Origin of the sequence: Acinetobacter sp. C15, from assembly GCF_013420645.1 — a bacterium.
Classification (GTDB): domain Bacteria; phylum Pseudomonadota; class Gammaproteobacteria; order Pseudomonadales; family Moraxellaceae; genus Acinetobacter; species Acinetobacter indicus.
In genome coordinates this window covers 1-86,335 of the sequence record NZ_VOXR01000011.1, presented here as the reverse complement: position 1 = coordinate 86,335, position 86,335 = coordinate 1, and the positions used below count along the sequence as shown (strand labels likewise).

Genomic DNA, 86,335 nt, shown 5'->3' with positions numbered 1-86,335 from the left:
AGATTATGCAACGAGTTGGCTGTGGCATTACAACTATGAAAGACCACACCAAGCAAACAAAGGAAGGCCACCTCTAATGGCTGCTTAACCTCTACTTTTAACTTCGGTTATTTATGGGAGGATTACCGCCTCTTACAGTATGTGCCTCAGATGTGCATACGACTAGCCCCTAACCATGGGGCTTTTTAATGTCTATATGATTTTGAAGTCGTATTAAAATTTAACCGAAAAATGCAATGATACTCTGAATCACCACAGCATTCACAATATCAATAAAAAATGCACCACACAGCGGTACGATTAAAAAGGCTTTGTGCGATGGACCATAGCTATTGGTAACTGCCTGAATATTGGCAATCGCAGTCGGGGTTGCTCCCATACCAAAACCACAATGCCCTGCTACCAATACGGCTGCATCGTAATTTTTTCCCATAATCCTAAAGGTCACAATTGCGGTAAATAAAATCAGTACCGCTGTCTGCGCAAACAAAATGGTAATGAGCGGGCCTGCCAAATCGGCCAGTAACCAGAGTTGCAGTGACAGTAAAGCCATAGATAAATACAGGGATAATGACGCATTTCCGAATACATCAATGGCACGGTCGAAAATATCGACTTTCAGTACATGCTCTAGGAAGTTACGTACAATCACTCCTGTCCCTAAAGCCCAGACAAAGGTCGGTAGTTCAAACCATCTTCCCTGACTGATCTCTGTCATTTCATTCGCAACAAATATACATAGTGCAAACATCCCCAAAGTCGACACTGCATTACTGGCTGTAATCAACCGGGTTTTCTTTGGATATTCGAAGGGTGCGGTGTTGATGCTAGTATCGAGTTGTTGTTCATTGGTCTCTTGCGCTACTGTCTCTGCCAACTGATTTCGTTTAATCAAGAATTTGGCAACCGGACCACCCACAAGCCCACCAATAACCAAACCAAAAGTAGCACTTGCCATTCCGAGGACAATTGCCCCCTGTATTCCATATTGAGTTTCAAGCACTTCACCCCAAGCACCGGCAGTACCATGTCCACCCGTTAAGGTAACAGAACCGACAATCAGACCAATCAATGGATCAAGCCCAAGTGCTGTGGCTAAACTCATGCCAACCGCATTTTGTACAACTACAAATAGAATGACACAGACCAGAAAGATCAGCAGTGATTTCCCACCTTCTTTGAGCTTGGTAAAGTCTGCACTTAAACCAACAGAGGTAAAGAACATCAGCATCAGAATGGTTTGAATTTCTGAGTCAAATGTGGCACTGATATTAAAAAATTTATAGAGAATAAAAGCTGTAATCGCTGCGATTAGACCGCCGATTACAGGCTCAGGTAAGTTATAGTTTCTAAAGAAGCTAATTTTACTAACAAGATACCGCCCAATAAAAAGAAAAAATACTGCAATCACCAAGGTGCCAAAGGCATCGATTTCATAATTCATAACATTCCCTATTAGCTTTATTTTCATACAGTTTTAGGAAAACAGTATGAAAAATCAATTTTAGAAATGTTATGCAAGTTATTGTTTCTAGTAATTGTTTAATTTATGTCCTAAATAGATTCAATTAATACGATGGAATATCATAAACCCAATTGTGTGCTTGCTGGTCTGTCGTACTTTCACAAACATAATAATCATGATCCCAAGCATCTTGATGGAAAATTTCCTTTTTGGTATAGGTGACATTTTTACCTTCTTCGACACAGATAAAGCTGTCACCTTGGTCTTTGACTTGGGTTCCATTGAGGAAACCACCAATACAGAGGAAGCGGGATTTTTTTGCCATGTATTTACTTCAACTTTTCATTTATTTAAATATACGTGGATTGAACGATCGAATGAGCCAACTGTAAAGTTTAAGTTATAAAGTGCGGAGATTACATCCAAATAGCAAACTCAAAATCTAGTTAAAAAATGCAGCATCCAATTTTGCTATCGCTGCTTTGAGTAATTTAATGTTCATATAGACATAGTTTTTTTTGACATTATATATGACTTTCATAGGTGGAACATTTTCATATTCAAATTCTTGTAGATTTGGAAAAGTGTGTTTTAATGTTTTCCAATACTCAACATCATTGTATGTAATATCAATCAGACCAAGGAATTTTTGATCTGATTGATTAAAATTGTGTTCAATGCCAATGATTTGGTTTTGAAAGTACCAAAATATACCTATTTTCATAAATGAATTAATAGATCCAACTCACTTAAACAATCATTAATAAAATCATTTAAATCCTTATTATCTTTGATTGATAATAATTTAAAGGCATCGCCCGAAAAGCCTCTTAAATCACCTATAGCTTTACTAACCCATCCGTTAGGAATCTTTTTCCAATATTTAGGCTCTCCCCATGTCGGATTAAGTTTTAATATATCTTCCAATTTAGTGAAACTTTCTTCAGATAAAGCAATTCCATAGTGAAAATAATCTGTTGCAGCTACAAATATAAAATTAATGTCTGGCCTTTTCTTACTTTTCAATACACAGCCTATAACATCCCTTTCTGCAGCAGGATTTGAATTACTAATTTGCTTAAACCACTTTTTACAATTATTAGCTGTGTAGTGGATACTCTTAAATTCTGATGATTTTTCAAAATTTCCCGTTTCTAAAAATTTGCTTTCAACATATTCAAATAATTTAAAAAGCAATTCGCCACGATATGCGCTACTATTAAATTGAGTAGATAGCTTTCTGATTGCTTCTAATTCAACAGGTGTTATATCAACTAACATCTTTTTCAATTCCTTATTTACTGTTATCAATTCGCCAGTCAAAATTTTTAACAAATTTAAATATTGTCTAATTGCAGACTCTATATTAGGAGTTTCTTTAACCAAATATAAAATATGATTTTCAAGCCATTTTGTTATATCTTCTTTATAACTCAAACATTGTAAATCTATAGAATTTATTTCATTGTTAGTTATTAAAAAGTATTTATCATCCTTATTTATTATTTTACCTAAAGATGATTGAGAAGGTTTATTGCCTTGTAAAGTAAGATATATGATTGAAGGTGCTTTTTTCTTCTCAATACAATAATCATAGTATCTATTTAACTGTTTACTTTGATCCCCTGCATAAATCTTATTTTCTATTATTATCGCCTTATTTTTATTCTCTAACAACAAATCAATTTGACCTTGCGCACACCTAAATTCCCTTTTAATAGAAAAGAAATTATCTATCTCAAAATCCAACTTAAAATAACTAATGAAACTTTTTAAAAATAAATCCTTTTGCCCGTGTGTTCCGTTTGGATCTAATAATTCTTTAAGAATAGGTGTATGTGTAAATACTTCACTACTCCCAACACCTGATAACATCAATAAATTAAAAAAATCCCCATGAGCTTTATTTTTATTAATAATTTCTACAGTCTGCTTTATTAACTTATCAATGTATTCTTGCATTTAAATACTCAAAAAATAAGGGCTGATTACTCAGCCCTTATCTTATACCGCTTATTGCTTAATTATCAATTAATTAAGACAATTGAGCAGCAGCAATTTTCTTCGTATCTACATTTTCAGCAGCATCTGTGTATTCAGACATTTGATCAAAGTTCAAGTACTTGTAAATGTCAGCAGACATGCTGTCGATTTGAGAAGCGTATTGTTGATACTCTTCTGGAGTTGGTAATTTACCAAGAACCGCAGCAACAGATGCAAGCTCAGCAGAAGCCAAGTATACATTCGCGCCTTGACCTAAACGGTTCGGGAAGTTACGTGTAGATGTAGACACTACAGTCGTGTTCGGAGCAACACGTGCTTGGTTACCCATACATAATGAACAACCTGGCATTTCAGTACGCGCGCCAGCTTTACCATAAATGTTGAAGAAACCTTCTTCCATTAACTGGTGTTCGTCCATACGCGTTGGAGGAGCCAACCATAGACGAGTAGATAAAGAACCACCAGGAACTTTGTCTAGAAGTTTACCAGCTGCACGGAAGTGACCGATGTTCGTCATACAAGAACCGATGAATACTTCATCAATCTTGTCGCCTTGAACGTCAGAAAGCAGTTTCGCATCATCTGGATCGTTCGGGCAGCACAGGATAGGTTCGTTGATGTCAGCAAGGTCAATTTCATACACTTTAGTGTATTCAGCATCAGCATCAGCTTTAAGCAGTGATGGATTCGCTAACCATTTTTCCATGTTCTCAACACGGCGCGCCATAGTACGAGCATCGCCATAACCTTGTGAAATCATCCACTTCAGCATGGTGATGTTAGAACGTAGGTATTCAGCAACTTTCTCTTCAGACAGTGTGATCGCACAACCTGCAGCAGAACGTTCAGCAGAAGCATCAGACAATTCGAATGCTTGCTCAACAGTTAAGTCAGTTTCCATTTCTGTTAAGTCGATCTCTAAGATACGACCAGAGAAGATGTTTTTCTTACCTTTCTTCTCTACAGTCAGGTCACCTTCTTTAATTGCGTAGTAAGGAATTGCGTGTACCAGGTCACGTAGAGTGATACCAGGCTGCATTTTACCTTTGAACTTCACAAGTACAGATTCAGGCATATCCAGTGGCATAACACCAGTCGCAGCAGCGAACGCTACCAGACCAGAACCTGCCGGGAATGAAATACCAATTGGGAAACGAGTATGCGAGTCACCACCAGTACCAACTGTATCTGGAAGAAGCATACGGTTTAACCAAGAGTGGATAATACCGTCGCCTGGACGTAAAGATACACCACCACGGTTCATGATGAAGTCAGGTAGTGTGTGTTGCATTTGCACGTCAACTGGTTTTGGATACGCAGCTGTGTGACAGAAAGATTGCATTACCAGGTCAGCAGAGAAGCCCAAGCACGCCAGGTCTTTTAACTCGTCACGAGTCATAGGACCAGTTGTATCTTGAGAACCAACAGTTGTCATCTTAGGTTCGCAGTAAGTACCAGGGCGAACGCCTTGACCTTCTGGAAGACCACATGCACGACCAACCATCTTCTGCGCTAAAGTGAAGCCTTTGCCAGAGTCAGCAGGTTGTACTGGAGTACGGAATAAAGAAGATGGCTCAAGACCTAAAGCTTCACGTGCTTTACCAGTTAAACCACGACCAATGATCAGGTTAATACGGCCACCGGCACGTACTTCATCTAGAAGCACTGGAGTTTTCAGTTCAGATTCAGCAATTTGTTCGCCGTTTTTGAACGCAGTTACTTTTGCAGCAGCGTGATCGATTTTCAGTGTGATTTCATCACCCATGTTCATGTTAGAAACATCGATCTCAACTGGTAATGCACCCGCATCTTCCATGGTGTTGAAGAAAATCGGAGCAATCTTACCGCCTAAGCAGTAACCGCCATCTTTTTTGTTTGGAATGTGTGGAAGTTCGTCACCGAAGAACCAAAGCACAGAGTTCGTTGCAGATTTACGAGAAGAACCTGTACCAACAACGTCACCAACGTAAGCAACCTGGTTGCCTTTCGCGATCAGTTCTTTAATTTGGTTTAATGGACCAACTTCACCAGGAACTTCTGGGTTGATACCATCACGAACGTTTTTCAGCATTGCATTTGCGTGCAATGGAATGTCTGGACGGCTCCACGCGTCTTGTGCAGGTGACAAGTCGTCAGTATTCGTTTCGCCTGTTACTTTGAAAACAGTCAGTTTGATTTCTTCTGGAACGTCTGGACGGCTAGTGAACCATTCAGCTTCAGCCCATGATTGAAGTACTGCTTTCGCATTATCATTGCCCGCTTTTGCTTTTTCAGCAACGTCGTGGAATGCATCAAATACAAGCAGGGTTTTCTTCAGAGCGTCAGCCGCTAAACCACCAAGTTCAGCATTTTCCAGAAGTTCAACTAAAGGCGCTACGTTATAACCACCAAGCATAGTACCTAGTAAGTAAACCGCACGTTCTTTAGAAACTAATGGAGAAGTCGCTTCGCCTTTTGCCAATGCAGCTAAGAACGCAGCTTTTACGTATGCAGCTTGGTCTACACCCGCTGGAACACGGTTTTCAAGCAAGTCAACTAAGTATGCTTCTTCACCAGCTGGGGGATTTTTTAATAATTCAACTAATGCAGCAGTTTGAGCATCATCAAGTGGCTTCGGTGGGACTCCGAGTGCGGCACGTTCTTCAACGTGTTGGCGGTAAGCTTCTAGCACGGTGTTATTCCTCTTTTTTAAAAAATTACCTGTGAATTCCAGCTTGTTCAAAGCTTCACAAGTAATATGGACTGCAAAATTTTACTAAAATTCCAGTTAAAAGTTAATGCAAGGAAGGTGTTTCTTTGTGATGCTCATTATTTTATAACTAAATGATGTTCATATTGTTTATACAATAATCAAGCGGAGCACGTTTAGACCCGTCATTGCTGCTTTTAATCCACTTTAACCGAATTCTAAATAGAAAAAAGGCAACACTATGCTGCCTTTTCCGGGTTCCAATTACTATTCAACCTTAGTGTACCGTTGTACTGTTTAAATATTGCTGCAGATGTTCGCGACTGCCCTCAAATTTGACCTGAATTTCATCTTCATGCAGGGTACTATGCCCGGCACTGGCAAAGGAGATATTGACCTGATAACGCTTGCTGTCAGCATCAATAAGTTGTTGAAAATAGACTTTATCTCCAATACTGAGTACATAGTTGCTATTGCCAATAATGGTCACGCCCTGTTCATCTTCCAAGAGCAAATCTGCATGATGCAGATAACCAATCACGTCCATGATGTGCTCCTTTCTTCTGGCTATTGTTAAATCCATTATTCATTAAAAAGATAAGCTTTTCTATATTGGTGCTAAAGAAAAGTGTCACAATATATATTTATATTGCTTAGGCTATTTAGGAGTAAGTAGAGGAAGGAAAAGTAAGTTCAATATCCGCTTAAAATATAGATCATCGCAGTGAATTTTGATTATTGTTATTCATGTGCAGAAATATTAAGCACAAAAAATGCCAGATTACAAATATGTCATCTGGCATTTTGGGTTCATGACTTAAAAACGTCGATAATCCGGCATTTCGTCATACGGCGTAGCCAGACATTTTTCTGTATATTGCGTTTTAATTTTCTCACGCGCGGCATCTACATCACCCTTCACTTCCTGTTCAGGCATGGCATAGACCATTTCAATAATCTCAAAAATAAATTTGCGTGTGGTTTCATCTTCTACTTTGTCCGCATGGGCCAGTGCCTGATCTTTTTCAATGGCATTTTGACGATCCAGCATGATGGTTCGTGCTGCATTGCCAACACTGGTACAGTAACCTTTCCATTGCTCTTCCGGGGTTAAGGGCTTTTTCTCTGCACAGCCAGCCAATGCAATTACGGCAGCCAAAGCGAATAGTTTGTTCATGCATACTCTCCTATTTCCGCTATGATAATCAAAGTTATCCTGAATGAGAAATCAGCCAGAAAAAATGCGCTCGTGTTGAGCGCATTTTCAAGTTCAGATTAAACGGCTTAGAAACGCCAGTTATAGAAAATATCCACGGCACGTTCCAGCGACTGACTGGCTTCTAGATACAGACGCTTGTTCATCTGATAACGCAAGGTCAGCTTGTTCACCGGGGTAAACACGCCCACGCCATAACGGATAAACAGATCCGGAGTGATATAACCGGTCAGGCTGACCTGGGTATCATCACCCGTACCCTGTGCATCTAAAGCCAACCCACTTAAACCGAAGGTACGCCCAATCTGGTTGGTCAGGGCACGCGTGCCGCCTAAACCAAGACTGATACCTGCCGCGGCAATGGTATTATTGACGTCTGACTTAAAGCTTTCGGTCTGGCTTAAACCGCTGGCACCTTCATTGATACGACCTGTAATCAAGGCATTTAATGCTTCTTGTTCAGATAAGCCTGCATCGTTATACACCTGAATATTCGGACTACTGGCTGTGCCTGTGACTCTAAAGCCGACCATACTGCCCTGTACGTTTTTATTGGCATCCATGTCTAAAGTTGGGTTAGAAATTGGGCCATTAAAACGCGCAATTGCACGGTTCAAATCCAGACTTTGGCCATAGGCTTCAATCTTGACGCGCTGGCTAACCCCAATTGCACCATTGGCGCGCATGGCGGTTTCCAGACCACGCTGACTCAGATACAGACGGCCCACCAGAGGAATACGGCTGTCAAAGCCCTGGAAGATGACCTGATCACCCAGATTCAGTTCCAGATCGGCACGAATATCCCAAGGACGCGCAGAGCGTAATACCGCCAGCTGGTCTTGCCCTTCATGCACCACACGCACATCTGAAGACAGGCTCACCACCGGATCGGAAGCTTCTGGCATGGAAATTAACGCACGCGGTACATCGACCTTACCATTTAAGCTTAAGCGTTTCTGGGTCGGGAAAACCTCCATGGATAAATCCGGCGTCACAATCGCAGTAATTAGCGGCGCCTGACGTACCAGCAGATTATCCCCTTTTAAGTTCAGCTGAATTTTCGGTACGCCTTTCCAGTCAACACTACCGGTTAAATGCCCCACACCCTGACCGCTGTTAAATGCGCCATTAATTGTGGCCGAATCCTGCCGAATCGAGGAATACAGCTGCACATTGGTCAGGTTCACCGGCAGGGAAATCATGCTGATGGCACCATCTTTCAGACGCATTTCACCTGTGAGCAATGGTGATGTTAAAGTCCCGTTGACTTTGCCTGCAAAAGACAAAGTCCCTGCCATTGTGCGTACGTCGGCAATAAAGGGTTTAAAAACTTTGAGTTGTACCTGATCAAAGGCAATTTCACCGCGCATCGGCTTACGCTCGGTATATGGATCAATAATAACATTGGCATAACCGGCACCAATTTCCGGGGTTTTCACATCCAGTCGAATTTGCAGACCTTCGGCAATACTTTTAGCCACCACAGCCACCTGATCATAGCTTAAGGTAGAACCCAACTCTTGCGGGTCATCACCTGCCAGACCAATCACCCCATTACGGGTTACCAGACGTGCATCAATTTTTGGACGCTGGCCTTGCGCCCAAGATGCTTTGGCATGTCCATTGACTTTACCGGTAATCGCCAGACCTTCCGGCATAAAGGCGGCAAAATCATTCAGGTCGACATTGCGGGTTACAAAGGACAGATTACCGCGGTTTTTATTGACCCGAATTGGCTGGTCAAAACACAACTGGCTTTGCTGGCTCATCCAGCAATGCGCACCCACAAACAGATCGCTGGTTTTGGTCTGGAAGATGACCGAGGCATTCTGACGCTGCACCAGACGGGTTCTTAAGGAGTCAAAATCACCTTTCTGGATTTGACCCAGCCAGTTATTTTCAGCATTAAAGCCGCCAGCCAGCTGCACATAGAAGCTACTTAAACGGTTTTCCGCTTTCACTTTCAGCAGATGCGCCTGGCGGGTACCGGCCAGTGAAATCTCGCCTTTTTGAATTTCACGGTTGCCGCTACGTAAATTTTCCAGACTGGCCGTAAGCAAGGTTGGGGTATTTTCCGAGGTCGGCAATTCACCGCGTAAACGCATTTTGCGCACGCTAAACAGGTTATTTAAACCAAAATCATCGACCACCAGATTGGCGGTGGCCTGCAAACGTGGTTGCGACTGCACATTTAAATAGCCATAAGCACGGCCACGCAAACCGGCATACAGTTCATACAGTGCTGGTGCATTCAGTTTGATTCTCAGGTTTTGTGCATTACCAGTAGCCTGAATCTGGTTCTTGGCATAGGCCAGATATAAATTATTGGCCTCAAACTGCTGCGGCAGGAAACCTTGCTGATTGGCATCCATCAACAGGGCCAGATTACCGGTACCACGTACCGGTTTATTGTTGATCATGCCGGCCAGATTGAGCTTTTCAATATTGATGCGTTTAAGCTGATCTGACCAAACCCCTTGGGTACGTACATTGCCCGACAGCTCGCCGCGCACACTCGAGACAAAATAATGCGGTTTAAAGCGGATTAAAGAGGCGTTCAGGTTCCAGCCAATGCCATTTTTCAGGTTCAGCATACCATTGGCCAGAATCTGCCCGGCCACACCGTCATGACGCAGGTCTGAAATCTTGATCAGCTCCGGTGTACCGGACAGTTTCAGCTTTAAACTGCCCTGACTGGATTGCAGCAGACTGCTGTTGAGTGCGCCATCATAATTGACCGCAAAGCTCTTGAAGCCGCCACCCGCACGCTCATCATGAAACAGCAAGGCCACGGTACTGTTCCCGGTCAGATGCACCGTTTCATCCTGCTCGGCCAGACGACCGCGTAAATCAATATTGTTTAAATGAATAATCTGCTGGTTTGGACGGGCAAAACCATTGGCCTGCAAACGGCCATTCAGCAGATTGACCGGAGCAGCATCAGCAATAATTTGCGGATTAAAATTGTCCGCGTTTAACGTAGCATTCCATTTGAGCTGGCGCTTGTCGGTTGGCAGTTCAATCAGCGCACGGCCCGTCAAGGTGCTGGCGCCGGCGTTATAACTAAAGTTTGGTACATCCAGATTATTGTTCTTCAGATTCAGCTCAGCCTTATACATGCCCGCTGGTAAAGCACCCTGCTCATGCTGCGCCACCTGGGTTGCGACAAAAATCTTTTGCTGGCCTTCGACCAGGGCCATCTGCACATCACCCGATTCACTGGATAACCAGCCAATATAAGGCATCGCGCGGTCAATATTGTTCCAGCGTACATCCAGCACCATGGGGTTTGGCTGGCGGTTTTTCGGTGCATTCTGATCCAGTTTCAGGTTCCAGGTTTCATAGCGGTCGAAATCGACCTGCGCCGTCAGATGGGTTCCATTTTCTAAATAGCCTTTAGAGGCAATTTGAGCATCCAGACTTGGCGGCAGAAAATCCTGCACCACCTGCGGAATGAGTGGGTCTTTCGGATTAATCTTGTCCAGGCGACCGGTGAGGTCCCATCTGACGCGCTCGTTCCAGCCGACCACACCAGCCACATTCACGGCGCCCTGCATCAGCTGGCCATTTAAGTTGCTGATGTTCAGCTGATTGACCAGATCGGTATGCATAAGCGCGGTATATTGTCCTTTTGGAATATCTTTACCCGTCAGATCGGTAGCGACATCTAAATCCAGACGTTTAATATCACCCTTAAACTTGGCTGTGCCGTCTTCTGTATACAGCTCCCAATCTTGTAACAGCGGCCAATGGTATTGATTGAACTGCAGCTCGCCAAACATGGGCACATTTTTACGCATCGGATGCAGCACTACCCAACCGGTGAGCAAATCGGGCGTATAGGTCGCCACCCCGGCCTGAACGGTATCTAAAGACCCTTTGGCGACGACTTTAATATCATGAATATTCAGGCTGTTGTTTAACGAAGGTAAATTCACATCACCAATGGCATTCAGCGGATATTTGCCATAAAAATCCATATCGCCGCTGGCATTTTTGACCGACAGATAATCCATACGCATACTGGAATCTTCAAATTCCAGTTTGGTGCCCGACCACAGCGCATCGTTCAGGATCACATCATAAAAATTGACTTTGCTGCCACCTGAAGTCTGAATCAGCAAACGGTCCAGATCGGCATGATCAAGCCGGAGTACAAAAGGCAGACGGATTTCATTAAACTTGAATGGTCCATCACTTGGCGGTCCTTTGGTGGTAATTTGCAGATTACGCACATCGGCATGGGTAAAATGGATTTCCTTATTCAGCACGGCGCGCCAGCCCAGCATGACATCAGCGCGGTCAATTTTGACATCGACTGATTTTAGCGTAACCAGAATATTGCGCAGGATAATACCGCGTAATAAGTTTCCGCCTTCATATTCATACTGAATGATCTGCTGACGTTCCAGCACCCGGTCGAGCAGGAATTTACTGCCACGGTCGGTCGAGAACATGATTGCCAAAGCCGATACCAGCAACACCACCATAAACAGCAGTGACAACAAGGCACTTCTGACTATTCTGCGCTTTTTGGGTACAGGCGCGGGTGTATTTGGTTGCTGTTCAACTTCAGCCATAGTTCTCTCTAAATCTTAATTTTATAATTGCGAGCCAATAAAGAAATGCAGACGAATTGGATGATTCTCATCCGAAATGCCCGAAGCAACATCGACCCGAATCGGGCCAATTGGTGATGCCCAGCGTACCCCTAAACCGACACTGTATTCGGTCGGATTGCTAAAATCGGCATCATAGGCATTACCAAAATCGCTAAAAATTGCTGCGCGCCAGCCTTCCCTGAATTGATAGTTATATTCCAGTGAGCCAACCCCAAGTGCTTGTCCACCAATTTTAAAGCCATCAATTTGCGGAGACAGGCTCTTAAAGTCAAAACCGCGAATGGTCTGATCCCCACCGGCAAAGTAACGTAGATTATAAGGCACTTTGCTAAAATCTTCGGTCACGATATAACCCAGATCGGCACGACCAACAAACTGATGATCGTTATTTTCACCCAGAGAATAAATAAAACGCCAGCCGGCATTTAAAATTGCCATATCGGCATCGGACAACAGGCTTTCACTGCCGAGTTCAACTTTATAAATCTGCTTGAAACCACGGGTCGGATTGACACGCGGACTGCTGTCAGTACGCGACAGTTCATAACCAAACAGTAAAGATTGCTGCTCGGTGGAACCATTGCCAATAAAGGCGTCAGGAATCTTGTCAATATCGACCACACCGTTCTGGGTTAAACGGTCCAGACGGTAACGCAGACCATAAGCATGTTGCCAGCTGCCACGCGGGTTTTTAATAATCCGGTCGGCGCCGGCCACTGCCGATTCAATTAACAGGTCATTGCCGGCAGAAACATCGCTACGCTCTTCACGCTCATAACCGGCCACCAAAGTAATATAGTCATTCAGTGGATGATTATAGGGAATGCTATAGCGGCCATCTAAAGACTGGCGGATTTCAGATAGTTCCAGGTTGGCATCGAAGGAGTGACCACGACGGTTAACAATGGCCCGGCGATACTGGCCACGTACACGCATTCCGGTATCTGTGCCATAACCGGCACCGACTTCTGCACTGTTCAGCTTGTCGGCGTTCAAAGTCACAATCACCGGAATTTTCTTTTCCAGACGTGCCTGTTCTTTTAGCCGTTCTTCTTCTGACTGCTGGGTTTCCTGTTCGACCCGCAGCTGACGGATGTTTTCATTCTGCTCGGCTTCCTGAGTGCCGGCAAACTGGTCTTCATCCACCACTGACTGGGTCACTTCTTCAGTCGAGCTTAAATCTTTCTGGTCCTGAACCGGCTGGAAGTCTTCAGCGGAAAGTTTGCGCTGATCAACCAGGGCCTGAATATCCGGTGGCAACTCTGTTGGGCGTTCCAGCGGATCGGGACGCATGGTATCGACCAACGTATAGTTAAAATAACGTGAGTTGGTCAGGTTATTGGCCAGACCGTTGACCCGCCAGAAAGTATAATCGGCGCCATCTTCCCACGGCACCATGCTTTCCAGAATATCCATATCCAGAGGAAATTCTTTGCTCGGATCGCTCATCCGGAACTGGGCCGGCCCCAACGTATAACGCTCGCCGGTTTCATAGCGCAGATTAATATCGGCAGTATTTTGCGGCTGCGCCACTTTCACGTCATGCAGGCGCCAATAGCCATCAAAGAAACCGTTATTGGAGGCAGCATCATTAATCCGGGTTTTGGTCTCTTCATACAGACCGTGGTGAAACACATCGCCCACATCCTGATCGGGCAGGACGCGAATTACCTGGAACTGTGCCAGATTCTCACCTGGGCCGCTAAATTCAATATTCTGCTCCTGCACACGCACCGGTGTATTTGGTGTGACCAGAACCCGCACCCGGCTGTCATTCAGCTTTTCAAACTTGAATTCGGCATGATAAAAGCCGACGGCCTGTGCCGCCTGATTAGATAAAGAACGCAGCTGTGGTAAAGCCGAGGGAAAATCGGCAAAAGATTCCTGGGTAAAACTGGACAGTTTGCCGCGCACATTGGCACGCAGATTTTCCAGTGCCGTGGCATAGGCCTCTGCGGAAACTTCACCACTATTTTCGGCGCCGGTAATCACCACATCGGCACTAATCCGGGGCACCCGTGCAGTATTTAACTCACGCGGTGGACGTACCTTATACAGCAAGCGCCGGAAAAACCCCGGTTTATCGGCATCGGCCACTTCTGTATTCAGGCCCAATTCAGTCAGGGTTCGGCCGGAGGTATTCGCTTCCACCACAATCTGGCTGTCGGCGCGAATACTGTCCATGAGCTGGTCGACATTGACCGGAGACTGGTTAATTTCGGCCAGTTCCTGCTGGGTGGCATCATTAATCAGTACTTCGGTATTCTGCTCGGCGCGATACTGGCGTGCTTCCTGTTTGGCCTGTTCAGCGATCTGGAAAATTTCTGCGGCCATATTGGCATCGACCGGCATTACCGGTAAATCATCCAGATTTTCCAGTTCAATTGGCTGAAAAGCGGCTATCGGTTCACTGCTATTTTGCTGCTGTTGCAACATCTCCAGACTGTCCGGCTCAGTGCTGGGCACCTGAAAATTCTCAATTTTTTCTAATTCTTCAGGGGTATCTTTGCCTTGGCTGAGCGCCAGATCGCGAATTTCCTGTTTCATGTCGGCCGATGCGACCGGATCGCTCGCCGGTTCCGCCACTGCGGGAGGATTTTGACTAAAGCCCTGCTGTGCGACTAAACTTAAAAAAATGCTCAGACAAAGTTGTCTGGAATGCCTCCACTGAATTATGGCATGCATACTGTTAGACAGCGCAGACTTTTTAAAAGTTCGGTTCACAAGCATAGAAAACTCTAAATTTAATCTTTTTAATGGAAAAATCCGCAATGAAATGTTCGCTAACAGACTCTAATTTATTGGATTTTTTCAACAGTGAAAACACTGCAAAATATCATACATGATTTTCGGGCAATTATATCAATTGGTCACATTTCTTAATAAAACTAATGAAGTCCACTTCTTATGGAAAAAAATGAAAATTTGCTAGCCACACGACGCTTCTTGCCCATGTTCTGCACCCAGTTTCTGGGCGCGCTGAATGACAACGTGTTTAAGCAGGCTTTGCTGCTGGTGATTACCTATGGCTGGATCAGTCAGCAATCTGGCAGTATCAGCACTCTGAATAATCTGGCGGCACTGCTGTTCATTTTGCCCTACTTTATTTTCTCGGCCACAGCCGGCCAAATTGCCGATAAATATGAACGCTCGCAGCTGGTGCGTTATTTAAAACTGCTGGAAATTGCGGTGATGTTACTGGCCATGGTCGGCTTCCTGATTGGCAACTTATGGTTGCTGATGTTGGCCCTGTTTTTAATGGGTACCCAATCGACCTTTTTTGGTCCCATCAAATATGCGATTTTGCCGGAAATCCTGAAACCGAATGAGTTGATGTCGGGAAATGCACTGTTCCAGTCCGGCACTTCAATTGCCATTCTGGTCGGGATGATTCTAGGCGGCGCGGTGATTTCCCTCTCCGCTGGTAATTTACTCTGGATCAGCCTGACCGTGCTGGCTATTGCCGTGGTCGGTTATCTTGCCAGCCGTTTTATTTTAAAACAGCCGATTGCAGCGCCACAGTTACAGGTGGACTGGAACTTTTTCCGTACCAGTATTCAAACCTTAAAATACGCCAAAAACCTGCCGCTGATTTTTCTGATTTTACTCGGCAACTCCTGGTACTGGTTTTATGGCGCGACGTATCTGACCCAAATTCCGCAGCTGACCCAGCAAAATCTGCATGCTTCTGAAAATGTGGTCAGCTTATTGCTAACTTTCTTCTCGGTCGGGATTGGTATCGGTTCATTACTCTGTCGTAAAATTGGCGGCACCGAGGTAAATATCAAGATGGTACCGATTGGTGCGGTCGGTTTAACCGTATTTGCGTTTTATCTGGCTGCTGCACTGGCCTTTGTACCACCACAAACTGGTGAACTACTGGGCTTAAGCGAAGTCTTTCAGCAAGGCTGGAGTTATTATCATGTGATGCTGGCCGTGACCTTGCTCGGTATTAGTGGCGGTTTTTATATTGTGCCCCTATATGCCATGATGCAGGCCTATTCACCGCGCTCGCATCGTGCCCGGGTGGTGGCAGCCAATAACATTTTAAATGCGATTTTTATGGTTTCTTCAGCCATCTTCTCGATTATTATTTTAAGCGTGCTGCAAATTGACCTTAAAATTCTGTTTTGTATTACTGCTGTTTTAAGCGCCATATTCACCATCTGGCTCTTGTTTAAACTCAAGTCTATGCTTGATACTGCAGCAGACCCTCTGGAGGATTAAATTCATGCGTCATTACACCGGTCTCGACAAGTTTATTCATTCATTTGATCAGGCCTTACGCAGCCTGGTTCCGGGCGTCACTTCGGCTCAGCGCGATAATCCTGGGCAAAATACTCCAACTCAATTAGCAGTGAGTGAAGCGCGTCATGTGGCGGGATTAATGCGGGTCAATCATAGCGGTGAAGTCTGTGCGCAGGCGCTGTATCATGGTCAGGCACTTACAGCGAAACTCCCCAATGTACGCCGCGAAATGGAACAGGCCGCCATTGAAGAACAGGATCATTTGGCCTGGTGTGAAGACCGTTTAAAAGAACTGGATAGCCATACCAGCCTGCTGAATCCGGTCTGGTACGGACTGTCGTTCGGGATGGGCGCTATTGCCGGAATTGCCGGGGACAAATACAGTTTAGGTTTTGTGGCGGAAACCGAGCGTCAGGTCAGCCTGCATTTAGAAGATCATATTCGCCAATTGCCAGCACATGATGAACGCTCTCGCAAAATTCTGGAACAAATGAACGAAGATGAGTTACATCATCGTGATACTGCGCTGAATGCGGGCGGAGTTGATCTCCCTGCGCCTGTGCGTATTGCCATGACCGGTATTTCAAAATTAATGACCAAGACCAGTTATTATATTTAAGCGTTTTATCTTCATCATGTTTGATGATTTGATGAAAGATTCCAAAAACAGCCTGCATCCTCGCAGGCTGTTTTATCATTCGTGTGCAAGCTTAAGCAGAATTAACACACCCAATTTATCTACTTGATTTAAAAAGCCCGGTATAAAACCGGGCTTGCTGATGCGTCATGTCATCTTCACGCTGAACATTGAATTACAGGAAATGGATGGGGCTGATGAGCAAATGCCGCATTGTGCCACAGCTCGAACATCGGGATTTTCACATCCAGCGCCAGTGGTAATTTCTTTGGATTAAATTGCATTTGCTCCAGGCTTGTCCCCCAAGCAATTAAATCCACATCTAAACTGATTTGATGTGAAGGTCGTACCCGCCCGGAATCTGCTTCTAACTGTTTTAGCAAGGCCAGAATCTGCTCGACACTGTGTTCACTCTTGAGCAGACAGGCGGCATTCCAGTAATCCGCACCAATCCCATCCCGGCACGGAATCAGATAAATCGAGGAACACTGCAAACGCCCCAAACGCGACAGCGCAGCAAATGCCTGTTGAAAATGCTGTTCAGGATGAGAATTACTCGCCAGTGCTAGGGCGAAAATCGTTTCGGTGGCGTTCAAGACGAATTCCTACAGATTGGGCTTGCGGGATAATGGCAGGCTTGCGGATGCTAATCATAATCGATTCAACTGTAGGATAGTGAGCAAAAAGTGCATCCAGCACCAGCTTTGCTGCATGTTCAATCAATTTTGGCTGAGCGGCCTGAATCACTTGCGCAGAAATTTCGCAAATTTCGGCATAGTTCAGGGTATCTTCCAGTTCATCAGAACAGGCAGCCTGCTCCAGACTGCACTGAATGCTTAAGTCCAGCAGCAAAGGCTGGATAATCTGACGCTCCCAGTTAAAACAGCCCACCACTGTTTCGACCTTTAAGCCTTCAATAATAATTGCGTCCATCGGATTACTCGGGCGTGTATAACGTGAATCATCGCCTGCCTGCTACATTAGCATCACGTGTCACTTTGCGATGTAGCAGCAACAGCTTGTTATATAAAAGCTGGGCGATGTCTATAAATTAATGTTTGAGCAGCAGATTCGGGTCCATACTTTGTACCATCTGCAAGCGCTGGTCGGCATAAATGTCAGTATACGGCGCCAGGATACGCATGAAACGGTCAAAGTACAGCATTTGCTTGAACAGCAGCGCAAAATCACGCGGGAAACGGATGCCATGACGTTCACCAACCGCCACCATATCCATCATGATGTCATTTAAATCGGCCGGATTTGAACTGAGGATTTCCTGGGGATCGGCCAGCAATACACCACTAAACAGACGTTCCAAATCTTGCGCCAGCACTTGGGTGTTAATCTGGGTATCGGTCATGCCCATTTTCAGCATGTTTTCCGCCATCAGCGTGTAGTCGGTATTCTGCAAGGCATCCATAAAGGCGATACAGGCCGTCCAGACTTCAGGCTTCAGCTGCCCGACAATCCCAAAATCAATAAAACCGACGCGGCCATCTTCCAGCAGCATCAGGTTGCCAGCATGCAGGTCGGCATGGAAACTGTTACACATCATCAGGCTGCCAAACCAGGTATTCATGGCGGTAATTAACACCTGCGACGGGTCTTTGGCATACTGTTTTACCACTTCAAAATCGGTTAAAGGCACCCCGAAAAGACGCTGCATGGTCAACACCCGGCGAGTGGAATACTGATGATAAACCTTCGGCGCTGTTGCAGCCTGATTCTGGGTCAGGTTCAGATAATTGACAAAATCATCCAGGTTTTTGGCTTCTTCAATAAAGTCGACTTCGCGCACCATACGGACTTTAATTTCTTCGACAATATCAGCCAGAGAGGCGAATTTTACTTTTGGTACGGCTTTTTCCAGCAGCTTGGTGGCCCAGTGCAGCACATTCAGGTCAGTATATAAAATGGTTTCCACACCCGGTTTCTGGACTTTAATCACCACATCTTCGCCCGAGACCAGCTTGGCAGCATGCACCTGGGCAATGGAAGCCGAAGCCAGCGGGGTTTCATCAATCGAGGCAAAAATTTCGCCTAAATCACGCCCGGCGAATTCTGAAGCCAGCACCTGCTGTACATAGCTAAACGGCAATGATGGAGTTTGATCTAAACAGCCCTGAAACTCTTCCACATACTCACGTGGAAACAAAGATGGCGTGCTGGCAATAAACTGTCCCAGCTTGATATAGGTTGAACCGAGCGATTCAAAGGTTTCACGCATCAGTTTGGCATTGCTGGGTTTTTCAGTCGCATATTTCAGGCCGGCTTTGGCCGCCACGACCGCCGTTTCGCCCATACGCGCCACGGAACGAAGGCCATCTAACCAGATATTGTTTTTCATAATGTCTTCGATGAAATTAAATTTGAGTCAGTGTAGCAAAAAATTGATGTCAGATAGATTTATCTTGCCTGACAGCATGGGCAATTTCGGTCTTTTTCAAACGCCAGCAGGCGCTGTTTTAAACTCAGCCCATCCCAGAGCAGCAGCTTCTGTTTTAACGCAGCAATTCCCAGACCTAAATAGATCAAGGTATGATGCGCCTGTAAACTGGCCATCACATTCGGAGTCGTGGCCAGCACACCAGAATCGGCGCAGCGCAGGCTTTCATTGGCCTGATCTTCTTTTGGAAACAGGCATTCATAGCAGGCCGAATCACCTTCTACCATAAACAACTGGCCCTGAAAACCAATGGCCGAGGCACTAATCAGCGCCACCTGATGCTGCACACAAACACGGTTGACCAGATAGCGGGTACTGAAATTATCGCAGCCATCCAAAACCAGATCCTGCTGGGCAATCAGTTCGGCGGCATTGCTGTCATCCAGTTTGGCTGTGATGGCATGTACCTGAATATACGGATTAATCTTTTGCAGACGCTTGGCCAGAATGTCGGCCTTATAAAAACCTAGATCTTCTGCGCTATAGGCAATTTGACGTTGCAGGTTACTGACTTCAATCGTATCTGCATCAATAAGGGTGATTTTTCCGACCCCGGCGCGCGCCAACAGTTCGGCACTGCTACAGCCGATACCACCACAGCCGACAATCAGCACATTGGCCAGTTTTAATTTTTCCTGCGCTTCGATGTCCCAGCCATCCAGCAAAATCTGGCGACTATATAAATGCATTTCTGCATCGCTCAGTTCCTGCCAGTTATCCTCAAGTGTCACCATTTATCTTCCTGTTTTTTGCTGGCTATAGTGTAATTCGATTGATTTTTTTTAACAGCCTTACCCGCTGTTTTTTCGATTTCACTGCTTTTCATTTTATGTATTGCCTCTTGGTCTGGATGATATGTAAACAACTGTCTTGCCTGATGCGATTTTGTTGAGCGCAGATATTGTTTTACCCTGAATCTGTATGAGTTAGGTGAGACCGCTACGCGAAGCACAAAAATCGTTTTACTCTGCTTGTAAATGAGTTCTTTTGCGTAAAAGCGCATTTACTGACATCAGGAGCAGAGCACATGAACGATCAACATAACCGCGACAAATTATGGGAACTGATTAAAGATGTACGCTTCACCATGATCAGTCACCACACCGAAACCCAAGAAATTCATGCACAGCCAATGACCATGCTCAATTCTGAAAAGCTGCATGAACGTCAGAATTTGTATTTTATTTTGCGTGACAGCAATGATCTGGTTACAGCAGTGACCAGCGGCCGTAACCAGATTGGTCTGGCGTTCTCCAAACCCTCAGACGGGATTTATGTGTCGATGAGTGCACATGCGCAAATCAGTACCGATCGTGCCCTGATTGATCAGCTCTGGAATCCATGGGCGGAAAACTGGTTTAACGGCGAGGATGATCCTTCGGTGCGTGTTCTGGTGGCAGAAGCGATTAGTGCCGAATACTGGAATGTCACCGACAATAAAGTCACCCAGTTATTTAAAGTACTGAAAGGCAATCTGACTGGTAAAACTGGTGAACCCAATTCTGAACACCAGAAAATGGATTTATAACAGCCACATATACGCCTTGAAATAGCCATAAAAAAAGTCACGCTTTGACCTGTATTTTGCAGATTCTTGCGTGACTTTTTATAGATAAAAATAAAACTGATAAAAATCAATATCAAGAAACCAAATGTAATGACATACAAATTACATAAATTAAATAATTTTAATTGTCTTCTATCTCCTCTTAACTGACTTTTTCCAACAGTATCTGTTTATCAATTTCCTGCTGCTTAAGGATATTGCGTTGAATCTTGCCGCTGGAGGTTTTGGGTAAAGCCTCGACAAATTCAATCTCTTTCGGATAAGCATGTTTGGATAAACGTGAACGCACATAATGCTGTAGTTTTTGTTCCAGTGCCGGACTTGCAGCAAATTGTGCTTTTAGCACCACAAAGGCTTTAACGATTTCAGTACGCGCCGGGTCCGGTTTACCCACCACGGCTGATTCCAGCACTTCCTCGCATTCCAGCAAGGTGCTTTCGACATCAAACGGTCCGACCCGATAGCCCGAAGTTGTAATGACATCGTCTGCACGCCCAATAAAATCAATTCCGCCCAGCTCATTTAAACGCACCGTATCACCGGTTAAATAGTACTGGCCCACAAAGGATTTACGGTTATGTCCGGCATAGCCTTTAAACCACATTAATGGAGATTGTGATTCATCCAGCGCCAGCGTGCCAATTTCACCCGCGGCAACTTCCTGATGCTGTGCATTTAATACCGCAAAACGATGTCCCGGAATGGCATAACCGGCCGAGCCCACTTTTTTGTGATGTTCCAGCGCATGATGATTGGCAATCACCATGCCCAGTTCAGTTTGTCCGTACTGATCGTAAACATTGACCTCGAGATCCTGTTTAAACCAGTGAATAACTTCTGGGGTTAGTGGCTCACCGGCACTGCTGACCACGCGCAAGGTTTAGGTACACCGGCAAATTTTTCTTTAAAGCCAAAGAACATACGAAAGGCTGTTGGCGAACCGGCCAAATTGCTGACCTGATATTTTTGAATGACTTCCAGTGCATGATCGACACTAAATGGTCGTTCATCCATGATAATACTATGCCCCAGACTGAGCGGCCCGGTAATGCCATAATACAACCCATAGGCCCAGCCCGGATCGGCCAGATTCCAGAACGAATCTTCAGCACGTAAATCGACCGCATACTGCATATAACCTTTAAAGGCCAGCAAGGCTTTTAAAGGCACCGGCACCGATTTTGCCAGACCCGTGGTACCGGAAGTAAACATCATCAGAAAGTCATCTTCAAAGCTGCGCAGTACCGGCTCAAAACTGGCAGAATGCTGATTCAGCTGCTGCCAGAAATCGGCATCACCTGTTCCAGCCGCTTCAGCACCGACGGTTAATATACCAATCTGCTGCAATGAACTGAGTTTGGCGCGTTGCTCGGTATGGGTCACAATAAACCGGGTATTGGCAGCCTCCAGCCGGTGTTCAATCGCTTTCGATTCAAAGGCTGTAAATAGCGGCTGATAGACCGCGCCCATCCGCCAGGTGGCCAATACGGTAATCAGCAATTCCGGAGTTCTTGGCAGCAGACCGGCAATACAGTCGCCTGCTTTTAAACCCATGGCCTGAAAATAATTGGCCAGCTTGCCCGAAGCCTCAGCCAGCTGATCAAAGCTCCAACGGGCTGATTCACCCTGCTTACCTTCCCAGATCAAAGCGGTGTGCTGCTGTCCAGAATATCGGCCACAGCATTCGGTATAGGCATTCAGTGCCTGTGCCGTTCCCTGTAACTGAGTAGCAATCAGTTGTTCCAAATTAAAATCTTGATAGGCGTCTTGCAACGTTTTCATGGGGGCAACCTCTTATCCTTCGGGGCGATTGATCTGCAAAAACATCCGTATTGCAGAACGTGTTCCTTGTTGTTTTCATGCCATCGGGCTGATGGTCTGCAGTCCATCCGACTGCAGGGTTATTTCTTATACGGCTATTTTTAGGTTGTGCCCATGCAAAGTGGTCTTCACATGGGAGATGGGTTAGATGATGAATAGCATCTTATGCTTCAGTTCAGCATAAGGACGGCGCGACTGCAATTTCCATTGGCCTCAATCGTGATGCTGTGTTTGGACATATTGCTGTATCAACGTCGGTTTAAGGCTGGGTCACAGCCCGGGCGATTACCAAACGCTGAATATCCGAAGCACCTTCATAAATCTGGCTAACCCGGACATCGCGGTAAATCCGTTCTACCGGGAAGTCGGACACATAACCATAACCGCCATGAATCTGGATGGCATCGGAGCAGACGCGCTCTGCCATGGTTGAAGCAAACAGTTTGGCCATCGAAGCCTCTTTTAAACACGGTAAACCGGCATCTTTTAAGCTGGCTGCATGCAAAATCAACTGACGCGCCGCTTCAATTTGCGTGGCCATATCGGCCAGACGAAAAGCCACTGCCTGATGTTGCACGATCTCAACCCCAAAGGCTTTACGTTCATTGGCATATTCCACGGCGGCATCTAAAGCAGCACGCGCCATCCCCACCGATTGGGCAGCAATCCCGATCCGGCCTGACTCCAGATTGGACAAAGCAATTTTATAGCCTTCGCCTTCCTGACCGAGCAGATGATCAGCTGGAATACGGCATTGATCCAGCACAATAGTCGCCGTATCGGAACAATGCTGCCCCATCTTGTCTTCTAAACGCGACACGATATATCCCGGGTTATCGGTCGGGACCAAAAAGCAGGAAATGCCTTTTTTGCCAGCAGATTTATCGGTCACAGCAAAGACCAAAGCCAGCTGGGCGTGTTTACCGGTGGTAATAAACTGCTTAGTGCCATTTAATATCCAACTGTCACCATCACGTTCAGCCTTGCATTCGATGGCACTGGCATCGGAACCGACTTGCGGTTCGGTCAGGCAAAAACAGCCTAACCATTCACCGGTCGCCAGTTTGGTCAGATAATGCTGTTTTTGCGCTTCAGTGCCATAACGCTGAATGATGCCGCACGGTAAAGAGTTTTGCACACTCACAATCGTCGAAATCGCACCATCTCCTGCGGCAATTTCCTCTAAAGCCAGCACCAGCGAGATATAATCCAGACCGGCACCACCCCACTGTTCCGATACAGTCATACCCAGTGCACCTAAAGCGCCCAGCTCTTTCAGTTCCTGTGCCGGAAACTGTGCGGTTTTATCGCGTTCGGCTGCGGTCGGTTTCAATTTCTCCTGCGCATAGCTACGCATCATGTCCTGAACCATTTTTTGTTGTTCATTTAAAATCATTGCTTTCTCGTTCTCATTACGTTGGATTCGGCTGAAGTACGCTGGCTGATCTAAAAACTTGGGGGATGGTCTAGCTGCAGCATCAGCACGACAACCAGACCAGATGGGTTTATCTTATTTTTATTTACTTAGGCTATTTATTTAACCCAGCAAAGGGCTGCTTTTTTAAGCATTGTACTTATTTAGGCTGCATCCGGATCGCACCATCCAGACGAATCACCTCACCATTCAAATAGCCATTTTCAAAAATCTGTCCTACCAACTGGGCAAACTCATGTGGCTTAGCCAGACGCGGTGGATATGGCACCATCTGCCCCAAAGCATCCTGCACATGCTGTGGAAAGGCTTTCAGCATTGGTGTTTCCATAATCCCCGGTGCAATGGTCATCACGCGGATCGATTCACGGGCCAGTTCACGCGCTAGCGGCAAGGTCATCGCCACAATCGCACCTTTGGACGCAGAATAGGCCGCCTGACCAATCTGTCCTTCATACGCCGCCACTGAAGCGGTATTGACAATTACACCGCGCTCTTCTTCACCAGCTTGCAGTTGATATTTGGCCATCAGCTGCGCAGCAAAACGAATCATGTTAAAGCTGCCACTGACATTAATGTCCAGCACTTTCTGGAACATGCTTAAGCTATGTAAGCCTTCTTTGCCCAGCACTTTGGCTGAAGGTGCGATGCCGGCACAGTTGACCAGACCATTTAACTGGCCATAGTGCTGCTCAATCTCGGCAAAGAATTGCTCTACCGCGGCTTCATCGGTCACATCCAGCGCCTTAAACTGGGCTTTTTCACCCAATTGCTGTGCCATTTGCGTACCCAGCTCCTGATTCATATCGACCAGAATGACATTGGCCCCCTGCTCCACCAGATACTGTGCAGTAGCAGCGCCCAAACCAGATGCACCACCGGTAACCACACATACTTTTCCTTGAATCTTCATTTTATTTTCCCAAATAGTTTTGTTATCAATGACACATACTCGACTTAAGATGCAGAGTAATCAGACTCCAGCTTGAGTACAATTTCCAAATACAGCATCCTGCATGATGCCTTTGAACAATAGCATTTTTAACATAATTTTAAATTGAATAGACACGCGATGACGCCATCCCATTTGCATTATAGTAAAGGCACCATTTCTATTGCACTGGTGCATGAAGCACTGCAAGCCGCCCAGCAGCAAGGGGTGGAAATTCACTCCATTCTGACCCGGGCCGGTATTCCGCTGGAGCTGATGCATTCGGCCAAAGCGCGGGTGTCGGTGCTGCAATATGGGCAGCTGTGGATTGCCCTGGCCGATGCCATGAATGATGAGTTTTTTGGTATGGACAGCCATCCGCTGCGCCGTGGCAGTTATCGTTTATTGTCCAAATGGGTCTACTCTGCCGATACCATTGAAACCGCACTGAAAGAGATTCTAAAGTTTTTCAACCTGATTCTGGATGATCTGCGCGGGGAACTGCAGCTCAACAAAGATGCTGCTGTGCTGACCCTTCATGATCGGGCGCAGCCCAAAGCCATGTTCAGTTATGCGACTTATTTAATGCTGGTGCATAGCCTGATCTGCTGGCTCAGTGGACAGCGCATTGCCATTCAAAAAATCGAACTAAAATGCCCGGCTCCAAGCGATGATGCAGATTATCGGGTGCGCTTTTGTGAAAACATTCGCTATGAACAACCCGACAACCGAATCTATTTTGATGCGCAGGCTTTGGGTCTAAAAATCAAGCAGGATGAGCGCAGCTGGAAACGCTTTTTACAGCAAACCCCGTATAACCTGCTGGTGCGTTTTAAAAATCCGCATGCGTTAAGCACGATGATTCGCAAACAACTGATGCAGCGTCCGCCAAGTGAATGGCTGGAACTGCATGAACTGACCCGACAACTGAATATGTCAGGCGCCACTTTTCAGCGCCGTTTAAAACAGGAAGGTACCAGCTATCAGCTACTGAAAAATGAAATCCGCCGCGATACCGCGATTGAACTACTCTCGAAAACCGAGCTATCGCTACAAGATATTAGTGAACGGCTGAATTTTCATGATCCAAGTGCCTTTCACCGAGCCTTTAAAAAGTGGACTGGCTTAAATCCGGGGGCCTACCGGCAGAATCAAAGCTAGCCGTTATTTATGCTGATATTTTTAACTCAGAACTTTTAAATATAAGTTGCAATATGAAGCACTTGGCATTTCAAGTGCAGTATTTGAACCGGTCATTCATCGTAACAGCATTGCCAATCACACCAAAATAGATTAATTTTCACTCAATTTATCGCATAGATTCTATGCAATTTTGGCTGTAATCCCTCCTCCTCCTTGTTGTACTCCATCTTTAGAGGTTCCAATGCTTAAGATGATTGATGTGCTTGCACAAAATCTGGTTCAAAATTTTAATCACGCACTTTCTACTCCTTCAGAGCAACTTGATGAATTGCTGAATCAAGGCATTCTCAACACCTCTGAAGATCAGTTACGTAATGCGATGGCGGCATTTTTTGATCGTGAAGATGCGCTAGAAGCGGCACAAGCCTTAGATATTCCTCAGGAAGATCTGCACGCCTTACAAGCAGGCTTAGCACTTAAAGATGAAAACCTGAGCGAAACGGCAAAAATTGTAGCGCTGTGTCTGGCTTTAGAAACCGATAGCCTGGCTCAAGTGGAAGTATCTGACTGTCTGCAAGATTATCCAATGTAAATCTTGAGCAGTTACCCAACGCCTTATTCAAGTGACGCTACGGCGTCACTTTTTTTGACTGGATTATACTGAATCATCCCAACGTATACGGCTTGCATTGCCTTGTCCGGCTATGGAACACTACGGCTGAGCATCCGCGCAGAAGCACTATGATTATTCGGGATAAAAGCAACAGTTTCGCATTACTTTTTGCATGGTCAGGCACCATCTTGCCCAAGGTCATGCCGGCCTTAATGATGGTGGTGTTCATTTCCACCGTGCTGGTCTATCTGTCCTCGCATCATTATGTACAGGCGCCGGCCGTGCCCGCGATTGGCTTTACCATTTTCGGGGTTATACTGTCGATTTTCCTCAGTTTCAGAAATACTGCCAGTTATGAACGCTGGTGGGAAGGCCGCAAATTATGGGGGCAGCTGATTGCCACCTCACGCCATCTTGCCCGTGATTCCTATGTGTTGCCGCCCGCCGAACGTCAGGTGCTGATGTATCGGGTAATGCTGTTTAGCAATTTACTGAAAAACCGGCTGCGCACCCAGAATGAGCCGATTGATTTTTATCATAACAAGGTCAATTTAAGCCCGGCCGATTATCAGGCGCTGTTTGGGCATATTAATGCCGCCCAGTTTATTCTGGAACAGATTCAGAAAGATCTGGTCAAGGCCCTGCACAGCGGCGAACTGTCAGATATTGTCTATCATGGCCTGAACAAGCACATTATCAGCTTAGGGGATATTCAGGCCGGTTGTGACCGGATTCTGACCACACCTTTGCCGTTTTCGTATTCGGTATTGCTACACCGCACCGTGTACTGTTTCTGCTTTATTCTGCCTTTTAGTTTAGAGGCGAATTTAGGTATCTGGACCCCCATTCTGGTGGGATTGATTGCCTATCTGTTTTTGGGCTTGGATGCCTTAAGCGAACAGCTGGAAGAACCGTTTGGCCTGCAAGACAATGACCTGCCACTGAGTGCCATGGTCCGGCTAATCGAACGGGAAATGCTGAGTGCCTTGGGTGAGGAGTTACCTCCGGCCATTCAGGCGATTAAAGGCAACCTGACTTAATCGCCGAGTTGGCCGATAGTCACCCGATCATTACCGCCATAATCCAGAATGGTGCGTACCGCAACAAAACCGGCATCGTTAAAGATATTTTGCACAGCTACTGCCTGATCATAACCATGCTCTACAGCAATCCAGCCTTGCGGTTTTAACCAGTGCTTGCCTTGCTGAATAATAATCTCAAGATCAGATAAGCCCTGCTTGGCCGCAACTAAGGCCCGCTCAGGTTCGGTGGCCAAATCTTTCATATGCACGTCATCTGCCGCAATATACGGTGGATTCGACACAATCAGATCAAACCTCGGCTCGGCAGGAACGCCTAAAGCAGCAAACCAGGCGCCCAGCTTAAACTCTACCCGCTCCAAGTTATGCGTCTGCGCATTTTCTTTGGCAACCGCCAGAGTCGGCGGATAGATATCGGTTGCAGTCACCTGCCAATCCGGACGTTCCGATGCCAAGGCCAAGGCAATCGCACCGGTGCCGGTACCCAAGTCGATAATCGCCGCTTGTGCCGGTAAATCCAGTTGCAAACAGCTTTCTACCAGTACTTCGGTATCTGGTCTTGGCACCAGGGTATCTGGTGTGACTTTTAAATCCAGTGTCCAGAATGGCTGTGAACCGGTGACATAGGCCAAGGGTTCACCTGCTTCAATCCGAGCAATACCCGCAAGATATTGCTGTTCCTGTTCTGGGCTTAGCTCACGATCGGCCTGATATTTCAGCGCCAAGGCAGATAAACCTAGAATATGCTCCAGTAGCCAGAGATTTTCCTGACGTTCGTAGCTGTCTGCTACGCCACGAATGGCCAGTGCATCGGCAATTTTCATTAGCCACCATTTTGCTGGGCAAGTAAAGCCAGCTGATCGGCCTGATATTCACGGTGCAGGCTGTCCAGCAATTCGGTTAAATCACCTTCCATCACTGCATCTAACTTATATAAAGTTAAGTTAATACGATGATCGGTCATCCGCCCTTGCGGATAGTTATAGGTGCGAATACGCTCGGAACGGTCACCGGAACCGACCAAGTCACGACGCATTTCCGAAGTGGCAGCATCTGCTGCAGCACGTTTGGCATTTTCCAGACGTGAGGCCAATAAGGCCATGGCTTTGGCTTTGTTCTTGTGCTGCGAACGTTCTTCCTGACATTCCACTACCGTTCCGGTTGGAATATGGGTAATACGCACCGCAGAGTCAGTTTTGTTGACGTGCTGACCACCGGCACCCGACGCGCGGTAGGTATCAATACGTAAATCTGCCGGGTTAATATCCACCGTGGTATCGACATCAATTTCAGGCAAAATAGCCACGGTACAGGCGGACGTATGTACACGGCCTTGCGATTCAGTTGCCGGAACACGCTGGACACGATGTGCGCCACTTTCAAATTTCAGGCGGCCATAGACCCCGTCACCATTAACCAGACAAATCACTTCTTTATAGCCGCCGTGTTCGCCTTCGTTTTCTGACAGCACTTCAATACGCCAGCCTTGAGATTCGGCATATTTGCTGTACATGCGGAATAAATCGCCGGAGAAAATTGCTGCTTCATCACCACCGGTGCCGGCACGAATTTCCAGATAGGCCGAGTTGGCATCATTCGGATCTTTAGGAATCATCAGGATGTTTAAATCCGCTTCCAGCTGTTCAATCAGTGCCTTGTTTTCCTTGATCTCTTCCTGCGCCATCTCTTTAAAGTCAGGATCGGACAGCATTGCTTCAGCCGTTTCAATATCGGCTTCGGCCTGGGTATATTTGCCCCAGACTTCGGTAATTTCGCTCAGGTCATTGTGTTCGCGCGACAGCTGGCGAAAGCGTTTGTTATCGGAAATGACTTCAGCATCGGCCAAGAGTGCTGTTAATTCTTCGTGACGGTCAGAAAGTTGATCTAATCGTAAACGTAACGATTCTTTCATTGTGCAAATTATCTCAATATACAGGCTGTCGCCCTAATTCAATAAGGCCAGCGAAATCAAAAAATTGCCATAGTTTAACGATTCTGGCCAGCAAATAACATCTTTATTCGTAGCAGAAACTGCGTGGTTGATGGTCAAATCCGGCAAATACGCTACAGCGTGCAAGAGATGCATCCTGCCTCTTTCAATTTAAAGTCTGGGCTGCCGATAAAATCGACAGTTTTAATACAACTTATACAAAGCCGAAACCAAAGCACTGAATTATGAAGGTGCCTCTCCATATTTGCAGGGAATCCTTTTGTTACATTTACTGCCATCAAATGACATTAAAAAGTCCGCTCTTGGACATGGAGTGAATATGAAACTCAATGCTGTTTTATTAAGTGCAACGCTTGCTGCCACTTCTTTCATGACGGTGAATGCACATGCTGACAATGCGACCCGTGTAGCTGCAGCCAGTGCCTTAGGTAGTGTCGCAGGTACAGCCTTAGGTAAAAACATGGGCGGTACCACGGGTGCAACCATTGGTGCGGCTTTAGGTGGTGCAGGTGGCGCAGCTGTAGCCAGTAACAAACGCCATCGTACTGAATCTGCCATTGGCGGTGCCTTAGGTGGCGGTGCGGGTTATACCGTGGGTCAGAACATGGGCGGTACGAATGGTGGTTATATTGGTGCAGCGCTCGGTGCAGCCGGTGGTGCAGCGCTGGGTAACAAGATTTCCAAAGATAAAGAATACGACCGTTACCAGGAACGTAAATGGAAGAAAAAACGTCGTCGTTAATTCTCCCCTTGTAAAAAAGCATCTTCAGGATGCTTTTTTTACGCCTGGGATTTCATTTTTTCAGTAGATGGATGAGGAGGCAATTATGAAGAGATTCGACAGAAAAATTACACAGCGTTGACCAAAATTAGCATTTTGACACCTGTGCCCTCCACGATCTTTTCTCAAAGTTTTTCTACATTAAAGTCAAGACAAATTGAATGTGCTCTTTGGAGTGTAACCATGAAGATCAACAAAATTTTATTGAGTACAGTACTGGCCAGCTCAGCACTTATGATGGGTACAGCACACGCCGATAACAACACCCGTGTCGCAGTAGGTTCGGCCTTGGGTGGTGTGGTCGGTGCAGCCATTGGCCAGCAAATGGGCGGCTCAACCGGTGCATTAATTGGTTCGGCCTTGGGTGGTGCCGGTGGTGCAGCGGTCTCTGCCGATAAACGTGACCGCAATGGTGCAGCCATTGGTGCCGCTTTAGGCAGTGCCGGTGGTTATAGTGTCGGTAAAAACATGGCCGGCAGCAATGGCGGTTATATTGGCGCAGCCTTAGGTGGTGGCGCCGGAGCAGTGTTAGGTACCAAAGTCAGCGAAGATCGCCGTTATGATGACCGTTATGACCGTCGCTACGACAGCCGTGGCTACCGTTACAACGATTACCGTTATAATGACCGTTACCGCGGTGATAATGGCTTGCATCTGGGTCATTACAAAAACGGGAAACGCCGTTAATTTCAAAGTTCAGAATCTGAACCTATCACAAGCACCTTCGGGTGCTTGTATTGTTTTACACGCTAAAACTTTATATCGAAAAAAAACGATATACAAATACCGGGACAGAACGTATGCTGTGAGCCATATATATGTGAATAGAGAACGCCAATGCGCAGTTTAAAAGACACACAATTTTCCATTCTGGAACTGGCACCGGTTCGTGACGATAAAACCATTCAATTTTCCCTGCATCATGCGCTAGAGCTGGCGCAACGGGCAGAAAAACTGGGCTATGCCCGCTTCTGGCTGGCTGAACATCATAATATGGACGGAATTGCCAGCTCGGCCACAGCGGTGCTGCTCGGCTATATTCTGGCCAACACCCAGACTTTAAAAGTGGGTTCTGGCGGGATTATGTTGCCCAACCACGCCCCTTTAGTGGTGGCAGAACAGTTCGGTACACTGGCTACACTCTATCCGGACCGGATTGAGCTGGGTCTTGGTCGTGCGCCCGGCACCGATCAGACCACCATGCGTGCCTTGCGCCGTGGCCGTCAGGAAACTGAAGACCAGTTCCCGCAAGATGTGCTGGAAATTCTGCACTATTTCAAAGAACCTGAACCGCAGCAACGCATTGTAGCGACGCCGGGACAAGGCACCCATGTTCCGGTCTGGTTACTCGGTTCCAGCCTGTTTAGTGCCCAGCTGGCAGCCCGATTGGGTCTGCCCTACTCGTTTGCCTCACACTTTGCGCCGCGGATGCTCGGTCAGGCCATTCAGCTGTATCGGGATAACTTCCAGCCGTCTGAATATCTAGATCGGCCTTATGTATCGATGGGCGTGCCAACGGTCGTGGCGGCCACCGATGAAGAAGCGCAGTTTTTGGCTACCAGTGCCTATCAGCGGGTCTTAGGTTTAATGCGTGGTCAGAGCCTGAAATTAAAAGCGCCAGTCGCCAGCATGGACGGTTTATGGTCACCGGCTGAAAAAATGTCAGTCGATAACTTCTATGCCATGGGGCAAATTGGCTCACCGGCGACTGTTAAAGCCGGCTTAGAACAGTTATTGAGCCGTTATGAGGTCGATGAGTTTATCTTTACCTGTGATGTCTATGACACTGAAAAACGTCTGCAAAACTTTGACTACCTGATGCAGCTCAAATAAGTTTCATCGAGCTGTGATGGCGCCTGTAAACCATATGGATTTGCAGGCTTTTTTATTGTGATGGTGAATCTATTCTCGCCCCATCCTGCACCGATATTTTAGTCACCGTGACCGAAATGACTGGCCAGATAGTTAAAGCGCTTTACCTTCCAGCAAGAGCTGACTAAAAATAGAGTAAAACATCTAAATTGATAAAACCAAGAATGAAAGGATGCCCTCATGGTCGTTAAACAGCAGGATACCGGCAAAAGCGTATTTGAAAATTGTGCAGCAGACTTTCATGCCTTTCAGGGGCTTTGCATCAGTGCCAAAGACAGTAAACAGCATGACTTCAGTCAACGCAGCGTGGCGATTATTGGTGCCAATCAGGACAGTGTCTCGCAGCTGGACAAAATTGCCCAGGTCGCCAGTCAGGTCAAAGTCTTTCAGATTGAACCGCACTTTGTATTACCAAGTACCGAACGCGGTATCCATCGTTTAATCAGCCATCCGCTGGTATTTAAAAACCGCCGGCTGTTTAATAACCGGGTCAAGAATATTCTGGCCTTGCGCTTTTTAGATGCGCAAGTGGTAGATACCTGGCTAAAACGTCAGCTGACCCCGAATATTGCCGATACCCAGCACGCCTATTTTAAATCGGACAGTTATTATGCTGCGCTGCAACGCGACAACTGTCAGTTAATTACCTGGCCCATTGCCCGAATTGCAGAACACAGTATTTATACCATTGATGGCAGTGAATATAAGGTCGATGTAATTATTACCACCCACCGTAATCCAGAAAAGTAAATATAGGTACAAGTAAATTAAAAGAGCGGTAAATTAAGAGAAAAGTGTTATTAATTTTCAAGTCGATTAGAGCAGTGGATGAAATAGGATTTTAGACCGTTTTTTTAGTTTTTGAATTTGATTTCAGTCTAATATCCACTGGAATACTGCAGCCTGCAGTATTCCAGTGTTAACCACAATTACTTAACCAATACGACGTTTCAGACCGGTCATTTGCAGGACACGGGTCGAAATTTCTTCAATCGACATTTCAGACACATTCAGGTATTTAATCCCTTCAGAAATATAAATGCCTTCAATGGCGCGTAATTCCATCTGGCACTGGTTAAAGCTGGCATAACGGCTATTGGCCTTACGTTCGGTACGAATTGCCACCAGACGCTCGGCATCAATCATCAAACCAAATAATTTATGTTTATGTGGGCGCAACACGGCTGGCAAACGGTTATCATCCAGATCTTCTTCGGTCAGTGGATAGTTGGCCACACGTATACCAAACTGTAATGACAAATAAATCGAGGTTGGGGTTTTACCGGAACGGGATACGCCAATGAGAATCAGATCAGCTTTGTCATAGTGACGGGTACGCGCACCATCATCATTGTCCAAAGCAAAATGCACCGCATCAATACGTGCTTTATACGATTCTGAATCAGTTACAGCATGGGTCTGCCCCACCAGCGTGGTTGGCTGTGTGCCCAGCACATCGGCCAGTTTGCTGATCAGCCCCTCAAATACGTCCAGATTGACGGCATTGGCGGTGTTGATAATATCGCGCACATACGGATCGACCAAAGTATCAAATACCAGTGGCGGCTGACCATCTAATTCGGCACGTCGGTTAATTTCTGACACCACATCGGTGGCTGCTTCTTCCGAGCTAATATAGGGAATAATATGAATGTCAAAATCGACATTCGGAAACTGCGCTAAAAGGGAGTGTCCCAAGGTTTCGGCTGTAATTGCGGTTCCATCGGAAATAAAGAACACACTCCGCTTAATTTGTTTACCTTCGGACATTAAAATTCTCCTTAAACATTTGTCTTAGTGCTATATAATCTTTATAGTAAACTGATCTTACATGACTGTCGCTTAGTTAAATTAAAAAGCTAAGCATATTCAATATAATTTCATGACAAGATAGTGATTAATACTGCAAAAGTGGAGTAACAACTTTGGAAGCGCGCGTAATTGGTCTAGAAAAATTAGGGAAACACGACGTTGAGCTCGTAGGTGGGAAAAACTCATCTCTGGGCGAAATGATCAGCCATTTGTCTAATGCTGGCGTCTCTGTACCAGGTGGCTTTGCGACAACGGCTCAAGCTTATCGTGAATTTCTCGAGCAAAGTGGCCTAAACGCTAAAATTCAAGCCGAGCTTAAAACGTTAAATGTAGATGACGTCAATGCTCTTGCTGAGACAGGCGCAAAAATCCGTCAATGGATTGTCGACACTCCGCTTACGGCAGAACTTGAAAAAGAAATCCGCGATGCTTTCGCAGAACTTTCTAACGGCAACCCTGACATCGCGGTTGCCGTTCGTTCATCTGCTACCGCAGAAGATTTGCCAGATGCTTCTTTCGCGGGCCAGCAGGAAACTTTCCTGAACATCCGTGGCATCGACAACGTCCTGATTGCCATTAAAGAAGTATTTGCCTCTTTGTACAACGACCGCGCAATTTCTTACCGTGTACACCAAAACTTTGACCATGATGTTGTTGCCCTGTCTGCTGGCATACAACGCATGGTGCGCTCAGAAACAGGTGCTGCAGGTGTAATGTTCACCCTGGATACAGAATCTGGTTTCCGTGATGCAGTCTTTATTACGGCTTCTTACGGTCTGGGTGAAATGGTAGTACAAGGTGCGGTTAACCCGGACGAATTCTATATCTCTAAGCCGCTGTTAAGAGCAGGTAAACACGCAGTTTTACGTCGTAACCTTGGTTCTAAACACCAGAAAATGATTTATGGTGAAGAAGGTGCGGCTGGTAAATCTGTGGTTGTGGTTGATGTTGAAAAAGCGGATCGTCAACAGTTCGCCTTAAATGATCACGAACTGCAAGAACTGGCAAAACAGGCGTTAATCATTGAAGAGCACTACGGTGCACCAATGGACATCGAATGGGCCAAAGATGGTGATGACGGTTTAATTTATATTGTTCAGGCGCGTCCAGAAACAGTGAAAAGCCGTCAAAACGTGGGCACCATGGAACGTTATCTGCTGAAACAACGCGGCACTGTATTGTGTGAAGGCCGTTCAATTGGTCAGCGTATCGGTTCTGGTAAAGTCCGCATCGTAACCTCGATTAAAGAAATGGACAAAGTCCAGGACGGTGATGTACTGGTTTCTGACATGACCGACCCGGATTGGGAACCAGTGATGAAACGTGCCGCTGCCATTGTCACAAACCGTGGTGGTCGTACCTGTCACGCCGCGATTATTGCACGTGAGTTAGGTGTTCCTGCAATTGTGGGTTGTGGTAATGCCACTGAAGTCTTGACTGACGGTCAGGAAGTGACTGTATCTTGTGCTGAAGGTGATACCGGTTTCATTTACGAAGGTGCTTTAGATTTTGAAGTACAACGTAACTCAATCGAGTCGATGCCTGCGCTGCCGTTCAAGATCATGATGAACGTGGGTAACCCGGACCGTGCATTTGACTTCGCGCAAATTCCAAACGAAGGCATTGGCCTGGCACGTCTTGAGTTCATCATTAACCGTATGATTGGTGTGCATCCAAAAGCACTACTGAATATTGACAGCTTGCCACGTGAAACACGTGCAGCCGTAATGGCACGTACTGCGGGTTATACTTCTCCAGTTGAATTCTATGTGGAAAAACTGGTAGAAGGTATTTCAACGCTGGCAGCCGCGTTTGCAGACAAGCCAGTCATCGTGCGTATGTCTGACTTCAAATCAAACGAATATGCCAACCTGATTGGCGGTAAGTTATACGAGCCGGAAGAAGAAAACCCGATGCTAGGCTTCCGTGGTGCAAGCCGTTATGTATCAGACAACTTCCGTGACTGCTTCGAGCTTGAATGTCGCGCACTGAAAAAAGTCCGTGATGAAATGGGCTTAACCAACGTACAAATCATGATTCCATTTGTACGTACTGTGGCTGAAGCGAAACGTGTGATGGAACTGCTGGCACAAAATGGCCTGAAACGTGGTGAAAATGGTCTGAAAGTGATCATGATGTGTGAATTACCAACCAACGCCCTGTTGGCTGAGCAATTCCTTGAACACTTCGACGGTTTCTCAATCGGTTCAAACGACTTGACCCAGTTAACCCTTGGTTTAGACCGTGACTCAGGTATTGTTTCTCACCTGTTTGATGAACGTGATGCAGCGGTAAAAGCCCTGCTGTCGATGGCGATTCATGCTTGCCGTAAAGCCGGTAAATATGTCGGCATCTGTGGTCAAGGTCCTTCTGACCACCCTGACCTGGCAAAATGGCTGATGGAACAAGGGATTGAATCTGTATCGCTGAACCCAGACTCAGTATTAGACACCTGGTTCTTCCTTGCTGAAGAAAAAGCTCAACAAGCTTAATAAAACATGTTAAAAAAGACCCATTCATTGGGTCTTTTTTATTTATAGATTTGAGATTTAAACTTTATGCAGATTTACTTGGCACGAAATAATCAACAAGCCGGTCCATATACCCTGGAGCAAGTAAACCAGATGCTTGCCAGCCAGCAAGTGTTACTGACAGATCTTGCATGGCATCAAGGGATGACAGAATGGAAAGCTTTAGGTGAGCTCACCCAAGGTAAACTTGTATATCAACCTGAAGGCTACGAGCCTGCGCCGGCCGCACCGGAAGCATCACCGTTTCAGCAGCCGCAGAATACTGCCAGCTATAACAATTCAAGCCTGAACCAGCCGCAAGCAAAAGCCACTCAAACCGAACTGGCCTCTATCGGCACCCGTGCACTGGCGAAAATTATTGACCTGTTGCTGTGGTTACCGGCTGCCGCCATTCCATCTTTCTTTTTAACGCAGGACCAGTTTGGTCAACTGTCTGAACTGCAACAAAAAATGCAGTCAGCCACCAGCTCTGATCAGGCCGTGCAACTACAGTCGGAACTGTTTCGCCTGATTCCTGCCGATGCCTGGCAAATGATGGCTATTTACCTGCTGATTATGCTCGGGATTCAGGCATTTCTACTGGCCAAAAGTGGACAGAGTATTGGTAAACGTTTAACCAAAATCAAGATTGTTGATGCTGAAGACCATAGCAAAGTAGGCCTGACCCGCGTGTTCGCCCTGCGTACCCTGGTTTTCATTATTTTGAATCTATTATTCATGCCGTTTATTACAATTGCCGATTATATCTTCGCTTTGGGTGAAAAACGTCAGACCTTGCATGACAAACTGGCCAAAACCAAAGTCGTAAAGCAAGAAAAATAAAAGATCAAAAAAGGGATGAAATTTCATCCCTTTTTTATTCATTACATTGATATACAAATAAAAATATTTCGTAAAAAAGTTAATTCCGAGTGACAAAATCGGTTTTTATTACAGTCCTTTAAAGGCGCTTTTTGAGTAGCTTAGTTTGTCGATATCAGGCATAATGCCCTACAACGTAGCGGTGTATCATGATTGACAAGGATTTTTGCGTCAAAAAAATACTTATCAATCATGCGACACTATAATCGCTATCCCATAATTAAATTAGGGAATGGGACTCTTCACCGAGGTTGTAAAATGAGACAAACGATTTTAGCTGTATTGTCTTTATCTACGATGGCTGCACTCTTAACCGGGTGTGGTGGTGATATGGTACTTCTAAACTCGCAAGGTCCAGTTGCTGAAGGTCAATCGAACCTGATGATGACTGCGATCTACTTGATGCTATTAGTGGTGATTCCTTCAATCATCATGGCATTATGGTTTGGTTGGAAATATCGCGCATCAAATAAAGATGCAGACTATAAACCAACATGGGCACACTCTACTGCGATTGAAATCGTGGTTTGGGGTATCCCGGTTATTATTATTGGTATTCTAGCTTGGTTAACTTGGTGGGGTTCCCACAAGTATGACCCATACCGTCCAATCGAGTCAGATAAGGCTCCATTAACTGTTCAGGTTATTGCTGAACAATTCAAATGGATCTTCATCTACCCAGAACAGAACATTGCGACTGTTAACGAAATCCGCTTCCCAGAGCAAACGCCGGTAAGCCTTCGCTTAACATCCAACTTTACAATGAACTCGTTCTTTATCCCTGCATTGTCTGGTCAGATTTATGCAATGGCGGGTATGCAGACTCACCTGAACCTATTAGCGAACAGCACCGGTCAATACCGCGGCTTCTCGTCTAACTACTCAGGTTACGGTTTCTCTCAAATGCGCTTCCTTGCTCACTCTGTAACTGAAGCTGATTTTGATCAATGGGTAACTGCGGTTAAAGCCGGACAAGGCACAACGATCAATCCTGAAGCTGTTCAAAAAACAGTTCTAGATCAAGCTGAATTTGCATCTTTACGTGACGGTAACCGTTCACAGAAACAAATTGATGCAATGGTTCGTAACGCGAAAACAGAACTAGAGAAAAAACTTGCTGCAACTGCTGAAGCAGAAGGTCCTTATAAGACTCAGCCACATCCTGTGACTTATTACTCTTCTGTAGAGCAAGGCTTGTTTGAATCTGTGATCAATAAATACATGAGTAACTATCATGGTGCAGACCATTCAGCTCAAGCTGAAACTGCGCTTGAAGCGCCTGCTTCAGAAGCTCATGTAAACGTTGAACATGCGACTGCTTCTGTAGAGGAATAAGACATGTTTGGTAAGTTAGGACTAGATGCAATTCCGTACGATCCAATCGTACAGGCTACAGTTGTAATGATGATCCTGGGCGGTCTCGTTCTTGTTGCGGGTATTACCTACTTCAAGAAATGGGGTTACCTGTGGAATGAATGGTTCACATCTGTAGACCATAAAAAAATTGGTATCATGTATATCATCGTGTCTGTGGTCATGCTGCTGCGTGGTTTCGCCGATGCGATCATGATGCGTCTTCAGCAATTCCTTGCACGAGGTGGTGGCGAAGGTTATTTACACCCTGAGCACTACGACCAGATCTTCACCGCGCACGGTGTGATCATGATCTTCTTCGTGGCAATGGGTCTTGTAGTAGGCTTGATGAACATCTCTGTACCTTTACAGATTGGTGCTCGTGACGTTGCCTTCCCATTATTAAACTCTTTAAGCTTCTGGCTGTTCGCTGGTGCTGTGGGTCTAATCATGGTTTCACTTGCACTTGGTGAGTTCGCTGCAACAGGCTGGATGGCTTATCCTCCACTGTCAGGTATTGAATACTCTCCAGGCGTAGGTATGGACTACTACATCTGGGCATTACAGATCTCCGGTTTAGGTACGCTTCTAACGGGTGTTAACTTCTTCGTTACCATCATCAAGATGCGTGCGCCTGGCATGAAATTAATGGACATGCCGATCTTTACCTGGACATCTTTATGTACAGCGGTACTGATCATTGCTTCATTCCCAGTGTTAACTGCAACAATTGCAATGTTATCACTTGACCGTTACTTCGGTTTCCACTTCTTTACAAACGACATGGGTGGTAGCCCAATGTTGTATGTAAACCTGATCTGGACTTGGGGTCACCCTGAAGTTTATATCTTGGTATTACCAGCATTTGGTATTTACTCAGAAGTTGTTGCGACGTTCTCTCGTAAAACGTTGTTCGGCTACAAATCAATGGTGTATGCAACTGTAGCAATTACTGTATTGTCTTTCGTTGTATGGGTTCACCACTTCTTTACCATGGGTGCAGGTGCCAACGTTAACGCGTTCTTCGGTATCATGACCATGATTATTGCGATCCCGACGGGTGTGAAAATCTTCTCTTGGTTATTCACCATGTACAAGGGCCGCATCACCTACACAACTCCAATGCTGTGGACACTTGGCTTCCTGGTGACTTTCGGTATCGGTGGTTTAACAGGTGTATTAATGGCAGTTCCACCAGCGGACTTCCTGGTACACAACTCTTTATTCCTGATCGCTCACTTCCATAACGTAATTATTGGTGGTGTAGTATTCGCGATGTTCGCAGGTATCATTTTCTACTGGCCAAAAATGTTTGGTTGGAGACTGAATGAAACTTGGGGTAAAGCTGCATTCTGGTTCTGGTTCTTAGGTTTCTACTTTGCGTTCATGCCGCTGTATATCCTTGGTTTCATGGGTATGACGCGTCGTCTGAACACATATGACAACCCAGATTGGGACCCATATGTCATGATCGCGATGGTGGGTGCGGTAATGATTGCCATTGGTATTGCATGCTTCTTAATGCAAATCATTGTTGGCTTCTTGCAACGTAACCAGCGTCTTGACCACACTGGCGACCCTTGGGATGGCCGTACCCTTGAATGGGCGACTTCATCTCCTGCTCCGTTCTATAACTTTGCGCATCTTCCAAAGATCAATGGTATTGATACTTTCTGGACTGACAAAGAGAATGGCGTAGCTTACGCGAAACCAGCGAAGTACGAAGACATCCACATGCCAACCAACCGTGCTGCGGGCTTTGTGATTGCTATGTTTATCACAGTAATGGGCTTTGCACTTATCTGGCACATCTGGTGGTTAGTAGTTGTAACGTTTATCGCGTCTATCATTTCGTTCATCGTGAGCTCGTTCACGAAGAAAGTGGACTACTATGTTCCTGCAGCAGAAGTAGAACGCATTGAAAACGAACGTTATGCCTTACTTGAAAAACACTTGAAGAAGGACTAAGACAATGGCTGAGGTACTTCATCACGACAACCACGGACACGATGAGCATCATCACGATGATACTGACATCACTGTCTTTGGTTTCTGGACTTACTTGATGAGTGACTTGATCATTTTCGGTACACTCTTCATTGCATTCGCTGTATTAAGCAGCCACGTTCCAGTTGGTACTCCAAGTGCAAAAGATCTTTTTGGCGAGTCTTTAGGTTTCGTTTTAACTGAAACCTTCGCCCTGCTGATCTCTTCAGTAACCTTTGGTTTTGCAGTTCTGGCTGCATACAAAAAAGATGTTGCTAAAGTTTTAACTTGGTTAGGCATCACATGGATCTTCGGTGCGATCTTTATTGGCATGGAACTATATGAGTTCAATCATTTAGTTCACGCTGGTCATGGCCCAAGCGTTAGTGCGTTCTTATCTGCGTTCTTTACTTTAGTTGGTACGCACGGTATTCACGTTACTTCTGGTCTGGTATGGATGATCGTGTTAATGATTCAAATCAAGAAATATGGTTTGACTCTACCTAACATGCGTCGTCTTGCTTGCCTAAGCTTGTTCTGGCACTTCCTTGACATCGTATGGATCTGTGTATTCAGCGTCGTTTACTTGATGGGAGTTCTATAATGGGTCACGATCACAACGCTGCTGGCGCATCACACGGTAACTTCAAGCAGTACTCTGTTGGCTTTATCCTGTCTGTTATTTTAACCGTTATTCCTTTTGGTATGGTTATGGCAGGTGGTTTTAGCCGCAGTCTGCTGGTCACAGTTATTGCGATTACTGCAGTTGCTCAGGTTCTTGTACAGTTAGTTTACTTCCTGCACATGAACTCGTCTTCAGAACAACGCTGGAACGTGATTGCGTTTATTTATACAATCCTCTGTATCGCTATTCTGTTAGTCGGTTCAGTATGGATTATGAACTACCTTCACTACAACATGATGATCTAAACTGGTTGTCATGCTGAAAAAGTATTTATTCCTGACTAAGCCAGGAATTCTCTTCGGTAACTTCGTTACCACTTTGGGTGGCTACTTTGTAGCCACTCAAGGTTCTGTAGATTTCCTTCTCCTGCTTCTTACCCTTCTGGGCACTACCCTGGTAGTGGCATCTGGATGTGTGGTTAATAACGTAATTGACCAAGACATCGACCAAAAAATGCAACGTACACAAAATCGTGCGATGGTAAAAAAAACCATTTCAGTTCCGGTTGCTTTAGCGTTTGCTTTAGTACTGGGTGTACTGGGTTTTAGCATTTTATGGTTTGGGGTAAATGCGTACGCTTTCTTTTTTGCCGTGATTGGTTTTGTAGTTTATGTCGGCTTTTATAGCTTATGGACCAAACGCACCACCATTCATCAGACCATTATTGGTAGTATTTCGGGCGCAAGCCCACCGGTTATTGGTTATACTGCGGTTGCAAACCAGTTTGACCTGGCTGCCCTGCTTATTTTTCTGGGCTATGCACTGTGGCAAATGCCGCATTCCTGGGCGATTGCCATTTACCGTTTCGATGACTACAAAAATGCAGGTATCCCAATTTTACCTGTGGCGCGTTCTGTGTATCGCACCAAAGTAGAATCGCTAATTTATGTGATTCTGTTTACAGTGGTCATGAATGCCTTATTTGTATTTGGATATGCCAACTGGTTATATCTGCTGATTTTAAATGCCCTGTGTATTTACTGGCTGTACATTGCCATCCTCGGCTTTAAAGCAGAAAATGATCAGCTGTGGGCAAAACGCTTTTTCCTGTTCTCTGTAATTTTAATTACCGTGATCAGTTTAAGCTTCAGCATTACTGCGCAAGCTCCTGCAAATTCAATCATCCTCTTTTAAAAGATAGAGCCCTCTCTATCTTTTAAGATGGGACTCCCCTTCTAATTCCAGTTTTCTTTTCTTCGATCTCTTTTTCTGATTTATAGATACTTACTCTCTATTAGTAAGCTTATTACCATAATTCCCCCACCTCACTCTTTTGTTGAAATAAGTGATCAAGCTCTTTGTTCAATGGCTTGTATTTCGTTAGCAAAAGCACTAAAATTCACGCTTCGCAATTTTGCGACACAACCCTGGTTGTGACTCCTTGCTTCTGGCTATTTGGTCAGGGGCTGCATAAACCGTAAGGAGCTGACAATGCGTCACTACGAAATCGTACTTTTGGTACACCCAGACCAAAGCGATCAAGTTGTGGGTATGGTAGAACGTTACCTGACTCACATCAAAGAAGCTGAAGGTCAAATTCACCGTTTAGAAGATTGGGGCCGTCGTCAATTGGCTTACCCAATTAACAAAATTCACAAAGCGCACTACATTTTAATGAACGTTGAATGTGGTCAAACGACTCTTGATGAACTTGAAGAATTGTTCCGTTATAACGACGCGATCCTTCGTAGCTTAATCATCCGTCGTGAAAACGCTATCACTGAAGAGTCTTTACTGGCTAAGAGTGCTGAAGAAAAACGTGCGCGTAAAGCTCAACGTGAAGAAGCACAACAAGTTAACCAAGACTCTGCTGAAGCATAAGGAGAACATCAATGGCACGTTTTTACCGTCGTCGCAAGTTCTGCCGCTTTACAGCTGAGAACGTTACGTACATCGACTACAAAGATATCGATACTTTAAAACAGTACATCACTGAAAACGGCAAGATCGTTCCTAGCCGTATTACAGGTACTAAAGCTCGTTACCAACGTCAATTAGCGCTTGCGATCAAACAAGCTCGCTACTTAGCGTTGATCCCTTACACTGACAATCATAAGTGAGGTTGAGCTGTGGATATTATCTTATTACAACGCATTAAAAACCTTGGTAAATTAGGCGATAAAGTATCAGTTAAAGCTGGTTACGGCCGTAACTTCCTTATCCCTCAAGGTAAAGCAGTTGCTGCGACTGAAGCAAACACTGCTGCTTTTGAAGCTCGTCGTGCTGAACTTGAGAAGCAAGAAGCTGAAGTATTGGCTGCTGCTCAAGCACGTGCTGACCAACTGAACGAAGTAAATATCGTAATCACTGCGAAAGCGGGTGACGAAGGTAAATTATTCGGTTCAATCGGTACTCGTGACATCGCTGACGCGTTAACGAACGCTGGTTTAGAAGTAGACCGTTCAGAAGTTCGTTTACCAAACGGTGCGCTTCGTCACACTGGTGAATTCAACATCGCAATCCAATTGCACCATGATGTTGTTGCTGAAGTTCTCGTTACTATCGTATCTGAGTAATTTCTCGCAAGAAAAAAGGGCATGCCTTGGCATGCTCTTTTTTTATTTCTGTAAAAATCTCCTCACCTTTTTGTAAGCTATCCGTTCTTAAAATCTGCTCGCTTTTTTTGCCAGAGCGCGTATGATTTGTGGTTACACCGTTTATTGAATTCATGCTATAAGACCACCGGTTTTATTTGGTATTCATCGTATTAAAATCAGGGAATTATATGTCACAGGCGCTGGCCAACACCAAACCAACTCCAGTCAAAACAGAGAGTTCCAGCAACGATTCCGGTGCACTCAAAGAGTTTCGCACCCCGCCTCATAACCTGGCCATTGAGCAGGCCGTTCTGGCTGCCCTCATGACCGTGGCCGAATCACTGGAACAGGTCGGAGATGTATTACAGGAATCCGATTTCTACGCCACGCGACACAAATATATTTACCGTGCCATTGATACCCTGGCCAAAGAAAATTCCCCTTATGATGCCGTTCTGGTCAATGACTGGCTGATCAAGCACAATCTGCTTGATGCCATTGGTGGTGAAGAATATCTCATGCAGCTGATGGCCGATTCACCATCGAGTTTCTATAACCTGGAAACTTATGCGGCTAAAATTAAAGAGTTTTCGACCTTAAGAAACATGATTAAAGTCAGCTCGGAAATTCTGCAAAATGCCTATGACACCAAAGGCCGCACTGTCAGTGAAATTCTAGACCTCGCTGAAACCAATATTTTCCAGATTGCCGAGCAGCACAATAACAACAAGAAAAATGCCGGTCCGAAAGCCATTAATACCGTCGTGGCCGATGTATTCGACAAGTTAAATGAACTGTCGCAAATGGATGGCAACATTACCGGTCTGACCACCGGCTTTGTCGAGCTGGACAATAAAACTTCGGGGATGCAAGCTGGCGACCTGATTATTGTTGCGGCCCGTCCGTCAATGGGTAAAACCACTTTTGCCATGAACCTGGTTGAAAGTGTACTGTTCAATAACGACCTGCCGGCGCTGGTTTACTCCATGGAAATGCCAGCCGATTCAATTGCCATGCGTCTGATTTCCTCGTATGGCAAAGTGCATCAGGGGAATTTACGTTCCGGCAAACTCAGCGGCGATGAATGGTCCAAAGTCACCGGCACCATTTTACAGCTACAAGAAAAGCATTTATATATTGATGACTCATCAGCACTGCCTCCAACCGAAGTACGTTCGCGTGCACGCCGAATTGCCAAACAGCACGGCGGCAAACTCGGCTGTATCATGGTCGACTATTTGCAGCTGATGAAAGTACCGGGCATGGGCGATAACCGTGTCGGCGAGATTTCAGAAATTTCGCGTAGCTTGAAAGCCCTGGCCAAAGAAATGCAATGTCCGGTCATTGCCCTCTCCCAGCTCAACCGCTCGCTGGAAAACCGTCCCAACAAACGCCCGGTAATGTCCGACTTACGTGAATCGGGTGCGATTGAGCAGGATGCCGACTTGATCATGTTCATTTACCGTGATGAGGTCTATAACAAGGAATCTAAAGAAGCCGGTACTGCCGAAATTATTATTGGTAAACAGCGTAACGGCCCGATTGGCACCGTGCGTCTGGCGTTTGAAGGCCAATACACCCGCTTTAGTAACCTTTCCCCTGAGTTTTATGCTCAGTACGATGATGATGAATAATTCAGCCATCATTGCCTTTCCATGACCCTGTAGGAGTAAATAAGGGTGCGCCAAGCTACAGTTTATATTGATCGCGCTGCGCTTCAATATAATTTAAACCGTGTCAGACAACTTGCCCCAACTGCCAAAATTGTCAGTATGGTCAAAGCCAATGCTTATGGACATGGCGTTAAAGACTGCTTAGCAGCCTTACAAGACAGCGATGCCTTTGGTGTCGCCTGTTTACAAGAAGCACTGGAAATTCGTGAACTGGGGTTCCAGCAACCCATCACCCTGATTGAAGGCGTGTTCACTAAAGATGAAATGCCAATTGTCATTGAACGGAATATCGAGATTGTGGTGCATCAGCCTGAACAGGTTACATGGCTCATTGCGCACAAAGATGCCTATATCTCTAAAAATCTGAAAGTCTGGGTTAAGCTCAACAGCGGCATGAACCGTCTGGGCTTTAAACTTGAGGTGATTAAAGAGGTCATTCAGCAATTAAAATCGGCCGGCTTTACCTGTGTTCTGGCGATGCACTTTGCCAATGCAGATGCTGATCATCCACTGAATAATGAACAGATCCGTCAGTTTCTGGAGGTAAAAAACGACTGCGCACCGATTTTAGCTTCGTGCTGTAATTCTGCTGCTATTTATAAATATCCGGAACTGCATTTTGATTTTGTCCGTCCCGGCATCATGCTTTATGGCGCAACTCCGTTTGCAGACCGAGATATTTATGCACTAGATTTAAAACCGGTGATGACCTTTAGCGCAGAAATTATTGCCTTAAATGAGATTCAGGCCGGTGAACAGGTTGGTTATGGCTCGACCTTTACTGCCGATAAAGCTATGCAACTGGCTATTGTGTCCATTGGCTACGGTGATGGCTATCCACGTGCCTTCTTTGCGCAGAATTTTGTCGCCATTAAAGGCCAAAAAGCAGCTGTAGTCGGTCGTGTTGCCATGGATATGATTGCTATTGATGTAACTGGATTGGATGTTCAGTTAGGCACGGAAGTCGAGCTTTGGGGCAAGCAACGATTAGTGGATGATGTCGCAGCAGCCAATGGCACCATTGGTTATGAGCTGTTGTGCCGCTTAACCCAGCGTCCGGACCGTAAAGTTATTTAATCTTTTCAATAAAAGAGAATCTCAATGGAGGTTCTTTTTTTATTCTTTTTATAACGCAGGCAGCAGATTTAAGCCACCTCATCTACCACCGAATGATTTAGCGCCTCATATAGCACCTGAAGCAATCCATCAACCTGTGTGGCATTTAATTGATGCGGTAAAAATTGCGCATGACCGAGTTGCTGGAAATAGGCTCTGATCTCGCTATTACGCATCACATATTTCATGGCCCAATCCTGAAAACGCTGCTGGGCAACATGATTCTCGGTAAAAATCTGGATATTCTGATGACGCGGATCACCAACAATCCCGGCAAAAATTTCCTGAACGGCCTGTTCATCACCTTGCAGACATTGAAAAAAATAACCCTCTGCATAGCACAGCACACCCGATACCTGATGCTGGGTATTAGCATTGCGCGCTTCGATCAGAATATTGCGTAAATCTTGCAGTAAATTTTCAGCCGTCGAGGTACTCTGGCTGGCATAGCAAAGCTGAAACATATTCAAGTCCTCATCATGATCTGTACGAATATTTTTTGATTTTCTTAAGGATTTATCATTCAAGGAAAACTTGATTAAAATAAAGGGGCTGAGCTTTTAAGTCAAATAATCTTCGGTTGGCACCGGCAATTCCTGCAACCCGCGTCTTAAAGTATCCGACCACTGCTTGCTGATATTTTCAAAGTAAGGGTCTTCTTCGTAAATACGTTTGCCCAAAGGAATATGCAGGCTGTCTTTATGATAGACCATACAGTCCAGCGGCATCCCCACGGACACATTAGAACGTAAAGTAGAATCAAAAGAAATCAGGCCGCAGCGCAAGGCATCTTCTAATGACATATCGTAACGCAAGGCCCGGTCAAGAATTGGTTTGCCATATTTACTTTCCCCAATCTGGAAAAATGGGGTATCGCGCGTGGCGCAAATAAAATTGCCTTGCGGATAAATATGATACAGCTGCATCGGCTCGCCTTTAATCTGCCCGCCCACCAGCAAATTGCAATAATAATTATGCTGCTCGTCTTTATCGTCAGTGACATCCTGAATGACTTTTTTCAGCAAGCAGCCCACCAATTCTGCCACTTCAAACATGGTTTTGACACTATATAAATGCGGTTCCTGGTTTAAAGTCAGATGATTTTTTAAATGACCGATGACTGCCTGTGTGGTCGCCAGGTTACCCGAGGTCTGAATGGTAATCAGGCGCTCGCCTTCCACCCCAAAGGTATACAGCTTGCGAAATACCGAAATGTGATCGACCCCGGCATTGGTACGCGAATCACTAATAAACACCAGACCATCTTTTAAACGCAGCGCACAGCAATACGTCATAGCATTATCCTTTTAATTGTCATCCATTACTTAGCAGGCCAGAACCTGCACCATGGTCTGCATATACTCGATGCCGCCTTTTTCTCTTACGCCACGGACCGGTGCCACATCCCAATAATCCCGCCCGACGGCCAGATAGACATGCGAGTCTGGCTGAAAGGCCAGATTGCTGACATCAAAACAGTACCAGTGCTGCTCTAAAAATACCTCTACCCAGGCATGGCTGGCAAGATGTGAACTGTTGCTGCTATATAAATAACCCGAAACATAACGTGCCGGGATGCCTAAAGATTTACACATGGCAATTAGTACATGGGCATGGTCCTGACAGACGCCCTGTTTGGCCTGAAAGGCTTCAATGGCGGTGGTCTGCACCGAAGTTTGGGCCGGACGGTATGGCATATGGCTTAAAATCGCTTCTGACAAACGGATCAGGTTGTCACGATTCACCTGCAACACATACTGCCGTGCAAAACACTGCATTTCAGGGCTGCACAGCGTGCTGGCTGTTGGTTGTAAAAATAGATAGGGATTCAGCTGATCTTGCAGGCCCCATCGCATCTGCGGACGCAACTCGACAATGCCCTGCGCCATAATACTCAGACTTTGATAGCTGAAGCGCTGGGTACTGGTCATCCAGATATTATGAAAAGCATCCTGTTTAATCTCGGATTCCCCTGGCACACTAATCGCCCAATGATGAACCTGTTGATGGGCATTGTTCGGCGGGGTCATTTTAATATATTGAATACTGTTACAGGCCGGTGCCGAATAATGATAATGGGTCTGGTGATTAATCATGAGCCTCATGCATCGGCCTCGAACAGTTGCTGGATATGGTCACTAAACTGGTAAAAATGCATGCTGTCGGGCTGCTGCTTCAGCTTCATCCAGATTTCGGATAAAGAATCCCAGCCGGCTTGGGTCAATAATCCCACCACCACTTCAATATAATAGACCGTGCCCTGAATATCCTGCTTTAAGCGCAATTGCCGGTCCAGTTGCTCGAGATGCTGGCCCAATTTAAAGAACAGAAAAATATCAGATGCTTCAGCTTCTAAGACTTCATGACAATCTCCGACCACATCACAGATATAGGCCGGATTTTCTTTGGCATTTTTAATGTACTGGTTTAATTCGGCATAGGCATGTGCCGACAAGACCCCGCGTAAATCCTGAATATTATCTTTGGCATACTGAAACTGCTGATGAAAAGAGGCGGGCTGTTCCGGATTTAGAATCAGCTCATTTAAAGATGCCGCATCAAAGGCTGGCAAACAGAAGGCGTGTGCATACTGCAAGGCATCATCATTATATTTAAATGGAAACTGACTGCATAAATACTGGATGCGGGTCAAATAACGACCCAACCAGAAAATCTGCTGTGCATTACGACTCAGTAAAATCACATGATTCTCCTTGGGAGTTGTTATGAATGTAAGGGATCAACCACCCAGGTATCTTTAATGCCACCACCTTGAGATGAATTGACCACCAGCGAACCGGCCTGCTTGGCCACACGGGTTAAGCCACCGGGAACAATTTCAGTACGATAAGGCGAGCTGAGCACAAAAGGACGTAAATCAATATGCCGTTCGGCAATGCCCTGTTCGGTTAAGGTCGGACTCACCGACAGATTCAGGGTCGGCTGGGCAATGTAGGCTTGCGGTGCGGCCAGAATTTTCATTTTAAACTCGGCCAGTTGCTCCTCGGAGGCTTGAGGACCAATCAGCATGCCATATCCACCTGAACCTTGTGCTTCTTTCACTACCAACTGTTCCAGATGTTCCAGCACATAGGCCAGATCATCTGCTTCGCGGCATTGATAGGTCGGGACATTATTTAAGATTGGTTGTTCACCCAAATAGAAATGAATCATTTTATCGACATAAGGATAAATGGATTTGTCATCGGCCACCCCGGTACCCGGCGCATTGGCGATGACGACGTGATGCTGTAAATAGGCCGACATCAGGCCCGGCACACCCAGGGTGCTGTCCGGTCTGAAACAGAGCGGGTCTAAAAATGCATCATCTACCCTGCGATAAATTACATCAACCTGCTGTTTGCCCCGCACCGTTTTCACATAAACCTTGTCATTTAATACAAACAGGTCACTCGATGTTACCAAAGGTACACCCATCTCGCGGGCTAAAAATGCATGTTCATAATAGGCACTGTTATAGCGCCCCGGGGTCAGCACCACAATAAAAGGCTGATCGACATAGGCATTTTCGGCCAGAATTTCTTTTAAAAGCTGTGGATAATGCTCAATGCCCTGAATATTATTCTGCTGATACAGCTCTGGAATCAGTTTCTGGCTAATCTTGCGGCTTTCCAGCATATAAGACACACCCGATGGCGTTCTTAAATTGTCTTCCAGCACAAAAAATTCACCATGCTGATCACGAATAATGTCAATGCCACTAATCTGACTATAGACCTTACCCTTCAGACCATGACCAAGCATATGCGGCTGATAGGCTTCGTGGGTGAGCACCTGTAGTTCCGGTACGATACCGGCTTTTAGAATATCCTGTTGATGATAAACATCATGTAAAAACAGATTTAGCGCCCGGGTACGCTGGGCACAGCCCAAGGCCACTGTATTCCATTGCTGCCGGGCCATAACCCGCGGAATAATATCAAAAGGAATGGTGCGCTCGGTGCCTTCCTGATCGCCATACACGGTAAAGGTAATTCCCTGATACAGAAAATGTGCTTTGGCGGCATCATTCAGTGCTGTCAGTTCTTCTAAACTGTGCTGGGTCAGCCATTGTTCGATTTTCTGCGCGGCACTATCGGCAAGGCTCTGTTCGTCCGACAATTCATTAAAAAATTCAGATTTCAATTGTTCGAATAATACAGATGATTTTTGCTGCGGCAGCGAAATATCGGTCACCGAGACCTGCACCCGCTCTAAAAGATGGTCTGATGTTATTGTATCTATTGAATTTGTATCTTGATTTTCTTTCAGCATACAAACCTCATCATTGTTATCCTTCTAATTTTATATAAGCAATTCCAGTGCCAATAATTGTGACTTGGTATTCACTCTTTCTTTATCGCCGATCTGTACAGATAAAACAAATCTTATTTTGCTTCATCTTGTATCAATTTATGGCCAGACCTCGTGCCTGCCACTTGCCAAAAAGCATGACATTTCTTATTGTGTGGACTATAGCCATGTACTCTCCAATATTTATCTCAGCGCTGATTCCAATATGTCGACACAAGAAAAAGAAACGTCCAATAGCCTCTATCGCCAGTGGCAAATCCTGTCCCGCCTTTCTACCGGAAAATGGATGGGCACCCGTGAATTACAGGAAATTCTGCAACGTGAAGGCATTGATATCAGCCTACGTACCATCCAGCGTGATTTAAACCAGATTTCGCAGCGCTTCCCGATTGAAAATAATGGCACCGTCCCGCAAGGCTGGCGCTGGCGCTCCGATGCACCGCTACAAAGCCTGCCGCACATGACCAGCTCACAGGCAGTCACCTTTATGATGGTGGAAGAACATCTCAAACATCTGTTACCACCTAGCCTGATTGAGGAAATGACTCCGTGGTTTGATCTGGCACGGCGCAGCCTGTCGACCCAGAACAATGTCCGCCAGTGGATTAACCGGGTGCGGATTGTGCCGGCCATTCAGCCGCTGATTCCGCCAGTGGTCGATAAAAGCGCACAACAGGCCATTTATGAAGGCTTATTGCAGGATAAACAGCTGGAATGTGTTTACCATCCACGTACCACCGCTTCGGAAGAAAAGACCTATATTCTGAATCCGCTGGCGCTGGTACAAAAAGGTGCAGTGATTTATCTGATTTGCACCCGACACGACAAAACCGATATTCAGACCTTTGCCCTGCATCGCTTTAAATCGGCGGAGGTATTAAATTCCCGCGCCCTGCATCCGGTTAATTTTGATATTGATGCCTATATTGAATCCGGCGCGCTGGGCTTTAGAGTCGATTACAGCAAGCCGACTGAAAATATCGAGTTGAAACTGACCATGTCAGAAGCCGATGCGCATTATTTTGAAGAAACCCGTTTAAGCAAAGACCAGCAGATTATCCAGCTGGACAATGGCTTGTATCAGGTCATTTCCAATGTACCATTTACCTCGCAACTGGTGTGGTGGCTGCGCAGTTTTGGCAAAAAACTGGTACAGATTGAACCGGCAGAAGTGTCTGACGCTGTGCATCAAGTCAATGAATAAAAAAGGTCCCAAGTCCGGGACCTAACATTTGCTTATCATTTTTTCAATTTTTTTGTTATCGCTGCTGATTTTTAGGGAAGTTGAACAGGATGCGATTACTGTTAGCATGCCAATTCAGCCGTATTATAACGAATGGTTTTTAAGGTCATCGTGTACTCCTCTCTGTTTGGATAAGATGACTGTAACGCTTCCAACATCATCTGTGAAATCATAAGATCTGCAGCTTAAATCTGTTTTTTTCTTAAACTCAATTTCCACTTTATTTATTCAGCACATAAAAAAGCCCGCGATCTCAACCGCGGGCTTTTTCACAAATTAGGATCTTTTAAGCAGATTTACGGGCTTGGGCATTTTTACGAATGGTGATCATCACCAATTGAACTGCCGCAGGAGTCACGCCTGGAATACGGCTGGCCTGCGCCAGAGTTTCCGGCAATACCTGTTTCAGCTTCATGGTGATTTCACGCGACAGACCGGATACGCCGTCATAATCAAAATCAGCCGGGATTTTGGTTTCTTCCAGACGTTTCATCTGCGCTACATCTTCATGCTGACGGTTGATATACCCTTCGTATTTCACCGCAATTTCAATCTGGTCACCGACTTGCTGCGATACTTCTGAACCAGTCAGTTCAGCAATTTGCGCAAAAGTGATGTTTGGACGTTTTAGCAGGTCAATTGCAGAACACTCTTTAGAAAGGTCTGCACCCGTCATTTCAACGAATTTTTTACCCATCGGGTTATTTGGCGCAGCCCACAAGTGCTGTAAACGGCCTTTCTCACGCTCAACTGCATCCATTTTTTCACAGTAAGCATTCCAGCGTGCATCATCCACCAGACCCAGTTCACGGCCAATCGCGGTTAAACGCTGATCTGCGTTATCTTCACGCAGCATTAAACGGTATTCGGCACGTGAGGTGAACATCCGGTACGGTTCTTTGGTTCCCAAGGTAATCAGGTCGTCAACCAGTACGCCCATATACGCTTCATCACGTTTTGGCGTCCACTGTTCCTGATCCCAGGCACGGCGTGCAGCGTTCAAACCTGCAAGCAGACCTTGCGCACCGGCTTCTTCATAACCAGTAGTCCCGTTGATTTGACCAGCAAAATACAGGTTATTAATGGCTTTGGTTTCCAAAGTGAATTTCAACGCTTGTGGGTTAAAGTAATCATATTCAATCGCATAACCCGGACGCAGAATATGGGCATTTTCCATACCACGGATTGAGCGTACCAATTCAAACTGCACATCAAAAGGCAGTGACGTTGAAATCCCGTTTGGATACAGCTCGTGGGTATCTAAGCCTTCAGGCTCCAAGAACACTTGGTGCGAATCTTTGTCGGCAAAACGGTGAATTTTATCTTCAATCGAAGGACAGTAACGTGGACCTACCCCTTCAATCACGCCGGTATACATTGGCGAACGATCCAAACCACCACGAATAATGTCATGGGTTTTTTCATTGGTATGGGTGATATAACAGTTAACCTGTTCAGGATGCATCGAGGCATCACCCATAAACGACATCACTGGAGACGGGAAATCCCCCGGTTGTGGGGTCATCACCGAAAAATCAACTGAACGTGCATCAATACGTGGTGGTGTACCGGTTTTTAAACGGCCCACCGGCAGCTGCAATTCACGTAAACGGTGTGCCAGAGAAATAGAGGGTGGATCACCGGCACGACCACCGCTGGATTTTTCCAGACCGACGTGAATCACACCACCCAGGAAGGTCCCGGCAGTCAATACTACCGTTTTGGCATCAAAGCGAATGCCCATTTGGGTGACCACACCTTTAACGGTATCGCCTTCTACAATCAGGTCATCCGCCGCTTGCTGGAAAATATCCAAATTGGCCTGGTTTTCCAAAGTCTCACGAATGGCAGCTTTATAGCGAACCCGGTCAGCCTGTGCACGTGTTGCACGCACTGCTGCACCTTTACGCGAGTTTAAAATACGGAACTGGATACCGCCTTTATCAGCAGCCAGCGCCATTGCACCGCCCAAGGCATCAATTTCACGCACCAGATGCGATTTACCAATACCACCAATGGCCGGGTTACAGCTCATCTGCCCCAAAGTCTCAATGTTATGAGTTAAGAGCAAGGTTTGTCGGCCCATACGCGCCGCAGCCAAAGCCGCTTCCGTACCCGCGTGACCGCCGCCGATAACAATGACATCGTAAACTTTAGGATAATGCATAGTGGTAAATTGAGAGATAAAAAGAAATGACAGAATATTATAGCAAAAGCCGGCGTATAAGTTGACAGATTAAGTCAATTTTATTTGGATTTTCTCGTGGTTTTTCACCTGATTGATTGCCTGGCAATGTAAATTAACGTTGCAGATATACCGCAAATAAAAACATTTCATATTAAAAATTAACCAGATATAGGTTGTTTTATTTTGATTATTTTTTATCCTAAATCATGTACTCATTACAAACATGCACAGGTACGAATTATGAATAAGAAGATACTCCTCTCATCCATCCTCTGCGGTTTATGTTTATCTCCATTTGCAGCTGTACAGGCAAATGACAAAGTTGAAAAAGTGTACGATTCTCAGCGCTATCAGAATGTCTGTAAAGGCAAATCTCAAGGTGCTGCGGTCAGCTTTGCCTATCGTGGCATTATCTGGAACGGTACCTGCCAGCCACAGTTCTTCCCGGCAGACAGAAAACTCGATATTCAGGGTGATGAAGCTGCACTGTATACCACCTGTGGCCAAGACATGAATGCAACCACGGCAACCATTTCCGGTGCAGAAGTTCGTGGTAAATGTGCCCTTGGATTTACCCCGCCGCGTCCTGCTCAAATGTAAACTCCAACCCGATTCACATCTAGCCAAAATATGTGAACTCAATCAAGAAAACAGCCATTTATTACCAAGTAAATGGCTGTTTTTATTATTTTTATGGTTGATTTAAAACTCAACTCAATTACACTGAAACTGGGGAAAATAAGAATTAAATAGGATGATGCCATGCAAAGCGGCATTTTTACCTTCTTTCTACCGCTAACCTTGGCGGTATTAATGATGGGTTTGGGCTTGCTACTCAGCCCTAAAGATTTTATTCGGGTCAATCAGCAACCGAAAGTCATTTTTATTGCCTTGTTTACCCGGCAGGTCTTGCTGGTTGGACTGGCATTTATTCTCTGCCTGTTTTTAGAACTGCCTCCTTTGCTGGCAGTGGGGTTAATGCTGCTGTCGGCCACCCCTAGCGGCTCTACCTCTGCCCTGTTCAGCTATGTCTATAAAGGCGATGTGGCTTTAAATATTGTTGTGGTCGCCATCAATTCGGTGATGGCCATTTTAACCCTGCCTTTTGTGATTAGTATTGCCATGCGCTATTTCATGGCCGATCAGACCGAAATCAGCATGCCGATTGAGCGGATTGCCTATACCTTCCTGCTAATTTTAGTACCAGTCTGTTTAGGGATGGCCATTCGCTCCTCTTTTCCAGAGCTGGCCAAACGGCTGAGTAAACCAATTCGACGCATGTCGGTATATTTTATTTTTGCCCTGTTCTTTTTCGCGCTCTTTCAGGAGCGCTATCAGCTGGCGCAGTATATGGAACAGGTTGGACTGGCCACCGCCCTGTATGCTTTTGTCAGTCTGGTGGCCGGTTATGTGCTGCCACAGCTGATGGACATTTCCGAACAGCAAGCGCGCTCCTGCGGTTTCTTTATGAGTATTCATAACACCGCGCTGTCTTTAACCCTGGCACTGTCGGTACTACAAAGCACCCAGATTGCCATTCCTGCCGCCATTTACACCATCTTCATGTATATGTTTGCCTTGATCTTTGGACATTTACTGGCTAGACGAATGCCGTTAAATTCGGTAAAACAGAAAGTCATAGAGTAATTTGAATAAACAGTAAAAGATATTTTGCATGAAGCAACTGTCTTTTCTCACAAGGATAAATTTGACAGGAAGGTCATATGGATTCAGGCATTATTACCGTTATGCTGCCCTTGGCGCTGGCCATTATTATGGTTGGGCTGGGGCTGGAACTCACGCCCAAAGATTTCGCACGCGTTACCAAACACCCCAAAGCAGTCCTGGTCGCACTATTTTGCCAGCTGGTATTGCTGGTCGGGATTGCCTTTTTATTATGTAAAATTCTGGTGCTGCCGCCATTACTGGCCGTCGGCATGATGCTACTGGCTGCTTCGCCGGGTGGCAGTACCGCCAACCTGTTCAGTTATTTATTTAAGGGTGATCTAGCGCTCAACATTACTTTAACTGCAATTAACTCGGTGATTGCAGCACTGACCTTACCCATTATCGTTAATTTCGCAATTGCCCACTTTTTACAGGCTGACCAAAGCATTGGCCTGCAATTCAGTAAAATCTTGCAGGTATTCGGGATTATTATTGTGCCGGTGATTATTGGTATGCTAATTCGTCATTATGCCCCGCGACTGACCGAGAAACTGAATAAACCGTTACGGATTTTTGCAGTGATCTTTCTGATTTTAATTATCATCGGGGCTATTGTGCAGGAGCGACACAATATCCTGAATTATATTGGTGATATTGGCCTGGCTACCGCACTGTTCTGTATTTCCAGTCTGGTGATTGGTTACTTCGTCCCACGCCTGTTTGGGATTAATAGCGCCCAGGCCCGTGCCAGTGCCTTTGAAATTGGGATTCATAACAGCACGCTTGCCATGACCATTGCCTTAACCGTTATGGCCAGTTCAACCGTGGCCATGCCGGCGGCAGTCTATTCTATTTTCATGTATATCTTCGCCGCCATCTTTGGCATGTTATTAAACCGCTTTGTGCCGATTGCCGAACCCAAGCCTGTGGTGGCAAACAGTTAAGTACTTTTTTCACCCAAGGATGTCGCGCTGGCATCCTTTTTATTTTGTACATTGGTAGGCGAAACCGATTGCCTTCCGCTACAATATCCTTTTGAAAAAACAAATTAGGTTATTCCTGTGAAGTGGTTACAAATACATATTACTGTTGATCAAGCTCAAGTCGACTTTACTGAAACATTACTCAGCTCACTTGGCGCCGTGAGTGTAACGCTGGATGATGCTGAAAATCAGGACTTGCTTGAACCACTTCCAGGCGAAACACCGCTGTGGAACAAGGTGATTGTGACCGGTATTTATGCACAGGACGAAAACGAAGAAATTGATGTGGCTGCGCTGGAAACTTTCATTCGCACTCAACTGCCAGATGCACCAATGCGTAGCGAATTCCTGGAAGATCAGGTCTGGGAACGCTCATGGATGGATTATTACGAGCCAATCCAGATTGCTGAAAAATTCTGGATTGTACCGGAATGGCTAGAGCCCCCTGAAGCAGATGCGGTGAATATTAAACTGGATCCGGGTCTGGCCTTTGGTACCGGTAACCATGCCTCAACGTTCCTGTGCCTGCAATGGTTAGGTAAAACCGATGTTAAAGATAAAATCGTCATCGACTATGGTTGCGGTTCTGGCATTTTAGGTGTTGCTGCCCTACTTTTAGGTGCGAAAAAAGTCTATGCCACTGATATTGACCCACAAGCGGTTTTAGCCACCCAGCAAAATGCTGAATTGAATGGCGTACTGGATCGTCTGTTTGTCGGTCTGCCTGAAGAGTTTAATGAAACCTTAAAAGATCAGAAAGCCGATGTACTGGTTGCCAACATTCTGGCTGGCCCGTTAATGATGCTTGCGCCTGAATTCGCAACTTTAACCAAATCTGAGGGAGAGTTCGCACTTGCAGGTGTAATCGAAGAGCAAGTTGCTGAAGTTTCTAGTGTTTATTCTGAATTTTTTGATATATTAGAGGTCGAAAAACGTGAAGAAAACTGGTGCCGAATTTCCGGGAAGCGCCAGCCGCATTAATCAACCTCTATAGATCTTATGAGTGAAAAGCAGACCAAGTGCCCCGAGTGTTTAACCACCTATAAAGTTTCTGTTGCACAGCTTACAGTGGCTCAGGGCATGGTTTGCTGTCCCAAATGTGCCTCTACCTTTAATGCACTCTCGCATCTGGTGCAGCCAAAGCCTGCGCCAACCCAGCTCGAATACAACGGTTTTACTGGTGGACAGGTCAGTTCGCCGGTTCTGGCCGATCATGGTCTGGCTTTTGACGACACACATGAAACCCATCTGCTGGATATTTTTGACCGTAAGGTTGAACATTCCAATATTGATTTAAAGACCTACTTAAACAATCTGAATTATTTCAGTACCGAACCGATTGCAAGTATTCCTTCGATGAATCTGTCTGAAAATGAACTGCAGCAAGAACGCAAGAAACATGGTGCGGGCTATTACACGCTGTGGGGTATTGTCAATTTTAGTCTGGTCGGTTTGCTGATTTTCCAGATTCTATGGTTTAACCCGAAATTCATGAACAACAGCCCTGCCCTGACTGTGGCTTTTAACGGGGTCTGCCAGCTGTTTAACTGTGAAACCTTTGAAAAGCAGTACAGCCTGATTTCAATTAACCGTGTGCGGGTGAAACGCTATGACCATGAACATACCTTGTTCTCCGGCGAGCTGATCAATTTTCATGACAAGAGTTTGGTATTGCCAAAACTGAAAATCACCTTAAAAGATGATAATGAAGAAGTGGCGTCCTATGTACTCGAACCGAAAGAGTATTTAATTAAAAGTCTGGCCAGCATTGAGCGGATTCCAAAAAATACCCCATTCAAGTTTGAAATTCAGCTGCCAGTGACCCGAAAAAGCTTTGATACCTATAATTTAGAAATTATCAAGCCTTAAAAATTAAAAAAAAATGTAAAAAAAGTGCAGTTTTCTTGCTCACTTTTTCTAAGACAATGGTATGATACGCGCCACGTAAGCTTAGTGCTGCATACTCCTCAGTAATTCAAAACAAATAGAAACTCGCAGAATGCGCCTTATTTTCAATAACGCGTATTGAGCAGGTTTTTTCGTTTCGATTTTTGGTCTGTAACAATTATTAATCTATTGTTACGCTTATTTTTCGACCAGCGCTGTGAGTTGTGGCAAGCTAAATGTTCCAGTTTTAGAACTCTCGTTTTAGGATCTAAAACGGGGTTCATTTATTTATAGACCACATTTATATATCACTTTACCCAAGTGATATCTGATTTTTCGGATTAATTCGCATGAATAGCAAATCTCCTATTTTTACTGCACAATCTGATGTCGCTCTTCGTATCCACGTTGATCGCGCAGTTCGCCATTACTTTGCTCAATTGCAAGGCGAGCAACCTTCTCAGGTGTATGACATGGTGCTAGCAGAAATGGAGAAACCTCTTTTATCTGTAGTTCTAGAATATACACGTGGTAACCAGACACGTGCTGCCGAGATTCTAGGCTTAAACCGTGGTACTTTACGTAAAAAGTTAAAAGCTCACGGTTTAATGAGTGAATAAATGATAAAATGCTCGCGGCTTTCGTGGGCATTTTTTTTAACCGCATTTTGCTAATGTTTTAATCTGTTTTTTGATAACTGTGACGAAAATCATGACTATTAAACGCGCTTTAATCTCTGTTTCTGACAAAACTGGAATTGTTGAATTTGCACAAAATCTAGTGGCTCTTGGGGTAGAAATTTTATCTACAGGCGGTACATATAAGTTGCTTAAAGACAACAATATCGCTGTAGTTGAAGTTTCAGAGCACACCGGTTTTCCAGAAATGATGGATGGTCGTGTAAAAACTTTACATCCTAAAATTCATGGCGGCATTCTGGCTCGTCGCGGTCTAGACGAAGCTGTAATGGCAGAACACCACATCGATGCAATCGATTTAGTGGTAGTGAACCTTTATCCATTTGCAGCAACGGTTGCAAAACCTGACTGCACCCTGCCAGATGCGATTGAAAACATCGACATCGGTGGTCCAACCATGGTTCGTGCTGCGGCGAAAAACCATGCGTCTGTCGGTATCGTCGTCAACGCATCTGACTATGCGACTGTTATTGCCGAGCTTAAAGCTGAAGGCAGCCTGTCATACGCAACCCGTTTTGACCTGGCAGTGAAAGCATTTGAACATACTGCACAATACGACGGCATGATCGCATCTTACTTAGGCGCTCGCGTAGGTAAAGAACAAGGCGAAGCAGACAAATTTGCGCGTACGTTCAATACACAATTGAACAAAGCACAAGATTTACGTTACGGTGAAAACCCGCATCAATCGGCTGCATTCTATGTAGACCCAGCGGCAACTGAAGCATCTGTTTCAACAGCTAAACAGCTGCAAGGTAAAGAACTTTCTTATAACAACATCGCCGACACTGATGCTGCGCTTGAATGCGTGAAATCATTCGCGAAACCTGCTTGTGTGATCGTAAAACACGCCAACCCATGTGGTGTTGCGGTATCTTTAGACGGCATTCAAGCGGCTTACGACTTGGCTTATGCAACCGATCCTGAATCTGCATTCGGTGGCATCATTGCATTCAACCGTGAATTAGACGTTGCAACTGCACAAGCCATTGTTGACCGTCAATTCGTTGAAGTGATTATTGCACCAAGCGTTGCTGAAGGTGTTTTGGACGTGACTGGCGCGAAGAAAAACGTACGTGTACTGGTCTGTGGCGAATTACCAGCAATTGACGAACGTGCGCCACAAATGGACTACAAACGTGTCAACGGTGGTTTGCTGGTGCAAGACCAAGACTTGGGCATGATCACCAAAGATGATCTTAAAGTGGTGACCAAACGTGCTCCAACCGAGCAAGAAATTGACGACATGATCTTTGCCTGGAAAGTGGCGAAATACGTGAAGTCTAACGCGATTGTGTATGCGAAAAACCGTCAAACCATCGGTGTGGGCGCAGGCCAAATGAGCCGTGTAAACTCTGCGCGTATTGCAGCAATTAAAGCTGAACATGCAGGCCTCGTGGTTGAAGGTGCAGTGATGGCATCTGACGCATTCTTCCCGTTCCGTGATGGTATTGATAACGCTGCGAAAGCAGGGATCAAATGCATTATCCAGCCGGGTGGTTCTATGCGTGATGAAGAAACCATTGCAGCAGCTGACGAAGCTGGTATTGCCATGGTGTTCACTGGCATGCGTCACTTCCGTCACTAATTAACTAAATTAATTAGAAGTCGTATTTAATCATCCCCCTAAATCCCCCTTTGTAAAAAGGGGGACTTTTCGCGTAAGAGAACAGTGTTTTTCGCGATTCCCCTCCCTTTCTTAAAGGGAGGTTGGGAGGGATTCAATTTTGAGGGATTTTTTAAATGAACATTTTAGTTTTGGGTAATGGCGGTCGTGAACATGCATTGGCATGGAAAATCGCACAAGATGAAAAAGTTGCTAAAGTTTTTGTTGCACCAGGCAACGCAGGTACAGCAACCGAAGCTAAATGTGAAAACATCAATTTAAGCATTTTAGACAATGCGGCGATTATCGACTTTGCAAAAAACAATGCGGTAGATTTAATCGTGGTTGGTCCTGAAGCACCGCTGGTCAATGGTGTGGTGGATGCTTGCCGTGAAGCAGGTTTAAAAATCTGGGGTCCAACCCAGTTTGCAGCGCAGCTTGAAGGCTCTAAAGCATTTGCCAAGCATTTCTTAAAACGCCACAACATTCCAACTGCATTCTATGACGTATTCACTGAAGTTGATGCAGCCAAAGCCTTTGTTGAAAAAAATGGTGCGCCGATTGTGATTAAGGCGGATGGTCTTGCTGCAGGTAAAGGCGTAATCGTGGCGATGACCAACGAAGAAGCATTTGCAGCCATTGATGACATGCTGGCAGGCAACAAATTTGGTGATGCCGGTTCTCGCGTAGTCATCGAAGAATTCCTTGCAGGTGAAGAAGCATCATTCATTTGTATGATTGATGGCGACAACATCTTGCCAATGGCCACTTCTCAAGACCATAAACGTATTTTTGAAGGCGACCAAGGTCCAAACACAGGCGGTATGGGTGCCTACTCTCCTGCGCCTGTGGTGACTGCAGACGTATTTGAGCGCGTGATGAAAGAAGTAATGCGCCCAACCGTTGACGGTATGAAAGCAGATGGTCACGTATACACCGGTTTCTTGTACGCTGGCTTGATGATTGATGAACAAGGTCAACCAAAGGTAATCGAGTTTAACTGTCGTTTCGGTGATCCTGAAACTCAACCGATCATGATGCGTTTAAAATCATCTTTGGTTGATCTGGTTGAGGCTGGTATTGCAGGTAACTTGCCAGCAGAAGCTGAATGGGATGAGCGTAAGACTGTCGGTATTGTTTTAGCATCTAAAGGCTACCCAGAAACGTCTAGCAATGGCGATGTGATTTCTGGTTTAAACACCGAAATGACCGATGCCAAAGTGTTCCATGCCGGTACAAAAGCCAATGAAAATGGTGAGATTGTCACTGCTGGTGGTCGTGTACTTTGCGTAACTGCACTAGGCAACACCATTGGTGAAGCACAAGCAAAAGCTTTAGAACTTTGCAAAAAAGTAACCTTCGACGGCGTTCAATATCGTAAAGATATTGGTTACCGTGCGATTGCGCGTGAAAATGCTTAATTCTCTCTTAGATTGATTAAGTAAAAAAACCCCGCTGAATGCGGGGTTTTTTATGCTTCTAAATTTTCCCTCTCCTCTCAGGAGAGGGTTAGGGAGAGGTGCTTTAATTTTTCATTATGAAGCCAACCCTCCGCCTCACCTTCTCCCTGAGCCATATATAGCGCAAGAGAAGGGATTTCATGTCTTATCTCATTACGGAAATTATCATTCTTTTCGTGATAAATGCATTTATGATGTATCAAGAGCTTATTAATCATTTTAACATGAAAATCCACCTCCAAACCCCTCGCCTGATCCTCCGCCAATGGCAAGACAGCGACGCTGCCCCATTTATCCAAATGTGTGCCGACCCTGAAGTCATGCGTTATTTCCTCAATCCCTTGACCGAGCAGCAAAGTCTGGCTTTTATGCAACGCATCCAGAATTTTATTGCCACACACGGCTGGGGCCTGTTTGCTGTCGAACTAAAAAGTAGCGGTGAATTTATCGGGTTTATTGGTTTACATCAGCATCTAGAACACTATGATTTTGCCCCATGTATTGAAATTGGCTGGCGACTAGCCAAGCAATACTGGCACAACGGTTATGCCACCGAAGGCTCAAAAGCCGTACTGGATTATGCTTTTCGTGAGCTACAGCTGGACAACGTAGTTTCCTTTACTACCGTGCTCAACACGCCCTCGGAAAAAGTCATGCAAAAAATTGGCTTAAGCAAAGTCAAAACCTTTGCGCATCCGCTGGTGCCGGCAGATCATCCTTTACTTATGCATGTGCTCTATCAGATTGATCGCCAAAGCTATCTGCAAGCGCATTAAAAATCTCAAGTTTGGATGAGAACTGTCATAGGATTGAAGGAAATAATCGTTATAAAGATCTATCATCCTACCCCATCTGCGCTATATCTATTTTTACGATTTAGATTGGATAATTTTTTATATAAACATCTATAAGATTTTTTCATAGATTTAGCCCTTTCAATTCAAAATAGTAAATTGATTTATTTATTCTTTTCTTATTTTATGAACTTTACTTATGCAGGAATACGGCTAAAGGTCTAGTTTCTATACACTATTTTGTATATCAATTTATTGTTATGATGTAGGCCATTTTTTCGCTATCTTCTAAAAATAAAGTTTTCAATTACATGGCTTTAAGCGTTTTTAAAGTCAATTGAAAAATACAGCAGATAGCTAAAAGCCTAAACGAATTCGCGCACTGGACGGACTTGAATCTCGCCTCTTTCGGCTCAAGTGAAACCCCGGCGCTTAAAATTATCAATAAAGTAACAGCCTGGCTGCTTCACTTTATTTGGGATGGACACATGAAAAAGTTCCTTGGCCTGGTTCTAGGTCTTTCTGTTGGTTTAGCTGGCTGTGCAAAACAGGAAACGCCGGCAACTGACGCCGCACAAACTGATGCTGCAACTGTACAAACCGTCACCATGGCATCTACCGGTTCCGATGCTGACATCTGGCGCTATATTGCGACTTTGCCTGAAACTGAAGCGGCGGGTATCAAGCTGGAAGTGAAAAACTTCACCGATTACGTTTCAATGAACACCGCTGTGGCAAACAACGAAATTGATGTGAACGCATTCCAGTCTTATGCTTATCTGGTGGCTTACAATGCCAACAATGAGCAGAAGATTGCGCCGGTTTCGACCACCTATCTTGAGCCAATGGGTATTTACTCAAGCAAAGTGAAAAAAGTGGAAGAGTTCCAGAACGGCGCGACCATTGCTATTCCGAATGATGCAGCCAATGAAGCGCGTGCCCTGCTGTTATTGCAATCTGCAGGTCTGATCAAGCTGAAAGCAGGCTTCTCTCCTGCAACGGGCACTCCAAATGACATTACTGAAAATGCCAAAGCAATTGTCATCAAGCCAATTCAAATGGCGACTGCAGTTCGTGTTAAAGATGAAGTGGATGCCATTGTGCTAGGCAATACCCTAGCGATGGAAGGCGGTTTAAACGTACTGAAAGATTCAATCTTCTACGAACCAATTGACCAGAGCACCAAGCTGAACGTCAACGTATTGGCAGTTGCAGAAGCACGTAAAGATGACCCGATCCTGAAAAAAGTCGGTGAGCTTTATCACACTGAAGCGGTGAAACAGTATGTAGATCAAAACTTCGGTGGCACAAAAGTTGCGGTAAATAAACCTGTCAGCTATTTAACTGAAACCAATTAAGCATATAATGCTGAGTTAACAAACAGGCAAAGTGTACTTTGCCTGTTTTTCATTTTTGTACAGTTTCTTGACGCTATGATCGAATTTAAGAATATTTCCAAACATTATCAGCTTAAAGGCCAGACCATTCGCGCGCTGGATCAGGTCAATCTGCAAATTCCAGATGGCAGTATCTTTGGAATTATTGGTTATAGTGGTGCAGGAAAAAGTACCCTCATTCGCCTGATTAATTTGCTGGAGCGCCCGAATGAAGGTCAGGTAATCATCAATAACACTGACTTTACCGCTTTAAGTGCCAAGGCGCTGCGTCAGGAACGTGCCAATATCGGCATGATTTTCCAGCACTTTAACCTGCTGCAAACCAAAACCGTAGCGGCCAATATTGAAATGCCGATGAAACTGCTCGGCTGGTCGGCGGCAGAGCGTGAAAAACGCCTGAATGAACTGCTCGAATTTATTGATCTGAAACATAAAAAAGATGCCTATCCAGATGAGCTGTCTGGCGGTCAAAAACAGCGGGTCGGGATTGCCCGTGCCCTGGCCAATCATCCTAAAATCTTACTTTGTGATGAAGCCACCAGTGCGCTGGATCCGCAAACCACGCAATCGGTGCTGGAACTGCTAAAAAAAATTAATCGTGAACAAGGCATTACCATTGTCATGGTCACCCATGAAATGGATGTAATTGAATCAGTCTGTGATTATGTGGCCGTTATGGAACATGGCCAGGTGATTGAAACCGGTTCTACCCTGGACATTTTTAGCCAGCCGCAGCATCCAACCACCAAGAATTTTATTCAAACCGTGCTGCAACAGCAGTTACCGGTGAATATTTTAAACAATCTGAAAAACCAGAATCAGCACAGTATTTACTGCCTGAAATTTTTAGGGAAATCGGCGCAGGAAACCGTGATTCAGGCAGTAATTAAACAGTTTGATTTAAGCCTGAATATTTTATTTGCCAACATGACTGAAATTAATGGCGCGGTGATTGGGCAGATGTTTATTCAGTTGCTAGGGGACCCGGCCATTATTCAGCAAGCACTTCAGTTCCTCGAACAAAATGGGGTTCAGGTTGAACAAGCAGGAGTACAAGGATGAGAGATTTAATTGTCCAGTGGCTCACCAGCCTGACCGCGCCGTTCTGGAAAAGCGCCCTGTCGATGGACCAGTTTGTCACAGCCTTACAAGAAACTTTCCACATGGTGTTTTTTGCCATGCTGTTTGGCTGTATCTGGGGCTTTATTCAGGGGATTACCCTGGTCGCCACCCGTCCGGGCGGTATTTTACCGAACCGCGCGATTTATCATGGCCTGAACCCGATTGTAAATGCGCTACGTTCCCTGCCATTTATTATCCTGTTAATTGCCGTTATTCCTTTAACCAAGTTTCTGGTCGGTACCTCAATTGGCACCTGGGCTGCCATTGTCCCGCTGACCATTTATGTCGGTCCATATATTGGCCGTCTGGTGGAAACCTCATTGCTGGAAGTGAATGAAGGGATTATTGAGTCGGCACAGGCGATGGGTGCGACACCGCTGCAGATTATTTTCAAGTTTATTTTGCCGGAAGCACGTAGCTCGCTGATTCTAAACCTGACCACCGCCACCATCAGCCTGATTGGTGCAACTGCAATGGCCGGTGCCGTCGGTGCCGGCGGGATTGGTGATCTGGCCATTTCTTACGGTTACCAGCGTTTTGATACCAGCGTGGTGATTCTGACCGTCATTGTACTGCTGATTCTGGTGCAAATTGTGCAGATGCTGGGTGAATGGCTGGCTAAACTCAGATAAGGGCTCGCCTCTCTATCCAGCGCGAGACAGATTACTCATTCTCAAATTAATCACCCTCTACGGAGGGTTTTATTTTGGCTGTTAATCACCCTCATAGCAGCCCGGAAACGCCGGTTTTCAGCCCATTCAGATTACTGTTCAAGTGATGAGAAACCAATCCGCTACGTTGGTTTACATATCTAAAACTTCGCCATTTCCCCTTAATTTCAAACTGAAAGCCAAAATCCCGTGCTAAAATGTGCAGTGGTTTTTGCAGGGACTGATTTATGCACTTTGTTCATCTTGGTATTCATACTGAATTTTCGATTACAGAATCTATCGTACGTATACCTGATTTAGTCAAAGCCGCAGCCAGTGAAGAAATGCCTGCCCTGGCCATCACCGACCTGTCCAACCTGCATGCCGCCGTCAAATTCTATGGCAAATGTCTGGGCAAAGGCATCAAGCCGATCATGGGTTCGGAAATCCGCCTGAATGATGCCGAACATCGCATGACCTTACTGGCCATGAACAATCATGGCTGGCGTAATCTGACCGAAATCGTGTCGCGCGGTTTTATTGAAGGCCAGCAGCTGGATATTCCCTGCGTACAGAAAGACTGGGTCTTGGAGCAGCATGACGATTTAATCGCCCTGCTCGGCATTCACTCCGATGTCGGTAAAATGCTCTGTACCTCTAACCCGCAAAAAGCCGAACCTTTAGTTGAAGAATGGATTGCCAAGTTTGGAAACCGGGTTTATCTGGCCCTGACCCGCACCAATCGCCCGAATGAAGAAGACTTCATTTATGAAGCGGTACAGCTGGCGAAAAAATATAATATTGGCGTGGTGGCACATAATGATGTGCACTTCATCAGCCGTGAAGATTTTGAAGCGCATGAAGCGCGCGTCTGTATTGCCGATGGTTATGTTTTGGGCGATAGCCGCCGACCAAAAAACTACAGCCCGGAGCAGTATTTTAAAACCGCTGCAGAAATGACCGAGCTGTTTGCCGACATTCCGTCTGCCATTGAAAACACCTATCACATTGCCAAGCGCTGTAATGTGACGCTGCAACTGGGCAAATACTTCCTGCCGGATTACCCGATTCCGGAAGGCCATACCATTGAAACCTTCTTTGCGCATTTATCCAAGGAAGGTCTGGAAGAGCGCCTGAACCATCTTTATCCGGTAGCGCAGCGCGATGAAGACTGGCCTGAAATCCGCAAACCGTATGATGAGCGGATTGAATACGAAATTAATATTATTAACTCGATGGGATTCCCGGGTTACTTTCTGATCGTGATGGACTTCATTCAGTGGTCGAAGAATAACGGCGTGCCGGTCGGTCCGGGTCGTGGTTCGGGTGCCGGCTCGCTGGTAGCGTACAGTTTAAAAATTACCGATCTGGATCCGCTGCGCTATGAACTGCTGTTCGAACGTTTCCTGAACCCGGAACGTGTCTCGATGCCCGACTTTGACGTCGACTTCTGTATTGCCGGCCGTGACCGCGTGATTGACTACGTGGCCCGTACCTATGGCCGTGATGCGGTATCACAGATTGCCACCTTCGGTACCATGGCGGCTAAAGGTGCGATTCGTGACGTGGCCCGAGTTTTGGGTAAATCTTATGGTCTGGCCGACCGTATTTCCAAAATGATTCCGACCAAACCTTTGGGTCTGAGTCTGGAAGAATCGCTGGCGGCTGAACCGCAGTTAAAAGATATTGTCACCAATCCGGGTAACCCGGACTATGACGATGCTTCTGAAATCTGGGAAATGGCATTAAAGCTCGAAGGCATTACCCGAAATACCGGTAAACACGCCGGTGGTGTGGTCATTGCACCGACCAAAATTACCGACTTCTCTGCGGTACTGTGCGATGCCGATGGCACCGGCCGGGTGGCCCAATACGATAAAGATGACGTTGAAGCCGCTGGTCTGGTCAAGTTCGACTTCCTGGGGCTGCGTAACCTGACCGTAATTGAAGATGCGGTGCAGAATATTAATAAACGGGTTAAACCCGAGGTCCCGCTGGATATTGCCCATATTCCGCTGGATGACAAAGATGCCTATTTGGTCTTTGCCAATGCTAATACTACTGCGGTATTCCAGTTTGAATCCGTGGGCATGAAAAAGATGCTGAAAGAAGCACGCCCGAGTAAATTTGAAGAAATTATTGCTTTCGTATCTTTGTATCGTCCGGGTCCAATGGACCTGATTCCGGACTTTATTCATCGTATGCATGGCGGTGAATTTGAATACCTGCATCCGCTGCTCGAAGGCGTACTGGAGCCAACTTACGGGATTATGGTGTATCAGGAGCAGGTGATGCAGGCCGCACAGTACTGTGCCGGCTATACGCTTGGTGGTGCAGACTTGCTGCGCCGTGCCATGGGTAAGAAAAAACCCGAAGAAATGGTCAAGCAGCGTAAAATCTTTATTGAAGGTGCGGCCCAAAAAGATATTGATGAAGCCACCGCCAACCATATTTTCGACTATATGGAAAAATTCGCCGGCTATGGTTTTAACAAATCACACGCCGCTGCCTATGCGTTAGTGGCCTACCAGACCGCCTGGCTCAAAGCCCATTACCCGGCCGAGTTCCTGGCTGCCGTCATGTCCTCGGAAATGCAGAATACCGATAACGTGGTGTTCCTGATTGATGACTGCCGCCACAATGGTCTGGAAGTATTACCACCGTCGGTGAATATGTCGCTGTATCATTTCCATGCCACCGATGACAAAACCATTGTGTATGGTTTAGGCGCAATTAAAGGCGTGGGTGAACAGGCCATGCAATCGGTGATTGATTCGCGTATCCAGCAAGGACCATATAAAGACCTGTTTGATTTCTGTCACCGGATTGACCTGAAAAAAATCAATAAACGCACCTTAGAGGCCCTGATTCGTGCCGGTGCGCTAGACTGTTTAGGCATTGAACGTTCCAGCCTGATGGTGCAGTTACCGGAAGCGGTGCAAGCTGCAGAACAGGCCCGTTCTAACCGTGAAACCGGGATTATGGACCTGTTTGGTGAAGTCGAAGAAGTGCAGCGCAAACCGGCCAAACCGGTTAAACCGTGGTCCGATGAAGTCCGCTTAAAAGGTGAAAAAGATACTTTAGGCCTGTACCTGACCGGCCACCCGATTGATGTATACCGGGCTGAGCTGAAATCCTTTATTCCGGCGCGAATTAATGAACTGAGTCCGACCCGCCGTGGGGTCACCACAGTCTTTGCCGGACTGGTGCTGGATGTGGCCAACTTCCCGAACCGGGTGGTGGTGACCTTAGATGATGGCACCGCACGAATTGAAGTATCAGCCAATCACGAGCGTTTCCAGCGCTTTAAAGACATCATCCAGGTTGAAAAAGTGGTGGTGATTGAAGGCGAAATTTATGAGCGCGAAGGTTTTGACCGTCCAATGGGGCGTCTGACCAAAGCCTTTAGCCTGAATGAAATCCGTCAGAAACGGGCTAACAGTATCAAGATTACGCTATCTGCCGAACATGACAGTAAAACGCTGAGTCGTGATGTACAGCAGATTTTGATGCCATATACCAATATTGATATGAGCACGCATATTCCTGTGATTCTGTATGTAGATTATGGTTATGCCACTGCTGAACTGCATTTAGGCGTGCAATGGAAAGTCGCGCCAATGGATGAACTGCTGATCAAGCTACGTGATTATTTTGGTAAAGATGCTCTGCATATCGAATATCAGGTGAAATCTAAAGCCGCCCAAGCGGTGGCGCATGAGCCCAAGCCTGCCCACGTTCCGGCACCTCCAGCGGACATGAGCATGGATGATGCGCTCGATTTATATCAGGCCGAAATGGGTCAATATTCTTAATTTAAAATTTTCTTTATTCTGGACCTTGTATGAGTCAAGTCGACAATGCTGCCTTGTCAGCACATCTCTCCCATGTGCGTATTGTCATGGTCAATACCACTCTGCCCGCCAATATCGGCAGCGCCTTACGCGCCATGAAAACCATGGGCCTGTCCAAACTGGTGCTGGTCGCACCGAAGACCTATCCGCATCCGGATATTGACGCACTGGCGGCCGGTGCCACCGATCTGATTGAACAGATTGAAATTGTCGACACCCTGGAACAGGCCATTCAGGACTGTCATCTGGTGTTTGGTACCAGTGCGCGCAGCCGCACCATTCCCTGGCCGCTGCTGGATGTCCGCCCGGCTGCGGAAAAAGCCATGCAGGCCGTCACGGCATCGCATCAGGAAATTGCGGTGATTTTTGGCCGTGAAGATCGTGGTCTGACCAATGAAGAACTGGCCCTAGCCAATTACCATGTCACCATTCCGGTGAATAGCGATTACGGCGTGTTAAACGTGGCCCAGGCCATTCAGATTATCTGTTATGAAATGCGGATGGCAGCCATGGCCCGGGTAGAACAGCAGCCAGACCCTAAAGCCACCATGCAGGTTCTTGATGGCATTGAAATGGAATGGGATGAGCCTCTGGTGACCCATGCCCAGATGGAACAGTTCTATCCGCATATTGAAAAAATGCTGGCCGAGATTGAATTTATGGATCCGAAAAATCCAAGATTATTACCTTTGCGCTTGCGTCGGCTTTTTGGACGTATACAATTAGATCGTATGGAATATCACTTATTACGTGGCATTTTTAGTCGCGTACAGGCATTGAATAACGGTTCATGGAAAAAATCATCAACAACATCGACACAGGACGAGGATCAAGATAATGCTTAAACAGCTCAAAGAAGATATACAAGCTGTCTTTGCGCGCGATCCTGCTGCACGCAATACCTTGGAAGTCTTAACTACCTATCCCGGCATTCATGCCCTGATCATGCATCGGGTTGCACATGAACTCTGGAACAAAGACTGCAAGGGTTCGGCGCGCCTGCTGTCTTCATTTAGCCGCTTTGCCACCGGTATTGAAATTCATCCGGGCGCAAAAATTGGTCGCCGTTTCTTTATTGACCACGGTATGGGTGTGGTGATTGGTGAAACAGCCGAAATTGGCGATGATGTGACCCTGTATCATGGCGTGACCCTTGGGGGGACCACCTGGAACAAAGGCAAACGTCACCCGACTTTAGAAGATGGCGTGATTGTTGGTGCTGGCGCGAAAATTCTCGGGCCATTTACCGTGGGTAAAAATGCCAAAGTCGGTTCCAATGCAGTGGTGACCAAAGCGGTACCGGCCAATACCACCGCGGTCGGCAATCCGGCGCGTTTTATTACCAAAGATCAGCCGAAAGATGAAGCCGAAGCACGCCGCCGTGACTATGCCGAAAGCATCGGTTTCCAGCCGTATGCGGCTACCCAGGATCAGTCTGATCCGATTCTAGACGGTATGCGGGTCTTGCTCGACCGTATTCAGCACAATGAAAAACGCATGAATACCTTATGTCAGCGTCTGTCTTTACTCGACCCAAGTTTTAAAAAGCAGCAGCAAAACGAACAGCCATTTAGTGCTGAAGAATTAAAAATTATTGAAGATGTGCGCCGTGAATGTGAAGCACAAAGCAGTCAGTCCAAAGCTTAACAACACGGTAACAGCAAACTTCTTGCCTTCTCTTGCATGTTCGTCACAGATTTTTTAGACTGACGAACATGCTCAGCCATTTTAAAATAAATTAACGGATGAATATTATGACGCTTAAGCCTTTGGCATTTGCTCTGATTGCGACCACTTTAGTTTCAGCCTGTTCCACTGCACCAAAACAACAAAACCCAGCCAATGCACCAATTGTGTTTACCGAGCCTGATCTGACCCCTCCATTTTATGCTTTAAATCCGTTTAATTATGATGCACCTCCTCCATTTGAACTGAACCTGCAACAGGCTGCGGCCCAGCCAGTGACTAAAATGGAAGTAACTGCCCCGGATAATCCATCGAAAAAAATTACTTTAGACACCAACCGTCTGATTATTCCTACCATCAACAACAACCAGCGCAGCTTGAAGTTTGCGGTGCTGGCCGGTGAAAATGAAATTGACATCACCGAAATTGATGACTTTTTACAGATGGTCGAAGGTAAAGCACGTCACTATCCACCACGTTTTACTGACCGTCAGGAACGCCGCGGTTTTGAAGCTAAACTCAAAGAAGTCACCCAACAACTGGACAGCCTGGCGGTACAGGAAAATGCCTCTTTTGATGTGCTGATTCGTGCCTTTAAAGCCAGCGTAATGGCACGTAACCTGGACTTAGGTTCAATTTATACCACCCGTTCTCTGGCTTATGCGCAGCGCATCCTGAAAATTAACAAGGAAGATGCCGAAGCCAATTTCTGGTTTGGTTTTGCCCTGTCTGAAGGTGGCGGTCATCGTGAAGCAATTTCTTATTTAGATAAAGCCATGAAAGCCGGCGTACAGGAAGCCTATCTGGCTGCTGCCAACAACTACATTGCTTTAGAGCAAAAGAAAAATGCGGTACAGACCTTGAAAAACTATAAGATCAAGTATCCGCAAGAAGCAGCTGTGGCAGACCGTTTAATTACTGAAATTGAAAAACAGGGCCGCTGGAATGTCTGGCAAATCATGACACCGAAGGCTTAAGCCCGGTGCAAGAAAAAATAGGTCATGTTAGATGGCCTATTTTTTTGTCAATTGAAAAAACCAAGAAATTCAGTATGATTAAAAAAAACTTATAAAATACGATGCGAATTCACATGACCACTATGACGTATAAGATGATGCTGGCCACCGCGCTCAGCAGTTCCATTCTCGTTGGCTGCCAAACGGTCAGTGTTAAACAGCAAGCATTAAATGTCAGCATTGCCAACGAACGGGAAAGTATTTTATCTCGTGACCGCTTGAGCGAGGCCAGCCTCAATGTCTTGTCCATGACTGGCCGTGAAGCGCAAATCTGTACCGAAAACCCGAAACAGTGTATTGATGAACTGAAGCAGATTCCGGAAATTCTGGATGAACAGCTGCTGTCTACTGCCAGCGAAGTCTATCTGGCCAAAGCCATGCAACTGGCCGATTCCTCCAATTGTAAAATCGGAATTTTAAGCAAACACCAGTCTGAAGAAAAACAGCAATTACAGCAGCAGAACTATCAAAAATGCCTCGACCAGCAGCTGTTTATGCTGGATAAAAGTATCCGTTATAGCTATGCCTATATGTTCAAAACCGAACGGGCACCACAAGACCGGATTTTTGACAACCGTCAGGTACAAATCCGCGACTTTTATAATCAGGCCATTGCCAAACTGGTGTCCAGCTATACCCTGCGCCATCAGCCGGATGTGGTGGCCAGCCAGATTCAGGTCGGTGAAAACACCTATCATATTGACTTCAATTATTTTCCGACCTTAAAACAGCAAAAAATCGAGCAGTTAAGAGCCACCTATGACCTGAACTTTTCAGGTTTACGTTCCATTACCCGTCGTGATGGTTTTGGCTCGGAATTTCTGGTCATTCTGCCGGAGCAGCGCGCAGATCAGCCAGAGAAAGCCCGTTATATTATTGATCCTTTAAGCCATCGTTATCCAAACAATCAGAATCCGAATATCCATCAGGCCCGTTATCTGGCGGCAACCCTGGTGGCTGAACCGCAGCAGTTTGGCAATGTAGAGGATATCCTGAACAAGGATTTTCGCCTGCGCGCCTATGATCCCTATAAATATGAACAGGCCCGCATTGCCAATAAAAACTATCCGCTGGCGGCTAATTTTTCTGCGCCTTATGGACTGTGGCTGGCGGAAAATAATCTGCTGAAATCGGCTTATCTGTCACTGATTGACCGTGATGACAAGCTGACCATGCCGCATTTATATTTTCTGGAACCATATAATCCGAATAAAAAAGTGCTGGTTTTGGTGCATGGTCTGGCCAGTAGTCCGGAAGCCTGGATTCGCTTAACCAACGATATTATGGGTGATCCAGTGTTACGCGAGCATTATCAGGTCTGGCAGGTGTTTTATTCGACCAATATGCCAATTATTGAAAGCCGTTTCCAGATTCATGCTCTATTGACCCAAGCCTTCCAGCAGGTCAATCCCAAAGCCGCGGCGAAAAAAGATGCGGTGCTGGTCGGCCACAGTATGGGCGGGATTATTGCCCGACTCCTGGTCAGTGATGCCGATGTGTCCAAAGAAGCCCTGTCGATGATGAGTGGCCGACAACTGGCCAAATACCGCCGTATTCCCGTGATTCAGCAGCGCCTGATTATGCAGGATATTCCTAACTTTAACCGAGCAATTTTCTTGGCCGCTCCGCACCGCGGCACCGAATATGCCGATCGCTGGTTTACCAAAGTGGCGCGTAAAATTATCCGTTTACCGGGGGCATTTTTAAATGCGGCCACCGATTCATTGTTAAATGAAGACCCGAGCCTGAAAGATCTGGTCAATGAACTAGATAAAGGCCTGATTCAAAATGGCCCGAGCGATTTAAGCCATCAATCCAAATTTATTGCCTTAACTCAAGATATTCAGCCACGTAAAGGACTGAAATATCATAGTATTATGGGCAATACCAGTCAGAGTAACGACCCTGCTCTCATCACCGATGATATTGTGGCCTATGAAAGTGCGCATCTGAAACAGGCCCAGTCTGAAAAAATTATTACCGGCGGCCACTCGATTCAGGAAACCCCGGAGGCGGTATTAGAACTGCGCCGGATTTTACGCTTACATTTGCAGGAGCTGGGTTTATATAAACCTTAACCTGCCAATAAAAAACCGAAGCCTTCAACCGCTTCGGTTTTTTATCTCTGGAAGATGGCTACATATTGCCACATATTAAAGTGTGGCAGGAGGCAAACCGGCATAAGCCTACAGCAACAGCTGCTTTAATTCGTCATCGTCATATTCACGCGGATTATAATACGGCGAATCACAAATCATCCGGGCAATGTCCGCCGGGGCGTGTTCCGGTAACCCTAAGTCTTTTAAAGCCAGAGGAATCTGCAGGCGCTGGTTTAATTGATAGATAAAACGGCCCAGCTCCTCCCGACTGTCAACACCCAGTGCAGCGGCCAGTTGATCCATCGCCTGTACATCGGCATGGCGGTTATAGTGCACCGAATAGGCCAGCATAATCGCGTGGGTTTGCGCATGAGGCAGGTTAAAGGTGCCCCCTAGGCTATGACAGATTTTATGGTGAATCGCCATACCGACCGAACCCAGACAAATCCCAGCCAGCCACGCGCCATAGCTGACCTGTTCACGCAGTTGAATATCGTTCGGATGCTGTACCAGTTCCGGTAAAGCGGTGGCCAGACAGCGAATCGCCTCCAGCGCCATCAGGCTAATCACCGGATTTTTATTTTCTGCATACAAGGCCTCCACCGCATGGGCCATCGCATTCATGCCCGAACAGGCAGAAATCTCTGCCGGCAGATTCAGGCTAAGCGCTGGATCATAAATCACGATTTTCGGTAACACCTGTGCAGCTTTGCCGGTGGTTTTCAGCTGATTTTCCGTAATACCATATACTGGGGTCATTTCACTGCCCGCATAGGTGGTCGGAATTGCTACAATCGGCAGATGGGTGTTCAGAGCAATCGCTTTGGCTAAACCAATAGCCGAACCGCCACCCAAAGCCAGACAGCAATCCACCTGCAATTCTTGTGCTGCCTGAATCGCCTGCCGTGCCACCTCTGCCGGCACGTGCATTACCGCATGAGCATAAACCGTAACGGTCAAATCACCAAGTTGCCGGGCCAGCTGCTCAGCGGCCTTCTGCTGGCCGGGCGTGGCAATCAGCAGAATCTTGTGATAACCGGCCTGCTTGAGAATATCCTGCGTGCGCTTGGCTTCCCCCGCACCAAAATACACCTGTACTGGCAAAGCCTGATAATAGAATTTGGGCATCATGGGCTCATCTTCATGTTGTTCTTTACCCCAGTATAGAGTGCCTCTCCTGCTGCTTCGAGCGCATTGCTGCAACGCTGCTTTCCATATTTCCTGGTCTTCTCTGCTGCAATCTTCATCAGCTGTATTGCTCGCTTAATTTTCTCCGCCATAAGCTGCTCAGTTTCAGCACAGATTTTCCAGAATCGGTTTTTTCCGCCTAGCTAAATTTGTTAAGATGAAGCGCTTGTTGGGTCGTCAACAGCATCGACGTGCAGGATTTAAACACGATGTTTTATCTGCTCCAGCTGGCCCAAATGACATCCACGCGGTGAAAGCCATTCCAACACCCATGCGTTAATTGAAGGAACTGAATGTACATGAACATGCAAGAAATTGTGGCTGACTTATCTTCGCATACCCCGATGATGCAACAATATTTAAAAGTGAAGATGCAACATCCACATTCTTTAATGTTTTATCGAATGGGTGATTTCTACGAATTATTTTTTGATGATGCGCACAAGGCGGCCAAACTGTTAGGCATTACCCTGACCCATCGCGGTAAGGCCAATGGCCAGCCAATTCCGATGGCCGGCGTGCCCTATCATTCTGCCGAAGGTTATCTGGCGCGACTAGTCAAAAAAGGCGAAACCGTGGTGATCTGCGAGCAAATTGGAGAGGTAACTGGCAAAGGCCCGGTCGAGCGTGGCGTAGTACGGATTATTACCCCCGGCACACTCACCGACGATGCCCTGCTCAACAGCTATCAATCTTCCAATCTGGTCGCGCTCTGTTTACAGCAGAACCAGATCGGGATTGCACTGCTAGATTTAAGTGCCGGTATTTTCAAGGTCCAGCAGCAGGAGTATCAACCGGAACAGCTGGCGATTGAACTGTCGCGTCTCATGCCAAGCGAAATTGTGGTCGATGAAGATATTGTCGATCCGAATATCATCGAGTCTGTTAAAAAACAGCTGGATTGCCCGGTTACCAAACGTCCAAATGTCGATTTTAACCTGAATAATGCCCAGAAAACCCTGTGTGACCAGCTAGGCGTAGCTACCCTATCTGGCTTTGGGATTGATCATTTGCCTTTGGCCAAAGCCGCCGCCGCCGCCTTGATTCACTATGCCAAAGAAACCCAAAGAACGGCGTTGCCGCATATCCGCTCGATTCAGCTGGAACAAAGTAGCGATTTTATTGCGCTAGACCCGGTGACCCGGCGTAATCTGGAACTGATTGAACCTTTATTTGAACACGGCACCTCACTGTTTCAGCTGATTAATGACTGCCAGACCGCGATGGGTGGTCGTCTACTTAGCCGCACCTTAATGCAACCGCTACGTGATACCGCACTGCTGGATGCAAGGCTGGATGCGACCGAAGCGATTTTAACTGGTTATCACGATGCACCAATTCGTCTGGTACTGAAAGAAATTAGTGATATTGAACGTGTGCTGAGCCGGGTCGCTTTAGGCAGTGCGCGCCCACGTGATCTGGTGCAGCTGCGTCAGGCCTGTGCCCAGATTCCGTATTTACGTCATGCCGTGCAGCCGATTGTCAGTGCCGGCCAATCCAAATATTTACAACAGCTGAATGAAGAACTGGGCGATTTTCAGGGCCTTTACCAGCGTTTAATGGCGGCCATTGTGGAACAGCCACCGGTGTTGCTGCGTGATGGTAATGTCATTGCCGAAGGCTTTGACAGCGAGCTGGATGAGTTACGTCAAATCCGTGATCATGCCGGCCAGTTCCTGATTGATCTGGAAATTCAGGAGCGTGAACGTACTGGCATCAACACGCTTAAAATTGGCTATAACCGCGTTAGTGGCTACTATATTGAACTGTCCCGTGCGCAGGCTGAACAGGCACCGGAGCATTATATTCGCCGTCAGACCTTAAAAAATGCCGAGCGTTATATCACCCCAGAACTGAAAAGTTTTGAAGACAAAGTATTATCGAGTGAATCACGCGCGCTGGCACGGGAAAAAATGCTGTTTGAAATGCTGCTGGATGAGCTGCGTCAGGACATTGGCAATTTGCAGATGATGAGCAGCGCCATTGCCCAGATTGATGTGCTGGCCAACTTTGCCCATCAGGCCCGCCTGAAAAACTGGACCCGTCCGGAATTCTCACCGGAAATTGGAGTCAAGATTGTCGCCGGCCGTCATCCAGTGGTGGAAGCCTTGAGCAAAACCGCATTTACCCCAAATGACACCACACTGGATTTTAACCATCGTATGGCAATTATTACCGGGCCGAATATGGGCGGTAAATCGACCTTTATGCGCCAGACCGCACTAATTGCCCTGCTTGGCTATTGTGGCAGTTATGTGCCGGCTCAAGCTGCGGTGCTAGGTCCGATTGACCGGATTTTCACCCGGATTGGTTCGGCCGATGACCTGTCTACCGGTAAATCAACCTTTATGGTGGAAATGACCGAAACCTCGCAGATTCTGCATCATGCCACCAATCAGTCACTGGTGCTGATGGATGAAGTTGGTCGTGGTACCAGTACCTATGATGGCCTATCCTTGGCCTGGGCCTGTGTGCTGGATTTAACCAAACGGATTAAATGCTTATGCCTGTTTGCCACGCATTATTTCGAACTGACCGAGCTGGGCAAAGAATCGGGTATTGATAATTATCATGTTACGGCCAAAGAACTCAATGGCAACCTGATTTTACTGCATAAAGTCCAGCAGGGTCCGGCCAGCCAGAGTCATGGTTTGCAGGTGGCCAAACTGGCCGGTATTCCTGCCAATGTGATTAAAGAAGCACAAAATCGCCTGAAGATTCTGGAAAAGCAGTCACATCAGTCGGTACAAAAATCGGTCCAGCATGATTTATTCAGTGAACCGGTGGTAGAAACTGAAGTGATTGAACGGATTGTCGAAGTTGAAAAACCATCACTGGCCCTCGAAGCCTTACGCCAACTGGATGTCGATAATCTCACCCCACGTCAGGCTCTAGAGCAATTGTATGCCCTGAAAGAGCAGCTAAACGCCTGATTCAAGACTTGAATTTCATATATGGAAAGGCTCTCATTTGAGAGTCTTTTTCATTTATAAGTTTTTTTGATGGTTTTATAGCACTTTTATCAAATTTAGTAGCACTGTCTATATCAAATATCAGTAAAAGCAATTGTTAGTTCACATCATTTTTGCCTAAAATACAGCTTAGTTAGTAGAACCATATTTTTAGGTAGCTGTCGCCATGACATTTGTTGTCACTGAAAACTGTATTAAATGTAAATATCAAGACTGTGTAGAAGTATGCCCTGTAGATTGTTTCTATGAAGGTCCAAACTTCCTGGTGATTAACCCGGATGAATGTATTGACTGCGCACTGTGTGAACCTGAGTGTCCAGCCAATGCGATTTTCTCGGAAGATGAACTACCAGAAGGTCAGGAAGTATTTATCGAGCTGAATGCTGAACTGGCAGAAAAATGGCCAAATATCACGCAAATTGGTGAACAGCCTGCTGACCGTGAAGAATGGAATGGCAAGCCGGACAAATTACAATACTTAGAAAAGTAATTTTAAAAAGATCAGCAAAAGCTGATCTTTTTTTATACCTAAAACACACATTTGATTGCAATATTTTCAATTTTTACCGAAGCTTTTAGATTAGAATGCTTAGGATTTTAGTAAACGTTTGATTTGCATAATGACGCAATTTCTCAAGGCGGTGCTCTCGCTCAGCATCGTGCCCCTGATCATGCTCGGATGTACAACCACACCGCAGAAAGGGAAAACGATTCATTCGCCTGATGGAAAACGGATTTATATCCCACAAGAAAAAATCAGCTATGAACGCAAGGTCGCACCAAAAGTGGTGCCCTATGCCTATAACAGCTGGATTGCCGTGACCGATAACCTGCGCCAGGTCCGCGAATATGAAAAATTCCTGAACGCAGAAGGCGTCGGTAATATTATTCCAAGTTTTGAATTACTGCGCACCGCACGTGACTGGCAAAAATGTGGCCGCTCGCAATACATGGTGCCCAACCGCGAATTATGGCGCAATCAGATTCCAACCTTAAAAGTCTTTAAATATCTGGTTGCCTCCAAAGTCCTGACCGATTTTGAAGTCACTTCAGTCTATCGCGATTTACCGCTGAACCAGTGCGCCGGTGGTGCCAGTTCCTCACGGCATTTATATAATTCCGCTATTGATTTCCGGATTGGGCCGGAATTTCCACAGCCGCAAGATTATGCCTTTATTGAAAATACCAAGTTCAGACTGTGCCAGTTCTGGACCCAGTATGGTCAAAGCCTGAATATGGGCTTGGGACTGTATGCTTCAGGGCAAATCCATATTGATACGCAGGGCTATCGTACCTGGGGACCGGATTTAAGCCGCTATTCGTCAATGTGCTATTACGAATAAATCCGGATCTGAATACGGAGGTGCTGCGGCACCTCTTTTTATGTCTATTAATTCTGCAACTCTCCCGATAAAAATTGCACTCTAGGGGGAAAAGTTTAAAATGCATGCATTGCAACAAAGGTGCCCCCGACTATGAAACAAATGTGGACCGACCTCGACCACTACATCGAAACACATTTAATTCCTGAAGATCCGATTCTGACCCAAACCTTAAAACATACCAATGATCGGGGTTATCCGGATCACCTTGCTGTTGCGCCCAACCAGGGCATGTTGTTACAGATGTTAATTCAGATGAACGGCTGTAAACGTATTCTGGAACTTGGTACCTTTGCTGCCTATAGCACCATGTGGCTGGCGCGTGCCTTGCCGGAAGATGGCTATATTCTGACTATTGAAGGTCGTGATGCACACGCCGCCGTGGCACAGGAAAATATTGATCAGGCCAAGCTGAAACAGACTATTGATTTGCGTGTGGGCCGCGCCGCCGATATTTTAAAAAGCCTGCCAGCTGATACTGCCCCGTTTGACTTTATTTTTATTGATGCCGATAAACAGAGCTATCCGGAATATCTGGAACTGAGCCTGAATCTGTCACGCTCCGGCACCTTAATTTTTCTGGACAATGTAATTCGCGCCGGTGACATCATTAATCCGGACAATCACAAGCCCAGCATTGAAGGCATTCGCGAGATGTTTAAGCTGATGCAGGAGCATCCACGTTTATTGTCCTCAACTGCCTTGCAAACGGTAGGCAGCAAAGGACATGATGGCTTTGCCTTGGCCATCGTTAAATAAGGCCCAAACAGAACAAAAAACACACAAAATAATATTTATTTTATTTTTTATAAACTTACATATACTGTCCATATAGTTATCCACAATAAATGCGGATAACCTTGGACAGTAATTCATCAGATGCGTGTAAGATATTTGGGCTTTATTTCACCACCAGTAACGGCACATTGGAATTCCGGAAAATGGTGGTGGTAATACTGCCTAAGAAAAACTGATGGATTTTGCTGTGGCTAAAGGCCCCAAGCAAAATTAGCTGAATACCATGTTCACGCTGATAATCCAGAATATTCTCCGCCACATCTCCATAACGATATTCCACCACCACATCTAAACCAGCGGCTTTTAAATACTGGGTCGGTTCATTTAATATTTCCGGATGATCACCCACATACAGCAAATGACATTGCAGCAGACGCAGCAAATCACTTTGGGTGATGCGCTTCATGATTTTTAAGCAGGTTGGTGAATATTCATAAGCGAAAATAAAACGGGTTGGCGGCTTAAACTGCTCGCCCACGGTCATAACGGCACAATTGGCCCCGCGGATAAAGTTTTCGACGTTACTGCCCAGGGCTTTATTGCGTTCGGCGGAACGCTCCCCAACCCGGCCGATGACCGCAATATCATCTTCTTGCAAGACATTAAAACTTTGTTCAAGAAAATCGCCTTTTTCCTGAATCTGGGTCGGCACGATATTATATTTTTGCTGCACCATCTCGGAAATATGACGCAGCAGATTATTGCTATATTCCAGCGCAATGTCGCTCTGCTTCTGTTCCAGCTCGGCCAGTTCCTTCAATAACATGGCATTGCTTTCAAAACCAATGACCCCGCTAATTTCACCTAAGTGATAACTGGCCGGATAATAGTCCAGCACCTGTAACAGCACCAGTTCCCGCTGGGTCTGCTTGGCTATCCACGCTGCGGCTTCCGCGAGTGCATTGATACAGGGTGAAGAATCAATACAGGCAATTACTCGTTTCATTGTCGCCTCTCTTGTTGCCTGTCTGCCAGGCTTTCGTTTTAATTGTTATCTAAAACTTAGCATAAGTCCTCAGCGGATGACATGACAAAATGTAAATAAAACACAGACATTTGAAGATAGAGAGCTATGTATGAGATTAATCACGATAACGAATCAAACGTGCCGGATTCCCTGCCACAATGGCCCGGCTTTCAATATCTTTGGTGACCATGCTGTGCATGCCGACAACCGCATGGGCACCAATTTTAATACCATCCTTAACGCCGACATGAGCACCCAGCCAGACATCGCGTTCAATTTCGATGCCCTGCGAACGCACCGGCTGCTGGTAAATCGGCTGAGCCAAATCCATGCCATGATCAAAGGCATATAAATGGCAATAGGCGGCAATACGCACCTGATCGTGAATCTTAATGCCGACCCGACCACCATCTAGAATACTATGATGATTAATCGCCACTTCACTGCCAATATGCAGCGGACCATGCAAGGTACAATCTGCAGCAATAAAAGTATTATCCCCAATAATAATTTTACGTCCCGGTTCGGCAAAAATATGCGCCAGCGGTGAAATAAAGCAGTTCTCGCCAATTTCTACCGTTTCCATCTCCATCAAATAGGCCTGATAGTCTTTTTGCCAGGCTTCGGCCCAGACCCGGTTTTTCGGTTTCAGCGACCAGTACAGCCACGGCATATAATTCAGCCGATGTTTATGCTGTTCCCGATATTTCAGCAAAGGATCATGTTCAGTCATCTGCTGGCTCCTCCATGACTTTGAGCTGTTCCCGGCCGCGGGTAACGTCCTGAATTTTTAAGGCCAAAGGCTCAATCTGATGCACCTGTAATAAGGCATTGACCTGCACGCCATCTGCCCCGTACTGTTCCTGAAACTCGATATTCTGGCTATTCAGTTCATATTGAAAAATGGCCCATTCATTAAACTGGCACTGAAACTCGACTTTTTTCTTTTCAATCAGTTCAATTTTTTCTGCCAGCAGCAGGCATTGCCCGGCACAACCGCCATAGGCACGCACTAGGCCACCGGTGCCAAGTTTAATCCCGCCATACCAGCGATTGACCAGCACCAGCACATTGGTCAGCTCATTGCCCTCAATGGTAGCCAGAATAGGTCGGCCGGCAGTGCCAGAAGGTTCACCATCATCATTAAAACGCACCTGATGGCCAATTTTCCATGCCCAGCATTGATGGGTAGTGGTCAGGTCTTTGTTGGCTTCCAGAAAATCTTTAACCGCCTGTTCGTTTTCTACCGGTACGGCAATGGCCTCAAAACGGCTCTTTTTAATATCTTCTTCAAAGCGAACAAGGGAGGCAATGGTAAATGGCATAACACAGCTAAAATGCAATAATCTCTGAAATTATAACGTGTTTTCAGGCAAATTTTGGCAATAAAAAACCTCCCAAACTGGGAGGTTATGTTGAGTTGACGATTAACGCTCGCGTAATGCTTCCTGGGCCTTGTTAAACGGTTTAATCAGATAATCCAGTACGGTTTTAGAACCAGTTTTAATATCGACCGTGGCCACCATTCCGGGGGTAATACTGAACTGCTGGCCAGATTTATTGGTCAGTTTATCGGTATCAGTCCGGATATAGACCCGGTAATAAAACTGGTCCTGCTTGACTTCATCACGGATGGTATCCGGTGAAATCACCGTGACCTTCCCCTTTAAACCGCCATAAATCGAATAATCATAGGCGGTAATTTTGACCAGTGCTTCCTGGTCTGGGCGAATAAATGCAATATCCTGCGGCGAGATACGCGCTTCAATTAATAACTGTTCATCTAAAGGCACAATGGTCATTAACTTGCCATTTTGCGGCACGACCCCGCCAATGGTCATCACATCAATTTCCTTGACCACACCCCGTACCGGCGACTTGAATATTGTGCGGTTCAAAGTGTCGGACTTGCCACGTACCACCTGTTGCTGGGTCTGTACATCGGTACTGGACTTGGACAGCTCTTCACGCGCTTTGACATAATACTGGTTACGAATATCATTCATCTGGTTGCGCAGGTCATTGGCCTCGCGTTTCAGACGCAACACTTCCACCTCACTGGCCGCACCTTTGGCCACCAAGGGTTCGGTCATACGCAATTCCTGCTCGACCAGCACAAGAGCCTGCCGTAAACCGGCCAGCGATTCTTCCAGATTAGCCCGGCGCGAATCGTATAAAGCGGTTTCCTGCTGTACCAGTTTGGGCTCTTTTAACACTTCTTCAGGAAAAACCAGGGGTGTGCCATTTACTTCAGCGCGTAACCGGGCCGAAGTCGCCAAGGAAGATACCAGCAAAGATTCCGATTCCCCCACATTAGAAGCAAACCGGGTCGGGTCCAGCTGGGCCAGCACCTGCCCACGGTTAACAATTTCCCCTTCGCGGACATTCAAGGTGGTGAGAATCCCGCCTTCTAAGGACTGTACCACCTGCTCTTTCGAAGATGGCACCACTTTACCAGTGCCGGTAGATACTTCTTCCAGCTTGAACAGCCAGGCCCAGAGTAGCAAAACTGCCAGTCCAATACAGATAATCCAGATAAACAGACTGGCTTTAGGTAAAGGTGGCTCCAGCTCGGTCACCTGCATTGAACGTTTGTTTAATTGTTCACTCATGACTTCGCTCCTGCCATCTGACGCGGTTGAGATCCAGACTGATTAAGAATCTGGTCTCGTGGCCCGTCCATCACAATTTTCCCATCATTGACCACAATAATCCGGTCCACCAGCTCTAAGACTGCACGGCGATGGGTGGTCACCACCAAAGTCCGGTGCCCAAGCCACATTTTCAAATGATCAATCAACTGTTTCTCGGAGACATCATCAATTGCAGCCGTTGGTTCATCCAGCAATAAAATATTCGGCTGACGCAGCAGCAAACGGGCCAGCAACAAGGCCTGTTTCTGGCCACCAGAGAACCCCACACCACCTTCCAGAATCAGATGGTCCAGCCCTTCTTTCTTTTCCTGCACAAAAGCCAGCGCACCAGTAATTCGAAGTGCCTGCAAAATATCGTCATCATTGGCCAACGGTGCACCCAAGGTCAGGTTTTCCCGCACTGTGCCAAAAAACAGATGTGCATTCTGATTCAAGAGGCCCATATCACGGCGTACATCAGCAGGATCAATCAGACCCAGTTCTACGCCATCGAGTTTAATTTTGCCCTGATTCGGGGTTTGCATGCCGGAAAAAAGCTGCAACAAGGTCACTGCTGTCCCATAGTTTGCTTTAAATAAAAAAACCTGAGTCCTAACAGTTAAAATATGAGTGCAAACAAACACTTTAACGACCAGGATTCAGGTTTTGTCACATCAGAATACCGTATTTCATGA

75 protein-coding genes and 2 pseudogenes are annotated in these 86,335 nt (G+C 46.0%); 44 read left to right on the top strand and 33 right to left on the bottom strand.

Features of this window, described 5'->3' with window-relative positions; genetic code table 11:
• Nucleotides 1–220: 220 nt before the first annotated feature.
• The 9 genes from gltS to FTT63_RS06520 all read right to left on the bottom strand — a co-directional run bounded on the left by gltS (nucleotide 221) and on the right by FTT63_RS06520 (nucleotide 14,726).
• The gene (gltS, locus tag FTT63_RS06560; RefSeq protein ID WP_016659076.1) at nucleotides 221–1,444 is read right to left on the bottom strand and encodes a sodium/glutamate symporter; all 1,224 of its coding nucleotides are present in this window, start codon (nucleotides 1,442–1,444) and stop codon (nucleotides 221–223) included.
• 124 nt (nucleotides 1,445–1,568) lie between these two features.
• Complete coding sequence (locus FTT63_RS06555; RefSeq protein ID WP_016659077.1) at nucleotides 1,569–1,790, bottom strand: hypothetical protein; 222 nt, start codon at nucleotides 1,788–1,790, stop codon at nucleotides 1,569–1,571.
• A 117-nt stretch (nucleotides 1,791–1,907) separates the two neighbouring features.
• Entirely contained in the window at nucleotides 1,908–2,189 is a 282-nt protein-coding gene (locus FTT63_RS06550) for a hypothetical protein (protein WP_227554651.1), read from the bottom strand.
• Nucleotides 2,186–3,427, bottom strand: a complete 1,242-nt coding sequence (locus tag FTT63_RS06545) for a PD-(D/E)XK nuclease family protein (RefSeq protein WP_127801422.1) — start codon at nucleotides 3,425–3,427, stop codon at nucleotides 2,186–2,188. Before FTT63_RS06545 ends, FTT63_RS06550 begins: the two co-directional genes overlap by 4 nt.
• Before the next feature lie 73 nt (nucleotides 3,428–3,500).
• Nucleotides 3,501–6,140 carry a bifunctional aconitate hydratase 2/2-methylisocitrate dehydratase gene (locus FTT63_RS06540; RefSeq protein ID WP_168383502.1) on the bottom strand — a complete coding sequence of 880 codons (2,640 nt, stop codon included), beginning with the start codon at nucleotides 6,138–6,140 and terminating at the stop codon, nucleotides 3,501–3,503.
• Nucleotides 6,141–6,435: 295 nt separating this feature from the next.
• Nucleotides 6,436–6,705, bottom strand: a complete 270-nt coding sequence (locus tag FTT63_RS06535; RefSeq protein WP_005178664.1) for a hypothetical protein — start codon at nucleotides 6,703–6,705, stop codon at nucleotides 6,436–6,438.
• A gap of 270 nt (nucleotides 6,706–6,975) precedes the next feature.
• Nucleotides 6,976–7,335, bottom strand: coding sequence for a hypothetical protein (locus tag FTT63_RS06530; protein WP_127799168.1), 360 nt, complete (start codon nucleotides 7,333–7,335; stop codon nucleotides 6,976–6,978).
• A gap of 107 nt (nucleotides 7,336–7,442) precedes the next feature.
• Nucleotides 7,443–11,954, bottom strand: coding sequence for a translocation/assembly module TamB domain-containing protein (locus FTT63_RS06525; RefSeq protein ID WP_180192095.1), 4,512 nt, complete (start codon nucleotides 11,952–11,954; stop codon nucleotides 7,443–7,445).
• 21 nt (nucleotides 11,955–11,975) lie between these two features.
• Nucleotides 11,976–14,726, bottom strand: coding sequence for an autotransporter assembly complex family protein (locus FTT63_RS06520; protein ID WP_104488918.1), 2,751 nt, complete (start codon nucleotides 14,724–14,726; stop codon nucleotides 11,976–11,978).
• Between the two features lie 177 nt (nucleotides 14,727–14,903).
• Between FTT63_RS06520 and FTT63_RS06515 the strand changes: the two genes are divergently transcribed.
• A complete protein-coding gene (locus FTT63_RS06515; protein ID WP_180192094.1) occupies nucleotides 14,904–16,223 on the top strand; it encodes an MFS transporter in 1,320 nt (439 codons plus the stop codon).
• A 4-nt stretch (nucleotides 16,224–16,227) separates the two neighbouring features.
• Complete coding sequence (coq7, locus tag FTT63_RS06510; protein ID WP_005178679.1) at nucleotides 16,228–16,863, top strand: 2-polyprenyl-3-methyl-6-methoxy-1,4-benzoquinone monooxygenase; 636 nt, start codon at nucleotides 16,228–16,230, stop codon at nucleotides 16,861–16,863.
• A gap of 176 nt (nucleotides 16,864–17,039) precedes the next feature.
• On the opposite strand, the gene FTT63_RS06505 is transcribed toward coq7, so the two are convergent.
• The 5 genes from FTT63_RS06505 to FTT63_RS06485 form a co-directional block, all read right to left on the bottom strand.
• Nucleotides 17,040–17,477, bottom strand: coding sequence for a 2-amino-4-hydroxy-6-hydroxymethyldihydropteridine diphosphokinase (locus FTT63_RS06505; RefSeq protein ID WP_005178682.1), 438 nt, complete (start codon nucleotides 17,475–17,477; stop codon nucleotides 17,040–17,042).
• Entirely contained in the window at nucleotides 17,434–17,814 is a 381-nt protein-coding gene (gene folB / locus FTT63_RS06500; RefSeq protein WP_016659086.1) for a dihydroneopterin aldolase, read from the bottom strand. The genes FTT63_RS06505 and folB overlap by 44 nt, the downstream gene beginning before the upstream one ends.
• Nucleotides 17,815–17,932: 118 nt before the next feature.
• Nucleotides 17,933–19,231 carry an AarF/ABC1/UbiB kinase family protein gene (locus FTT63_RS06495; protein ID WP_016659087.1) on the bottom strand — a complete coding sequence of 433 codons (1,299 nt, stop codon included), beginning with the start codon at nucleotides 19,229–19,231 and terminating at the stop codon, nucleotides 17,933–17,935.
• A gap of 59 nt (nucleotides 19,232–19,290) precedes the next feature.
• Nucleotides 19,291–20,064 (bottom strand): HesA/MoeB/ThiF family protein, encoded by a 774-nt coding sequence (locus FTT63_RS06490; protein ID WP_104488920.1) that lies wholly within the window; start codon nucleotides 20,062–20,064, stop codon nucleotides 19,291–19,293.
• The gene (locus FTT63_RS06485; RefSeq protein WP_104473014.1) at nucleotides 20,058–20,333 is read right to left on the bottom strand and encodes a hypothetical protein; all 276 of its coding nucleotides are present in this window, start codon (nucleotides 20,331–20,333) and stop codon (nucleotides 20,058–20,060) included. Before FTT63_RS06485 ends, FTT63_RS06490 begins: the two co-directional genes overlap by 7 nt.
• Before the next feature lie 24 nt (nucleotides 20,334–20,357).
• Here FTT63_RS06485 and FTT63_RS06480 point away from each other — a divergent pair, with 24 nt between their 5' ends.
• Entirely contained in the window at nucleotides 20,358–20,858 is a 501-nt protein-coding gene (locus FTT63_RS06480) for a pyridoxamine 5'-phosphate oxidase family protein (RefSeq protein WP_180192093.1), read from the top strand.
• Between the two features lie 181 nt (nucleotides 20,859–21,039).
• Here FTT63_RS06480 and FTT63_RS06475 read toward each other — a convergent pair.
• The 3 genes and pseudogenes from FTT63_RS06475 to FTT63_RS06465 all read right to left on the bottom strand — a co-directional run bounded on the left by FTT63_RS06475 (nucleotide 21,040) and on the right by FTT63_RS06465 (nucleotide 25,063).
• A pseudogene (locus tag FTT63_RS06475) lies at nucleotides 21,040–22,679 on the bottom strand (AMP-binding protein).
• A gap of 298 nt (nucleotides 22,680–22,977) precedes the next feature.
• Nucleotides 22,978–24,114 carry an acyl-CoA dehydrogenase family protein gene (locus FTT63_RS06470; protein ID WP_168384383.1) on the bottom strand — a complete coding sequence of 379 codons (1,137 nt, stop codon included), beginning with the start codon at nucleotides 24,112–24,114 and terminating at the stop codon, nucleotides 22,978–22,980.
• 178 nt (nucleotides 24,115–24,292) lie between these two features.
• Nucleotides 24,293–25,063, bottom strand: a complete 771-nt coding sequence (locus tag FTT63_RS06465; protein ID WP_005178702.1) for a 3-hydroxyacyl-CoA dehydrogenase — start codon at nucleotides 25,061–25,063, stop codon at nucleotides 24,293–24,295.
• A 159-nt stretch (nucleotides 25,064–25,222) separates the two neighbouring features.
• Between FTT63_RS06465 and FTT63_RS06460 the strand changes: the two genes are divergently transcribed.
• From FTT63_RS06460 to FTT63_RS06450, 3 genes are all read left to right on the top strand, one after another.
• A complete protein-coding gene (locus FTT63_RS06460) occupies nucleotides 25,223–26,242 on the top strand; it encodes an AraC family transcriptional regulator (RefSeq protein WP_104491604.1) in 1,020 nt (339 codons plus the stop codon).
• 223 nt (nucleotides 26,243–26,465) lie between these two features.
• Nucleotides 26,466–26,816: a hypothetical protein gene (locus tag FTT63_RS06455; protein WP_005178707.1), complete on the top strand. Its 351-nt coding sequence runs from the start codon at nucleotides 26,466–26,468 to the stop codon at nucleotides 26,814–26,816.
• A gap of 149 nt (nucleotides 26,817–26,965) precedes the next feature.
• Nucleotides 26,966–27,877, top strand: a complete 912-nt coding sequence (locus FTT63_RS06450; protein WP_005178708.1) for a bestrophin family protein — start codon at nucleotides 26,966–26,968, stop codon at nucleotides 27,875–27,877.
• On the opposite strand, the gene prmC is transcribed toward FTT63_RS06450, so the two are convergent.
• Nucleotides 27,874–28,701, bottom strand: coding sequence for a peptide chain release factor N(5)-glutamine methyltransferase (prmC, locus tag FTT63_RS06445; protein WP_075166875.1), 828 nt, complete (start codon nucleotides 28,699–28,701; stop codon nucleotides 27,874–27,876). The two genes, FTT63_RS06450 and prmC, sit on opposite strands and share 4 nt — an antisense overlap.
• Complete coding sequence (gene prfA, locus FTT63_RS06440) at nucleotides 28,701–29,789, bottom strand: peptide chain release factor 1 (protein ID WP_005178710.1); 1,089 nt, start codon at nucleotides 29,787–29,789, stop codon at nucleotides 28,701–28,703. The genes prmC and prfA overlap by 1 nt, the downstream gene beginning before the upstream one ends.
• 358 nt (nucleotides 29,790–30,147) lie before the next feature.
• Between prfA and FTT63_RS06435 the strand changes: the two genes are divergently transcribed.
• From FTT63_RS06435 to FTT63_RS06420, 4 genes are all read left to right on the top strand, one after another.
• Nucleotides 30,148–30,570, top strand: coding sequence for a glycine zipper domain-containing protein (locus FTT63_RS06435; RefSeq protein WP_005178713.1), 423 nt, complete (start codon nucleotides 30,148–30,150; stop codon nucleotides 30,568–30,570).
• A gap of 222 nt (nucleotides 30,571–30,792) precedes the next feature.
• Nucleotides 30,793–31,296, top strand: a complete 504-nt coding sequence (locus FTT63_RS06430) for a glycine zipper domain-containing protein (protein ID WP_045794933.1) — start codon at nucleotides 30,793–30,795, stop codon at nucleotides 31,294–31,296.
• Between the two features lie 150 nt (nucleotides 31,297–31,446).
• Nucleotides 31,447–32,442 (top strand): LLM class flavin-dependent oxidoreductase, encoded by a 996-nt coding sequence (locus tag FTT63_RS06425; RefSeq protein ID WP_127801221.1) that lies wholly within the window; start codon nucleotides 31,447–31,449, stop codon nucleotides 32,440–32,442.
• 219 nt (nucleotides 32,443–32,661) lie between these two features.
• Nucleotides 32,662–33,231, top strand: coding sequence for a hypothetical protein (locus FTT63_RS06420; protein ID WP_005178717.1), 570 nt, complete (start codon nucleotides 32,662–32,664; stop codon nucleotides 33,229–33,231).
• A 183-nt stretch (nucleotides 33,232–33,414) separates the two neighbouring features.
• Here FTT63_RS06420 and FTT63_RS06415 read toward each other — a convergent pair whose 3' ends face one another.
• Nucleotides 33,415–34,251: a pyruvate, water dikinase regulatory protein gene (locus tag FTT63_RS06415; RefSeq protein ID WP_127801219.1), complete on the bottom strand. Its 837-nt coding sequence runs from the start codon at nucleotides 34,249–34,251 to the stop codon at nucleotides 33,415–33,417.
• A gap of 155 nt (nucleotides 34,252–34,406) precedes the next feature.
• On the opposite strand from FTT63_RS06415, the gene ppsA reads away from it, so the two are divergent.
• The 12 genes from ppsA (at nucleotide 34,407) to alr (ending at nucleotide 46,996) form a co-directional block, all read left to right on the top strand.
• Entirely contained in the window at nucleotides 34,407–36,785 is a 2,379-nt protein-coding gene (gene ppsA / locus FTT63_RS06410) for a phosphoenolpyruvate synthase (RefSeq protein WP_180192092.1), read from the top strand.
• A 66-nt stretch (nucleotides 36,786–36,851) separates the two neighbouring features.
• Complete coding sequence (locus FTT63_RS06405; protein ID WP_075166879.1) at nucleotides 36,852–37,646, top strand: RDD family protein; 795 nt, start codon at nucleotides 36,852–36,854, stop codon at nucleotides 37,644–37,646.
• 297 nt (nucleotides 37,647–37,943) lie between these two features.
• A complete protein-coding gene (gene cyoA, locus FTT63_RS06400) occupies nucleotides 37,944–39,020 on the top strand; it encodes a ubiquinol oxidase subunit II (protein WP_005178724.1) in 1,077 nt (358 codons plus the stop codon).
• 3 nt (nucleotides 39,021–39,023) lie between these two features.
• The gene (gene cyoB, locus FTT63_RS06395; protein WP_180192091.1) at nucleotides 39,024–41,006 is read left to right on the top strand and encodes a cytochrome o ubiquinol oxidase subunit I; all 1,983 of its coding nucleotides are present in this window, start codon (nucleotides 39,024–39,026) and stop codon (nucleotides 41,004–41,006) included.
• A 4-nt stretch (nucleotides 41,007–41,010) separates the two neighbouring features.
• Nucleotides 41,011–41,628, top strand: a complete 618-nt coding sequence (gene cyoC / locus FTT63_RS06390; protein WP_127801217.1) for a cytochrome o ubiquinol oxidase subunit III — start codon at nucleotides 41,011–41,013, stop codon at nucleotides 41,626–41,628.
• Entirely contained in the window at nucleotides 41,625–41,954 is a 330-nt protein-coding gene (locus FTT63_RS06385; RefSeq protein ID WP_171301768.1) for a cytochrome o ubiquinol oxidase subunit IV, read from the top strand. The genes cyoC and FTT63_RS06385 overlap by 4 nt, the downstream gene beginning before the upstream one ends.
• 10 nt (nucleotides 41,955–41,964) lie before the next feature.
• Nucleotides 41,965–42,843, top strand: coding sequence for a heme o synthase (gene cyoE, locus FTT63_RS06380; protein ID WP_180192090.1), 879 nt, complete (start codon nucleotides 41,965–41,967; stop codon nucleotides 42,841–42,843).
• 297 nt (nucleotides 42,844–43,140) lie between these two features.
• Complete coding sequence (rpsF, locus tag FTT63_RS06375; protein ID WP_005178734.1) at nucleotides 43,141–43,530, top strand: 30S ribosomal protein S6; 390 nt, start codon at nucleotides 43,141–43,143, stop codon at nucleotides 43,528–43,530.
• Nucleotides 43,531–43,541: 11 nt separating this feature from the next.
• Nucleotides 43,542–43,769, top strand: coding sequence for a 30S ribosomal protein S18 (gene rpsR, locus FTT63_RS06370; RefSeq protein ID WP_004719336.1), 228 nt, complete (start codon nucleotides 43,542–43,544; stop codon nucleotides 43,767–43,769).
• Between the two features lie 9 nt (nucleotides 43,770–43,778).
• Nucleotides 43,779–44,225: a 50S ribosomal protein L9 gene (rplI, locus tag FTT63_RS06365; protein WP_005178742.1), complete on the top strand. Its 447-nt coding sequence runs from the start codon at nucleotides 43,779–43,781 to the stop codon at nucleotides 44,223–44,225.
• A 209-nt stretch (nucleotides 44,226–44,434) separates the two neighbouring features.
• The gene (gene dnaB / locus FTT63_RS06360) at nucleotides 44,435–45,880 is read left to right on the top strand and encodes a replicative DNA helicase (protein WP_005178744.1); all 1,446 of its coding nucleotides are present in this window, start codon (nucleotides 44,435–44,437) and stop codon (nucleotides 45,878–45,880) included.
• Nucleotides 45,881–45,925: 45 nt separating this feature from the next.
• On the top strand, nucleotides 45,926–46,996 hold the full coding sequence (alr, locus tag FTT63_RS06355) for an alanine racemase (RefSeq protein WP_168407058.1): 1,071 nt from the start codon (nucleotides 45,926–45,928) through the stop codon (nucleotides 46,994–46,996).
• 68 nt (nucleotides 46,997–47,064) lie between these two features.
• Here alr and FTT63_RS06350 read toward each other — a convergent pair whose 3' ends face one another.
• The 5 genes from FTT63_RS06350 to FTT63_RS06330 form a co-directional block, all read right to left on the bottom strand.
• Nucleotides 47,065–47,499, bottom strand: a complete 435-nt coding sequence (locus FTT63_RS06350) for a BLUF domain-containing protein (RefSeq protein WP_168407057.1) — start codon at nucleotides 47,497–47,499, stop codon at nucleotides 47,065–47,067.
• A 96-nt stretch (nucleotides 47,500–47,595) separates the two neighbouring features.
• Nucleotides 47,596–48,330, bottom strand: coding sequence for a proteasome-type protease (locus FTT63_RS06345; protein WP_104491612.1), 735 nt, complete (start codon nucleotides 48,328–48,330; stop codon nucleotides 47,596–47,598).
• 30 nt (nucleotides 48,331–48,360) lie between these two features.
• Entirely contained in the window at nucleotides 48,361–49,140 is a 780-nt protein-coding gene (locus FTT63_RS06340; protein WP_168407056.1) for a transglutaminase family protein, read from the bottom strand.
• Entirely contained in the window at nucleotides 49,137–49,739 is a 603-nt protein-coding gene (locus FTT63_RS06335; protein WP_045794921.1) for an alpha-E domain-containing protein, read from the bottom strand. Before FTT63_RS06335 ends, FTT63_RS06340 begins: the two co-directional genes overlap by 4 nt.
• A gap of 20 nt (nucleotides 49,740–49,759) precedes the next feature.
• Nucleotides 49,760–51,310 carry a circularly permuted type 2 ATP-grasp protein gene (locus tag FTT63_RS06330; protein WP_168407055.1) on the bottom strand — a complete coding sequence of 517 codons (1,551 nt, stop codon included), beginning with the start codon at nucleotides 51,308–51,310 and terminating at the stop codon, nucleotides 49,760–49,762.
• 244 nt (nucleotides 51,311–51,554) lie between these two features.
• On the opposite strand from FTT63_RS06330, the gene FTT63_RS06325 reads away from it, so the two are divergent.
• Complete coding sequence (locus FTT63_RS06325; RefSeq protein ID WP_016659102.1) at nucleotides 51,555–52,553, top strand: YafY family protein; 999 nt, start codon at nucleotides 51,555–51,557, stop codon at nucleotides 52,551–52,553.
• A gap of 325 nt (nucleotides 52,554–52,878) precedes the next feature.
• Here the strand turns inward: FTT63_RS06325 and mnmG are convergent, their stop codons facing one another.
• Nucleotides 52,879–54,759: a tRNA uridine-5-carboxymethylaminomethyl(34) synthesis enzyme MnmG gene (gene mnmG, locus FTT63_RS06320; RefSeq protein WP_016659103.1), complete on the bottom strand. Its 1,881-nt coding sequence runs from the start codon at nucleotides 54,757–54,759 to the stop codon at nucleotides 52,879–52,881.
• 261 nt (nucleotides 54,760–55,020) lie between these two features.
• On the opposite strand from mnmG, the gene FTT63_RS06315 reads away from it, so the two are divergent.
• The 17 genes from FTT63_RS06315 (at nucleotide 55,021) to FTT63_RS06235 (ending at nucleotide 75,679) form a co-directional block, all read left to right on the top strand.
• Complete coding sequence (locus tag FTT63_RS06315) at nucleotides 55,021–55,380, top strand: hypothetical protein (protein ID WP_045794918.1); 360 nt, start codon at nucleotides 55,021–55,023, stop codon at nucleotides 55,378–55,380.
• A gap of 162 nt (nucleotides 55,381–55,542) precedes the next feature.
• Nucleotides 55,543–56,427 (top strand): bile acid:sodium symporter family protein, encoded by an 885-nt coding sequence (locus FTT63_RS06310; protein ID WP_104471037.1) that lies wholly within the window; start codon nucleotides 55,543–55,545, stop codon nucleotides 56,425–56,427.
• 77 nt (nucleotides 56,428–56,504) lie between these two features.
• A complete protein-coding gene (locus FTT63_RS06305) occupies nucleotides 56,505–57,392 on the top strand; it encodes a bile acid:sodium symporter family protein (protein ID WP_180087751.1) in 888 nt (295 codons plus the stop codon).
• A 117-nt stretch (nucleotides 57,393–57,509) separates the two neighbouring features.
• Nucleotides 57,510–58,412, top strand: a complete 903-nt coding sequence (prmA, locus tag FTT63_RS06300; RefSeq protein ID WP_005178769.1) for a 50S ribosomal protein L11 methyltransferase — start codon at nucleotides 57,510–57,512, stop codon at nucleotides 58,410–58,412.
• 18 nt (nucleotides 58,413–58,430) lie between these two features.
• Nucleotides 58,431–59,300 (top strand): DUF3426 domain-containing protein, encoded by an 870-nt coding sequence (locus tag FTT63_RS06295; RefSeq protein ID WP_104491618.1) that lies wholly within the window; start codon nucleotides 58,431–58,433, stop codon nucleotides 59,298–59,300.
• 368 nt (nucleotides 59,301–59,668) lie between these two features.
• Nucleotides 59,669–59,938, top strand: a complete 270-nt coding sequence (fis, locus tag FTT63_RS06290; protein WP_001086304.1) for a DNA-binding transcriptional regulator Fis — start codon at nucleotides 59,669–59,671, stop codon at nucleotides 59,936–59,938.
• Between the two features lie 91 nt (nucleotides 59,939–60,029).
• Nucleotides 60,030–61,604, top strand: coding sequence for a bifunctional phosphoribosylaminoimidazolecarboxamide formyltransferase/IMP cyclohydrolase (gene purH, locus FTT63_RS06285; protein ID WP_127798758.1), 1,575 nt, complete (start codon nucleotides 60,030–60,032; stop codon nucleotides 61,602–61,604).
• A 155-nt stretch (nucleotides 61,605–61,759) separates the two neighbouring features.
• A complete protein-coding gene (gene purD, locus FTT63_RS06280; RefSeq protein ID WP_163145715.1) occupies nucleotides 61,760–63,043 on the top strand; it encodes a phosphoribosylamine--glycine ligase in 1,284 nt (427 codons plus the stop codon).
• A gap of 263 nt (nucleotides 63,044–63,306) precedes the next feature.
• A complete protein-coding gene (locus FTT63_RS06275) occupies nucleotides 63,307–63,858 on the top strand; it encodes a GNAT family N-acetyltransferase (protein WP_075174398.1) in 552 nt (183 codons plus the stop codon).
• Nucleotides 63,859–64,364: 506 nt separating this feature from the next.
• The gene (locus FTT63_RS06270; RefSeq protein WP_075166892.1) at nucleotides 64,365–65,234 is read left to right on the top strand and encodes a MetQ/NlpA family ABC transporter substrate-binding protein; all 870 of its coding nucleotides are present in this window, start codon (nucleotides 64,365–64,367) and stop codon (nucleotides 65,232–65,234) included.
• A 75-nt stretch (nucleotides 65,235–65,309) separates the two neighbouring features.
• The gene (locus FTT63_RS06265; protein ID WP_127798760.1) at nucleotides 65,310–66,335 is read left to right on the top strand and encodes a methionine ABC transporter ATP-binding protein; all 1,026 of its coding nucleotides are present in this window, start codon (nucleotides 65,310–65,312) and stop codon (nucleotides 66,333–66,335) included.
• Nucleotides 66,332–67,027, top strand: coding sequence for a methionine ABC transporter permease (locus FTT63_RS06260; RefSeq protein WP_005178793.1), 696 nt, complete (start codon nucleotides 66,332–66,334; stop codon nucleotides 67,025–67,027). The genes FTT63_RS06265 and FTT63_RS06260 overlap by 4 nt, the downstream gene beginning before the upstream one ends.
• A 266-nt stretch (nucleotides 67,028–67,293) precedes the next feature.
• Nucleotides 67,294–70,860: a DNA polymerase III subunit alpha gene (gene dnaE / locus FTT63_RS06255; protein WP_168407054.1), complete on the top strand. Its 3,567-nt coding sequence runs from the start codon at nucleotides 67,294–67,296 to the stop codon at nucleotides 70,858–70,860.
• 29 nt (nucleotides 70,861–70,889) lie between these two features.
• Nucleotides 70,890–71,744, top strand: a complete 855-nt coding sequence (locus FTT63_RS06250; RefSeq protein WP_005178798.1) for an RNA methyltransferase — start codon at nucleotides 70,890–70,892, stop codon at nucleotides 71,742–71,744.
• Nucleotides 71,737–72,546, top strand: coding sequence for a serine O-acetyltransferase (gene cysE / locus FTT63_RS06245; protein WP_005178800.1), 810 nt, complete (start codon nucleotides 71,737–71,739; stop codon nucleotides 72,544–72,546). The genes FTT63_RS06250 and cysE overlap by 8 nt, the downstream gene beginning before the upstream one ends.
• Nucleotides 72,547–72,653: 107 nt before the next feature.
• Nucleotides 72,654–73,562, top strand: coding sequence for an ABUW_2363 family tetratricopeptide repeat lipoprotein (locus FTT63_RS06240; RefSeq protein ID WP_005178801.1), 909 nt, complete (start codon nucleotides 72,654–72,656; stop codon nucleotides 73,560–73,562).
• Nucleotides 73,563–73,675: 113 nt separating this feature from the next.
• Entirely contained in the window at nucleotides 73,676–75,679 is a 2,004-nt protein-coding gene (locus tag FTT63_RS06235) for a triacylglycerol lipase (protein WP_160243026.1), read from the top strand.
• A 108-nt stretch (nucleotides 75,680–75,787) separates the two neighbouring features.
• On the opposite strand, the gene FTT63_RS06230 is transcribed toward FTT63_RS06235, so the two are convergent.
• Nucleotides 75,788–76,828, bottom strand: a complete 1,041-nt coding sequence (locus FTT63_RS06230) for a maleylacetate reductase (RefSeq protein ID WP_180192089.1) — start codon at nucleotides 76,826–76,828, stop codon at nucleotides 75,788–75,790.
• A complete protein-coding gene (locus FTT63_RS06225; protein ID WP_155756624.1) occupies nucleotides 76,828–76,980 on the bottom strand; it encodes a hypothetical protein in 153 nt (50 codons plus the stop codon). Before FTT63_RS06225 ends, FTT63_RS06230 begins: the two co-directional genes overlap by 1 nt.
• Before the next feature lie 207 nt (nucleotides 76,981–77,187).
• On the opposite strand from FTT63_RS06225, the gene mutS reads away from it, so the two are divergent.
• The 4 genes from mutS (at nucleotide 77,188) to FTT63_RS06205 (ending at nucleotide 82,001) form a co-directional block, all read left to right on the top strand.
• Nucleotides 77,188–79,821: a DNA mismatch repair protein MutS gene (gene mutS, locus FTT63_RS06220; RefSeq protein WP_168407052.1), complete on the top strand. Its 2,634-nt coding sequence runs from the start codon at nucleotides 77,188–77,190 to the stop codon at nucleotides 79,819–79,821.
• A gap of 205 nt (nucleotides 79,822–80,026) precedes the next feature.
• Entirely contained in the window at nucleotides 80,027–80,350 is a 324-nt protein-coding gene (gene fdxA / locus FTT63_RS06215) for a ferredoxin FdxA (protein WP_005178805.1), read from the top strand.
• A 130-nt stretch (nucleotides 80,351–80,480) separates the two neighbouring features.
• Entirely contained in the window at nucleotides 80,481–81,203 is a 723-nt protein-coding gene (locus FTT63_RS06210) for a D-Ala-D-Ala carboxypeptidase family metallohydrolase (protein WP_005178806.1), read from the top strand.
• 132 nt (nucleotides 81,204–81,335) lie between these two features.
• Nucleotides 81,336–82,001 (top strand): O-methyltransferase, encoded by a 666-nt coding sequence (locus FTT63_RS06205; protein WP_075174379.1) that lies wholly within the window; start codon nucleotides 81,336–81,338, stop codon nucleotides 81,999–82,001.
• Nucleotides 82,002–82,143: 142 nt separating this feature from the next.
• Here FTT63_RS06205 and FTT63_RS06200 read toward each other — a convergent pair whose 3' ends face one another.
• The 5 genes and pseudogenes from FTT63_RS06200 to FTT63_RS06180 all read right to left on the bottom strand — a co-directional run.
• Nucleotides 82,144–82,986, bottom strand: a complete 843-nt coding sequence (locus FTT63_RS06200; RefSeq protein ID WP_005178808.1) for a universal stress protein — start codon at nucleotides 82,984–82,986, stop codon at nucleotides 82,144–82,146.
• Between the two features lie 136 nt (nucleotides 82,987–83,122).
• Nucleotides 83,123–83,740, bottom strand: a complete 618-nt coding sequence (locus tag FTT63_RS06195) for a DapH/DapD/GlmU-related protein (protein ID WP_104471028.1) — start codon at nucleotides 83,738–83,740, stop codon at nucleotides 83,123–83,125.
• Nucleotides 83,733–84,332 carry a YigZ family protein gene (locus FTT63_RS06190; RefSeq protein ID WP_005178810.1) on the bottom strand — a complete coding sequence of 200 codons (600 nt, stop codon included), beginning with the start codon at nucleotides 84,330–84,332 and terminating at the stop codon, nucleotides 83,733–83,735. The genes FTT63_RS06195 and FTT63_RS06190 overlap by 8 nt, the downstream gene beginning before the upstream one ends.
• Nucleotides 84,333–84,434: 102 nt before the next feature.
• A complete protein-coding gene (locus FTT63_RS06185; RefSeq protein WP_168407051.1) occupies nucleotides 84,435–85,619 on the bottom strand; it encodes an HlyD family efflux transporter periplasmic adaptor subunit in 1,185 nt (394 codons plus the stop codon).
• Nucleotides 85,616–86,209, bottom strand: a pseudogene (locus FTT63_RS06180) (ATP-binding cassette domain-containing protein); the annotation flags it as partial. The pseudogene FTT63_RS06180 and the gene FTT63_RS06185, both read right to left, overlap by 4 nt.
• Nucleotides 86,210–86,335 lie beyond the last annotated feature (126 nt).

Excerpts from the sequence above, each read along its gene's own strand:
- gltS (WP_016659076.1), bottom strand. The coding sequence starts at position 1,444 with ATGAATTATGAAATCGATGCCTTTGGCACCTTGGTGATTGCAGTATTT.
- FTT63_RS06555 (WP_016659077.1), bottom strand. The coding sequence starts at position 1,790 with ATGGCAAAAAAATCCCGCTTCCTCTGTATTGGTGGTTTCCTCAATGGA.
- FTT63_RS06550 (WP_227554651.1), bottom strand. The coding sequence starts at position 2,189 with ATGAAAATAGGTATATTTTGGTACTTTCAAAACCAAATCATTGGCATT.
- FTT63_RS06545 (WP_127801422.1), bottom strand. The coding sequence starts at position 3,427 with ATGCAAGAATACATTGATAAGTTAATAAAGCAGACTGTAGAAATTATT.
- FTT63_RS06535 (WP_005178664.1), bottom strand. The coding sequence starts at position 6,705 with ATGGACGTGATTGGTTATCTGCATCATGCAGATTTGCTCTTGGAAGAT.
- FTT63_RS06530 (WP_127799168.1), bottom strand. The coding sequence starts at position 7,335 with ATGAACAAACTATTCGCTTTGGCTGCCGTAATTGCATTGGCTGGCTGT.
- FTT63_RS06525 (WP_180192095.1), bottom strand. The coding sequence starts at position 11,954 with ATGGCTGAAGTTGAACAGCAACCAAATACACCCGCGCCTGTACCCAAA.
- FTT63_RS06520 (WP_104488918.1), bottom strand. The coding sequence starts at position 14,726 with ATGCTTGTGAACCGAACTTTTAAAAAGTCTGCGCTGTCTAACAGTATG.
- FTT63_RS06515 (WP_180192094.1), top strand. The coding sequence starts at position 14,904 with ATGGAAAAAAATGAAAATTTGCTAGCCACACGACGCTTCTTGCCCATG.
- coq7 (WP_005178679.1), top strand. The coding sequence starts at position 16,228 with ATGCGTCATTACACCGGTCTCGACAAGTTTATTCATTCATTTGATCAG.
- folB (WP_016659086.1), bottom strand. The coding sequence starts at position 17,814 with ATGGACGCAATTATTATTGAAGGCTTAAAGGTCGAAACAGTGGTGGGC.
- FTT63_RS06495 (WP_016659087.1), bottom strand. The coding sequence starts at position 19,231 with ATGAAAAACAATATCTGGTTAGATGGCCTTCGTTCCGTGGCGCGTATG.
- FTT63_RS06490 (WP_104488920.1), bottom strand. The coding sequence starts at position 20,064 with ATGGTGACACTTGAGGATAACTGGCAGGAACTGAGCGATGCAGAAATG.
- FTT63_RS06485 (WP_104473014.1), bottom strand. The coding sequence starts at position 20,333 with ATGCGCTTTTACGCAAAAGAACTCATTTACAAGCAGAGTAAAACGATT.
- FTT63_RS06480 (WP_180192093.1), top strand. The coding sequence starts at position 20,358 with ATGAACGATCAACATAACCGCGACAAATTATGGGAACTGATTAAAGAT.
- FTT63_RS06470 (WP_168384383.1), bottom strand. The coding sequence starts at position 24,114 with ATGATTTTAAATGAACAACAAAAAATGGTTCAGGACATGATGCGTAGC.
- FTT63_RS06465 (WP_005178702.1), bottom strand. The coding sequence starts at position 25,063 with ATGAAGATTCAAGGAAAAGTATGTGTGGTTACCGGTGGTGCATCTGGT.
- FTT63_RS06460 (WP_104491604.1), top strand. The coding sequence starts at position 25,223 with ATGACGCCATCCCATTTGCATTATAGTAAAGGCACCATTTCTATTGCA.
- FTT63_RS06455 (WP_005178707.1), top strand. The coding sequence starts at position 26,466 with ATGCTTAAGATGATTGATGTGCTTGCACAAAATCTGGTTCAAAATTTT.
- FTT63_RS06450 (WP_005178708.1), top strand. The coding sequence starts at position 26,966 with ATGATTATTCGGGATAAAAGCAACAGTTTCGCATTACTTTTTGCATGG.
- prmC (WP_075166875.1), bottom strand. The coding sequence starts at position 28,701 with ATGAAAATTGCCGATGCACTGGCCATTCGTGGCGTAGCAGACAGCTAC.
- prfA (WP_005178710.1), bottom strand. The coding sequence starts at position 29,789 with ATGAAAGAATCGTTACGTTTACGATTAGATCAACTTTCTGACCGTCAC.
- FTT63_RS06435 (WP_005178713.1), top strand. The coding sequence starts at position 30,148 with ATGAAACTCAATGCTGTTTTATTAAGTGCAACGCTTGCTGCCACTTCT.
- FTT63_RS06430 (WP_045794933.1), top strand. The coding sequence starts at position 30,793 with ATGAAGATCAACAAAATTTTATTGAGTACAGTACTGGCCAGCTCAGCA.
- FTT63_RS06425 (WP_127801221.1), top strand. The coding sequence starts at position 31,447 with ATGCGCAGTTTAAAAGACACACAATTTTCCATTCTGGAACTGGCACCG.
- FTT63_RS06420 (WP_005178717.1), top strand. The coding sequence starts at position 32,662 with ATGGTCGTTAAACAGCAGGATACCGGCAAAAGCGTATTTGAAAATTGT.
- FTT63_RS06415 (WP_127801219.1), bottom strand. The coding sequence starts at position 34,251 with ATGTCCGAAGGTAAACAAATTAAGCGGAGTGTGTTCTTTATTTCCGAT.
- FTT63_RS06405 (WP_075166879.1), top strand. The coding sequence starts at position 36,852 with ATGCAGATTTACTTGGCACGAAATAATCAACAAGCCGGTCCATATACC.
- cyoA (WP_005178724.1), top strand. The coding sequence starts at position 37,944 with ATGAGACAAACGATTTTAGCTGTATTGTCTTTATCTACGATGGCTGCA.
- cyoB (WP_180192091.1), top strand. The coding sequence starts at position 39,024 with ATGTTTGGTAAGTTAGGACTAGATGCAATTCCGTACGATCCAATCGTA.
- cyoC (WP_127801217.1), top strand. The coding sequence starts at position 41,011 with ATGGCTGAGGTACTTCATCACGACAACCACGGACACGATGAGCATCAT.
- cyoE (WP_180192090.1), top strand. The coding sequence starts at position 41,965 with ATGCTGAAAAAGTATTTATTCCTGACTAAGCCAGGAATTCTCTTCGGT.
- rpsF (WP_005178734.1), top strand. The coding sequence starts at position 43,141 with ATGCGTCACTACGAAATCGTACTTTTGGTACACCCAGACCAAAGCGAT.
- rpsR (WP_004719336.1), top strand. The coding sequence starts at position 43,542 with ATGGCACGTTTTTACCGTCGTCGCAAGTTCTGCCGCTTTACAGCTGAG.
- dnaB (WP_005178744.1), top strand. The coding sequence starts at position 44,435 with ATGTCACAGGCGCTGGCCAACACCAAACCAACTCCAGTCAAAACAGAG.
- FTT63_RS06350 (WP_168407057.1), bottom strand. The coding sequence starts at position 47,499 with ATGTTTCAGCTTTGCTATGCCAGCCAGAGTACCTCGACGGCTGAAAAT.
- FTT63_RS06345 (WP_104491612.1), bottom strand. The coding sequence starts at position 48,330 with ATGACGTATTGCTGTGCGCTGCGTTTAAAAGATGGTCTGGTGTTTATT.
- FTT63_RS06340 (WP_168407056.1), bottom strand. The coding sequence starts at position 49,140 with ATGAGGCTCATGATTAATCACCAGACCCATTATCATTATTCGGCACCG.
- FTT63_RS06330 (WP_168407055.1), bottom strand. The coding sequence starts at position 51,310 with ATGCTGAAAGAAAATCAAGATACAAATTCAATAGATACAATAACATCA.
- FTT63_RS06325 (WP_016659102.1), top strand. The coding sequence starts at position 51,555 with ATGTCGACACAAGAAAAAGAAACGTCCAATAGCCTCTATCGCCAGTGG.
- mnmG (WP_016659103.1), bottom strand. The coding sequence starts at position 54,759 with ATGCATTATCCTAAAGTTTACGATGTCATTGTTATCGGCGGCGGTCAC.
- FTT63_RS06315 (WP_045794918.1), top strand. The coding sequence starts at position 55,021 with ATGAATAAGAAGATACTCCTCTCATCCATCCTCTGCGGTTTATGTTTA.
- FTT63_RS06310 (WP_104471037.1), top strand. The coding sequence starts at position 55,543 with ATGCAAAGCGGCATTTTTACCTTCTTTCTACCGCTAACCTTGGCGGTA.
- FTT63_RS06305 (WP_180087751.1), top strand. The coding sequence starts at position 56,505 with ATGGATTCAGGCATTATTACCGTTATGCTGCCCTTGGCGCTGGCCATT.
- FTT63_RS06295 (WP_104491618.1), top strand. The coding sequence starts at position 58,431 with ATGAGTGAAAAGCAGACCAAGTGCCCCGAGTGTTTAACCACCTATAAA.
- fis (WP_001086304.1), top strand. The coding sequence starts at position 59,669 with ATGAATAGCAAATCTCCTATTTTTACTGCACAATCTGATGTCGCTCTT.
- purH (WP_127798758.1), top strand. The coding sequence starts at position 60,030 with ATGACTATTAAACGCGCTTTAATCTCTGTTTCTGACAAAACTGGAATT.
- purD (WP_163145715.1), top strand. The coding sequence starts at position 61,760 with ATGAACATTTTAGTTTTGGGTAATGGCGGTCGTGAACATGCATTGGCA.
- FTT63_RS06275 (WP_075174398.1), top strand. The coding sequence starts at position 63,307 with ATGAAAATCCACCTCCAAACCCCTCGCCTGATCCTCCGCCAATGGCAA.
- FTT63_RS06270 (WP_075166892.1), top strand. The coding sequence starts at position 64,365 with ATGAAAAAGTTCCTTGGCCTGGTTCTAGGTCTTTCTGTTGGTTTAGCT.
- FTT63_RS06265 (WP_127798760.1), top strand. The coding sequence starts at position 65,310 with ATGATCGAATTTAAGAATATTTCCAAACATTATCAGCTTAAAGGCCAG.
- FTT63_RS06260 (WP_005178793.1), top strand. The coding sequence starts at position 66,332 with ATGAGAGATTTAATTGTCCAGTGGCTCACCAGCCTGACCGCGCCGTTC.
- dnaE (WP_168407054.1), top strand. The coding sequence starts at position 67,294 with ATGCACTTTGTTCATCTTGGTATTCATACTGAATTTTCGATTACAGAA.
- FTT63_RS06250 (WP_005178798.1), top strand. The coding sequence starts at position 70,890 with ATGAGTCAAGTCGACAATGCTGCCTTGTCAGCACATCTCTCCCATGTG.
- cysE (WP_005178800.1), top strand. The coding sequence starts at position 71,737 with ATGCTTAAACAGCTCAAAGAAGATATACAAGCTGTCTTTGCGCGCGAT.
- FTT63_RS06240 (WP_005178801.1), top strand. The coding sequence starts at position 72,654 with ATGACGCTTAAGCCTTTGGCATTTGCTCTGATTGCGACCACTTTAGTT.
- FTT63_RS06235 (WP_160243026.1), top strand. The coding sequence starts at position 73,676 with ATGACCACTATGACGTATAAGATGATGCTGGCCACCGCGCTCAGCAGT.
- FTT63_RS06230 (WP_180192089.1), bottom strand. The coding sequence starts at position 76,828 with ATGCCCAAATTCTATTATCAGGCTTTGCCAGTACAGGTGTATTTTGGT.
- FTT63_RS06225 (WP_155756624.1), bottom strand. The coding sequence starts at position 76,980 with ATGGCGGAGAAAATTAAGCGAGCAATACAGCTGATGAAGATTGCAGCA.
- mutS (WP_168407052.1), top strand. The coding sequence starts at position 77,188 with ATGAACATGCAAGAAATTGTGGCTGACTTATCTTCGCATACCCCGATG.
- fdxA (WP_005178805.1), top strand. The coding sequence starts at position 80,027 with ATGACATTTGTTGTCACTGAAAACTGTATTAAATGTAAATATCAAGAC.
- FTT63_RS06210 (WP_005178806.1), top strand. The coding sequence starts at position 80,481 with ATGACGCAATTTCTCAAGGCGGTGCTCTCGCTCAGCATCGTGCCCCTG.
- FTT63_RS06205 (WP_075174379.1), top strand. The coding sequence starts at position 81,336 with ATGAAACAAATGTGGACCGACCTCGACCACTACATCGAAACACATTTA.
- FTT63_RS06200 (WP_005178808.1), bottom strand. The coding sequence starts at position 82,986 with ATGAAACGAGTAATTGCCTGTATTGATTCTTCACCCTGTATCAATGCA.
- FTT63_RS06195 (WP_104471028.1), bottom strand. The coding sequence starts at position 83,740 with ATGACTGAACATGATCCTTTGCTGAAATATCGGGAACAGCATAAACAT.
- FTT63_RS06190 (WP_005178810.1), bottom strand. The coding sequence starts at position 84,332 with ATGCCATTTACCATTGCCTCCCTTGTTCGCTTTGAAGAAGATATTAAA.
- FTT63_RS06185 (WP_168407051.1), bottom strand. The coding sequence starts at position 85,619 with ATGAGTGAACAATTAAACAAACGTTCAATGCAGGTGACCGAGCTGGAG.